The sequence below is a fragment of the Candidatus Finniella inopinata genome (assembly GCF_004210305.1).
GTDB lineage: Bacteria > Pseudomonadota > Alphaproteobacteria > Paracaedibacterales > CAIULA01 > Finniella > Finniella inopinata_A.
Genome location: NZ_SCFB01000005.1, coordinates 57,672 through 173,014, shown reverse-complemented (window position 1 = coordinate 173,014; position 115,343 = coordinate 57,672). Strand labels below are relative to the sequence as shown.

Annotated in this window: 104 protein-coding genes, 2 tRNA genes and 1 other RNA gene (2 of these 107 cut by a window edge); 49 read left to right on the top strand and 58 right to left on the bottom strand. The window is 44.5% G+C overall.

Annotated elements, in window-relative coordinates; genetic code table 11:
* Positions 1-1,216 carry the 3' portion of an NADP-dependent malic enzyme gene (locus EQU50_RS04415; RefSeq protein WP_130153936.1) on the top strand. Its footprint begins 1,070 nt before the window's first position, so only the last 1,216 of its 2,286 coding nucleotides appear in the window; its start codon lies beyond the left edge, outside the window; it ends in the stop codon at positions 1,214-1,216.
* Between the two features lie 89 nt (positions 1,217-1,305).
* On the top strand, positions 1,306-3,045 hold the full coding sequence (locus EQU50_RS04410) for a lipoxygenase family protein (protein WP_130153935.1): 1,740 nt from the start codon (positions 1,306-1,308) through the stop codon (positions 3,043-3,045).
* Between the two features lie 212 nt (positions 3,046-3,257).
* On the opposite strand, the gene ruvC is transcribed toward EQU50_RS04410, so the two are convergent.
* The 7 genes from ruvC to EQU50_RS04375 all read right to left on the bottom strand — a co-directional run bounded on the left by ruvC (position 3,258) and on the right by EQU50_RS04375 (position 11,264).
* The gene (ruvC, locus tag EQU50_RS04405; protein ID WP_130153934.1) at positions 3,258-3,746 is read right to left on the bottom strand and encodes a crossover junction endodeoxyribonuclease RuvC; all 489 of its coding nucleotides are present in this window, start codon (positions 3,744-3,746) and stop codon (positions 3,258-3,260) included.
* Positions 3,733-5,544, bottom strand: a complete 1,812-nt coding sequence (gene aspS, locus EQU50_RS04400) for an aspartate--tRNA ligase (protein WP_130153933.1) — start codon at positions 5,542-5,544, stop codon at positions 3,733-3,735. The genes ruvC and aspS overlap by 14 nt, the downstream gene beginning before the upstream one ends.
* 59 nt (positions 5,545-5,603) lie before the next feature.
* Entirely contained in the window at positions 5,604-6,350 is a 747-nt protein-coding gene (locus tag EQU50_RS04395; protein ID WP_130153932.1) for a hypothetical protein, read from the bottom strand.
* Positions 6,351-6,490: 140 nt separating this feature from the next.
* Complete coding sequence (locus EQU50_RS04390; protein ID WP_130153931.1) at positions 6,491-7,927, bottom strand: hypothetical protein; 1,437 nt, start codon at positions 7,925-7,927, stop codon at positions 6,491-6,493.
* Between the two features lie 300 nt (positions 7,928-8,227).
* The gene (locus EQU50_RS04385; protein ID WP_130153930.1) at positions 8,228-9,391 is read right to left on the bottom strand and encodes a hypothetical protein; all 1,164 of its coding nucleotides are present in this window, start codon (positions 9,389-9,391) and stop codon (positions 8,228-8,230) included.
* A gap of 302 nt (positions 9,392-9,693) precedes the next feature.
* Positions 9,694-10,263 (bottom strand): hypothetical protein, encoded by a 570-nt coding sequence (locus EQU50_RS04380; RefSeq protein ID WP_130153929.1) that lies wholly within the window; start codon positions 10,261-10,263, stop codon positions 9,694-9,696.
* A gap of 185 nt (positions 10,264-10,448) precedes the next feature.
* Positions 10,449-11,264, bottom strand: coding sequence for a hypothetical protein (locus tag EQU50_RS04375; protein WP_130153928.1), 816 nt, complete (start codon positions 11,262-11,264; stop codon positions 10,449-10,451).
* A 273-nt stretch (positions 11,265-11,537) separates the two neighbouring features.
* Here EQU50_RS04375 and miaA point away from each other — a divergent pair, with 273 nt between their 5' ends.
* Entirely contained in the window at positions 11,538-12,521 is a 984-nt protein-coding gene (gene miaA, locus EQU50_RS04370) for a tRNA (adenosine(37)-N6)-dimethylallyltransferase MiaA (protein WP_130153927.1), read from the top strand.
* On the top strand, positions 12,508-13,386 hold the full coding sequence (locus tag EQU50_RS04365) for a LysR family transcriptional regulator (protein WP_130153926.1): 879 nt from the start codon (positions 12,508-12,510) through the stop codon (positions 13,384-13,386). Before miaA ends, EQU50_RS04365 begins: the two co-directional genes overlap by 14 nt.
* Positions 13,387-13,664: 278 nt before the next feature.
* Here EQU50_RS04365 and EQU50_RS04360 read toward each other — a convergent pair whose 3' ends face one another.
* From EQU50_RS04360 to EQU50_RS04350, 3 genes are all read right to left on the bottom strand, one after another.
* The gene (locus EQU50_RS04360; RefSeq protein ID WP_130153184.1) at positions 13,665-14,813 is read right to left on the bottom strand and encodes an ISAs1 family transposase; all 1,149 of its coding nucleotides are present in this window, start codon (positions 14,811-14,813) and stop codon (positions 13,665-13,667) included.
* Positions 14,814-14,902: 89 nt separating this feature from the next.
* Positions 14,903-15,964, bottom strand: a complete 1,062-nt coding sequence (locus EQU50_RS04355) for a hypothetical protein (RefSeq protein ID WP_130153925.1) — start codon at positions 15,962-15,964, stop codon at positions 14,903-14,905.
* 115 nt (positions 15,965-16,079) lie between these two features.
* A complete protein-coding gene (locus tag EQU50_RS04350) occupies positions 16,080-16,613 on the bottom strand; it encodes a cell cycle transcriptional regulator TrcR (protein WP_130153924.1) in 534 nt (177 codons plus the stop codon).
* A 111-nt stretch (positions 16,614-16,724) separates the two neighbouring features.
* Between EQU50_RS04350 and EQU50_RS04345 the strand changes: the two genes are divergently transcribed.
* A complete protein-coding gene (locus tag EQU50_RS04345; protein ID WP_130153923.1) occupies positions 16,725-17,459 on the top strand; it encodes a ComF family protein in 735 nt (244 codons plus the stop codon).
* Between the two features lie 30 nt (positions 17,460-17,489).
* Here the strand turns inward: EQU50_RS04345 and topA are convergent, their stop codons facing one another.
* Positions 17,490-19,964 (bottom strand): type I DNA topoisomerase, encoded by a 2,475-nt coding sequence (gene topA / locus EQU50_RS04340; protein ID WP_130153922.1) that lies wholly within the window; start codon positions 19,962-19,964, stop codon positions 17,490-17,492.
* A 369-nt stretch (positions 19,965-20,333) separates the two neighbouring features.
* On the opposite strand from topA, the gene EQU50_RS04335 reads away from it, so the two are divergent.
* Entirely contained in the window at positions 20,334-21,287 is a 954-nt protein-coding gene (locus EQU50_RS04335; RefSeq protein ID WP_130153921.1) for a hypothetical protein, read from the top strand.
* A gap of 115 nt (positions 21,288-21,402) precedes the next feature.
* Here EQU50_RS04335 and EQU50_RS04330 read toward each other — a convergent pair whose 3' ends face one another.
* From EQU50_RS04330 to mutS, 4 genes are all read right to left on the bottom strand, one after another.
* Positions 21,403-23,202, bottom strand: coding sequence for an ABC transporter transmembrane domain-containing protein (locus tag EQU50_RS04330; RefSeq protein ID WP_130153920.1), 1,800 nt, complete (start codon positions 23,200-23,202; stop codon positions 21,403-21,405).
* Positions 23,193-23,525 carry a frataxin domain-containing protein gene (locus EQU50_RS04325; protein ID WP_130153919.1) on the bottom strand — a complete coding sequence of 111 codons (333 nt, stop codon included), beginning with the start codon at positions 23,523-23,525 and terminating at the stop codon, positions 23,193-23,195. The genes EQU50_RS04330 and EQU50_RS04325 overlap by 10 nt, the downstream gene beginning before the upstream one ends.
* Before the next feature lie 6 nt (positions 23,526-23,531).
* Positions 23,532-23,607, bottom strand: a tRNA-Ala gene (locus tag EQU50_RS04320).
* A gap of 48 nt (positions 23,608-23,655) precedes the next feature.
* Positions 23,656-26,232: a DNA mismatch repair protein MutS gene (gene mutS / locus EQU50_RS04315; RefSeq protein ID WP_130153918.1), complete on the bottom strand. Its 2,577-nt coding sequence runs from the start codon at positions 26,230-26,232 to the stop codon at positions 23,656-23,658.
* 431 nt (positions 26,233-26,663) lie between these two features.
* Between mutS and EQU50_RS04310 the strand changes: the two genes are divergently transcribed.
* The 3 genes from EQU50_RS04310 to lnt all read left to right on the top strand — a co-directional run bounded on the left by EQU50_RS04310 (position 26,664) and on the right by lnt (position 29,926).
* A complete protein-coding gene (locus EQU50_RS04310; RefSeq protein WP_130153917.1) occupies positions 26,664-27,302 on the top strand; it encodes a tetratricopeptide repeat protein in 639 nt (212 codons plus the stop codon).
* 388 nt (positions 27,303-27,690) lie between these two features.
* The gene (locus tag EQU50_RS04305) at positions 27,691-28,314 is read left to right on the top strand and encodes a LolA family protein (protein WP_130153916.1); all 624 of its coding nucleotides are present in this window, start codon (positions 27,691-27,693) and stop codon (positions 28,312-28,314) included.
* Between the two features lie 64 nt (positions 28,315-28,378).
* The gene (lnt, locus tag EQU50_RS04300) at positions 28,379-29,926 is read left to right on the top strand and encodes an apolipoprotein N-acyltransferase (RefSeq protein WP_130153915.1); all 1,548 of its coding nucleotides are present in this window, start codon (positions 28,379-28,381) and stop codon (positions 29,924-29,926) included.
* Here lnt and EQU50_RS04295 read toward each other — a convergent pair.
* Positions 29,879-30,658, bottom strand: a complete 780-nt coding sequence (locus EQU50_RS04295) for a class II aldolase/adducin family protein (protein WP_130153914.1) — start codon at positions 30,656-30,658, stop codon at positions 29,879-29,881. The genes lnt and EQU50_RS04295 overlap by 48 nt on opposite strands.
* A 200-nt stretch (positions 30,659-30,858) precedes the next feature.
* Here EQU50_RS04295 and EQU50_RS04290 point away from each other — a divergent pair, with 200 nt between their 5' ends.
* The 4 genes from EQU50_RS04290 (at position 30,859) to rimM (ending at position 33,503) form a co-directional block, all read left to right on the top strand.
* Complete coding sequence (locus tag EQU50_RS04290) at positions 30,859-31,149, top strand: hypothetical protein (protein ID WP_130153913.1); 291 nt, start codon at positions 30,859-30,861, stop codon at positions 31,147-31,149.
* Between the two features lie 70 nt (positions 31,150-31,219).
* Positions 31,220-32,572: a signal recognition particle protein gene (gene ffh, locus EQU50_RS04285; RefSeq protein WP_130153912.1), complete on the top strand. Its 1,353-nt coding sequence runs from the start codon at positions 31,220-31,222 to the stop codon at positions 32,570-32,572.
* Between the two features lie 35 nt (positions 32,573-32,607).
* A complete protein-coding gene (rpsP, locus tag EQU50_RS08645; RefSeq protein WP_130153911.1) occupies positions 32,608-32,976 on the top strand; it encodes a 30S ribosomal protein S16 in 369 nt (122 codons plus the stop codon).
* Positions 32,977-32,984: 8 nt separating this feature from the next.
* The gene (gene rimM, locus EQU50_RS04275; protein WP_130153910.1) at positions 32,985-33,503 is read left to right on the top strand and encodes a ribosome maturation factor RimM; all 519 of its coding nucleotides are present in this window, start codon (positions 32,985-32,987) and stop codon (positions 33,501-33,503) included.
* A 52-nt stretch (positions 33,504-33,555) separates the two neighbouring features.
* Here the strand turns inward: rimM and EQU50_RS04270 are convergent, their stop codons facing one another.
* The 12 genes from EQU50_RS04270 to EQU50_RS04215 form a co-directional block, all read right to left on the bottom strand.
* Positions 33,556-36,726, bottom strand: a complete 3,171-nt coding sequence (locus tag EQU50_RS04270; RefSeq protein ID WP_130153909.1) for a beta strand repeat-containing protein — start codon at positions 36,724-36,726, stop codon at positions 33,556-33,558.
* Between the two features lie 198 nt (positions 36,727-36,924).
* Positions 36,925-38,007 carry an ATP-dependent 6-phosphofructokinase gene (locus tag EQU50_RS04265; RefSeq protein WP_130153908.1) on the bottom strand — a complete coding sequence of 361 codons (1,083 nt, stop codon included), beginning with the start codon at positions 38,005-38,007 and terminating at the stop codon, positions 36,925-36,927.
* Between the two features lie 125 nt (positions 38,008-38,132).
* Complete coding sequence (locus EQU50_RS04260; protein ID WP_130153907.1) at positions 38,133-40,091, bottom strand: hypothetical protein; 1,959 nt, start codon at positions 40,089-40,091, stop codon at positions 38,133-38,135.
* 107 nt (positions 40,092-40,198) lie between these two features.
* Positions 40,199-40,495, bottom strand: coding sequence for a BolA family protein (locus EQU50_RS04255; protein WP_130153906.1), 297 nt, complete (start codon positions 40,493-40,495; stop codon positions 40,199-40,201).
* Entirely contained in the window at positions 40,488-40,982 is a 495-nt protein-coding gene (locus tag EQU50_RS04250; RefSeq protein ID WP_130153905.1) for an ATP synthase F0 subunit B, read from the bottom strand. Before EQU50_RS04250 ends, EQU50_RS04255 begins: the two co-directional genes overlap by 8 nt.
* A complete protein-coding gene (locus tag EQU50_RS04245) occupies positions 40,979-41,422 on the bottom strand; it encodes a F0F1 ATP synthase subunit B family protein (protein ID WP_165380337.1) in 444 nt (147 codons plus the stop codon). The genes EQU50_RS04250 and EQU50_RS04245 overlap by 4 nt, the downstream gene beginning before the upstream one ends.
* 19 nt (positions 41,423-41,441) lie before the next feature.
* Entirely contained in the window at positions 41,442-41,666 is a 225-nt protein-coding gene (locus EQU50_RS04240; RefSeq protein ID WP_130153903.1) for an ATP synthase subunit C family protein, read from the bottom strand.
* Positions 41,667-41,701: 35 nt separating this feature from the next.
* The gene (locus EQU50_RS04235; RefSeq protein WP_130153902.1) at positions 41,702-42,445 is read right to left on the bottom strand and encodes a F0F1 ATP synthase subunit A; all 744 of its coding nucleotides are present in this window, start codon (positions 42,443-42,445) and stop codon (positions 41,702-41,704) included.
* Positions 42,435-42,671 (bottom strand): AtpZ/AtpI family protein, encoded by a 237-nt coding sequence (locus tag EQU50_RS04230; protein WP_130153901.1) that lies wholly within the window; start codon positions 42,669-42,671, stop codon positions 42,435-42,437. The genes EQU50_RS04235 and EQU50_RS04230 overlap by 11 nt, the downstream gene beginning before the upstream one ends.
* 1 nt (position 42,672) lies before the next feature.
* On the bottom strand, positions 42,673-44,454 hold the full coding sequence (locus EQU50_RS04225) for a tetratricopeptide repeat protein (protein WP_130153900.1): 1,782 nt from the start codon (positions 44,452-44,454) through the stop codon (positions 42,673-42,675).
* Between the two features lie 313 nt (positions 44,455-44,767).
* Positions 44,768-45,295 carry a LexA family protein gene (locus EQU50_RS04220; protein ID WP_130153899.1) on the bottom strand — a complete coding sequence of 176 codons (528 nt, stop codon included), beginning with the start codon at positions 45,293-45,295 and terminating at the stop codon, positions 44,768-44,770.
* 84 nt (positions 45,296-45,379) lie between these two features.
* Entirely contained in the window at positions 45,380-45,775 is a 396-nt protein-coding gene (locus tag EQU50_RS04215; RefSeq protein WP_130153898.1) for a hypothetical protein, read from the bottom strand.
* Positions 45,776-46,219: 444 nt separating this feature from the next.
* Between EQU50_RS04215 and EQU50_RS04210 the strand changes: the two genes are divergently transcribed.
* On the top strand, positions 46,220-47,014 hold the full coding sequence (locus EQU50_RS04210; protein ID WP_130153897.1) for a hypothetical protein: 795 nt from the start codon (positions 46,220-46,222) through the stop codon (positions 47,012-47,014).
* Between the two features lie 168 nt (positions 47,015-47,182).
* On the opposite strand, the gene EQU50_RS04205 is transcribed toward EQU50_RS04210, so the two are convergent.
* The 4 genes from EQU50_RS04205 to EQU50_RS04190 form a co-directional block, all read right to left on the bottom strand.
* A complete protein-coding gene (locus EQU50_RS04205; protein WP_130153896.1) occupies positions 47,183-48,109 on the bottom strand; it encodes a 50S ribosomal protein L11 methyltransferase in 927 nt (308 codons plus the stop codon).
* Positions 48,110-48,114: 5 nt separating this feature from the next.
* The gene (locus tag EQU50_RS04200) at positions 48,115-50,259 is read right to left on the bottom strand and encodes an ATP-dependent helicase (RefSeq protein WP_130153895.1); all 2,145 of its coding nucleotides are present in this window, start codon (positions 50,257-50,259) and stop codon (positions 48,115-48,117) included.
* Between the two features lie 34 nt (positions 50,260-50,293).
* Complete coding sequence (gene rpmE / locus EQU50_RS04195) at positions 50,294-50,521, bottom strand: 50S ribosomal protein L31 (RefSeq protein ID WP_130153894.1); 228 nt, start codon at positions 50,519-50,521, stop codon at positions 50,294-50,296.
* Between the two features lie 139 nt (positions 50,522-50,660).
* Positions 50,661-51,815 (bottom strand): hypothetical protein, encoded by a 1,155-nt coding sequence (locus tag EQU50_RS04190; RefSeq protein WP_130153893.1) that lies wholly within the window; start codon positions 51,813-51,815, stop codon positions 50,661-50,663.
* Between the two features lie 407 nt (positions 51,816-52,222).
* Here EQU50_RS04190 and EQU50_RS04185 point away from each other — a divergent pair, with 407 nt between their 5' ends.
* The gene (locus EQU50_RS04185; protein ID WP_130153184.1) at positions 52,223-53,371 is read left to right on the top strand and encodes an ISAs1 family transposase; all 1,149 of its coding nucleotides are present in this window, start codon (positions 52,223-52,225) and stop codon (positions 53,369-53,371) included.
* Positions 53,372-53,511: 140 nt separating this feature from the next.
* Here EQU50_RS04185 and EQU50_RS04180 read toward each other — a convergent pair whose 3' ends face one another.
* Positions 53,512-54,672 carry a hypothetical protein gene (locus EQU50_RS04180; RefSeq protein WP_130153892.1) on the bottom strand — a complete coding sequence of 387 codons (1,161 nt, stop codon included), beginning with the start codon at positions 54,670-54,672 and terminating at the stop codon, positions 53,512-53,514.
* Positions 54,673-54,857: 185 nt separating this feature from the next.
* On the opposite strand from EQU50_RS04180, the gene sdhC reads away from it, so the two are divergent.
* The 5 genes from sdhC (at position 54,858) to EQU50_RS04155 (ending at position 59,312) form a co-directional block, all read left to right on the top strand.
* The gene (gene sdhC / locus EQU50_RS04175; protein WP_130153891.1) at positions 54,858-55,226 is read left to right on the top strand and encodes a succinate dehydrogenase, cytochrome b556 subunit; all 369 of its coding nucleotides are present in this window, start codon (positions 54,858-54,860) and stop codon (positions 55,224-55,226) included.
* Positions 55,223-55,555, top strand: a complete 333-nt coding sequence (sdhD, locus tag EQU50_RS04170; RefSeq protein ID WP_165380336.1) for a succinate dehydrogenase, hydrophobic membrane anchor protein — start codon at positions 55,223-55,225, stop codon at positions 55,553-55,555. The genes sdhC and sdhD overlap by 4 nt, the downstream gene beginning before the upstream one ends.
* Positions 55,552-57,324: a succinate dehydrogenase flavoprotein subunit gene (sdhA, locus tag EQU50_RS04165; RefSeq protein ID WP_130153889.1), complete on the top strand. Its 1,773-nt coding sequence runs from the start codon at positions 55,552-55,554 to the stop codon at positions 57,322-57,324. Before sdhD ends, sdhA begins: the two co-directional genes overlap by 4 nt.
* A gap of 416 nt (positions 57,325-57,740) precedes the next feature.
* Positions 57,741-58,478: a 3-deoxy-manno-octulosonate cytidylyltransferase gene (locus EQU50_RS04160; protein ID WP_130153888.1), complete on the top strand. Its 738-nt coding sequence runs from the start codon at positions 57,741-57,743 to the stop codon at positions 58,476-58,478.
* 3 nt (positions 58,479-58,481) lie between these two features.
* The gene (locus EQU50_RS04155; protein WP_130153887.1) at positions 58,482-59,312 is read left to right on the top strand and encodes a TIGR00282 family metallophosphoesterase; all 831 of its coding nucleotides are present in this window, start codon (positions 58,482-58,484) and stop codon (positions 59,310-59,312) included.
* 79 nt (positions 59,313-59,391) lie between these two features.
* Here the strand turns inward: EQU50_RS04155 and EQU50_RS04150 are convergent, their stop codons facing one another.
* Complete coding sequence (locus tag EQU50_RS04150; protein ID WP_130153886.1) at positions 59,392-60,561, bottom strand: hypothetical protein; 1,170 nt, start codon at positions 60,559-60,561, stop codon at positions 59,392-59,394.
* Positions 60,562-61,080: 519 nt separating this feature from the next.
* On the opposite strand from EQU50_RS04150, the gene EQU50_RS04145 reads away from it, so the two are divergent.
* Positions 61,081-61,746 carry a queuosine precursor transporter gene (locus tag EQU50_RS04145; protein WP_130153885.1) on the top strand — a complete coding sequence of 222 codons (666 nt, stop codon included), beginning with the start codon at positions 61,081-61,083 and terminating at the stop codon, positions 61,744-61,746.
* On the opposite strand, the gene EQU50_RS04140 is transcribed toward EQU50_RS04145, so the two are convergent.
* Genes EQU50_RS04140 through EQU50_RS04130 form a run of 3 tightly spaced genes read right to left on the bottom strand, consistent with a single transcriptional unit; the run spans position 61,738 to position 67,042 of the window.
* Complete coding sequence (locus tag EQU50_RS04140) at positions 61,738-62,604, bottom strand: methyltransferase domain-containing protein (protein ID WP_130153884.1); 867 nt, start codon at positions 62,602-62,604, stop codon at positions 61,738-61,740. The two genes, EQU50_RS04145 and EQU50_RS04140, sit on opposite strands and share 9 nt — an antisense overlap.
* On the bottom strand, positions 62,585-65,716 hold the full coding sequence (locus tag EQU50_RS04135; protein WP_130153883.1) for an efflux RND transporter permease subunit: 3,132 nt from the start codon (positions 65,714-65,716) through the stop codon (positions 62,585-62,587). Before EQU50_RS04135 ends, EQU50_RS04140 begins: the two co-directional genes overlap by 20 nt.
* Positions 65,717-65,740: 24 nt before the next feature.
* On the bottom strand, positions 65,741-67,042 hold the full coding sequence (locus EQU50_RS04130; protein ID WP_130153882.1) for an efflux RND transporter periplasmic adaptor subunit: 1,302 nt from the start codon (positions 67,040-67,042) through the stop codon (positions 65,741-65,743).
* 185 nt (positions 67,043-67,227) lie between these two features.
* Between EQU50_RS04130 and EQU50_RS04125 the strand changes: the two genes are divergently transcribed.
* Positions 67,228-67,303: transfer RNA gene (locus tag EQU50_RS04125), tRNA-Lys, on the top strand.
* Positions 67,304-67,320: 17 nt separating this feature from the next.
* Here EQU50_RS04125 and EQU50_RS04120 read toward each other — a convergent pair.
* On the bottom strand, positions 67,321-67,563 hold the full coding sequence (locus tag EQU50_RS04120; protein WP_130153881.1) for a hypothetical protein: 243 nt from the start codon (positions 67,561-67,563) through the stop codon (positions 67,321-67,323).
* 189 nt (positions 67,564-67,752) lie between these two features.
* On the opposite strand from EQU50_RS04120, the gene EQU50_RS04115 reads away from it, so the two are divergent.
* Positions 67,753-70,119 carry a PAS domain-containing sensor histidine kinase gene (locus EQU50_RS04115; RefSeq protein WP_130153880.1) on the top strand — a complete coding sequence of 789 codons (2,367 nt, stop codon included), beginning with the start codon at positions 67,753-67,755 and terminating at the stop codon, positions 70,117-70,119.
* A 4-nt stretch (positions 70,120-70,123) separates the two neighbouring features.
* Here the strand turns inward: EQU50_RS04115 and EQU50_RS04110 are convergent, their stop codons facing one another.
* Complete coding sequence (locus EQU50_RS04110) at positions 70,124-71,218, bottom strand: Fic family protein (RefSeq protein ID WP_207216309.1); 1,095 nt, start codon at positions 71,216-71,218, stop codon at positions 70,124-70,126.
* 180 nt (positions 71,219-71,398) lie between these two features.
* Between EQU50_RS04110 and trxB the strand changes: the two genes are divergently transcribed.
* From trxB to nuoI, 7 genes are all read left to right on the top strand, one after another.
* Positions 71,399-72,340, top strand: a complete 942-nt coding sequence (gene trxB / locus EQU50_RS04105) for a thioredoxin-disulfide reductase (protein WP_130153878.1) — start codon at positions 71,399-71,401, stop codon at positions 72,338-72,340.
* Positions 72,341-72,470: 130 nt separating this feature from the next.
* Positions 72,471-72,668 (top strand): hypothetical protein, encoded by a 198-nt coding sequence (locus EQU50_RS08360; protein ID WP_165380328.1) that lies wholly within the window; start codon positions 72,471-72,473, stop codon positions 72,666-72,668.
* Positions 72,592-72,831: a transposase gene (locus EQU50_RS08640; protein ID WP_130153877.1), complete on the top strand. Its 240-nt coding sequence runs from the start codon at positions 72,592-72,594 to the stop codon at positions 72,829-72,831. Before EQU50_RS08360 ends, EQU50_RS08640 begins: the two co-directional genes overlap by 77 nt.
* A 96-nt stretch (positions 72,832-72,927) precedes the next feature.
* On the top strand, positions 72,928-73,680 hold the full coding sequence (locus EQU50_RS04095) for a phosphotransferase enzyme family protein (RefSeq protein WP_130153876.1): 753 nt from the start codon (positions 72,928-72,930) through the stop codon (positions 73,678-73,680).
* Between the two features lie 121 nt (positions 73,681-73,801).
* A complete protein-coding gene (locus EQU50_RS04090; RefSeq protein ID WP_165380335.1) occupies positions 73,802-74,392 on the top strand; it encodes a GNAT family N-acetyltransferase in 591 nt (196 codons plus the stop codon).
* 137 nt (positions 74,393-74,529) lie between these two features.
* Entirely contained in the window at positions 74,530-75,525 is a 996-nt protein-coding gene (gene nuoH / locus EQU50_RS04085; protein ID WP_130153874.1) for an NADH-quinone oxidoreductase subunit NuoH, read from the top strand.
* A complete protein-coding gene (gene nuoI / locus EQU50_RS04080) occupies positions 75,525-76,022 on the top strand; it encodes an NADH-quinone oxidoreductase subunit NuoI (protein ID WP_130153873.1) in 498 nt (165 codons plus the stop codon). Before nuoH ends, nuoI begins: the two co-directional genes overlap by 1 nt.
* A 7-nt stretch (positions 76,023-76,029) precedes the next feature.
* Here the strand turns inward: nuoI and EQU50_RS04075 are convergent, their stop codons facing one another.
* The 4 genes from EQU50_RS04075 to EQU50_RS04060 all read right to left on the bottom strand — a co-directional run bounded on the left by EQU50_RS04075 (position 76,030) and on the right by EQU50_RS04060 (position 81,455).
* Positions 76,030-77,163 (bottom strand): ATP-binding protein, encoded by a 1,134-nt coding sequence (locus tag EQU50_RS04075; RefSeq protein ID WP_420886599.1) that lies wholly within the window; start codon positions 77,161-77,163, stop codon positions 76,030-76,032.
* A gap of 99 nt (positions 77,164-77,262) precedes the next feature.
* The gene (locus EQU50_RS04070) at positions 77,263-77,895 is read right to left on the bottom strand and encodes a pyridoxal 5'-phosphate synthase (RefSeq protein ID WP_130153871.1); all 633 of its coding nucleotides are present in this window, start codon (positions 77,893-77,895) and stop codon (positions 77,263-77,265) included.
* A 112-nt stretch (positions 77,896-78,007) separates the two neighbouring features.
* Positions 78,008-79,441: an AAA family ATPase gene (locus EQU50_RS04065; RefSeq protein ID WP_130153870.1), complete on the bottom strand. Its 1,434-nt coding sequence runs from the start codon at positions 79,439-79,441 to the stop codon at positions 78,008-78,010.
* A 127-nt stretch (positions 79,442-79,568) separates the two neighbouring features.
* Entirely contained in the window at positions 79,569-81,455 is a 1,887-nt protein-coding gene (locus EQU50_RS04060) for a transglycosylase domain-containing protein (RefSeq protein WP_165380334.1), read from the bottom strand.
* Positions 81,456-81,821: 366 nt separating this feature from the next.
* On the opposite strand from EQU50_RS04060, the gene EQU50_RS04055 reads away from it, so the two are divergent.
* From EQU50_RS04055 to EQU50_RS04045, 3 genes are all read left to right on the top strand, one after another.
* A complete protein-coding gene (locus EQU50_RS04055; protein ID WP_130153868.1) occupies positions 81,822-83,318 on the top strand; it encodes a hypothetical protein in 1,497 nt (498 codons plus the stop codon).
* A gap of 27 nt (positions 83,319-83,345) precedes the next feature.
* Positions 83,346-83,768, top strand: coding sequence for a hypothetical protein (locus EQU50_RS04050; protein ID WP_130153867.1), 423 nt, complete (start codon positions 83,346-83,348; stop codon positions 83,766-83,768).
* A gap of 87 nt (positions 83,769-83,855) precedes the next feature.
* Positions 83,856-84,035 (top strand): hypothetical protein, encoded by a 180-nt coding sequence (locus EQU50_RS04045; protein ID WP_130153866.1) that lies wholly within the window; start codon positions 83,856-83,858, stop codon positions 84,033-84,035.
* A 17-nt stretch (positions 84,036-84,052) separates the two neighbouring features.
* Here EQU50_RS04045 and EQU50_RS08570 read toward each other — a convergent pair whose 3' ends face one another.
* Genes EQU50_RS08570 through EQU50_RS04035 form a run of 3 tightly spaced genes read right to left on the bottom strand, consistent with a single transcriptional unit; the run spans position 84,053 to position 85,364 of the window.
* Positions 84,053-84,175: a hypothetical protein gene (locus EQU50_RS08570; protein WP_277986310.1), complete on the bottom strand. Its 123-nt coding sequence runs from the start codon at positions 84,173-84,175 to the stop codon at positions 84,053-84,055.
* A 3-nt stretch (positions 84,176-84,178) separates the two neighbouring features.
* Entirely contained in the window at positions 84,179-84,748 is a 570-nt protein-coding gene (gene pth / locus EQU50_RS04040; RefSeq protein WP_130153865.1) for an aminoacyl-tRNA hydrolase, read from the bottom strand.
* Positions 84,749-84,770: 22 nt separating this feature from the next.
* Positions 84,771-85,364: a 50S ribosomal protein L25/general stress protein Ctc gene (locus EQU50_RS04035; protein ID WP_130153864.1), complete on the bottom strand. Its 594-nt coding sequence runs from the start codon at positions 85,362-85,364 to the stop codon at positions 84,771-84,773.
* Positions 85,365-85,536: 172 nt separating this feature from the next.
* Here EQU50_RS04035 and EQU50_RS04030 point away from each other — a divergent pair, with 172 nt between their 5' ends.
* The 7 genes from EQU50_RS04030 to EQU50_RS04000 are packed head-to-tail and all read left to right on the top strand — an operon-like array spanning position 85,537 to position 92,999.
* On the top strand, positions 85,537-86,154 hold the full coding sequence (locus EQU50_RS04030) for an NADH-quinone oxidoreductase subunit J (protein WP_130153863.1): 618 nt from the start codon (positions 85,537-85,539) through the stop codon (positions 86,152-86,154).
* Position 86,155: 1 nt separating this feature from the next.
* Positions 86,156-86,464, top strand: coding sequence for an NADH-quinone oxidoreductase subunit NuoK (nuoK, locus tag EQU50_RS04025; protein WP_130153862.1), 309 nt, complete (start codon positions 86,156-86,158; stop codon positions 86,462-86,464).
* Between the two features lie 6 nt (positions 86,465-86,470).
* Positions 86,471-88,354: an NADH-quinone oxidoreductase subunit L gene (gene nuoL, locus EQU50_RS04020; RefSeq protein WP_130153861.1), complete on the top strand. Its 1,884-nt coding sequence runs from the start codon at positions 86,471-86,473 to the stop codon at positions 88,352-88,354.
* Positions 88,354-89,916, top strand: coding sequence for an NADH-quinone oxidoreductase subunit M (locus EQU50_RS04015; protein ID WP_130153860.1), 1,563 nt, complete (start codon positions 88,354-88,356; stop codon positions 89,914-89,916). Before nuoL ends, EQU50_RS04015 begins: the two co-directional genes overlap by 1 nt.
* A 3-nt stretch (positions 89,917-89,919) precedes the next feature.
* A complete protein-coding gene (gene tatC / locus EQU50_RS04010; RefSeq protein WP_130153859.1) occupies positions 89,920-90,675 on the top strand; it encodes a twin-arginine translocase subunit TatC in 756 nt (251 codons plus the stop codon).
* 3 nt (positions 90,676-90,678) lie between these two features.
* The gene (gene serS / locus EQU50_RS04005) at positions 90,679-91,959 is read left to right on the top strand and encodes a serine--tRNA ligase (RefSeq protein WP_130153858.1); all 1,281 of its coding nucleotides are present in this window, start codon (positions 90,679-90,681) and stop codon (positions 91,957-91,959) included.
* Positions 91,956-92,999, top strand: a complete 1,044-nt coding sequence (locus EQU50_RS04000) for an aspartate-semialdehyde dehydrogenase (RefSeq protein ID WP_130153857.1) — start codon at positions 91,956-91,958, stop codon at positions 92,997-92,999. Before serS ends, EQU50_RS04000 begins: the two co-directional genes overlap by 4 nt.
* 148 nt (positions 93,000-93,147) lie before the next feature.
* Here the strand turns inward: EQU50_RS04000 and EQU50_RS03995 are convergent, their stop codons facing one another.
* The 7 genes from EQU50_RS03995 to EQU50_RS03965 form a co-directional block, all read right to left on the bottom strand.
* Positions 93,148-94,467, bottom strand: coding sequence for a carbohydrate-binding module family 20 domain-containing protein (locus EQU50_RS03995; RefSeq protein WP_130153856.1), 1,320 nt, complete (start codon positions 94,465-94,467; stop codon positions 93,148-93,150).
* A 182-nt stretch (positions 94,468-94,649) separates the two neighbouring features.
* Positions 94,650-95,027 carry a carbohydrate-binding module family 20 domain-containing protein gene (locus EQU50_RS03990; RefSeq protein ID WP_165380332.1) on the bottom strand — a complete coding sequence of 126 codons (378 nt, stop codon included), beginning with the start codon at positions 95,025-95,027 and terminating at the stop codon, positions 94,650-94,652.
* 168 nt (positions 95,028-95,195) lie between these two features.
* The gene (gene istB / locus EQU50_RS03985; protein WP_130153461.1) at positions 95,196-96,017 is read right to left on the bottom strand and encodes an IS21-like element helper ATPase IstB; all 822 of its coding nucleotides are present in this window, start codon (positions 96,015-96,017) and stop codon (positions 95,196-95,198) included.
* A gap of 21 nt (positions 96,018-96,038) precedes the next feature.
* A complete protein-coding gene (gene istA, locus EQU50_RS03980; protein ID WP_420886594.1) occupies positions 96,039-97,568 on the bottom strand; it encodes an IS21 family transposase in 1,530 nt (509 codons plus the stop codon).
* A 242-nt stretch (positions 97,569-97,810) separates the two neighbouring features.
* Complete coding sequence (locus tag EQU50_RS03975; protein ID WP_165380331.1) at positions 97,811-98,878, bottom strand: C1 family peptidase; 1,068 nt, start codon at positions 98,876-98,878, stop codon at positions 97,811-97,813.
* Positions 98,879-99,059: 181 nt separating this feature from the next.
* Complete coding sequence (locus EQU50_RS03970) at positions 99,060-99,272, bottom strand: hypothetical protein (RefSeq protein ID WP_130153853.1); 213 nt, start codon at positions 99,270-99,272, stop codon at positions 99,060-99,062.
* A complete protein-coding gene (locus tag EQU50_RS03965; protein ID WP_130153852.1) occupies positions 99,269-99,850 on the bottom strand; it encodes a hypothetical protein in 582 nt (193 codons plus the stop codon). Before EQU50_RS03965 ends, EQU50_RS03970 begins: the two co-directional genes overlap by 4 nt.
* Before the next feature lie 176 nt (positions 99,851-100,026).
* Here EQU50_RS03965 and EQU50_RS03960 point away from each other — a divergent pair, with 176 nt between their 5' ends.
* The 4 genes from EQU50_RS03960 (at position 100,027) to EQU50_RS03945 (ending at position 102,534) form a co-directional block, all read left to right on the top strand.
* Positions 100,027-100,704 (top strand): hypothetical protein, encoded by a 678-nt coding sequence (locus EQU50_RS03960; RefSeq protein WP_130153851.1) that lies wholly within the window; start codon positions 100,027-100,029, stop codon positions 100,702-100,704.
* A 72-nt stretch (positions 100,705-100,776) separates the two neighbouring features.
* Positions 100,777-101,100: a hypothetical protein gene (locus EQU50_RS03955; RefSeq protein ID WP_130153850.1), complete on the top strand. Its 324-nt coding sequence runs from the start codon at positions 100,777-100,779 to the stop codon at positions 101,098-101,100.
* A 159-nt stretch (positions 101,101-101,259) separates the two neighbouring features.
* Entirely contained in the window at positions 101,260-101,838 is a 579-nt protein-coding gene (locus tag EQU50_RS03950; RefSeq protein WP_130153849.1) for a hypothetical protein, read from the top strand.
* A 90-nt stretch (positions 101,839-101,928) separates the two neighbouring features.
* Entirely contained in the window at positions 101,929-102,534 is a 606-nt protein-coding gene (locus EQU50_RS03945) for a hypothetical protein (protein WP_130153848.1), read from the top strand.
* A gap of 625 nt (positions 102,535-103,159) precedes the next feature.
* On the opposite strand, the gene EQU50_RS03940 is transcribed toward EQU50_RS03945, so the two are convergent.
* Entirely contained in the window at positions 103,160-104,011 is an 852-nt protein-coding gene (locus EQU50_RS03940) for an IS3 family transposase (RefSeq protein WP_130153847.1), read from the bottom strand.
* Complete coding sequence (locus EQU50_RS03935; protein ID WP_130153492.1) at positions 104,008-104,286, bottom strand: helix-turn-helix domain-containing protein; 279 nt, start codon at positions 104,284-104,286, stop codon at positions 104,008-104,010. Before EQU50_RS03935 ends, EQU50_RS03940 begins: the two co-directional genes overlap by 4 nt.
* 76 nt (positions 104,287-104,362) lie before the next feature.
* Here EQU50_RS03935 and EQU50_RS03930 point away from each other — a divergent pair, with 76 nt between their 5' ends.
* The 4 genes from EQU50_RS03930 (at position 104,363) to EQU50_RS03915 (ending at position 108,112) form a co-directional block, all read left to right on the top strand.
* Positions 104,363-104,947: a hypothetical protein gene (locus tag EQU50_RS03930; RefSeq protein WP_130153846.1), complete on the top strand. Its 585-nt coding sequence runs from the start codon at positions 104,363-104,365 to the stop codon at positions 104,945-104,947.
* 146 nt (positions 104,948-105,093) lie between these two features.
* A complete protein-coding gene (locus EQU50_RS03925) occupies positions 105,094-105,378 on the top strand; it encodes a hypothetical protein (protein WP_130153845.1) in 285 nt (94 codons plus the stop codon).
* Positions 105,379-105,423: 45 nt separating this feature from the next.
* Positions 105,424-106,524 carry a dual-specificity RNA methyltransferase RlmN gene (gene rlmN / locus EQU50_RS03920; protein ID WP_130153844.1) on the top strand — a complete coding sequence of 367 codons (1,101 nt, stop codon included), beginning with the start codon at positions 105,424-105,426 and terminating at the stop codon, positions 106,522-106,524.
* A 100-nt stretch (positions 106,525-106,624) separates the two neighbouring features.
* Positions 106,625-108,112: a phenylacetate--CoA ligase family protein gene (locus tag EQU50_RS03915; protein ID WP_130153843.1), complete on the top strand. Its 1,488-nt coding sequence runs from the start codon at positions 106,625-106,627 to the stop codon at positions 108,110-108,112.
* 846 nt (positions 108,113-108,958) lie between these two features.
* Here the strand turns inward: EQU50_RS03915 and EQU50_RS03910 are convergent.
* Both EQU50_RS03910 and ssrS read right to left on the bottom strand, forming a co-directional pair.
* The gene (locus tag EQU50_RS03910; protein ID WP_130153842.1) at positions 108,959-110,992 is read right to left on the bottom strand and encodes a hypothetical protein; all 2,034 of its coding nucleotides are present in this window, start codon (positions 110,990-110,992) and stop codon (positions 108,959-108,961) included.
* 252 nt (positions 110,993-111,244) lie between these two features.
* Positions 111,245-111,399: non-coding RNA, 6S RNA (gene ssrS / locus EQU50_RS03905), on the bottom strand.
* 84 nt (positions 111,400-111,483) lie between these two features.
* Between ssrS and dnaE the strand changes: the two genes are divergently transcribed.
* Entirely contained in the window at positions 111,484-114,906 is a 3,423-nt protein-coding gene (gene dnaE / locus EQU50_RS03900; RefSeq protein ID WP_130153841.1) for a DNA polymerase III subunit alpha, read from the top strand.
* Here dnaE and EQU50_RS03895 read toward each other — a convergent pair.
* A protein-coding gene (locus EQU50_RS03895) for a hypothetical protein (protein WP_130153840.1) crosses the window boundary here: on the bottom strand, positions 114,903-115,343 show its 3' portion. It continues 72 nt past the right edge of the window; only the last 441 of its 513 coding nucleotides appear in the window; the start codon falls outside the window, past its right edge; its stop codon occupies positions 114,903-114,905. The genes dnaE and EQU50_RS03895 overlap by 4 nt on opposite strands.

The following is a 115,343-nucleotide window of genomic DNA, read 5'->3' as shown; positions in this document are numbered from 1 at the left end:
AAGTTCTGATATTGTCTCAAACGCCTATAATGGAGAGATCCACAGTTTTGGTCCAGACTTTATCGTTCCCAAACCATTTGACCCGCGTTTATTTGTGGAACTGGCCTTCGTCGTCGCACAAGCCGCTATGGACACAGGCGTTGCCACCCGACCCATAAAAGACATGGTGGCTTATCGGGAACATCTGCAGGCCTTCATTTATGGGTCAAGTCAAGTCATGCAACCTGTCTTTGCCACAGCAAAACAACAAGGCCATCGCACAACACGTATCGTCTTTGCCGAGGGGGAAGAAGAACGGGTTCTACAAGCTGTACAAACCCTTTGCGACGAGAAAATAGGTCTTCCCATCTTGGTTGGCCGTCCCGATATTATTCAACGACGCATTAACGCATTAAGCCTGCGGTTGAAAGCCGGCGAGGACTATCAGGTTGTCGATCCCAATAATGACCCCCGTTATCACCATTATTGGACGACTTATCATCGCTTAACCGAACGGCGAGGTGTTTCCGCCGATGTAGCCAAAACGTTGGTGCGCACGAACACAACAATCATCGCAGCCCTTATGGTCCACTTGGGTGATGCCGACACCCTGATTTGTGGCATTATCGGGCGTTATATTGATCACTTCCGGCAGCTGCAGCAAATATTGGATGTGCAACCCCAATTTAGCCATTGTGCCGCCCTGTGTGCGTTGGTGATGGACCATCAGCCTTTGTTTATTTGTGACCCTTATATCAATATAGATCCAACAGCGGAACAATTGGTGGAAATGACATTATTGTCGGCCCAGCAAATTCGTCGGTTTGGTATAACGCCGAAAGTGGCCTTGATTTCTCATTCTAATTTTGGGTCATCCCGCAGTACTTCTGCACGCAAAATGCAAACGGTTTTGCAAATGTTACGACAAGTAGCACCCGAGTTAGAAGTGGAAGGGGAAATGCATGCCGATGCGGCCCTGTGTCCTGATATTCGCCAGAAAATTTTCCCCAATTCTCAGTTGCAAGGACCAGCCAATCTGCTCGTCATGCCCAACATAGAGGCTGCCAATATTTCCTTTAAAATGGCGCGCGCCTTAGGCAATGAATTAATCATCGGCCCCATTTTAATGGGTATTCGTGGCAGCGCTCAAATTTTAACCCCCACCATTAATGTGCGAGGAATCGTTGATATGACAGCCTTGGCCTTAGTTGATGCCTTAGAGTGTTCAAAGACTTAGATTTAAGGAAAAGATACTACATACCGTTAATAAAAAATAAACTATTAAACCCTATTATTTTAGAATGAAATATAATAGGATTTTTTAGAATGCATCAATTCAAAAATGTTGTAACAAGTTTGGCTTTGTTATCGGTTTGTTTGCCTGCCTTTGCCAGCGTCCAACCAGACGACTTACAAACAGTACAAGAGAATACAGGGAAATTTGAGCTTGTAGGGAATGAATCAGCTGCAAATACAACTTCTGCAGACACATCACCAATAAGCCTGCCTTGCGGTTATCGGTTTAAACGATTCATCTGGACAAAAGTGCACCAAAGCTTATTTTTGGGATCTAATACTGCGACTACAGCTCGGTTACCTGAACCGGCAGTTGGATCAGATCTTGTTTCATGGCAAGCACATAACCCTCTTTTACCTTTCAGCGGTATTTACACAGCAAGGACCTTACCAACGGCTGAAGATAGTTCATCACAGAAACTAAAAGTAGCTTTTTACAGTTTCTTACGAAAATATTTTCCTGCAGCAAGTTCAGGTTTACCTTCGATTCCTGACGGCAATGATCGATTAACTAGTTTATTTCCTAGCGAATATACCGCTCTGTTACCCTTGCTGCCGATGCCTGCAGATTTAAAAAGGGGACAAATAAGCAATGACGTTATAGGTGCCCTAGCCTTGGAGGGGCCTTTAGGCGCTTATATTAAGCATACGCCCAGTGCAACGGATAATAATCTTTATAAAATAAATTTATCTGATTACTACCAGTTTCCTGTGAAAGAGGGGCTATCACGTTTGGGTGGTATAGCAACTTTACGATATGTGCCTGAACAAAACTCGATGGAGACTGTATCCATAGAATATGAAGGACAAATTTACACAAAGGCATCCGGCGAAGAATGGAAACATAAGCAGAAAATTATGCTGATGGGAATGTCGACTGATACGACCGTCGTTCGTCACTTGCTGCATACCCATTATATCGTGGCTGGGACTTTTTGTGCTGTGAATAACCGATACCTATTACCTAACCACCCTTTGCGTTTACTAATGTACCCTCATCAATATTCAACTTTATCGGTCAATAGTATGAACACGCCCTTATTGATGGCCAACGCTGGCAGTTACGTCCCGGTATTCTTCAGTTATGATCGGCCAACTGCTGTAAATTTGATTAATCAAAAAATAGGATCCTTCAATATTGAAAATATGGATATTGAAAGAAATACGACAAACCGTGGAATGACAATCACAGGTGATGCACAAGAGGGCACTGTAAATTATAAATACGGCAACAACACCATAAGTTTGTGGAACATTATCAAAAAGCATGTTGGTGATTATATTGACGTCTATTACACAAACGATACAGCCGTGTCTGAAGACCCGCAAATTCGCCAGTGGTTCAATGCGTTACAACAATACATACCTAATGGTATAACGCACTACGCAGCAAGCCCAACAAAAACTAACCTGCAACGTTTAATCACTACGTTTATTTATACGGCTTCCGTTGAGCATGAAATAGTGGGTAATATCGAAGTTAATTATGGTATATGGCATAACCTGATCCCTTCTCAGGTACCCAGAGATATAAACAAACGCCCCAGCATTGATATATTCCATCAATATATGGATATTTCGTTTGCCACATCAGCACCTTCGATAAAACTTACCGATGACTTCAGTTATCTAGCGTTAGATGATGCAGGCAAACAGAGTTTTAAAGATTTCCGAACAGCTTTGTTAGCATATCAACAAGCGTTAGAAGCTAGAGGCGACAATACTTACACAGTGTTTCCTTTGAAATTAGAGGCAGGTACAAGTGCTTAAATAATAAATTAAAGATTTGTGTAACGTTTGTGAATGATTTTGCCGGTTTTTCTGTTAGCACCATACCCCTTTTGTCACCCCCGCGAAGGCGGGGGTCCAGTTGTATTGCTGTCTGGATTCCCGCCTTCGCGGGAATGACATGGATGAGCTTGGGATTAACATTTAAAGCATCAAAATGACGAGAATATATACCGAAATCATTTGAAAGGGTGTTATATTCTGCGCGGGGTATGATGTGCATGGCAAATAGCAGCTGCCAGGGCATCAGCCGCGTCAAGTTTTAAACCTGATTGCAAGGTTGGCAATAGCCGTTGCACCATCATCAGTACTTGACTTTTATCGGCATGACCAACGCCCACCACAGACTTTTTAATTTTGTTGGCTGAGTATTCAAAAACAGGAATGTTTAAAGACGCAGGGGCCAATAAAACAACCCCCCGCGCCATTCCCAATTTCAACGTAGACACCGCATTATTATTCACAAAAGTTTCTTCGACAACGGCTTCATCAGGTTGGTGGTCTTCCAAAACAACCATTAACCCTTGGAATAGCGTATTCAACCGTTCGGCCAGGCTAAGTTTGGCATCTGTATCAACCGTTCCTTGGGCGACAGGGCTTAAGCTGTTCCCCTGAACCTTAATAACCCCCCAGCCTGTGTGGCGAAGCCCGGGATCCAGGCCTAGGATTTTAACCACCAGCAGCTTTTTCTGTGGCTTTCAAGGGCATTTTAATCTGCAAATGGACTTCCTTTAACCGCTCAGGATCCACGGCAGAAGGGGCCCCCATCAGCAAATCTTGGGCCTGTTGATTCAAAGGAAAGGCGATGATCTCGCGCAGGTTCGGCTCGTCGGCCAGCAACATCACGATGCGATCAATACCAGGCGCACATCCACCATGGGGCGGGGCGCCGTATTTAAATGCATTCAACAACCCACCAAACTTAGCTTCAACATCCGCCTTGTCATACCCAACGATATCAAAGGCCTTATACATGACTTCGGGCAGGTGGTTTCGAATGGCGCCGCTTGATAATTCAATACCATTACAAACGATATCGTATTGGTAAGCTTTAATGGTCAAGGGGTCTTGATTCTCCAAGGCATGCAGGCCACCTTGAGGCATCGAGAATGGGTTATGGGAGAAATCGATCTTACCCGTTTCCTCGTTCAATTCATACATGGGGAAATCAACAACCCAGCAGAATTTAAACGTATTTTGTTCAATAAGGTCCAAATCTTGGCCGATCCGGGTGCGGGCCTGGCCGGCCACCTTTGCGGCCTTGTCAGCCTTGTCACACACAAAAAAGACGGCGTCCCCATCACCCAATCCCGCCGCTTGCTTCAAAGCCTGCAGCTGTTCTGCATTTAAGAATTTGGCAATCGGACCCTTGGCGTCCTGACCCTCAAACACAATATACCCAAGGCCTGGCAATCCTAACCCTTGCGCCCAGTTGTTTAGTTTCTCAAAAAAGCTGCGGGGTTGCTTAGAAGCATTGGGGGCAGGAATGGCGCGAACCACGCCACCTTTTTCAACGGCCTTGGCAAAGACGCCAAAATCTGAATCTCTAAAAATCTCGCTGACGTCACTGATCAGAATGGGGTTTCGAAGGTCAGGCTTGTCACAGCCATACTTTAACATCGCATCATGAAACGTAATGCGCGGATAAGGATACGAACTGATGGCGCGGCCATTCGCGAATTCGTTAAACACACCGGTCAACACGGGCTCGATGGCCGCAAAAACATCCTCTTGCGTGGCAAACGACATCTCAAAGTCAAGCTGGTAAAACTCACCAGGCGACCGGTCAGCCCGCGCATCTTCATCCCGAAAGCACGGGGCAATTTGGAAATAACGATCAAACCCGGCCACCATCAGCAGCTGCTTAAATTGCTGGGGTGCTTGCGGCAGGGCATAAAAATGTCCGGGGTGAATTCGGCTTGGCACCAAAAAGTCCCGCGCCCCCTCTGGTGATGAAGACGTCAAAATAGGCGTTTGAAATTCCATGAACCCCTGGTCGATCATACGACGCCGGATCGATGAAATAATTTGTGATCGCAAAATAATATTTTGGTGCAATTTCTCACGACGCAAATCCAAGAAACGATAACTAAGGCGCGTTTCTTCCGGAAACTCAGCATGGCTGTTCACCTGCAAGGGCAGACTTTCCACAAACGATTGAACAAAAACCGTATCCAATTGAATTTCGATGTCACCTGTTGGCATTTTATCATTAACAGCCTCTGGCCCCCGGGCCCGCACCACACCGGTGACTGTGATCACGCTTTCATTGCGCAAGGTCTCGGCGATTTTAAAACCATCGCGCCCTTGTTCAATGACGCACTGCGTCAAGCCATAATGATCACGAAGATCGATGAAGACCAAATCACCATGGTCACGTTTGCGATGAACCCACCCGGACAATTTGACGGTTTCACCGATGTGCATTTGACGAAGTTCACCACAGGTATGGGTGCGATAGGGCGCTGATTTTAAAGACATATTCTAATTTACAAAAAGGCATTATATGACTTTAAACAGATAGGAAAAATGGCGATTTGTCAACTCCTGACGACGACCAAAACATCCAACAGAACCCGTAACCGTTCATAGTCGGTTTGCGCCTGATGAGAATTGAAAAAATCTGTCACCTTTTGCGACGCGGTCCTATTTGGCGCAATCCCCATGCGCCCCCCAATTCCGGGAAAAACCCCCTTAGCATTTGCATGATCAGAAAAATGATTGCTCTTCTTGGAACAACCATAGGTGCCCCCCCATCCATTTCGCCTGGGCCCCAAAACAAAATCAAATTTATACCTTAACAGCCGATTAATGCTGCCATCTCGTTGGTCGGGCGGGGGGACTCCGTCTACCCCAGACTTAAGGCCGAAAACAGCGTCAAGAAACATTTCAGCTTTTTCACAGGCCGTTAGCCGAAGGACTTCTGTTTCAGATTTTCCTTGCGTAAGGAACAACAAGACGCCTTCGTCGCCCCTGATGACGGTATCCCCTTGCAAATTAAGAAGGTGGCTGTCGGTGCCAGAAAACTTAAGTTGGGTTGAATTTGTTAAAACCTCGCCATTCAGCCTGGCGTTCACCAATTCGACAAGCATCACCTCTGACGGAGCCGAAGACCCACGAAAACAAGAATAAATGGCATTCAGAAACGTATAGAAACACCGACAACACGAAGTTTCCTGGTGGGCGGAATCTATTAATGCGGAATCTATTAATGACGTGCTCTCGCTGCCGTTTGCAATCGGGGCGGCCAAACTAAAAAAGCCTAAAAAGAAAAGGGCAACACGCAAGATAAAATTCCTTTAAACTTGATACGATTCTTTAAAAATACAACAATTCCCTTAAGGTTTATTTAATAATTTTAAAAATACTTTTCTTCAATCCTTATATTACAGGCGCACGGTCTGCGCCTGTAAGGTGATGCCTTCTTTTAAACAACGCGCGTCGTTAACTCATTCAGCAAGGTCTGCAGGCGGGCAAGGTCAGCTGATCCGGGGCAAGTTCCGTCATAGATGCCATTTCTTGCAAAATAGGCAATTGGGTTGTCTCCCACAAAAGCATTAATACCTGTGGACGTGTCAGCCTTCGGGAATTTCCCCACACCGCCGAATTTGTTGGTACCACTTATCCCAGTGCGGCATCTGCCCAAAACATAATCAAAGATGGTGGTTAACACAATGCCAGAGTCTGATAGGTTAGAAGCAGCATGACCGCAACACTGTTGGTCAGAGCACCCTTGTTTTGAACACGTTTGATTTGTGCGGAACTTAACTTTAGGGTTCGTAATAGTCGTCGTCGTTGTAACTGATGAGGTAGCAGTATTAACCGTAACGGTAATTGTAGAACCAGTAGCAACACCAGAACTAGTGGTAATTCCTTGGGTAACAGTCGTTCCAGCAGTAAAAGAGCTTCCGGTATTTGTTGCAGAAACAATCGTTGTCTCACCATAAAAATCCGACGCACTGATGCCAAAAACGGCCCGAAGGAAGGTAATTAATTTTTGCACCGGCGTCAAACGCATAACGTTAGCAGCACGCGATGATATGGGAGCGGAGATGCTGCTGGCTGAAGAAGCCGAAGGATAAGGGTCGAAAAGATTGGCGATGGGATCGCCCGCTAATATTTGATATTCTTTCTTTTTTAAGTCAGTCTCAGTAAAATTGGTGAACAGGGCGCTTGTACTTGATAAACAAGCGCCAGTAGCGCCTGGGAATAAATAAACCGCCCCCATAACATTATCGCCAAAAACATGGTCCATCATGTTATCAACGGCCATTGTTAAAGAGTGAGACTTGTCATCATCTGATGGAAAAGCCACATTCACAACGTTGGATTTGCGACATAAAGTGATAAAGTTATCGTTAAAATCATCCACCTTTTTTATCAGACACCCCACGGCATGCGTAAACGGCCCAAGGTCAGGGATAGGCCCGCAAGACCCGCCTGAGGGAAGGGCAGCTAGTCGTGCTTGTATAGCTGCTAGTGTACTTTGAATGCCTGGTATGCTGGTATTGTTAAGAGTGCCCACCGTATTTGTTAAAGCCGCCAACTCATCTTTAACAGACTGAAAAGCCGCTGAAAGACCGGTAGAGTCACTGGACTGAACAAGGGCTCCCAGTTCGTCCAATTTCTGATGAACGCTTTTTAAACCATCGACAGGCTTACCAACGACAAGGGCCAAAGCAGTTGGTGATGTGTCACCCAGAAAGTATTTCTTGGCTGTACTATCGGCTAACTGTTGGGTTCTTTGTGTCTCGACCTGATCGCCCCGGTCCAGTGCGACATTGGCACTGGCAAAAGCCCCAGCCCCAAACGTTTGAAGAATAAACGTCCCCAAAAGTAGTAATTTTTTACAGTTAACCTTCATAAAGCAGACTCCATGCAAAACACGAGATAGAAAACCCGCGTTCAAATTTTTGAATAATAATAGTTTATTGATTTTGTTATAATCAATATTAAACCAAATATGGTTAATATTTAGTTAAATTGGCCCTTCGCCTTGTGTTTTTTTCACGAACTTATGAAAACAGGCTAGAGTATTCGTGAGAACGACAGGGGGAGGGAATAGAAAAACCATTTGAATTGACAGCAATCAAAAAAAACTGCCCCCACAGAATTCTGTGAGGACAGCGTTTGAATGAAAGACGATTCTTTTTTAAAAGAGGTCTTAGTTGGCTGCAGTAGCTGCAGTTGTTGCAGCACCTGAAGCAATTGTGTCGGCCGCAGATGTTGTTGAAGCAGCAGCAGATGCTGTTGACGATGCACCAGGTCCAGAGGCATTAAGAGCATTTGGAGCTACTATTGGGTTTATGGGAACAACCTGAGCACCTGAACTGTAAGTTACTGGTTGCACCACAGAATTAAGCAATAGTTTTAAACGTTGAATATCATAGGACGCGTCTCTTGCCGAGGTCATTGTAATACCAGCTTGGTTTGACCCAAGATTACGGCTAAACCACCAGTCAAAATAAGCAGATGGGGTAGTACCACTGTTGCCAAAGTTGAGAATATTACCACCACCGGCACCTACGTTAAAAATACCATTACCCCCAGATCCAAAGGCCTTATTGCCACCGTTGGTCAAACTAGCTGACCATGCGTTAGTACAATTAACAGGGATTCCTGCTAATCTACTTGCTAAAGTCGCACCAGTACCTGTACGATTTTCACCCAAAACACGATCAAAAATGGCTGTTACCACTTTTCCTGAATCTTCCATATCTAAAGGCGACAAGTTCAATTTTTTATTGAAAGTGTCGGAATCAATACCGAAAATACAGCGCAATAACATGCCAACTTTTTGAGCTGGAGATTTCATAGATGCCGTAGCAGCGTTACTGGAATCTGGGTTCAATGACACAGGGGTAGTTACTACATCGTCATCTTCGTCAGGTCCGAACATTCCTGCTTGATTTAAAAAAATGCTATAGTTGCTGCCAGTTTTAAGAGCATATTCGCTGGGATTAGTATTAGATGGGCCATTACCTGTTCCATTAGAGTATATAGTTATAGGTGCTGGTAATGCGCCAGTGGGATTTGTAGCATTAACATGGGGCGCAACCTGAAGAGCGGCATATGCAAGCGCTTGATAACTAAATACGCTGTCTATCATACTGTCAATAGCCCGTGTCAATTGGGCATCACGAACACTTTGAGCTAAAAACCCAGCCATAGGTACAACCTTAGTTTTAGTTGTATCGTACTGATCAGGTATGAAACCCAAGCTTGTCATAATTGCACGATTGTTAGCTTCTGCAGAAAAGTTTTGACCCCACTGTGGCGATAATTGCTGTTTTTGAGTTGCGTCGGTCACATGAGCCATATCACCCATGGCATTGGTTGCATTCGCGGCTGAATTCAAAGCTTGAAAGCTGATAGCTGATAGCTGATAGAAGCATAGCCATTTTAATATTATTTTTCATTTTTGTAATTCTCCAATTAATAATTAATATAAAAGTAACAATGTTTCGGCGGTTTATATTTTCGCCTTACAAGTACCAATCTATCGAAAAAAATATTAATATTTGGTTAATTAGAAAAATGCTTTTTACATAGAAAATGCCTTTTTTAAAATCAATAAATCGTTTTAAACAATATAAAAATTTTATTAATTGTGTGTGATTTTATCTGTATTCAATGCGACGAATTGGAACCTAAGCCGGCGACCGCACTGTTAATTGAATCGCGCAAGTGTTGCAAACTGGCCAGGGCCTGACTCACGCCCCCCACAAGTGCCACGATATGTTCGCTTGTCTCTCGCTGAAAAGCAGCCTGCTCCTGCATGAATTTTGTATGTTGTTTATGAAATTCATTAGATGAGCGGGCTTGTTCCTCATGAATCTGTAAAAGCTTCGTTATTTTGGCCAAAAAATCCCGATTAACGGAAGTTTGCAGATTCATATAGTCTTGCATACGACGCGACTGCTGCTGCACATAATGGGTTAGTTCGGCTTGCTCAGCGGCCAGCTTAGAAAAAGCGTGTCTCTGACAACCAGGACACCAACACGGTGGTGTATAAATAGATTGATAAGGGGTATTTTGATTGGTCAAAACAGGCGGGGGTAGCTGTGGATTCAAAACCGTGGCAGGAATAAAGGTCCGATTGGGATGTCCGGTCGATCGGGGATCATAGGCCCCCATCTCGTCTGAGGAGGCTAAAATAGGTTGAGACACAGCCAACAGCAATCCAATGATTAAAAACACACTTTTCACAAACACCACACACTTAAATTAAAATTTTAGTAAGCAATAAGACCATCTTCTTAGAAAAGATTCAAACGTTTTTCTTCCATTACCGCTTCAGAGACCAATCCCGGCTCAGCATATATCGCGCGCCTCAGAATGCTGCTCACCGACTTAACGGTACGTGTTCAGTAAAATAAAAGGATTTAATTGCCTTTAGAGGAAGTGGTATTTTCAATTGAAGCTTGCTGATTGATTGTGTTCACAAGCCCCTGAACCAGTTGGATTAATTGTCTGTTGTAAGTATCTAGTTGCGTACGGTCGCTAAGATGCTCACCATTTAATTTTCTAAGGTTGTCTTTTTCAACCTGGGAAGCCTGAATGATAAGGGCTTGTTCCTGATTGGATTTCGTGAGCTCAGCAATTCTAGTCTGGGAAGCCTGAATGATAAGAAATTGACCTTGGATTAATGCTTCAGCAACCCCCATAGGCTGAGTGATAGGGGCCTCGGTTGCCTGTTGGGAAGAAGCCTGCTGGTAAACCCGCCCAGAAGTGTCATTAAGTTGAAAGGAGGGATCCAAAGAATATGGAGATGGAGGGGGTGGCAGCAGAGAGAAAGTATCACCTAAAGGATATGTAGCGGCGGGGGCATGATTAGGAAGTGGAGAAAGAGGTGACGAATAAGACGGAACGGAAAATTGGGAACCCAGAGAAGGTGATGAAAGATAAGAGGAATCGGATGGCGAGGAACCAGAGAGCGCGGAATGAAGAGAATAGGGGCAAGATGGGGGACACAGAGATTGTACAGAATCGAAAGAATCAGCAAGGAAATCAGGCTGAGAGGGATATGAAGAGGCTAGAGGAATGCTTGCCCCAAAGGAAGTTTTAGAACAGTCTGTATCATCTGAAGCTGCTTTAGAGGCAGCCAAACATGCTGCTAACGATACAAGAGAATCCGATGAAGCAATAACAGATTGAAACCCGACTATCCACAAACCTAACCCTACACATACTCTTTTCATGAACGCACTTAAGCCCAAATTAAACTTTATTATATGATATCATCATCCTTCAAAAAATATTCAAACCTTTTTCTTACAAGGAAGAAGGGAAGCGGATGGTTGTACAACATTCACCAGATGCCAGAGTTGATTCTTGGATATATGTGGATTATATTCCGTATATATCTGATATTTAGGGATTATGATAATTTGAAATCCCCCGTCATGGCGAACCCTCGCAGAGGGTGTGGACATCCATGTGTTTGACTTTATTCCAGCATTCGAAGGTATGAGATGAGGACGCGAGATCCCGCAATTTTCGAAAAGCAGATTTCGAAAGACGCAGGGTATGACGGGGTTATCTTGGCTGGCCCCACTGGCTGTGGCAAATCGGCCTTGGCCCTGGAACTGGCCGCACACCTGGCGCCTTCGCAACCGGCTGAGATTATCAATGCCGACAGCATGCAAATATATCAGGATTTGTCGATTATAAGCGCGCGCCCCAGTGTTCATGACTGTGCGCCAATCCCCCACCACCTGTATGGCATGGTGGATGGGCATCACACTGGTTCGGCCGGTTGGTGGCTGGGTCAGGCAGAAAGCCAAATCGAATCTTGCCGCCAGCGCGGGGTTTTGCCGATTATTGTGGGCGGAACGGGGTTGTATCTGAATGCCCTGACAAAGGGGATGTCGGCCATTCCCCCCATCGATCCCGCAACGCGGCAACATGCTCGGGATTTATCGAACCAATTGGGTGCTGATTTTTATGATTATGTGGCGAGGCGCGATCCGTTCGTAAAAGACCGGCTCAAACCGAACGATCATCAACGCCTGGGGCGCGCGTTAGAGGTTTATCTGCAAACGGGCCAGTCGATTGGTTGGTGGCACACCCAAACGCCCCCTGCCCGCCATTCCTTTTTGTATTGCATTTTATCGCCCGACCGCGCGGCCCTTTATGAAAAAATCAATGCGCGATTCGATGTTATGATGCAAACGGGAGCGCTGGAGGAGGTGAAACGGTTGCAAACCCTGGACCTACCTGATGATAGTCTTATTTTAAAGGCGATTGGCGTACAGGAATTAAGGGGCTTTTTGAAGGGCGATCATGACCTGCCCACTGCGATAGAATTGGCCAAAAGGAACAGTCGGCGTTATGCCAAGCGGCAAATGACGTGGTTTCGCCACCAGGTGGATAGAAAACTGGTGCTGGAGCCTTCTAATCCTTCTATATTGACGTTTATGATTTTGAAAGAATTGGGGGCTTATGGATTGGGATAAATTACGAATTTTTCACAGCGTCGCCGAAATTCGAAACCTGACCCACGCGGGTTCCGCATTGAATCTAAGCCAGTCGGCTGTCAGCCGCCAAATCAGCAACTTGGAAAAAGATTTAAACTTGCCTCTGTTTACAAGGCACGCCCGCGGCTTGGCCTTAACGTCCGAGGGAGAAATTTTATTCAAAACAACGCGTTCCATTTTTTCGCAAATTTCAGCAACAGCATCCCAATTGGCTGAAAGCTATGACCAGTTGGGGGGGACCCTGAAGATTTCAGCCACCGTGGCTTTGGGATCGGTGTGGTTGGCGCCGCGGTTGCCCGATTTTTGCAAAGACTACCCCCATTTAAAATTACAAATGATTTTAACCGACGAAGACGTCGATTTTGCCATGCGCGAAGCCGATGTCGCCATTCAATTTGGCCAGCAGGATGTCGACCCCAATTTAGTTTATGAAAAGTTGTTTGATTATCGTTTGAAAATTTACGCCAGCAAAACCTATCTGCAGGTGAATGGAACCCCAACAGGTCCAGAAGATCTTGACACCCATCGCCTGATCGTCTTTGGTTCCCAAATGACAGCACCGATTGACAATGTGAACTGGATCTTAAAATTGGGTGCAGAACCCGGAACGGTTCGGGAACCTTCGCTTGTTATCAACAATGCTTATGGAATTTTGCAAAGCGTTAAAAATGGCCTTGGCATCGCCAGCTTGGCTGATTTTATTGCCAAAGATCACGATGATCTGACGCCCATTTTCCCCGACTTGAAGGTCCCCGTCGTCCAGGTGTTCTTTGTATATCCAAAGCAATTGGCAAATTCCAAAAGAATCGAGGCTTTCTTTAAATTTTTGAAGCAACAGATCTGAATTTACCAATATCGATGGCAATGAAACTGTTGTATCCCGTGATCCCTTATTCCCCGAACAATTTTCGAACCTCGTTTTGAATCTCTGTGGGAAACCCCCATGGCGATTGCACTGACATCTCCTCAGCCTAGTTTTTAAAATTACGGTTTCTGCTATTTCCCAAACTTTTGTAGATTGATTTGATTTTGTAGGTTTTGAGAGATCTACTTCCTGTTTTTTTTATTTTTAGACACTATCCTCCCCTTTAAAAGACTTACCGTTTATATCAGTCAATCCGCTCAAACGCGCTTTAAATTGTGGTCAGCGGTTAGAATTTTCAATAAGTATTTGTTGTCCCAGCCTGCTACCTTCCGTCGACAGCTCACCCCTCGTTTATTCGTTTTTTCTTGCTTGAGTAGATTCAAAGCAATACGTCTCATGACAGCCAAATTCTTGGCCGCGTGGCCAACATGCACCTGGTTATGGTCTTCCCTAAAACCTACATCCAAAGACCAGTGCAGGTTAATTTCTATGTTCCAGTGTTTTCTGACAGCAACCATAAACTGATCAATATTTTCATAGGCTAAACTTGTTAGAAAGTAGCGGGTACTACGCTCAACCTGATTATTAGTTGTGCGTGTTGTTTCAAGCATGCCAACACCCTTTAACCCAGGCCAACGAAGTTGAAATACTGCCGGATCGCGTGCTGATACTAATGTATAGCGACGTGTTTCTATGCGACCATGATCATGGATCTTCTCTACTTTCCGTCGATTAAGCATCTTCTTGTACTGACGTGATTCTCCTATATGGAAAATTGCCTTGACCATTTCATGAAGCTTCGGTTGATTATCTTTTAGAGCTAATACGTAGTCTGCACCTTGAATTAAGATCTCTTCAGCAATTGACTGCTGACAACCCATGGCGTCAATGGTGACTGTACTACCAGTAACATCAATCATCTTGAGTAATTTTGGAATGGCTGTAATTTCATTGGATTTTTCATCCGTTTTAACTTGCCCTAAAAGAAGACTTTGATTGCTTGCCCAGGCACTTACAATGTGTAGGGCTTTTTTCTCTTTTCTTCTGTTGCCAGAACCCCGTAGCGTTTTTCCATCAATAGCAATAATCTCAGAATTAACATCGATAGAGAGTGACTTGATCCATGCATAAAAGCAGGATTCAAATTGCTCTGGGTCAAGTATGGAAAACACACGGCCAAAAGTATCATGAGATGGCACACCATTAGGCAGCTCGAGAAATGTTGATAACCAATCGTATTTGGCTTTGCCAAATTCACTAATATCAACCCAGTTATCAGCGCCACAAATTGTGGCCAATATTGTTATTACCAAGATATCGTGCAATTTGTGAAGCTTGTTGTGGTTATCAATACGAGGATCGGCAAGAGGTTCAAAATGTTTGAGGAAAGTATCTGATAACTGCATCCCTGTTTCCTTTTTCTTTATTGAGAAAAAAGAATAATAACAACGGATAGAACAGCAGAAAAGCCGAATAAAAAATTAGGAAATAATTTTTAGAATACTAAACTAATTTTCAGTGCAATCGCCATGGTGCTGCTGGAAGAGTCAGAGGACGAAGGAGTTGGCTGTCTGCGCAGGAGGATTGCAGGTTTAGCCGGTTGATCAGCGGCAGCTGCGGCAGAGTAGGCCGATGCTGGGGCATGAATGGTAGCAGATGACAAAGAAGCTTCTAAGGTTATTATTTCCTTTTCAATTTTTATTTTCTCAGCGGTATTTCTCTCTATTTGATCGTCAAAATTTCGTGGGCTTTGCTCGTAAGCAGCAGTTCCCTTGGCTTTCATATCTTTATGGGTTAAAAGAATATCATTTAATTCTGAAAGGTCCCTTCGCAGAAAATCCAACCTTTGTTGGATTTCGGTTCTGGTTTTGGTTTTGGGAACACCAACACTTCCCGCCTTTTTCCCCTCTACATCCCCATAAGCTTCTTTAAATGCGGCGCTATTTTCTATGGATTTAACAAAGTCTTCTAAAGCCTGTTCATTGCTTTTCCCACTTTTTTCGCCTGGCATGCTGGCAACGATTTTATCTATAAATTGAGTGTCTTGATGTACATCATTACTAAAACCTTTCACGAATTTATAAAATTCTGGGCGTTGGGTTTGGTCCTTAGTTATTGCCAAAAAACTCACAACAAAGGTGGTCAGCTGGTGATAATAGTCATCTTTGAAATGTGGGCCCTCATCAATACAAACTTCAAAGAGATTCAGAAGATACCCATTTAAAAACTCGTCCTGCTCTTTTTTTTTCTCTCTTTTCGGATAAAGTGTTGACCGAATCAAAGCCTTATAAATAATGCGCCTATCGTCCGCTGTAGCTTGGGAATTGTAATCAATCCCTGTAAAATTATGACCGTCAAGGCTGCCTTTACCTGTGCGGACCACATTATGGAAATATAAAGATGTGTCGTGTTTAGGACTTTTTTTGTAGTTGTCATCGAATGCTTGAATAGCCCTGGTCCCAGGATGCAGGTCTGCAGAACCTTGCGCTGCATTGAAAGGTACGCCCCCCATAAATGCGAAACAAAGGACAACAAAAAACACATTATTTGTTGTCATGTGAATAGACAGCCTAAATAAAAGTCAATAATTTAGACTATACATTTTAGTTGTTTTAGGTCAAGAAAAAAACGATTTACAAATCGGGCCGTCTATTTAAATAGTTAAGAACTGACTAAACCTCAACAGATTTTCTGTTAATCTCGGCCAGCACTTGATCAAGCTCTTGCTGTGTACATAAACCAACTTGAACAGGATTGTGGGGCTTAATATTGGCGCTGTTCCAGTGAGTCTTGCTCTTAATAGAACGGATCATCGGCTTGGTGGTGCCCAACAGGCGACAAATCTGTGGCTCCGACATTTCGGGATAATATTTTAACAGCCAAGCAATCGCATCAGGTCGATCTTGTCGTTTCGATACGGGGGTATAACGCCCCTTTTTCTTACCCAATATGTTGTCAGCATCAACTATGGGACGCAAGGAAAGTCGCGCTGTAGGATCATTTTCGCACCGTCTGATTTCTTCCAAGGTAAGCTGGGAAGAAGCAATGGGATCAAATCCAACCATGCTAACTGATGACTCGTTATCAGCCAGGGCTTGTATCTCTAGGCTGTGAAACCCGCAAAAATCAGCGATCTGGTCAAAGTTCAACGCTGTGTTTTCGATTAACCAAATAGCCGTTCCTTTTGGCATCAAGGGCTGAGCCATATCAAAATTCTCCTTAGAACTGGGTATATAAGCGATTCGTTAACCCCTTTGTCTCATACAAACGAGCAATTTTCAATCTTTTGTTAAGTTTTTTAACTTACCATTCAAAGTATGTTTACTCACAAACTTCTTAATATTCTTATCCCACCGCGATGTGTGAACTGCGGAGACAGCGTTGACATTGATCATGCATTATGTGCTGTCTGTTGGAAGGAAATAACCTTTATTACAGAGCCGTTTTGCGAAACATGCGGTCAGCCCCTTGAATATGCTACGTCTGGTAAAGGTAATACTACACAATGCATGGTGTGTCACCAGTATCCGCCCCCTTACGATAGGGGTCGTTCCCTTGTTATTTATAACGATGCAGCCAAAAAATTAATTTTACGTTTTAAACATGGGGACTCAACTCATTTGGCCCCCTCCTTTGCCGCCTGGATGAAGACATGTGAGGCTGATTTTTTTAAAGAGGCAGATTATCTGATTCCTGTACCCTTGCATTGGACCCGCCTTTTGCAACGGCGTTATAATCAGGCTGCCTTATTGGCCATGGCTTTTATAAAGGTTATCGAAAATAAGCCTGTTTATGCGCCTTTCATGTTAAGGCGGAAGCGTCGCACCGTTTCTCAAGGGCATAAAACTATTCAACAGCGTCACGAGAATGTGAGTCAGGCTTTTGTTGTCCCGACCTGCTATCAAAACAGGCTAAAGGATAAAGGCGTTATTTTAATTGATGATGTCATGACCACAGGCGCCACCCTTCAGGAATGCGCCCGGACCCTAAAGCAAGTGGGATGCAAAAAGGTTTTTATTTTAACAATAGCAAGGGCGCTTAAGGGGCATTAAACTTCCTTCCGCTGAACTTTCCGAGCTGCCTTACTTCTTCGCCGCAGTCCGAGTTACTTTTTTGGCAGGAATGATCCGCCGGGCCTTTGCCGGCCTTTTTGCTTTTGCATCCACCAGCTGGCAGGCTTTTTCAAAGCTTATGTCAAGAACGCTCTCACTTTTGGGGATCGATGCAAATAAGCTACCGTGTTTTACATAAGGCCCAAAACGCCCAATGCCTAAGACCAGGAGTTCTGATGTTTCTGGGTGCAGGCCGATTTGTTTGGGAAGTTCCTTTAATTTAACCGCTATCTCAAGGGTGATCCCATCCTTATCAAAGCCGGCGGGAATCGACACGCGTTTGGGTTTTGGTTTGGCCGGTTTCTTCTTAGCCGGTTTTTTCTTTCCCTTTTTTGGCGTTGCCTCTTCTTCTGGTGCAGTCTCTTCCTCTGGCGCTGTCTCGGCAATAACGACGTCGCTGCCTTCCCATTCTAAATAGGGGCCATAGGGACCTTTTTTCAACAAAATGTTTTCTTTGGTATCTGGGTCAACGCCAATAAGTTTTGGCTCGTTTGATTCAAAGCCACCCTCTGGCGATTCATCCTTGCTGCTCCCCAAAGGTTTTGTATGCTTACAATCCGGATAACGGGAACAACCCAGGAAGGCCCCAAACTTGCCCAACTTCAAGCTGATGGTGCCCTCGTGACAGCTGGGGCATAAGCGTTGTTCTTTGGGTAAATCTTGAAACAAATACTGGCTGAGATCTTGTTCTAATTTGTCGATCACTTCGGTGACACGCAGGGGTTGGGTGTCCTCGACGGTCTTATAAAAATCTTTCCAGAAGGTCGACATAACCGTCTGCCACGATTGTTGCCCAGCGGATATTTCATCCAGCTGTTCTTCCAAATGGGCTGTGAAATCGTATTCCACATATTTCTTAAAGAAGTGAACCAAGAAGGAAGTTACCAATCGTCCACGGTCTTCAGGTGTAAATTGCTTTTTCTCCAGGCGCACATAGTCACGGTCTTGCAGCACTTGAATCAGAGACGCGTACGTTGAGGGACGGCCAATCCCCAGTTCTTCCAACTTTTTAACCAAGCTGGCTTCCGAGAAACGCGGCGGGGGCTGGGTAAAATGCTGGTTGGGCGTAATCGATTGTTTTTCAATTTTATCATTTTGGTTCAAAGGAGGCAGCAAGCTGTCCCCTTCTGGCGCCTCGGGTTCATCATCCACGCCTTCTTGATATAACTTCAAGAATCCATCAAAAACCTGAGTTGAGCCGGTTGCCCGAAAGATGGTTTTTTTGGCAGCATTGGCCACATCAACGCCCACTTGATCAAAGACAGCGCTTTCCATTTGTGAGGCCAGCGTACGCTTCCAAATAAGGTCGTACAACTTGTATTGGGCATCATCCAAATAGGCGGCTACTTCTTGGGGACGGCGCGACAATAAGGTGGGGCGAATGGCTTCATGGGCCTCTTGCGCGTTTTTAACCTTGCTTTTAAACTGTCGGGGTTGGTCTGGCACGTATTCTTTGCCGTAAGCCTTCAACAAAAACTCTCTGCCTTCTGCGATTGCATCTTTTGACATAATGACGCTGTCGGTACGCATATAGGTGATCAGACCGGTGGTCTCGCCAGCGATGTCTACCCCTTCATATAACCGTTGGGCAATTTGCATGGTGCGGCTGGTGCCAAACCCTAATTTACGCGATGCCTCTTGCTGCAAGGTGGACGTGATAAAGGGGGCCGCTGGGTGACGCTTAACCTGCTTCTTCTCAACCTCAATAACTGTTAAATCTTCTGGTTTGATGGCCGTAACAATTTTGTCAGCAACGTCTTGCGTTGGAATATCAAACTTATCCAGTTTTTTCCCGTGGTGGTGGGTTAAGCGGGCCTGGAAAGCTTGGTTTTTTGGGTTCAACAGAACGGCGGTGATTGTCCAGTATTCTTGGCTTTTAAAGGCCTCTATTTCTTGTTCCCGTTCAACAATTAGCCGCAAAGCTACCGATTGCACGCGTCCAGCAGATCGTGATCCGGGTAATTTACGCCACAACACCGGTGATAGGGTAAAACCCACTAAATAATCTAAGGCGCGGCGGGCTAGGTAGGCCTCGACCAAAGCCATATCAACTTGACGTGGCTGTTTTAGCGATTGTTGAACAGCCGACTTGGTGATTTCATTAAAGACAATGCGTTGAACAGTGGTGCCTTTTAAAACGTTTCTCTCTTCAAGCACTTTTTGAACGTGCCAGGAAATAGCCTCCCCCTCTCTGTCAGGGTCGGTCGCTAGGTAAAGGTTGTCAGCCCCTTTAACGGCTTTAATGATCTCTTTTAGTTGTTTTTCAGATCGATCGTTTGTTTCCCAGGTCATGGAAAACCCATCGTCAGGATTCACAGATCCATTCTTAGCCGCCAAATCACGGACATGCCCGTAACTGGCAAGTACCACAAAGTCATTCCCTAAATAACGGTTAATCGTTTTTGCTTTGGCTGGCGATTCCACTACCACAATATTCTTGCTCAAAGTATCCGTCCTTACAACTTTTGTCGTTTGCTAAGCTTTTTCACGTATCCGCATTTCTTAGCCTGCACCATATAACGTTAAATCTAATAAATCTATCTTAAATGTTTATGTTTTCGATTCTCCCTATCCACTAATAAGGGAATTCATCGCCAGAATCGTAAAAAATGGTTAAAAACTCTTTAACAGCAAAATGTAAGATTATCAAAACAAAAAAAGCATTATCTGCACCTGTAAAAGTTTTTCATTTATGGGGATCTTTTTTTACCGCATCATTTAAGTTTGGAGATTTTAATTTTTTCAGGTTTTATGAGTAACGCGTTCAGACAATTCTTTCCCATCATTTTTTCTTTGTTACTTGGCGCGGAAATTGTGAGGGCTTCAACGGCAGCCCCAGATAACATGATTGAGGAAACAGAACCTGGTGCAGCAAGAGGGTCTTTGAAAGACGCCATCGCCCTTGGTCTGTCATCCGAAAAAAATTTTCATGATTTCGTTTTTTGGGACGACATCAGGCGCAACCATTTGCCGGACCTTGACCCAAGCTTTATCAAGGGTTACCAAGAAAAAAATGTTAAAACCCTGAAAAACGCTGTCCTTCTGTCGCTTTGTACCAAAGACAAAGTACATGCCCTTATAGAGAATGAAATAGTTCTTCAAAAACATACAGAATATCTGAAGATTAATCATAAATTTTATACGCTTGATTTGGCAAAGGAGGTGTTGTGGTATTATATGTTGAAGATAGGGGAACAATGCGCTTTGAAGCGGGGGTGCCTAAAGGCAGCGAAAAAGACCGGCGTTTTTTCAAACGAAGCAACGAATGCATTAATCCATGAATTGCAAAGCCAATCTGTTGAACCAGTCGAGGGCCCCCTGCAAAATGCGATTAGTTGTGCAGAATCTGCAACCTCGAACGATTTTGCTCTTTGGGATCAGGTTAGGCAAACCGTAGCGCCAGACCTTGAAACCAAATATATCAAAGGATACCACGCACAAAATGGTGAAAGTCTAAAAAACGCGATTTTCATATGGCTTTGTATACCTGGCAAAATTGAGTTTGTGTTAAAGAACAAAGAGATATTGATGACTCATAATGCCTTTATGCACCGTATTGACGTCGAATATGCTGCTGATTTGGCCATAAAAATTGTTCGCGGCTATCTTTTTATACAAAGAAATGTGTATACGTCGTCTCTAGCTGAGCTTCAAAATTGTACTAAAGAGAAAAAAAATCTTAAATACAGTATGGAAGAATCCCACAATGCGGGTAGACCCAATATAATTAGAATGCTGAATTTAGGAATATTCGAGTTAATTCACTAGATCATCAAAGCTGATTCTAACTTACAATGCGATCAGGCATGTAATCGACCATACGAGAATGATTTGAGTATGCGTGATAATTACGTTCAGGTTCAGGACTTATGTACTGGAAAGATTAAAGAACATCAGGCAGAGCTTTCCCGCCCAACAACGACATGGCATCGGCAAATTGCAAGGTGGCCAGGCGACGATACAGTTCGTCTTGGCCGATCAGCTCTGCATGGGTGCCAACGGCCCGAACCCGGCCACCTTCCATGACAACAATGCGGTCAGCATTTAAAACGGTGCCCAGACTGTGCGCAATCACAAGGGTTGTCCGGGTTGACATCAAATGGCTTAGGCCTTGTTGAACAGCCTGTTCGCTGGGGGTATCCAAAGCGTTTGTGGCCTCGTCCAACAACAATAGACTAGGGTTTCGTAAAATGGCCCGTGCAATAACGATTCGTTGTTTTTGCCCGCCTGACAGACGAATACCCTTGGTACCGACTTTGGTATGAATGCCGTGGGGCAAGGTGGTCAGAAAATCCTCTAATTGAACACAATCAGCTGCTTGCCAAACTTCCTTTTCAGTGGCTTTCGGTCGCCCATACAGAATGTTGTCAAAAATACTGGCCGAAAATAAAACCGGTTCTTGCGCCACCAATCCAATGCGGTGTCTTAAAGCTTGAACATTGACATCTTTAATATCCACGCCGTCAAAATGAATGGATCCCGACTGGGGATCGTAAAAGCGCATTAACAATGAAAATAAGGTGCTTTTGCCTGCACCCGGTGGCCCGACAATGGCCAATTTCTCTCCAGGCGACACAGATACTGTTATCTGCCCTAACACAGGTCGATCAGGGTATGATGGATAAAAAAACGACACGCCGTGAATGGCAACGGTACCAGTTGAAACGCTGGGCAAGGTGCGTGAAATAGACTTCTCATGGAAAGCAGGCTGAATGGATAACAACTCCAACAACCGCTCAGCGGCCCCAGCGGCTCGATGCAAGTCACCCAAAATTTCACTGAACGATCCAGCTGAACCGGCAACCACCACAGCATAAAAGATAAAGGCTGACAGTTGGCCGACGGTCATTTCATTCTTTGAAACTTTGGTAGCCCCCAACCACAAAACCCCAGCAACCGCCAAAAACACAACGACAATCACAACGGATGCTAAAAGAGATCGTGCTAGCGTCCGTTTGACGGCAGCGACAAAAAATTTTCGAGAAGTGTCGCGAAAAACTTTTCTATCATGGTCTTCATGGGTAAAGGCCTGAACTGTGCGGATGTTATTCAAGCATTCATCAATATAACCCCCTAAATCGGCAAGCCGGTCTTGGGCCAATTTGGAAAAACGGCGAACGCGACGACCAAAAATGCGGATGGTAAGAATAACCAAAGGAACAACCAACAAAGACAGAAAGGTCAACCATATTGAGGTGACGACCATCATCCCCAAACCGCCGACGAACATCATCGTATTTCGAATGGCAAGGCCAGCTGATGTTCCCAACAGAATTTGAATCAGGCCAGTATCGGTTGTTAAGCGCGATATCAACTCGCCAGCTCGCGTGTTCTCAAAAAAGCTGATTTCTAATTTTAAAAGATGCTCAAAAAGATGTTGGCGAAGATTACCGGCAACCCTTTCGCCCAGCCAAGTTACATAATAAGTTCTGCCAAAACTAGCCAAAGCCAGCAATCCAATCAGCACAAATACTACCAACAGCAGGCTTAATAAATTTTGATGGGGTTGATTCAAAAACCCCTGATCAATAAAATGTCTCACACCAGTGCCAAGTGCCAAAACCAGAAAGGCCGCTAGGGCTAAGGCCAGTAGAGCTAGAAAGATTTGACGGCGATAAGGCGAAAAGTAAGGCTTTAAAAAAGCAAGTTGTTGGAAACTGTTCTTATGGGGGCCTAGTTGCACGTCAATGGGAACCCTTGAAGGGAACAACCAAAGGCAGCTAATTCGTTGTCCAGTACAGTCAGTAAAGTCTGATGGGTGCGGGTGCAAACCCACCCTGAATCTTGATAAACAAAATGGTGGGCGCCTGTCGAAGGCGATGACAACCACAGCTGTTTTGCAACCCCATGGTAATTCAAAAGGTACTGACCGGTAGGGACGATAATCGAAAGGCCTTCTGAAATTTCATCCACATCCAGAGCCTCAAAAGACATCAAAACGTCTGCTAAGCACGCCAGAAATTTTTCAGCTTCATTCTTCGGGGTCATGCGACCAAATTCTGTCATAAGATGTGGTGGAGCCGAGGGGAATCGAACCCCTGACCTCTACAATGCCATTGTAGCGCTCTCCCAACTGAGCTACGGCCCCTAATAGAAATCATTTAATCCCAAATAAGCTTTTTCCTCAAGCTTTTTCTTAATCACCCCCCTGCCTCAGCCGATATAACACATCCAACGCCTCTCGGGGGGTTAGACTATCAAGGTCCAGCGCCTTAAGTTCCTGCTCCACCTTTGAAACAGGAACAACGGGCTTAGATAAAGGAATAGTTAGTTGGCGCTGGGCAGGCTGCGGCTGGCTTTCAAAAGTTTCCAACAATTGCTGAGCACGAGTTACAACGTTGGCTGGTAGGCCAGCCAGGGCCGCCACATGCACCCCATACGACTTATCGGCGCAGCCACTGATCACCTGATGCAAAAACACAACCCGACCCTGGTCTTCTTGAATGCGCATGGTTAGACAGTCCAAGTTGGGCAGCGTTTCCGTCAGGCGAGTTAATTCATGATAATGGGTGGCAAATAATGTGCGCGACTGGTTTTGGTGGTACAACGCCTCGGTCACGGCCCAAGCAATTGCCAATCCGTCATAGGTGGCAGTTCCCCGCCCGATTTCATCTAAAATCACCAATGAACGCGCTGTCGCCTGATGCAAAATCGTGGCGGTTTCGACCATCTCAACCATGAACGTACTTTGCCCTGCTGCCAAGTCATCGGCGGCCCCAACGCGGCTAAAGATCCGATCAACAACCCCTATATGAGCCGCTTGGGCTGGCACAAAAGAACCCATCTGAGCCAAAATCGCCACCAACGCATTTTGGCGCAAATACGTGCTTTTCCCCGCCATGTTCGGCCCCGTTATCAGAAAAAGCCGCCGCTTATCATGGAAATGGGTATCATTGGCAACGAATGTATTATCCTGCAATGCTTGTTCAACAACTGGGTGACGGGCCTGGGTCAGTTTGAATGTCAGAGATTTGTCAAGGATGGGACGCGTGTAACTCCGCTGGCTGGCGACCTCTGCCAAACTGCATGCCCCATCGAACCCCGCCAAAGCATTGGCCAACGCCAGCAGGGGTTGATGATGCGATTGGATGGCCTGCACAAGTTGCTCAAACAAAGATAACTCCAAGGTCACGGCCTGACTGGCCGCCGACTCAATGGCCTTTTCCAACTCGTTCAGCTCCACGGTTGTATACCGCAGGCTTGAGGCCAATGATTGCCGATGAATAAAATCCTGTGGCACCTTGGGCGCGTGGCTGGGACTAATGTCGATGTGATACCCCAGCACATGATTGTGACGAATCTTAAGGGTCGCAATGCCTGTATTTTGAATATATTGCTGTTGAAGGTTTTGAACTAACTGACGGCTGTTGTCGCGCAATTGGCGAAAATGATCCAGTTGCTGGTTGTAGCCTGGCGCCGTAAACCCTCCATCGCGGGCCAACAGAGGCAATTCATCGCTTAAAGCCTGACGAAGTAAGTCATAAATATCTGCATGCCCACCTAAAGCCTGCACCCACATTTTAAAAGGATGATCCCCTTGCCAAAAGCTTTCCAAAGTCAAAGCTTGTCGCACCGTTTGCCTCAGCGCCCCTAAATCGCGCGGACCACCCCGCCCCATGGAAAGGCGTGTTAACGCCCGTTCCGCATCTGGGCATTGTTTTAACAAATCGCGAACTTGATGCCGTAAATCAGCATGATCCATAAAAAACGCCACTTGATCAAGACGTTGGTTGATGGCATCCACATCCAGCAAAGGCGAGCTTAACTGTTGCGCCAACAGGCGCGAACCGGCCGCAGTCACCGTGCGATTGATGCAGTCCAGCAGGCTGCCCTTATAATCACCATTTTGGGTGCGGGTTAATTCCAAACTGCGACGGGTGGCCGTATCAATCACCAAAAAGCTTTGGTCCAAAATTAGGCGCGGGGGTTGAATATGGGTTAACGTTTGTTTTTGGGTAATGTGCAGGTAATCAACCACGGCTCCGGCCGCCTGCCATTCGCTGGGGTTTAAATCACCAAACGCCTGCAACGTTTTCACCGCATAAAGCTTTTCCAAACGGTGACGGGCATTTTCCAAATCAAAACGTGCCAGCGGCAAAGGACTCAGCTTCTTTTTCCAAAGGCCAAAGGTTTCAAACAAATCAGGGTGCTGCAACAGGGAATCAGGCAGCACAATCTCGGCCGGCTCAAGGCGTGCCAAGACCGTGGCCAGATTTTTAGGATTTGTACTTTCCACCGTGAAGTAACCGGTGGATAAATCAACGGCCGCCACGCCGACGGTGTTTTTGTGAACAGGCGAAAGGGCAATCAGAAAATTATAGGTTTTGGTGGGTAAAAGACCATCTTCCGTTAACGTTCCGCTGGTGACAATTCGCACCACATCCCGCCGAAGCGGCCCCTTAGCGCCCCGTTCTTTCGCAGCCTGGGGGCTTTCCAATTGTTCGCAAATGGCAACTTTATGCCCCTTTTGAATAAGCTTGGCCAAATACACCTCGTGTGAATGGACCGGCACGCCACACATGGGAATATCTTGCCCATCGGTTTTTCCCCGTTTGGTAAGCGCAATATCCAGATCCGCCGCGGCTGTTACCGCATCATCATAAAATAACTCGTAAAAGTCGCCCATGCGATAAAATAACAAGGAATCTGGATGTTGTTCCTTGACCCGCCAGTACTGTTGCATCATAGGTGTTGGTGATTCAGAAGAAGACATGCAATTTTCCAGGACAGTTTTTATGCTACAATATACCCCATTCAAATGATTTCCCAGGGTTCTTCTTTACTAAAAGCTGCAGAAAATTTTCCTTATGGAAACTGTACCACTTTCAAATGATTTTGCGGGAATTTTATGGCAGAGTTTTTGCGCAGAAACCAGGCGAAAGATCCGCGCATAGCCAGCTACATAAGGATTTTGAGCCGAAGCTTATGCGCAAAAAATCAAACAGAAAAACTCGCAAAATCATTTAAAAGTGGTATGTACCTCTCTATAAATTCTTAAGAATTGCTGGCGTCAGAAGGGATGGAAGTTTTTGAGCTGGACAACTATGCGCTTGAATTATATAAAATTTTTGCTAAAATCTCAACGATAGGCTTAGAGTGAAGAAACACAGAGCCCCAAAATCACAAAAACAAGGGGAAATATAAATGAAAAATCCAACAATCAAGAGGAAGAATCACATGAAGAAGTTATTTATTGCATCTTTCTGTGGCCTTTTGTCCGTAATGACTTCTGTGACATTTGGATCTGATATGACGGATGGTGTTGACGCACTCTACGAGAAGGGAATTGCTTTACGGAATGCTGCAAACCTTTCTGAGGCGAAGGAATGCTTTCAGAAAGTGGTTACCTTGTCTGGTCATAAACATGCCAATGCGATGCATAATGTTGGTGTAATTCTTTACAAAGAAAAGGATTACAAAGGGGCTGCCGCACAATTTAAAGCAGCAGCAGAATTAAAGTCTATGCCATCTCAGCGTACTTTATGGCGCATGATTATAGCCAAAGAGATTGAGTCAAAGATTGAGGAACGTTTCCTTGCGATTTGTGACTTAAATGGTTATCTCTTGCCTTTAGAAACAGAATCTTTGAGTTTTAATTTTCAGACTGAATCTTTTAAAAATGCTGGAAGTATGAGTTTGCCAAGCATATATAGTGAGGAACTGTTCGACAACACAGGAACAATAACCGCCGACATTATTTGGGTGGAGAACGAGATGGGACTCATTAACTTGGGAACTGTAAAAACAAAGCTGATGATTGTAGGAACAAAGAAAGTTATCTGATCTTTCGCACTTCTTGGCGCACGCATGAAAAGGCCTCTGAGTTTAGGGTTCATCAATTCCTATTCTCAAGGCCTTTTTCTCGTTTGAAAAGGGGCATAGCTCACAGCACTTTTTTAATTAGTGCCCTCGCCCCCAAACATCTTACATCTGTCTAGACTTATTCAATACCACAGGATCATTCCTGTGCTAAGTATGATGACAAATCTTATACCACTTTCAGATGATTTTGCGGGAATTTTATGGTAGAGTCTTTGTGCAGAAACCAGGCGAAAGATCCACACATAGCCAGCTATGGAAGGATTTTGAGCCGAAGCTTATGCGCAAAAAATCAAACAGAAAAACTCGCCAAATTAATTGAGAGCGGTACAGTTAACACCTTGGAAGTGAAATGAAAAGAAACGTCTTAATCATTCTATTGTTTTTAGTGATTCCCTGCGCAGCAGAGCAGAATCCCGCACCAATTCTGGCTCTGAAAGTTCAGAGTTTTTTGAACGGCATTAAATCGTTGGTAGCGGAGTTTGTCCAAACCAACTCTGACAAAAGCCAAGTCAGTGGAAAAATTTGGCTGAAGCGGGATGCTAAAGCCAATGGAAAGATGCGCTTAGATTATGAATGCGAGGTCGGACAGACACTGATTGCTAACAAGGACGAGCTTGTGGTTTATGACCTGAATGACAACAGCGAAAGTCGTTACAATCTTGACTACACCCCCGCTGCCTTTATCTTAAAGCCCAAAATTGACCTGAAGAGGGATGTGACCGTAGAAAAGGTCGTTCAAACGGCCGAGTTTATTGAAGTTGTCATGACGCCAAAAGGGGACGCAACGGGCCAGTCCTTGACCCTCTATTTCAGTATTTATGCAAACGGCAACGTCAAAGGGTTGCAGCAATGGGTTGTGAAAGATCCCCAGGGGAATGAAACGTTGGTGCAATTTGTGCCTGAAACAATCTCGCTGAACGATCCAGGACATATCCCCGACAGCTTGTTTGACGTGTCCCCCTTGAAAACGTAAAATGCTCGGGGGCCCCAACCTTTTTCGCTTGGCTGTCACCGGGGAAATATAGTATCCATGGGCCATGATTGATCTAGAACCAAACCTCATCCAAGCACAACAATTCTTGCGGAAATGGCTGAGCCGTTACCCTTATAGCTTGTCTTTTGTCTTAGGCGCCGCCGCCAGTCTCGCATTCGCCCCCTTGCACCTGTTTTTTATACTGATCCCTTGTTTCTTGGGCCTATTAACCGTCCTGGAAAACAAGACCATCAAACAAACCTTTTTAATGGGTTGGATGTTCGGTTGGGGGCATTTTTCTGGGGGATTGTATTGGATTTATTTCGCCTTTGAAACGGCCAATCTAACTTATTTTGGCCCCTTGGCTGTAGTCGGATTAGCCGGCTTAATGGCTATTTTCCCAGGACTTGTTTGTTTCTTGACAGCGCTTTGGTCTTGTCCCCCTCTTCAAAAGGTGTGGTTGTTTTCAGCCCTTTGGGCCTTAATGGAATGGCTTCGAAGCTATTTATTTACAGGCTTTCCTTGGAATTTAATGGGCTATACCTGGACGCTCACCATGCTGCAATCAACGGCCTGGATTGGTGTTTATGGATTGTCGTTCCTGACAGTTTTGGCGGCGTCTGCTTTGTATAGTCGATCTTTAAAAATGACTCTCAGCATGGTTTTCGTTATGGCTGGGTTATGGGTGGGCGGACATTATCGTCTGACCCACACGCCGACCCTTGAGCATGAAGATATCAATCTTCGCCTAGTCCAAGCATCCATTCCTCAGCGAATGAAATGGTTGCCTCAGGAACGGGTAAAGAACCTTTTGCTTTATCAAAGTCTTTCTCAGCTGGCGGCTGAACGGCCCCTAAAGGCTGTTATTTGGCCAGAGGCGGCGGTTACCATTCCTTTAAATCAAAATCCTTCTTTAATCGATGGTTTGAAAACGTCTATTTCGAAGGATGGGGTCCTTATCACCGGCGGCATTCGGGTCATTTATGAACCAAATGACACCCCTGTCGTTTATAATTGCCTGTACATTCTTGATGATCAAGGCATCATTACGGACAGTTATGACAAATACCATTTGACCCCTTTTGGTGAATATGCGCCATTTAAAAGCCTAATAGGCATTGAAAAGTTAACCCATGGCGCATTTGACTATCAGGGCGGCGCGCAACTAAGGGTTTTAAGCTCTGCCCATCTGCCCCCCTTTCAGCCGTTGATCTGTTATGAAGGAATTTTCCCCCAGTTGGTGTTGGGACCCCGTTTCAAGGCGCAATGGCTGTTAAGCTTAACGAATGATACGTGGTTTGGACAAAGTTTTGGCCCCTATCAGCATCTGGCAATTGTGCGGGTCCGAGCCATTGAACACGGAGTACCTTTGATAAGGGCGGCGAATAATGGGGTCTCTGCAGTTGTTGACCCTTGTGGCAGAGTTTTGCAACGCCTAGAACTTAATCAAATTGGCTATATTGATTTCGCATTACCAAAGGCCCTTGTAAACCCAACTTTTTACAGCCAGTGGCGTGAAATCCCTTTCATCCTTATGATCCTTGTCGGTTTGTGTGTGCCTTTTTTAGGATGCAATCCTCATCGACGTCGTTCTTTCAAAAGCCTCTTCTGAAAGCCTTTGATAAGGTAATAGCCTTTTTAAGGCTTGCCATTCAATATCGGCATTTTTAATGTTATGCATCCCCGTTTCATGGACCACTTTTTGGCAAACTTCGTGCGACGGTATCGATAGCTTTAGTCCCATGGATAAGGCTGAAATCTGCACCTGGGCGGCTTTCTCAAGGGTATACATGGTTGTGAACGCTTCGGCCAAGGACTGGCCAGCTGTCAAAAATCCGTGATTACGAAGAATCATAATGTTTTTATTGCCAAGGTTTTCGACCAATTGTTGCTTTTCTTCATCATGAATGGCAATCCCCTGATAGTCATGGTACGCAATTCTTCCATAAAAATGACAGGCATGCTGACTGATGGGCAAAAGCCCTTCTTCTATGGCTGCGATGGCCATTCCGTTAACCGTATGCAGGTGAACAATCGCCTGAACTTCTGGCTTTGCTGCATGAATGGCACTGTGCACGACAAGACCGGCTCTGTTCACTGTATAGGCGGTTTCGCTGAGTATTTCGCCTGTTACAGAAATCTTGATAAGATTTTCTGGGGTCACTTCATGAAAATGCAGACCAAAGGGGTTAATTAAAAAAGCATCCGCTTCGCCTGGAACACGCAGAGAAATATGAGTGTAAATTAAATCCGTCCATTCCAACAAAGACGCCAATTGATAGGCTGCTGCCAGCTCTTGACGCATTTCCCATTCAGCAGTAGAAAAACCATGATACGTACCCATCAAAACTTTGCCTTTCAAAATTTGAAGCTGTTACTGGTTTACAGTTTGGCAAAGGAAACGTTAATAAATAGTTAATTTTATATAAATTTTATAATTATTTTTTGCAACTTCTTTCAGCCCTGTTAACTTATTGTTAACTAAAAAACATATATTCAAATTTGACCTTATATTACGTATTTGTAATTAATTGGGAGGTGAAAATGAATATTAAATCAAAATGTGTTTGTGCCACTTTGGGATTATGTGTCATTTTGGGGCTTTCTTTGAATCAGTCCTACGCCAGTGTATGGTACCGCTCACCTGACGGAGAGCCAAGGTTCCGAACCAGGCAAGACTATATATCTTATGAACAGGCCAGGGGTAATTATAAACACGAACCAGATGTCTTGGATGTTATCATTAAATTTTTCGTCCCCACAGCTTTAGCAATGGCAGCTGTCAGCGCATCTCCGTCGGTTCCCCAAAAAAAACGGGTTTGTGGTATTTTTTAACAAGAGGGGCAGACCTGTTCAACGATAAGTGATATAGGTAAGAACACAATTGTTAAAAAAGGTTTTTCTTGTGTTTCAAACTCTATCGCAGCGTTTATCAGCGGTTTTTGAGAAACTGCGCGGTCGTGGATTTTTAAGCGAAGATGATGTGAACGCAGCCTTGCGCGAAATACGCATCGCCCTTTTAGAGGCTGATGTAGCCTTGCCAGTCGTCAAACAGTTCATTGAACAGGTTCGTGAGAGAGCTGTAGGGCAAGAGGTTGTGCGCAGTATCGCACCCGGCCAGATGGTTGTTAAAATCGTTCACGACTTTTTGGTTGAGATGCTGGGCACAACGGCTGAGCCTTTGAACCTGGCCGCCGCATCGCCGTTTGCCTATTTACTTGTTGGGCTGCAGGGGTCTGGGAAAACAACGACCACAGGCAAATTAGCACGGCACTTGACCGAGAAGTTGAACAAAAAGGTTTTATTGGTTTCTTTGGACGTCTATCGCCCCGCCGCCCAGCATCAATTGGAAGTTTTGGGCAAGCAGCTGCAAATACCAAGTCTGGCGATTATAGAAGGCCAGAAACCTTTGCAAATTGCTGAACGAGCATTGCAAGAGGCGAAACGTCAGGGCGTCGATGTTATCTTGTTTGACACCGCTGGGCGTTTACACATCGACGAAACCCTGATGAACGAAGTCGTCAGTCTGAAAAAAATGATCCAGCCCTTAGAGACGCTTTTGGTAGCCGATGCCATGACCGGCCAAGATGCTGTGACCATTGCCACCCAGTTTCAAAATCAAGTTGGCTTGACCGGATTAATTTTAACCCGTGTTGATGGTGACAGTCGTGGTGGCGCCGCCCTGTCCATGCGAGCCGTCACAGGGTGCCCTATTAAATTCTTGGGCGTTGGTGAGAAAACCAACGAATTAGAGGTTTTTCAACCCGACAGAATCGCCGGCCGCATCTTGGATATGGGCGACATTGTCAGCCTGGTAGAACGGGCAACTGAATTCGTTAACGAAGAAGATGCTGAAAAACTTGCAAAAAAGATGCAAAAAGGGCATTTTGATTTGGATGATATGGCTAAGCACTTAGAACAAATGATGAAGATGGGTGGTTTGTCCGGCTTGATGAGTTTTTTGCCCGGTGTGGGTAAGATAAAAGACAAAATGCAAGAAGCCGGCGTGGACGACCGACTTATTCATCGGCAAATTGCCATTGTAAGATCTATGACGGTTAAGGAACGACGGGATTACCGCCTTTTAAATGCATCCCGCAAGCGCAGGGTGGCACTGGGTTGTGGTCAGAACGTTTCGGATATTAATCGTCTTTTAAAGCAGTTTCAACAGATGCAAACGATGATGAAACAGATGGGCAAATTGGGGCAAAAAGGATTTATGCGTCAAGGGTTAAGGGGTCTTTTGGGACGGTCTTAAGGAATAATGAAAACAATTAAGGAGTTAGAAAACACATGGCATTGAAAATTCGTTTAGCACGGGGTGGGTCAAAAAAACGGCCTTTTTATCGTATTGTTGTGGCAGAAGCCACCTGTCCAAGGGATGGTCGTTTTGTAGAGCGCGTTGGTTCCTACAATCCGATTTTGGCATCTGACCATGCTGACAGAGTCGTTTTAAATACGGAACGCGTAAAATATTGGATGTCTGTTGGCGCACAACCGACAGATCGCGTTGTTAAGTTTTTTAAAGGCACTGACTTGGTCGCACCAAATGCGGCTGCTGTAAAAAACAACCCGAAACAGGCTGCCCCTAAGAAGAAGGCGCAAGCACGCATAAAGGCTGAACAAGAAAAAGCAGCGGCAGCAGCGCAAGCAGAAGGTTAGTTTTTTCTGTGACAGATAATACATCCCCCCAGGCTTTCATATGCCTGGGTGAGATCGTCGGCCCCCAGAGTCTTAAAGGCTGGGTGAGGGTTAAAACCTTAACCGAAAGTCCAGATGATTTAACGGCCTATGGCCCTTTAAGGACCTTCTCAGGTTCGATTGTAGCTTTAAAAATAATACAGGTAAGATCGCAAAGTCTTGTCATTGCCAGTGTTAAGGGATGCGTTGATCGTAACGCCTCAGAATCCTTGGTGGGGACAAAATTGTACGTGCATCGCGACCAGCTACCACACCCTGAAGAGGACGAATTTTATTATCGTGATTTAATAGACATGCAGGTCGTGGATGAACAGGGTCAATTGGTTGGCACTATCCGTGCCGTTGAAAATTACGGGGCTGGCGATTTTTTGGACATCATAGATGACCAGAAAAACGTTTATACGTTACCTTTTAACAAAGAAGCCGTTTTAAGTGTTGATCAAGAGGCCCGCACACTTCACATTAATCGGTCTTTTTTGCTGCATTAACAAGGCAGGGATACAGTTTTTTCCTGGATCCCTTTGTTTTATGTAGCGTTTCTTATGATTTTTCTCCCGGAGTGATCTGGTACGTTAAGCTTAAAACGCTAGAGTCCGTAAGGGACAGCTGGCCTTGGGCTATCCAATTGGTGGCGGGTGATATCGAATATGTCGGAGTTTCACCATATTTGCTTTTCCATAACTGCCAGGCGTAAGTCTTCCCGATCGGCAGGGCTGCAGAGCCCGTCCAGGACCAAGGCGTAACGGTGTTGCTGCTGCTGGCGCTGCCATCCGTTGAACGGACCATTTTCGCCCGGTTATTTAGGGCGACGCAAGATAACGCTCCCCCAAAAAAATTGCCATCCGTACCGGGCATGCCATACCACACCACCAAACCTTGTCCATACCGCGTAATCTTCCCGCCCGGCGCATCAAAGGTCACCAACACGTTTTGGACAGGTGGGGAGCCAAGATAAAGCCGTGTAGCCACTTGCTGCAGGATAAGAGAATAATATGGTGTGGCTGGTGATCCGTTTATTGTATTTTGTTTAAGCTGAAGACCATACGTCACCAACTGATCGTTAAGGGGGGCCAATACCGTTTCGCTGTCTGCGGGAGCAGTATCGCCATTGCTGTCCCTGAGTTTGCCATATTTTGCCACGGTATAGCCAGAATTTGCAAAAGGATAAGGGAATGCACCCAGCTGAACCTTCATGCTTGGGTTAAGGGTCAGACTGCCACTGGTTCCCGGCATCTGAAGTCCTTTATCACTATCGGTTGGAACTAACCACCAGATGCTGTTGGCTTCAAAAGTCACAGTCTTGGCGTTGATGTAGCCGTAACCACCAAAGATAGCACCCCCTTTTACGATGATCGTACCGTCCGTTGTCCCCCAAAAAGCAACATTAGCACTTGTGCCCCCCACGATCATCGCCCCCGCCTTGACCGTCGTGTTTCCTTTCCAATCGATATTGTTCGTATTCAAGATCAACGTTCCAGTCCCTTCTTTTACGAAGTGGGCATCTGTACTACTACAGGCGATGGTGTCGTGGTCAATCGCTGGAAATGACAGGTCAGACATTGGTGGATTCAGCGTAATTATCTTACTATTGGTAACCGTGTAGGTGAATGTGGCCGTACTCTCCTCCTGACCGTTCATAAACACGGCCCCTCCACCTGTTGCAGCGGAATTATTTATAAATTGGGTGTCGGTCAAAGACACATTTCCTGCGCTGAAAATCGCCCCGCCATAAGTATAAACGCCATATAAATGAGGAACATTATTGTCTTTAAAGGTTGTTGGGCAGGAAATAATCACACCAACAACAGTATAAACAGCCCCACCCCTGCTAGCAGCGGTATTCCCGGAAAAGGTTAGTGGGCTGGTACCGCCAGCATTTAAGCTGCCCGTACAAATTGCACCACCACCTATCTCAGCACTATCAATAGCTTTATTCCCATTAAAGGTCACAGGGACAAAATTTGAGCCAGACGTGTTCAAATTTACAGTGCCAGCTGTGTCAGGATCGGCTGTGGCATTAGCACGACGCGTGCAAATGGCTCCCCCATGGGCTGCCTGATTATCCGTAAAGGTTACTGATCTATTTGCAGAACCAGAAATAGTCACAATATTAGCAAAAATGGCTCCTCCCCCTACGTTAACTGGAGATGCATCATTTCTTGAAAAGTTGACGGGGCCAGATGCGATCAAATTTACAGTCTTAGTGGAAACGTAAGAATCATCACTGGTCGTAGTAATGGCACCTCCACCTGTCGCATAACCACTCTTAGAAGTACCAACTGCCTTAAAACCCTGCACTGTAACGTTGGAAAGGGTAAGGTTCTGAGCAGTTGAATCAGCGCTGGCGCTGCTATCAAAAAGTGCAAAAGCCCCTAAAGTCGCAGGGCTGATCGTCGTTCCGCCTAGCTCACTACTGGTAATAGTAACCCCGGTGAAAAGACTTGGATCACTGCTTACTGACTCTGTATGAACGTTCGCACGGGGGAATAAGATTGGGGCAGATGCCCTATCAGCTGCTGCAAGAGCAGAGTAAATATTTGCATAAGAAGTGCCCAAACCATTTGCAAGAGTAGGATCCTGCAACGTCACAGTATTTTGCTGAAGGAGAAGATTCTGTCCGTTCGTTGATAGTGAGAGGTTATAACCCGTTAGTTGCGCATTGAGAGCAGCTAGCATGTTGGCAAAAGGGGTGTTGCCGGCACCTCTTAGTCCACTACCACAGGTTGCAATAGTGTATTTATCAGGAAAAGAGGTTGTGCCAGTTTTATCAATCTGAACCTGCATACCGGGTGTAAGGGTCAGACCGCCACTTCCCACATATAATGTTCCATGTGATCCGGCGCTTCCTCCGACCAATATACGCCAAATGCTGTTTGCACCAAAGGTTAGACTGCTGGCGTTAACGGTGCCGTATCCTCCCAAAGTGGCTTTAGAGCTACCAGTACCCACGGTAAAGGCCCCAAATGTGGTGGCTCCCCAAATGGCGCCCTGGCGAGCAACACTGTCACCAACAATGAACGCACCCTCGTTGATGTTTGTGCTTCCCAACCAATTAGCGTTATTGGTATTCAGCACCAACTCTCCAGACCCTAGTTTTGTGAAGAGATTCCCGCTAGAGCAAGCGATATCATTGTCACCCAATGTTGGTGATGTTGCTGCTGGATTCAGTGTAATCGTTTTTACGCCACTGACCCCATAGTTAAGGGTTGTAGTCCCGTCAAGATATACTGCCCCACCGGGTGTACCAGAGGGGGTCGAGTTCCCTATAAATCGGGTGTCAGTCAAGGCGATGATTTTCCCGCTCCCCACATTATTGGTTACCGCAATGGCCCCACCAGAAGAATTGGATTTAAACCCAGATATGATCAGATTGGAAATCGTGAGTGAGCCAGAGGCAGAGGTAAAGGTGCGCGTAAAGAGAGGAAAGATTGAACCCGCAGGAGAAGGGCTGATGGTTGTTCCTGTTGCCATACCTGTAATGCCAACCGTAAGGAAATCGGAGAGATTAGAAGTTGCTGTTTCTGAATCATTCGCAGATGTTAGGGTTATATTAGGGTCTGTGGCACTGGGAGCCGCCAAAATAGCAGCACTAATGGTTGGATAAGGATTACTTGTTCTAGTGTCTCCTTGCAAAGATACAGTACCGACACAAACCGACGAAAAGACCCCCATGCCCGCATAAAGACCCATATAAACAAATGAAAAACGCATTATACACAATTCCAAATAAGATATTTCGTATTTAAATATTACAAAATAATAATTAAGAAATCATTAATAAGGGTTATTTATTTATGGAATTAACGGGTCGTTAACACTTTTTATGCAGGGAGGACAGGTTTGGTTCCAGAAAAATACATGCATGACCACACGCCCCTTAGGGACGCGCCAGACGAGCAGGCCCCAAGACTACAGTTCACCCACATAGATCCCAAGCCCCTGCGCCGTTTTGATCATAATATCTGATCGTTCTACAGCCTGGTAACGGGCGATGGCATCAGCAATCGGAACATCAACAACTTGGCGGTTCTGCCAGGCCACCATGCGGTCAAACTTACCGGCCGCAATCAAATCCACGGCCGATACGCCAAAGGCCGAGGCGATGATTCTGTCCCAGGCACACGGTTGCCCGCCGCGTTGAACATGGCCTAGAGTTGTCACACGCGTCTCTGCCCCTGTTATTTTTTGAATCTTCTCACCCAAATATTGACCGATGCCGCCATAACGCGGGCGTCCTTCGTCTTTGGTTAGGGTGGCAATCTCGCCATTTTCTTTTTTGACCGCCTCGGCCACAATCACCAGGGCAAACGTGCGGCCCTTTTTGGCCAAGGATGTAATCTTGTTACAAATATGTTCCAGGGTATAAGGGATTTCAGGTATCAAAATCACATCGGCCCCACCCGCAACGCCAGCGCTTAAGGCGATGTGTCCAGCATCGCGCCCCATGACCTCTAGCACCATGACGCGCTGATGACTGGCGGCGGTAGGCTGCAATCGGTCCAACGCTTCTGTCGCCACTTCCACGGCTGTGTGATACCCAATGGCTGCCTCGGTATGGCCCAAATCATTATCGATAGTTTTGGGAATGGCTACCAGGTTGATGCCGTCATGTTCGGCTAGGCGTCGCAAAATATGCTGACTGCCGTCTCCGCCAATACCAATTAAGGCGTCCAACTTTAATTGGTTATAGCCTTCAATAAAATCCTGTGAACGGTCTGTTCGGGTTCCATCTGGGTTGGGAAAGGAAAAGGGATTATCCTTATTGGTGCTGCCTAAAGTCGTCCCTCCGCTTCGAAGCAAAGCAGAATCGCAAAACCCCACCGTTAAATCTTGATATTCCAAGGGACGGTTGATTAGACCCGTTGTCCCTTTTCGAATGCCAATGACCTGCCAACCGTATGTTTCGGTCGCGTGATGGGTAATGGCCCGAATCGCCGCATTTAAACCTGCACAGTCGCCGCCGCTTGTAAGAACACCAATTCGTTTTGTCATAACACCACTTTCGTGCTTAAAATTTTATTCCAGGGATATAAGCCTACCCTTGGGGGTGATTCTAAGATATTGGTGGCTATTGTAAACAAAAACTTGGTGCCCGTTCTCATTGTCGTCTGTTATCTTTAATCAGGGATCTCGTCTTTACCCGATAGTCCCGCCCTGCTCTGCAAACTGCAGATGCTGGCTTTAACATAATTTGCATCAATTTCTTGATCGAATTGGTGTCCAGGATCGAATTGGTGTACGGCTTTTCGTTGAGCATTAGCCCATTTAGCGATGCTTTGGGCAGCATAACTCTCTAGAACATCAGCCCACCCCTCCTTAAACCCTGCTTCACCCGCATAGTTCGCAGCCATAATAAAGGCCAGCGTTTGGTGTTCAATCAATCGACCAATATCTTCTGTACGCACAGTGGCTGATTTTTGAATCAAACGGTTAGCTAAATTTTGCAGCATTTCATCAGCACTATTTCCAGAAGTTTCTTGCCCTATATGTTTCAAACCACTCAGCATAATCCCTAATTCTTCCCTATCTGCTGTTCGATTAAAATCAACCCCCCACGCACCACCCGTTGATATAATCGATGCTTGCGCATCAACGATATGTTGTTTGACTGTATCATCAGAAGAATTAAACATTTGCAGTATTTCTAAGTTTCTAATTGCTGGATTAGCTGAGTATCCCTTGCGGATTCCTAATCTTGCTTGTTGAAAATCCAACTTATTAAAGAAGTTACACCATGTTTCCTGAGTGCGTTTTGATGAATGGTTAGGACCATGGAAAAAAGCTGTTTTTTCCTTGGGGGTTCCGTATGAAGCAACGTATTCCAATGTTGCCAAAATTTGCCAATTTACTTCCTCAAGATTTCCTGGACTCAACAGCAGGGGATCGGTTCGTAAAGGTTCGTTAAAAGAAGTTGATATATAAATGCCCGCGTCTCCATTTAAAAGCTGATAAACATTTGCATTCATGGTTAGCCGGTCATTAAATGAAATTGACAAGTCAAGGCTTATCTCACCATTTAAAAGTTGCTGGACAGAAATGTGCGTAAAGAGAGGAGCATCCTCCGTCATCAATTTGGGAATGGCGTTTCCCTGGAGCTTTTCTTTAATCTTTGCTAATTGTTGTTCTATCCAAATTAACATCTTTAGATAATCTAGATTGATACCTAGGCTATCCCAGCTTTTCCCTGCGGCCTTAGAGCTTTCTATCGCCTCTTTCTGTTCAGGGGTAAGTTTTTCCAAGATTTTTTCTCTCGCCGCTTCTAATACTGCGCTTACTTGATGAAGGTTGTCAGGATCCTCCATATTAATAGCTACATCTGTGTCTAATGGTCGGTTTGGAGTTGTAGCTGCTAATGACATTGATCCCTTTCCTGAACTTATTTGGTTCACCCTTCTTGCAGCAAAGTTTTTCATAGTATGAATACCATTATATGCGCCCCTCCCTAGGAATTTCGTTCCTTCAGACACGACTTGTCCTATTTTTACTGCGAGCTTTATTGGTTGTACAACCGTTAGCTCTAAGACATTGCTTATTGTCCACCCAATCCCCTCTCCTACTTTTTGCAGAATTCCTAGTTCAATGAGGCGTTCAATAACATCAGCTGCTTTGTCTGGATTCTCGATTACCCATGCACCAGTATATTTAGCGGCACCACCCGCTGCCATAGCAGTATTCTTTAGGGCACCACCCGCTGATGCCCCCAATTGACTCAAAACTGATGGAGATTGATTCCCATACGAAGACGTGGGGGGCCTATTTAAGAAGGAAGACGCTGGCACTGAAGCTGGAGGAGGAGCTGGAGGAGGAGAAGCCGCGGCGGACGATGAAGTAGCTCCACCAAAAATACTTGAAACAGAAGGGAAGACCGAGGGTGCAGCAAGTTTTCTTTCTTCCGATTGCTGCTTTATCTTTCTTTCTTCATACCAGTCTGGGCCTGACCCTGCATGTATCCCAGCACGAAATCGAGGATGGTTAGGATCGTTGTGGTCCATAGCCTCAGCACCCGTGTGCATACCTGCAACAAGTATTGACAGAACAAAAATCCTTAAGATTATAGGGAATTTTTTTAAAATCATTTACTTGCCATCCTTCACTTGAGTTACCAATATTAAATAGGCATGTGAAGTATTAATTGCAATAAGTTTTTATGTTTTGGGAAAAAAATCTTATTTCTAGTTAAAACTCATGAAGATTCACCTGTATCCATCAATTCAAGACGCAGGGCATGGATCGGGTCCGGCATCAGATCAGCCAAAACCCCAAACACAAGGCGATAGCGATCCAGACGAGGCAGCCCCTTAAACCTTTCACTGGTCATTTTGATCGCAAAGTGCGTCTCAGCCACACCAACACCTTGCGGCCCATTCACATGGCCCCTGTGTTTCTCGGATTCATTTTCAATTTTTAAAAAAGTGGGGGTGAAGGCTTTTTGTAAGCGCAGTTCCATATCTGTTTGACAAGGCGCTACCGTGTTATTCATGATCAAAAGGCTTCAGTTTTGACAGCAACTCAATCGCCTTTTTTTGAGAGCTTATCTGAACTTCAGCATTCAAATGTGTGTCTGCCCATTGGTGCGTCTTTTCAATGATTTGGAGGGCAATTTGATCACTCAGCTGGCACAGAAAATCCTCCCTCATCTTTGCGGTTAGAAGTTTTAAGCGTGCCTGTTGTTCTAAGGTTTCTTTTTCAATTTCAGCCTTGATGCTATGGCGTAGAACATCGCATTGGTCCCGGGCCTCCTGAAGAATTTCTTGAACGTGCTGGTCAACCTGTTCGTAAAGCTTGGCCTCTTGTTCAAAATCTTGCAGGGCCTGAATCTTTTGGTTATCAACTTGCTGCAGGGTATCCCTGACTTTGGCGATATGTGCGTCTAACATCCCCACCAATGGACGCCAGGCATAGCGATACAAAACGCCCAAAAAAGCGACGAAACTGATTGTTAGGTAGAAATAGGGGGATGCGATCACCGTTCACTCCCAGCCAACAGTTTCGGCAATAAATGGTGGACAGATTGCTCAACAAGACTTTCAATGTCTTTTTCCAGACTTTTCTTTTCATTTTCAAGGTCTGCTTGAAAATCCAGAAGCTTCTGGTTGGTCTGATCGTGAATTTGTTGAATCCGTTCGGCCTCAAACGCGTCCATTTCTGACACGGCTTGACTGATCAATGCGTGGGCCGCCTCTTTAGCCTCCTCCAGACGTTTCAACCGCTGAGATTGTCTTACCCGTTGTTGATCGTACAGGTCTTTTGTCTTGGCCTTGTTCTGGTCCATCAGCGCCTGACGCCCTGATAGCATGCCCGTAAAACGAGGCAAGATAAATGCCTTCAACGTCAATAACAACGTTCCAAAGCTTATCACAAGCCAGAAAATCTGGGACCAATACGTGCTGATATCAAATTGAGGCAAGGGACTTATCCCCCTTCTTTTACGAGAATAAAATCAACATCGCCACGATGAACGCCAAAAGTGCAATGGACTCTGTCAAGGCAAACCCCAACAACCCCACAGGCATTAAGTCGTTTTTGGCCGACGGGTTACGGGCAATGGCAGAAATAAGGCTTGAAAACAAATTCCCCAAAGCTAATCCCACGCCCAACAACGCGATTGTAGCCAAACCGGCACCAATCATTTTTGCGGCTCCGATATCCATAAGAAGATCCTTTCTCTATTTCTTGACGTTAAAACTTAGTGCAAATGCAATGCATCATTTAAGTATATACAGCTTAAAATCGTAAAAACATAGGCTTGTAGTATGGCGACCAACATCTCGAAGCCAAACAAGCCAACATTAATAAGCGTAGGCAATAAAGCACTGGGTCCAAGCCAACTGGTTCCTGCCAAAATGGCAGCGAACGTGGCAAATATTTTTAACATGACGTGACCAGCCACCATATTAGCAAACAGACGAACTGCTAAGCTAACGGGGCGTGATAAATAAGAGATCACCTCTACGAACACCAGCAGGGGGGCAATATAGATGGGCGTGCCAGCGGGAAGGAACAAACGTAAAAAACCGAAGCCGTGCTTTGCAAATCCCAAACAAGTGATGCTGACAAAAACAACGCCGGCTAACGTGAAAGTCACCACAAGCTGACTGGTAAAGGTATAGGCATGGGGCAATAAACCCAAAAGGTTGCCGCCTAATATAAACAAAAATAAGCAGAAAATAAGGGGGGCATAGGCCAACCCTTCGGTTCCGATGTAGGATCTGATGAGGGTGTTGATGAAATCAAACAATAACTCAACGGCCGCTTGAAGACGGTTGGGAACGACCTGCTTAGAACGCAGAGCAAAAAACAAAAAGCTAACGATCAAGCATACCGTTGCCACCATGAACAAGGAGGCATTTGTAAAAGAGAGGTCAACCCCTGCCACCTGGAATGGAAATATGGATTGGATACTGAACTGAGAGAGAGGATCAATCTTCATAAGTATCTGGTGGAGTTTTGGCAGCCATAATCTTTTTTGCCGACCGATAAATTGTCAAACTACCCCCCATTATACCAATCAGAATAAAAATGACCAGGCCAAACGGAGCCGACCCCAGATAAAAATCAACCACTCGCCCGATCATGGTGCCAACAAAAATGGGGGTGACAAAGTCTGCGCCCAAACGAAGGCTGCTTTCAAGCCATTGTGACAGGGGATTCTTCATATCAATCTTTAATTAAACCAAAACCTCTAAGAATTTCACGGACCTGCCTAATAAAGCCTGTTGGTGAATCGTGATAGGACTGCTTTTTCTGGTGAACACGATGGGTTGCGGTTGTCATGTGTTGATTCTTTTCCCTGACAAAGGCGCCGATAATAACGCCGGATTTTGTTGGAGACACTTGGACATCACCCCGAAAAAAGGGATCTTCGAAAAAGTTGATTAGGTTGTTTAACGTAAATACGCTTCTATTCAAGGCTTTTATGTGCTCAATAAACGGCTTGTTCTTGTCACTTATGGATGGCCTTGGTTTTTGAGTTTCTTCTTGGCGCTGTTTTCTTAATTCACCCAACTTTTTCATTTGTTCCCTGATATATTTCGGGTTCTGAATAAGGGCAGATTTCTTTGGAGTTTTTGGTGCCTCTTCTTCTTTTTCCATTTCAGGGAATAATGCAGGGGAATCATCCTCCTCTTTTGGGCTTTCAACGGCTTGAGAAATCGAAGAGGAAGAAGAGGAGGAGGAGGATGAAGTCGCAACTGGTTTGTCGTCACCACTTTTAAAGGTTTGTAATGTAGTTTGTGGTTGGAATATTTCTTCCACAAATGCACCTATTTCACTTTCAAGTTTGTCTGATTCGGGCTCATTTGAAGCTGTAGCCTTGTTAATTAAATCGAAATATTTTTGCGCTCTTCGACCTCCCAGTGCATGAGCTTTTTCCGCCCAGAAAAGTGCATCTTGAGGTTTATTTACTCTGAGACAATAAATAGAAAGCGCTACCGTAGCCGACAAAGATTTTTGAGCTGCAGCTTGTTGAAGCCAGTCAAACCCCTCTGCCTCTTGGCCTTTAGTGAATAAAAGAATAGTTCCCACAGTACATTGAGCTTTTGGAAGGCCTTGTTTAGCGGCCTGAAGAAAGAGTCCTGGTGCATGTTTTGGGTCAGCTTTTTGACTCTTAACGCCAGATGATAAAAGAATTCCCGCATTATATTGAGCTTCAGGATGCCCTTGTTCAGCAGCTAGCAGGAGATGATCCATCGTATTAGTGATGTCGCCCCTAACATAGTAATGACATGCCATAATAAACTGAGCAAAAGGGTGTCGAATGTTTAAGGCGCCTTCTAAGAGAGAGTCAAGAGATCTGCCAACATCAGGCCTTACCTCCTTTAAAAACTTATAGATTCCCACTAAGGGGGTGCCGTATTTTAAATCTTTGAACCTTTTACAATCTTTTTGAATTTGCCTATTAATGGCAGAAAGGCTTTGGTTAAGCTTCTTATAGGGTTCGAGAAATGCTTTACATTTCAAAAGAACGTTCAGCTTTTCTATGCTGATGGAATCGTCTTGATGCGCCGCTTTAATGTAAAAATTTGTGGCTTCTTCTGTTTTCCCTTCAGCTTCTAAAGCTTGTGCGTTTGTTCGAAAAGCCCATACTTTATTTTGTTTGATACCTGCTTGCAGAAGTTCTGGGGCTTTGTCTGAATCCACCGACTCAATTTTCCCCATACGATTTTTCAAGATTTTGTAAAGGCTCTCTTGAACTTCTGTATTTCCTTTTAAAGCCTCATCCCAAAATATTTTTAAGATCTCTTTTTTTTCAGCAGCTTCCGCTTTGAATATATCTAACATCGCTTTCTTATGATCAAACGTCGAAACAAGAAATGGGTAGAGGGAAATTGTGTATAAAGATTGCTCAAACTCTGTTCTTGTCTCATTGACATGAACTTGGCTTGATTGACTGTGGCTACTATAACTTTCCATTTCTGTAAAGCTTGAACTACTAGCCATCGCTTGCGAGATCCCAGAACACAGGAATAGTAGGTTTGGCAAATTTAATTTAATTTTAAACATTATAGTGAACTCGATTATTCGATCTATTTACTGAGCCATAAAGGTTCTTGATCAAGATAAATCAAGGAATATTTTTTGTATACTAAAAATATACCCAATTCAAATCAACTTCAGCACCATTTAAAATACGCCAATGGTAAGTCCGTGGCCAAGAGCTGAGAGCTTGACCCGCTGCCGTCAATGTCATCGCAAGACATGATTCAAAACGTGATCGTAATTGTGAATTTATAAGAGTTATTAATAGGTAGCCCTACCGCAAGCCATGGATAACCGCTGTGACAACACCCCAAACGTGAAATTCCCTGTCATTGGTTATTTCAATGGATTGATGGTTCGGATTCTCAGGCTTTAAAATCACCCCCTGTTCTGTGACGGTAAACCTTTTCACGGTCACATCGCCGTCAACAGCGGCCACGATAATGTCGGTGGTTTTTGGGGTGATGGATCGGTCAACGATCAACAGATCTTGGTGATTAATGCCAGCCCCAATCATAGAATCGCCCGTTGCCTTGACAACGAAAGTTTGACCTGGATTTTTCACCAGGTGGTGGTGCAGATTGACCTGGTTGTGCTGATCATCCGCCGGCAAAGGAAAACCGGCTGACACGCTGCTTTGATAAAAAGGGACTTGCCCCGCGCCCAATGGTTCGCGTTTCTTTAGTAAATCCTGGACCGTTTCGATCATGCTAATAGGCAAACGAACAGGTTTCGTTTTTTCACGATAATGGCCGCTTAGCTGTTTGCGCCCGGCCCCTTCTCTAAATCCGCCTCTGGTCATCAGTCAATCCTCCAGACTTTATATATTCATCCCTACAACATTTTCAACCTTTGTTGCAAGGTGCATCAACCTTCGGTCAAAATACTACCATCTATCACAATCAATAAGAGTCGGCGCCATGGGTTTTATGTTTTGGTTCAACAGCTCTTTTGCATAGGCGACTTCGATGATTCCTTCGTCTACAGTCCCCTCGGATTCTTCATCATTGGTTGATTCTGATTCAAAATTATTGTTTTCACGAATTGACGTTGTTGCCGCCAGATTAACCAAGGCAAAACCGCGATAGGGTGAAACGGAACGGTGACGAACGTAGATTTTTTTCGTCTTTTTGAATTCAGATTCTTCCCGAGCCTCTGGGGTGTAATAGCTCACAATCTTTATGTCGGTTCTGGATTCTGGTTTTTCAGGCAAATCTTCAGCATAAAGGGATTGAAAACCCCCTATAATGAAATAAATGATTAATCTTGTTATCAATTGCATGTTTCTTTAATCCCATTATTAAAGGAAAAAAATTCCTTTCACTTAGGATTATTTTAACACCCAACTGATTAACAAAATCTAAAGGTGCTGCCAGGAAATTCAGGGTTAGCAACGCCCCGTTCAGGGGCTCTCTATGGCCAAGGGGTCTGCAAAGCGTAAAGTGTCACCTTATGGTTTTCAATAAATTATTCACCCTTGTCACAGGCATGCGAAATGGCTGGTTATTTCAGTCATACGTTTTCTTTTAGACAAGAATCAAGTGTCCGAATTCCCTTTATTAACTTTAATTTAAAATTTTTCATTGTATAGTCAGGGTACTTTCTTCCAGGACTTGGGCTATGTATTCGATGAAAAAAAAACTTTTTTTACCTGTGTGTGCTTTTTGTTTGGTCAGTTGGGGGCGCTTATGGGGCATCTGGTGATAAGCCATTGGGTGTGTCCTGTATGGCTTGGCTTGAACAGCTTGAGACAAAAAGGAGTCAGTTGTTAGAGCAGGTCAAGGATCAAAAGTCACGGGATGAATTGCAAAAGTACACCGAAGAAATTTCTGCCACTATCGGTGGTAAATATGGCATTTCCTCTACCCCTGCTACGGAACAGGAGAGAGAGAGGATTATTCGGTCCATACACAAGACGCGTCAAATATTTCTTTCGCGCTTAAATTTGACGTCCCTCTACCTGCGGGAGTCCATGAGATCAAAGGACGTTTTATCTGAAAATTCATTGCGTGAAATTGCCAAGAGGACACAAACAGATCCGGAGCTTCTTCAAAACCATTTGGCGGCCATAGCTGTGGTCGACGGGGCTAGTTTTTCATTCAGAGTATCTGATCCTCGTGATTCCGAAAATATAAGACGTAATATCCTGTTTACTCATCAATACGCGGATAAGGACGATTTAAACAGGTTATTGGACCCCATATTTCAACCAGCAAAGAAGCCCATTGTTGAGACACTTATTGATACGCTGGAAAAGATTGCAAAGACGGAAGATGCCCCCTTAAAGACCTTTTTAGAATCTCCTTTTTACAACAGTTTTATTGCGGCTGAAGCCTTCGAAAGATTGGAACGAAATGACCTGGCATTAGAAGCCTTAGAACGGGCAATTAAGCACCCTCACGCCAGTGCGGTTGATTTAATCCGGGCGACCGATAGGCTTGAAGGCTTGGGCGGAAAAGACCTGGCATTAGAAGCCTTAAATCGGGTAATTAATCACCCGACGTTACGCCGGATGATTTAATCTGGGCGCAGAAGGCCTTGGAAAGATTGCCTGATTCTGACTTGAAAAAACAAATTCAGCAGAAGATTAAAGAATTACCGTCTGAACAAGAATAATGCACAGGGTGACGCAAAGTAAATGCCATTGATAGCATGGGATTTGTGACATCAATTGTTGACCGTTGTGCCCCTACCCCTTTTGCAAAACCAGAGTGGTCCAGGTATCCAGGGGATAGGTTTTGACCAGTTTAAACCCCTCTCGCTGGTAAGCCTCCATCACATCGTTTTGCTGGCGCTCCAACAGCCCTGACAAAATCACCCATCCGTTTTGGGCGATAGTTTGTCCCATCATCGGTGCCATGTGGCACAGGGGTTTGGCCAGAATGTTGGCCACAATTAAGTCAACCTGGGGCAGAGAAAGCTGATCAAAACCCTCGCTAACCAGCGCCTGAATGTCAGGACAATCATTAAGGTCGCAGTTATAACGGGTGACGCGCACCGATTCGGGGTCGTTATCAACGGCAATAACGGTGGCATCGGGCCAGGCTTTGGCAAGCGCAATGGCCAGGATGCCCGAACCGCATCCCATGTCTAAAAGGGTTTTAAAATCGTCGTGACGCAAATCACTTATGGCCTGCAGGCACCCGCTAGTGGTCTGATGATCGCCACTGCCAAAAGCCGTCGCCGCATCAATTTGCAACGGCATCAACCCAGGGGGCACCGCCACTGCTTTATCGTGGCTGCCATAAACATAATAATTTCCAACCGTGCGAGGAGCCAGTTGCTGATAACAAACGCTGAGCCAGTCTTGGTGATCAACCGGTTGACAAGATTCAATGACCGGAGGCGAAACTGCCAACAGGCTTGCCACCATATCAAGTTCTTGATTTAAGCTGTCTAGAACGGGGGGGCTTTTGGTATATCCCTCCACCATGAATGTTTCAGCTATCGGGAAGCCCTGATCGTCTTCGGCCGCTGAAGGGTCAGCATCTTCGCGTTCGTGCCAACTTAAAGCCTCCAACCCTAAATTTTCCAACAGCGCCAAAACGGCCTCTACCGCCTGATAGGGGGTGCGGATTTGAAGGTGCCAGAGGGATTGAGGGGTAAAAGAATTCATTTGTCTTATGCTCGCGAAATAAAGTCAGCAATAATTTTTTTATGGCCGCTGTGTTCAAAATCAATGTCCACCTTTTCCCCATCGAAATCCAGAATCTCTCCATAACCAAATTTCTGATGAAAAACACGATCGCCAATGTCAAAACTGTGCAGAGTTTTGGGGGCGTTATGGTGCAGCTGGACGGGCGGGCGTCGGCTGGATTGACCGTTCGCGTGAATATGCGTCATATGGGCATCAGGGAGCTCTTTGATAAACCGCGATGGGATCGCCAGCTGCCATCCGCCCTGATACATGCGCCTTTGCAGGGCATAACTGATAATCGCGCGCTGGCGGGCACGGCTGATGCCGACATACCCAAGGCGCCGCTCCTCTTCCAATCCCGCCTCGCCATTTTCGTTTAAGGCACGGGGGTGGGGGAACAAATTCTCCTCCCAACCGGCCAGGAATACGGTGTCAAACTCTAACCCCTTGGCGGCATGAAGGGTCATCAGATTGACCATGTCCTGCTCGCTTTGTTGATTATTTTCCATGACCAAACTGACATGTTCTAAAAAGCCCGGCAGGTACTGAAACTGACCGATGGCGGTGACCAATTCTTTTAAGTTCTCTAGACGGCCGGGGGCATCAGCAGATTTATCTTCCTGCCACATGGCTGTATAGCCGGATTCGTCTAAGATCATCTTAACCACCTCTACATGAGGATCTGTTTCTAACAAAGCTCGCCAGCGGTCAAGGTTTTCAAAAAATAGGCGTAGATTGTTGCCAGCAGCACCCTTGGCGATATTATGGGCATAATAATGGGCGGCACGAGGTAAAGAAATTCCTTGGTCGCGGGCCAAAATATGCATGGTTTGCAATGTGGTTTGGCCAATACCCCGGCGGGGGGTGTTAATAATCCGCTCAAACGCCAACCCGTCATCGCCCTGAACCACCAACCGAAGGTATGCCAAGGCATCGCGAATTTCTAACCGTTCATAAAATCGAGGGCCGCCAATAACCCGATACGGAATCCCCAGTCTTAAAAGGCATTCTTCAAATTCACGGGTTTGAAAGCTGGCGCGAACCAAAATGGCAATGCTGCTCAGGCGGTCACCTTGACGTTGTCGGTTTTCAATTTGATCACCAATGAATCGGGCCTCGTCAACCGAATCCCAGGTGCCACGAACCAGCAATTGTTCGCCTTGGGTATCCTCCGTCCATAATGTTTTACCCAATCGTTCGCGGTTGTGCGCAATAAGGCCACTGGCTGCAGCCAAAATATGCGGGGTGGAACGATAATTTTGTTCCAGCCTGACAATCTCAGCCCCTGGAAAATCCTGCTCAAACCTTAAGATATTGCCAACCTCAGCGCCCCGCCAGCCATAAATGGACTGATCATCATCGCCCACGCAACACAAATTACCCGCCCCTTGTGCCAATAGCCGCAACCACAAATACTGGGCAACGTTCGTGTCCTGATACTCATCCACCAGCATATATTGAAACTGTTCTTGGTAAGATTTTAAGACGACAGGTTCTTGTCTAAAAAACGTCAGGCAATGCAACAACAAATCGCCAAAATCAACGGCATTTAAAACCAGCAACCGTTCTTGATAATCCTGATAGAGGCCGCTGATCAAATCATTGCCGCTGCGTTTGACCTGGGCGGGCAATAACCCCCTATCCTTCCAGCGATTGATCAGGGATAAAACCATGCGGGCTGGAGTTTGTTTTTCATCGATGTTATTGGCTTTAAGCAGTTGCTTGATCAGGCGGAGTTGATCATCGGTATCCAAGATTGTGAAGTTGGGTTGCAAACCCACCAACTCGGCATGACGCCGTAAGATTCGGGCCGACAGGGAATGAAACGTGCCCAGCCACATTCCCTCCACCGGGCGTTGCAAGATGTGGGCAATTCGCTCGCGCATTTCTTGGGCTGCCCTGTTGGTGAAGGTAACTGCCAAGACTTGAGCCGGATAGGCTAGGTTGGTTAGCAAAATATGAGCAAGGCGCGTTGTCAAAACGCGCGTCTTACCCGTACCCGCGCCTGCTAAAATAAGCAAAGGCCCCTGGGTTTTTAAAACAGCCTGGTGCTGATTGGGGTTTAGATTGTCCAGATAAGATGGTTGATGGGGGGTGTCTTGCATTAACTGCTCCGCTGGCGACGCCATGGCAAGCCCCCCTGTTATTTATGTCTTAATAAATTTAGGACTTAAGGCCGAAATTCTGATAACGCTTGCTGAACTTGCTGATCTGTCCGCCCGTATCCATCAATTTATGTCCGCCACCTGTCCAGGCTGGGTGAGATTTCGGGTCAATATCCAAACGCATGGTATCCCCCTCTTTACCCCATGTGGTGTGGGTTTCAAAAGTGCTGCCATCCGTCATGATGACGTTGATTTTGTGATAACTGGGGTGAATACCTTGTTTCATAACTCTTCCTATTTTGCCTGATCAAAAAACAATCGACTTAGATTCATTTCTAACGTAAACCACCTAAAAAAGGCAACGGTTTTCTGTTTTCTTGTGAATAACGCGTTGTTTTTTAAATGAGCTGATCCCAAAATTTTGCCTAACCTTGCCCGTATTTTTTCATAAAGGCCTGGTGAAACGATGTGGCGGGATTCCCAGCGGCCACATAAACCTGCTCTTCCGATTGATAACGGGCTTCCCTGGTGTTTTCAGCCCACCACTTCTTAGAGAATTCCATCTGTGTGGGTATGGAACACAGCAGACGAGCGCGGAGGAAAAGTGTCGTATCTAAAGAATATTTTAGGGGGCCGTAGGCGAATTCCAAAACATTTCTAAGCAGGTCGTCCGTCAACTTGCTAGCAGGAGATCTCTGAGGGGCCTGGTACGTGAATATGTTGTATATTAGGGATGCTGATACTTTGGTCAACATATTGTATAGTAAAGATGCTTTTTTTCTTTGAATCGACTTTGGAAGGGCATCTTGCAATTCGCGCATAAATATTCTCGCCCTACTACCGAAGTGTTCTTCAAAATAATCCCATCTGCGGCTTTTTTCATCTTCAGAGATATCATCTGATTTTGGTGGTTGAAAACCAACCCCTGCTACTATTGCCACCAATTTGTGTTCGGACCGAAGACCTTCGCATTCCAGGAGGAATGTCAGGGGATCCGCTATTTTCCCATCACGTTTCATTTTTCGTTGGAAGTCACGCAATAGGCTCAAGGTTTCGCCATAAGTTTCACCAGTAGTTTTTAAAATGGCTTCACTACATTTCGCTGGTGCAATATATACATTTTCATAGAAGTAACCTGAAATAGCTTTCCCAATGTCAGCGAATAAATTGGGTGAGGCGTTGTTTCTTAACATTTCCCAAGTCGCTGTGATTTGTCGATCGATAATTTGATGGCGATGTTCTAGACTACGGTTTCTGATTTGGCAAGCAAGCAAATGATCAGCCACCGGTCCTCCAGGGGCCATAAAAGATGCATCATGGGAAACGTCAGAGCCAGAAGCATCAGCAGCCGAGACTGGCCTACTGTGTTGGCCAATAGTTTGAGTGCTATGATTTGGTGTAGTGTATTGCCTTTGGGTAGAAGACAAATTATTATATTGTGAACCCCAAGGGTTCCCGTATGTAAGGCACGCGCCAATTTGATTTGGGTGCGCGTAAATTGGATAATCGGAATCAAAAGCCGAGACTGCCGTTGCGCCCAAAAGCCCTGCAATAAATGCAATATGTTTAAATAAACTCATCTTATTTTTCCTTTGTTATTATAGATTAAGTTAAATAATGGATCTTACATTCATTTAGGGGCTTTCGTTTCAAATTTCAAGGCGTTTTTATGGTATAGCTCACCATTAACGCGTTGTTTTTTAAATGAGCTGATCCCAAAATTTTGCCTAGCCTTGCCCATATTTTGTCATAAAGGCCTGGTGGAACGATGTATCGGGATTTCCAGCATCCACATAAGCGCCCATTTCCGACTGATAACGGAGTTCCCTAGTGTTTTCAGCCCACCAATTGATAGAAAATGCATGGCGATTGCACTGAAAATTAGTTTAGTATTCTAAAAATTATTTCCTAATTTTTTATTCGGCTTTTCTGCTGTTCTATCCGTTGTTATTATTCTTTTTTCTCAATAAAGAAAAAGGAAACAGGGATGCAGTTATCAGATACTTTCCTCAAACATTTTGAACCTCTTGCCGATCCTCGTATTGATAACCACAACAAGCTTCACAAATTGCACGATATCTTGGTAATAACAATATTGGCCACAATTTGTGGCGCTGATAACTGGGTTGATATTAGTGAATTTGGCAAAGCCAAATACGATTGGTTATCAACATTTCTCGAGCTGCCTAATGGTGTGCCATCTCATGATACTTTTGGCCGTGTGTTTTCCATACTTGACCCAGAGCAATTTGAATCCTGCTTTTATGCATGGATCAAGTCACTCTCTATCGATGTTAATTCTGAGATTATTGCTATTGATGGAAAAACGCTACGGGGTTCTGGCAACAGAAGAAAAGAGAAAAAAGCCCTACACATTGTAAGTGCCTGGGCAAGCAATCAAAGTCTTCTTTTAGGGCAAGTTAAAACGGATGAAAAATCCAATGAAATTACAGCCATTCCAAAATTACTCAAGATGATTGATGTTACTGGTAGTACAGTCACCATTGACGCCATGGGTTGTCAGCAGTCAATTGCTGAAGAGATCTTAATTCAAGGTGCAGACTACGTATTAGCTCTAAAAGATAATCAACCGAAGCTTCATGAAATGGTCAAGGCAATTTTCCATATAGGAGAATCACGTCAGTACAAGAAGATGCTTAATCGACGGAAAGTAGAGAAGATCCATGATCATGGTCGCATAGAAACACGTCGCTATACATTAGTATCAGCACGCGATCCGGCAGTATTTCAACTTCGTTGGCCTGGGTTAAAGGGTGTTGGCATGCTTGAAACAACACGCACAACTAATAATCAGGTTGAGCGTAGTACCCGCTACTTTCTAACAAGTTTAGCCTATGAAAATATTGATCAGTTTATGGTTGCTGTCAGAAAACACTGGAACATAGAAATTAACCTGCACTGGTCTTTGGATGTAGGTTTTAGGGAAGACCATAACCAGGTGCATGTTGGCCACGCGGCCAAGAATTTGGCTGTCATGAGACGTATTGCTTTGAATCTACTCAAGCAAGAAAAAACGAATAAACGAGGGGTGAGCTGTCGACGGAAGGTAGCAGGCTGGGACAACAAATACTTATTGAAAATTCTAACCGCTGACCACAATTTAAAGCGCGTTTGAGCGGATTGACTGATATAAACGGTAAGTCTTTTAAAGGGGAGGATAGTGTCTAAAAATAAAAAAAACAGGAAGTAGATCTCTCAAAACCTACAAAATCAAATCAATCTACAAAAGTTTGGGAAATAGCAGAAACCGTAATTTTAAAAACTAGGCTGAGGAGATGTCAGTGCAATCGCCATGATAGAAAATGTTATGTCCGCAGATCTGGACTTAGCACAGCGTTGGCGAGCACGTGGAACAAGTGTCGTATCCAAAGAATATTTTAGGGGGCCGTAGGCGAATTCCAAAACATTCCTAAGCAGGACGTCAGGCAACTTCCTAGCAGGAGGGGTCTGATAATTGAAGATGTTGTATATCAAGGATGCAGATAATTTGGTCAACATATTGTATATTAAAAATTCTATTTCTCTTTTAAGCGGGTAGTTACTTATATTTGCCGATCTACCAAATGCATCTCCAAATTTGTAAAGATCATCCCATAAAGTATAACTATCAGGAGAATTAAAATGATGAGGCCTCACATAACCATAAAACTCACACGAAACCTGTTGATAAGACGGTCTAGTGAACATTATTTCTCCAAAAGAATCTCCTACTATTGCTATCAAAAATTTGTGTTGATATTGCAGGCCTTTGCATTTAAGAAAGAATTCTTTGCGACGCGATATTTTCCCATCACATTTCCTTTCAAATCGGAACTCAGCCGCTAGCCTAAGGGTTTCTCCATAGGTTTTATCAGTAATTTTAGGAATCCTTTTCGGGATATTGATCCTTAACGATGCATCAGGACGAAATGGGGTTTTATATAACCAATCTGGAAAAGCTTTCCCAATGTCAGCGAATAAATTGGGTAAGTTGCTGTATCTTAAAATATTCCAAGTTGTTCTAATTTCTTGGCAAATAATTTGAGATATTGGAGGCGTATAGTGTTCACGGTACATTAAAAGATCAGGGCGCGTTAAATAAGTAGCCAGCCCCCCCCCTGGTGCCATAAAGGGGGGCACATCAGGCAAAAAGTCCTGACTAGCAGGGTGATCAAACGGTGGGCAAAACTCTGGGCTACTAGGACGCCTAACCAAGACTGCCGTAGATGGTCCATGAAAACGTCGGCTGTCACTATTTGTCACAAAATAGTCATTGTCATAGTCACTCTCATTACCAGAATCATATCCATTAGTAGCATAAGAATGCTTGAAACATTCATTATCGTCAGAATCATAGCCATCAGTAATATCAGATGCCCAGACTGCCGTTGCGCCCAAAAGCCCTGCAATAAATGCAATATTTTTAAATAAAATCATCTTATTTTTCCATTGTTGTTATAGATTAAGTTAAATAATGAATCTTACATTCATTTAGGGGCTTTCATTGTGAATTTCAAGGTGTTTTCATGTTGTGTATAAGAAGGCTAGTTCTAAACCCCTTGCCATTTGGAAAAACATAAACATATAATTTTATTAAAATTAATTGTTTTTAGGAGTCGCCGGTGGATTCACGGCCCCTTTCCCCTCATTTACAAATTTACCGTTGGCAAATGACGTCTGTTATGTCAATTCTTCACCGTCTAACGGGCTTCGCCCTATTAGGATTTATTTTTGGCTTGATTGCTTGGTTGTTTACGCTGAATCAGGGCGCGATCAGTTATACGATTTTTACAGACCTTTTGGCGATGGCGCCCATAAAGGCGTTTGTCTTTCTATTGATCATTTCCTTAACCTATTACTTCTTTAATGGTATCCGCCATTTATGCTGGGATATCGGGTGGGGAATGGATTTAAAGGACGCTTACCGCAGCGGATGGCTGGTGCTAACCCTAACCTTTTTCACAAGTTTACTCGTTTGGACCTATTTATGAAAATGAAACCCCATCATCAGTGGCAACTGCAACGACTGACTGCTTTATTTTTGTCGATCGCTTTGCCTTTTTTAGGCGTTTTCTTGCTAGCGTTAAAAAGGGCCGACTACAACCAGGTCGTTATGGCAGTCCGCAATCCAGCCCTTGCAGCCTTTTTGGGGGTGACCATCGCTGTTAGTTTGTATCATATGGCGCTGGAGCTGAAGGAGATCATTCGGGATTATTTAAGGGATTCAGCGGCTAAAGTTGCTTTGGGTCTGACGTATTCAGCTGCCGTGGGACTGATGATCCTGACCCTTTATAGTTTGATCGGAATCATGTGCCGATGAGCCGTTTTATCGATCATCAGCATGATGTGATTGTTGTCGGTGCTGGTGGGGCGGGCCTTCGGGCCACCTTAGGGATGAGTGCACAAGGGTTGAAGACAGCATGCATCACAAAAGTTTTCCCCACGCGCAGTCACACAGTCGCTGCCCAAGGGGGCATCAGCGCCGCACTTAATAACATGGGTGATGGAGATGATTGGCGCTATCACTTTTACGATACGGTCAAGGGGTCTGATTGGTTGGGCGATCAGGATGCGATCGCCTATATGTGCAGCCACGCCAAGGAAGCCGTTCTGGAACTGGAACATTTTGGTGTGCCTTTTTCTCGGACGGAAGAGGGAAAAATTTACCAACGCCAATTCGGCGGGCATACATTACAGCAAGGAAAAGAACCGGCCAAACGAGCCTGCGCTGCCGCTGACCGAACAGGACATGCCATTTTGCATACTCTTTACCAGCAATGTCTGAAGCATCAATCAGAGTTCTTTATTGAATATTTCGTCCTTGATTTATTGATGGAGCATGGGCGATGCATTGGCGTGATTGCCTGGTGTTTAGAGGATGGGACGCTTCACCGTTTCCAAGCCCACATCGTGGTTTTGGCAACCGGTGGGTATGGACGTATTTATTTCTCGTGCACCTCCGCCCATATATGCACAGGTGACGGCAATGCCATGATGTTGCGCGCTGGCCTGCCTTTGCAAGATATGGAGTTTGTCCAATTTCACCCCACCGGCATTTACGGATCAGGTTGCCTGATTACAGAGGGTGCGCGGGGCGAAGGGGGATACCTGGCCAATTCCAAGGGTGAGCGGTTTATGCAAAGGTACGCCCCTCACGCAAAAGACTTGGCGTCGCGTGACGTGACCAGCCGGGCTATTGCGACGGAGATTATCCAAGGCCGCGGCGTTGGCCCCCATAAAGATCACGTGCACTTGCACCTAGAGCATCTTGATCCAGCTATTATTAAGGAAAGATTGCCTGGCATCGCCGAAACAGCCCGTATCTTTGCAGGCATTGATGTGACAAAAGATCCGATCCCTGTGCTGCCAACGGTTCATTACAACATGGGGGGCATTCCCACGAACATTCACGGTGAAGTCATTAGAAATGCCACAGGTGCCGTTGTGCCCGGCCTTATGGCCATTGGCGAGGCAGCGTGTGTATCCGTGCATGGGGCGAACCGATTAGGGACCAACTCTTTGTTAGACCTGATCGTTTTCGGTCGAGCCGCTGCGCTTAGAGCCAAGGATCTCATACAACCCAACACGTCGCACAGACCTTTAAATGAGGACCGAGGGGCAGAGTCGATCAAAAGACTAGAGCGTCTGCGCTGTGCCAACGGAACCATCACAACAGGACAGCTGCGGATATCCATGCAAAAAATCATGCAGCATCACTGCGCCGTTTTCCGTACACATGATCTGCTAGCAGACGGTGTCCGCAATCTAGAGGAACTTAAGCAAACCTTGAAGGGCATTCAAATCACCGACCGTTCCATGATATGGAACACAGATCTATTGGAAGCACTTGAACTACAGAACCTGATGCTGCAGGCACAAGCAACCATACAATCGGCCCTGTTTCGAACCGAAAGCCGCGGCGCTCATGCACGGGAAGATTATCCCAAGCGAGACGACCAGCCCTGGCTATATCATACCCTTTACTGGCAGGCTCAAGGCCAGCAGGCGCATTTCGAAAAAAGGCCTGTGCGATTTGCAACGTTAAACGACGACCTAGACATTATGGCGCCCCAAGAACGAGTCTACTGAAAGATTAGTCCTCATCAATCCGTCCAAGGATGTTGCCAAGTATGCATCACCAGCTGGTGCTTCTGTATCGATATCTATATTAAAATTATGTGTCATAATAAAACCTCCCATAGCTTTTTTTGACGCCCTCAACATACCCTGAAGCAGACCAAAGTTAAAGGAGAAATAATTACAGAAAACCATCTTAATTGAGAAAATCTTTTATTTAAATTTTGGTCTAATTTTTAAAAAAATCCGGACATAAGGACTATACCTCATTCAAATCATTTCCTGGGCTTCCCCTTGTCATAGCATTGACGAGCTTTCGGTTGTTATTACCAAGCGAAATCATTCACATGCGATAAATAAGGAAGATTAACAAATTTATAAAATCTGTTAAGGTGAGGAAATTTTATGTGTTTTAAAGGAAACGCCCTATGTCCCTTCAACCGTTGATTATTATTCCATCTCGTCTAGCATCTACCCGCCTTGAACGCAAGTCGCTGGCTTTGATTGATGGCCTTCCCATGGTTGTTCAGGTATTACGTCGGGCGCTAGAGGCTGATATGGGCCCTGTTTCTGTTGCCTGTTGTGGGCCTGAAATTGCTGAGGTTGTTCATCAAAACGGCGGACAGGCCATTTTAACAGACCCTGATCTTCCCTCTGGCACTGATCGTATGTGGGCTGCCATTCAAACTTTGTCGCCTGAATCCAGACCCTCGATTGTGATTAACCTACAGGGCGATCTGCCCAATATTAGCGCGTCTGTTTTACAGGCTGTCCTGCGCCCCTTGGAAAATCCAGCTGTAGACATTGCAACCATTGCGTGCGTTATTGAAAATCCGCAGGATCTGTCCAATGAAAATGTTGTGAAGATTGCTCTGGCCAAAGAATCCGCCACTCGCGGGCGTGGATTGTATTTCTCGCGCGCGACCATTCCGTTTGGAGCCGACACTCACTATCACCACATTGGCGTTTATGCCTATCGTTATAAAGCCTTGGAAAAGTTTGTCTCACTGCCCGCGTCGCCCTTGGAAAAGGCAGAACGTCTGGAACAACTGCGCGCGCTTGAGGCTGGCATGCGGATCGATGTGGAATTGGTTGAGACCATCCCCCACACCGTTGACACAGCATTGGACCTTGAAGCGGCCAGAAATTGGTTTGAAAGGCAATAATCCGTGAAAATATTGTTTTGTGGCGACGTCATGGGCCGCAGTGGCCGGGACGTTATTGAACATCATATTCCCAAACTGCGGCAACGCTTTCAATTGGATTGCGTGATCGTGAACGGAGAGAACGCGGCCAATGGCTTTGGCATAACCCAAACCATTTGTCGTGATTTCTATAAATGGGGCGTTGATGTTATTACCACGGGCAACCATATCTGGGATCAACGTGAAATCATTGGCACCATCAACAGTGACAAGCGATTGTTGCGCCCTGTTAACTATCCCGATTCCAGCCCGGGCCAGGGATATGTGATTCACACGACAGCCAAAGGGCAATCAGTGTTGGTTATCAACGCCATGGCCCGGTTGTTTATGGAATCGCTGGACGACCCCTTTCAGTCAGTGGAGGGGGTTTTGAAAAAATACCCCATGCCCCACGCTGTACAGGCCATTGTCCTTGATTTTCATGGCGAGGCCACGTCGGAAAAAATGGCCATGGGGCACTTTTGCGACGGGCGCGTCAGTCTGGTTGTGGGCACCCATACCCATGTCCCAACAATCGATCATCGTATTATGACTGGTGGAACGGCTTATCAAAGTGATGCGGGTATGTGCGGTGATTATGACTCAGTTATCGGTATGGCCAAAGAGATGCCATTGTACAAATTCACAAAACGTCTGCCATCGCCTGAACGTCCCCTGCCGGCTAAGGGTGAGGCGACTTTATGTGGATTGTTGTTGGTGACCAATGATGCAACGGGCTTGGCTGAAAAAATATTCCCCATTCGTCTGGGGGGATGTTTGTCGCAGACGTCGTTGGATGATATCGAGATTGGTTAAAGATGGTTATCCCTTTTCATTCATTCACCAGGCCAACAAGACCTGGTGAGTTTGAAGTTTTTTATTTCACGATAGTTGCTTAAAATCTTCTGATCCCAAAATAGAAGTGTAAAAACCAAATGGCAGAAGGGTCTTCCGGATCCTCAAAAATCTCTAACGCTGCCCGGTTACCATTACTGATATTCTTTTTCAAATAAGCAAGCATGACTTTGTGACTAAATCCAAGAACGCCACTCATTGCTATATAATTAAGTGCATGACGCGCGCTCTGGTTTCCCATCATTATTTGTTGTTCATAAAATGAGCGTCCTGACAGATGTGTATATCGAAACTGATCAAGACACGACAGCTGCTGGCGTATATAAATGTTGGCAACGTAGTCACTTATCTCAGCATTAATACGGTTTGTCTCTGCAGAATCGGTTACTGTAAGCAATCTTGTTGCTTCATCAAGTCTTTCTTTCGCATTCGTATCACCCGCTGTTGCTTGTACCGCAAGATAAGCGCGCCCTGTTTCACGATTAAAGCCAAGCCATTCATATTCCACACGTTCCGAAGCGGCAGCCGCCTCACTTTTTGAGTTTTCTATCGCCTTTTGGGCCTTCGTTTTTAGCTCGGTACTAACCGTGGAACCAGCTTTGTCAAAAGATGCTTGAGCTTCCCCATAACGCCCAGCTGCCATCAAAAGATAACCCCGAAGGGCGCTGGCAAATTGTTCTGTGTAAGCGGTATCCACAAGGCTTGTCAGTTTGGAATCATCAATAAGTGTTTTTGAATTTTTTAACATCTCGCTGAATTGACTTTGTCCATACTCAGAAAGATCAATAGCTGCCCTTAGGGACTCAATGTTTGCTTGGCTATATCCGTTGATATGGGTTGTATCGAAATTTAGCATGCAAAGTTTGCTTATATCTTCCCAATAGGTAAAAGATGGGTGTTGTTTAGCCCTTTTTGCCTGAGCGAGGAGAGAGGATGCTGATGGAGCGCCTACCGTAAGGCATTGCATACCAGCATCAACAGAAGCAACAACTTGATCCAGATTATCCTCGTTGGAAATAGCTGCTGCGGCCTGGACGGAGCTTGCGCTTACGGACAATTCTGAAGGGTTACTACTTGTGAGAGGTCCTGTCGATATACCGACCAGATCAGGATCATCTGTAGAAGAACCGGCCGCTGCCGCTTGTAACAAGCATGTGCTTGTTGCTAATAAGACAAGGGTTAGAAAGGTTTTTTTGAGAAAAGTGTGCATAAAAATCAAACGTTAGGTTGTCAATATTTGATTGTAATTTTAATTAATTTTTACAGTCAAGCATCCTACTGTCATAAAATCTTACGTGGAAATTTTTAAGGCGCCATAACTCTTACCTAAATAGGTTTTTAGGGTCGGAAAGAAAATATTTCCTCACTGACGCTGCAAAGAAAGCTCAACTAGAGAGGATTCAAAGTAACCTGCAAGATTTAAGAACGTTTATTAGGACGAGCCGCTGGGAAGATTAACTGATGCTTTTAGAAACGTCCTTCCTGAAAAATATTACCGGCAATTCCCTTCATCTAGTCTTTTAACTAAAGTTCAAGGTGAATGGCAATAAACGTTCAAAGCCTTTGATAAACCGGTCGCATCGGCAATGGAAACACAGAAACGATCTTAACGTTTTTGGGTGTAAGTAACACCCCAACCCCTCCTGCAAAGTGTATAGTTGCAGGCAAGGGTTGACAAAGGGAACTTTGAAAGATTATCTGAAAGTGTACAAAAAATTAAGGCCTTAAGATGACCACTGCCGAAAAAATTTACACAAGCCTTTGCATCTTATTTTCTGTTCTGCTTGTCATCGGCAATTTGACCTATCAAAAATTTGTCTCATTGCCGTTGCCTTTTCATACTTTCCAGCTGTCAGTGGGAGCCGTATTGTACCCTCTAACATTCTTATTGACTGACCTTATTGCCGAATTTTATGGCAAAGAAAGGGCCAACTTTTGCGTTCGGTTCGCCATTATTGTGAATACGCTTGCGGCTTTTATAATCGCGGGAATGAGCATATTGGAAGCCACGCGTTGGTCTAAGATTGATGATGCAACCTTCCATAAAGTTTTTGGTTTCTATAGCATTGCGTTTATGGGCTCTCTTATTGCCTGTTATACAGCCCAGGCCGTTGATATCATTTTGTACCTGTGGATACGGAAACTTACCAATGGAAAGCACCTGTGGCTTAGGAACAATGGCAGTACGGCTATTTCTTTATTTATCGACACGACTATTGTCATTGGGTTTATGACAGCCTTTGGCATCTTACCCCCAGAACATATGTCCCTGCTTATTTATAACAGCTATTTATACAAATTATTTTTTACAATTTGCAGCACCCCTTTGTTTTATGGGGGCGTTTGGGTGATGACATTCGCAACCGCGAGAACAACACCTGCGGCCTTAAAATGATAAAAAGTCACCCAAATGGTGTTTTGCACTTCCCCGTTGCAGGGATTTTTGGTGGTTTGGGGCTGGGCGCCACCCGGCCATGTAAACGATATCAAGGCTGACTCTGATACCTTGTTGACCTTCATCCCAAAACCTTTCTTTATACAGGGCTTCAGCCTTAGAAAGAAAAGAACGCGTCAAAGGCGGCGCCTGACGGTTCATCAGGAAAGAGGTTTCCTTAGATTGTTTCAGATCTTGCAACAGCATTTTTAAATTCGGATAATAAATCACCACCCGGTCGCAATCGACAACCGGCAAGCCAAAACCAGCGCGTTGCAGCAATGACCCTGCGTCACGGGTGCGAATCCAGGGTGAGATGCGCTGACTAAAACCATCGTGGTGTTCCAGTTCAACGGTCTCTAAAACCGCTTTCAGCTCTTGAAAGCTATTGTCGCCGATAAATGCCGCCAGAAAAAAACCATCGGGCTTTAAACAGTTTAGGGCCTGCGTCAAAACGCCTGGAACATCGTTAACCGCGTGCAGGTTTAGCACATGCAAAATTAAATCAAAACTGTTGGGGGTGAAGGGAAAGGCTTCCTCGTCACAGTGGACCGATGCGCCTTCTTGGACAAAAAAATCCGTTTTTTTATGGGCTTTTAAATACTGCTGCAAAAGGTGTTGATCGTCACCGGTTTGGAAAACGGTCTGGAAATCACTTTGAAGGCCTGAAAGACGTTCCTGAAGGCGTTTTGATACCTCTTTTGCGAACTTGAAATATATTGAACCCTTCAACAGCTGTTGACGCCGCCTTTTGTAGAGGGCGCGATCAAACAGCTGGTGAGGTTCGACCTTAAAGATTTCAAGCCTGGACAGCAACATCACCGGGGAAGTGCAAATCGACCAAAGCTTTGCGTTTTTTGGCCGATAAATAGGTGTAAAAAGCTGGCACAACAAACAGTGTAAACATCGTTCCAATCGTCATACCACCCACAATAACCCATCCTAACTGGCGCTGGCTTTCGGAACCTGCACCCCCAGAAAGCGCCAGGGGAAGTGCACCCAGAATCATCGCAAACGTCGTCATCAAAATAGGACGTAAACGCAACCTACAAGCCTCAATAATAGCTTCTAGGGCCGAAAACTTCCGGTCGTCACGCAAACCATTGGCAAAATCGACCATCAAAATACCGTGTTTGGTAATCAACCCTATCAGAGTGACCAAACCAATGTTGGAATACAAGTTCAATGTACCTCCATCGATAAAGGCCAGAGTAATAACAGCACCCGCCAAAGACATTGGGACGCTGAGGATAATAATAAACGGATCGCGCCAGCTTTCAAATTGCGCCGCCATCACCAAGTAAATGAAACACAAAGCCAACGCAAAAATGAATTGCATCGTTTTGCTTTCCGTCAAGAACCGCTTTGTATCCCCAATAAAGTCCATGCGTGCATCGGATGGCATCACATCGGTGGCTACTTCAGTGACCATTTCTACACCATCGCCCATACTTGTTCCAGGCTTTAAGAAGGCGTTCATTGTGATGGCACGTGTTCTGTTGTGGTGGTGAATTTCAATAGGTCCAGCCCGTGAGTGGACTTTTACAAGCTCTGAAAGAGGCACCAACGTTCCATCTTTATCGCCGGATTTGACGAACAAATTGGTAATGTCATGGGGGCTTGCGCGGGAACTGTTTTCAACCTCGATCTTCACGTCATAGATTTTGTTATCGCGTTTAAAGGTATTGGCCTTACGCCCACGAATCAGCGCATCGATCGTATCTGCAATCGTTGCCGGTTCAATAGCCAACGCTGAAACTTTGTCACGAATAATGCTGACGGTGAAATCTTCCGTATCGCCCCGAATTTCCGAGGTTACGCCCATCACTTTTTGTGATGCATAAAGCGACGCTGTCATATTGTGCGCAATATCTTTCAGTTCACGGTAAGACTTGTTGCCACGCAGGACAAATTGCACTGCCCGGTTATCGTCGCCACTGATGCCCGAAGACCCGCTGTTAATCTTGATTTCAATACCCGTGATATCTTCAAATTGCTTGCGAAGGTCTAGGGTAATTTCATCAGTTGTCCGCTTACGATCAGGTTTAAGCTGAATGCTGCCATCAAATGTTGGATTCACAATCTGCGTCACCCGTCGTTCAATTTCGGGAACTTTTTCCAAAATGTCGTCGATCTTTTTTACATACCGTTCAGTATATTCCAATGTGGCTGTTTGTGGAGATTGACCCTCCAAATTGATCCAACCCTGATCCTCACGTGGGGTTAATTCCGACGGTAAATTATGGTGGACAATATACCCAACGATCGCAAACGCAAGGGCTGCCAAAAGAACATAGTGACGGTAGAACAAAGCCAAACGCAGATAGCGACCATACGTATTCTCAATCTGTATCAACCAGGCGTCGCTCTTAAATTTAGTCATGAACCTTGTAAAGGGGTTAAATGATGGTAAAAGTTCTAATTGTTGAGGCCCCTCTTCTTTTTCCTTTACATGTGCTTTTAACATACGGGCGCACATCATAGGCGATAACGTTAAGGCGGCAAACCCTGACAAAATAACCGCACCAGCAAGCGTAATGGAAAACTCCGTTAATAATTTTCCCGTTAATCCTTGCGCTAAAGAAATCGGGGCGTACACAGCAGCCAAGGTTAACGTCATGGCAATAACAGAGAAACTGATTTCGCGAATACCCCGAACAGACGCTTCGAAGGGCTTATAACCCATTTCCAGATAACGGTATATATTTTCTAACACCACAATCGCGTCATCGACCACCAATCCAATAGCTAAGACCATCGCCATTAACGTGAACATGTTAATGCTGAAATTTAACAAATACATAATAAACAGAGCACCAACCAATGAAACTGGGATGGTGATCAGGGGAATCACGGAAGCCCGTACCGACCGCAAGAATAAAAAGACGACCAAAATAACCAAAGCTGTCGCTTCAAAAATAGTCTTGTAAACTTCTTTAATTGATTTTTCAATAAAGATAGTGCGATCATTTCCGGTGTGAATCGACATGCCATCGGGTAAGTGTTTACTTACATTGTCCAATTCTTTTTTCACATTACGCGCAACATCAATCGGGTTGGATGCAGATTGCTTAATAATGCCGATGCTAATACCGGGTTTTCCATTATAACGGGTACGGGTTTTTCGATCCTTCGAGGTAACCTCGGCCCGACCAATATCGCGCAAACGCACCAGATAATCTTTGCGATTTACAATCACCATGTTTTCGTATTCTTCTGGTTTTTCTAGTTTTGCGACTGTAGTGACCAAATATTCACGATCGCGGCTAACAATTTTACCCGCGGGCTTTTCAATACTTTGCCGCTTAAGGGCGGTTAAAACTTCATTGACCGTAATGCCATAAGCTGCCAATCGAACCGGGTTTAAAAAGATGTTCATCTCGTACTGACCAGCACCTAAAACATCCACGCGGGCGACCCCAGGAAGGGCCTCTAGGTCTTTTCGAATTTCGCGTTCAGCATAATCATACATGTCACTGGCTGGAACGGTGTTGCTGGTTAACGCCAGCGTCATAATGGCTTTTTCTTCGGCACGTGACTTAGTCAAAATCGGTTCAGTGATGGATTCATCTTGTAATTTGTCACGTGATTTGCTCAGTTTGTCACGAATGTCATTGGTGGCGTCTTCTATAAGGCGTTCAGCGCGAAATTCCAAGGTGACTTTACTGTCTTCGGTACTGCTAATCGAGGTAATGCTCTCAATACCCTCAATTCCCGCGACAGCATCTTCGATAATGCGCGTCACTTGTGCTTCCACAATTTCGGGGCCAGCGCCTGGCATGCTGGTTTCAATGGTAATAAAAGACCGTTCGATTTTAGGGTATTGCTGTAAGGGCAGTCGGTAACCGCCGACCAAACCCACCACAATGATAACCGATGTCATCACCCATGCGAAAACAGGTCTTTGAATACAAATTTCTGATAACTTCATCGTTTCTGATCCAATTTCGTCTTATTATTTTTGAGCTGGGGTTGCGTCTTTTTGAGCAGGCTCTTTATCGGATGGTGCCGCTGTTGTTACAGGGGCTGGAGCCGGAGTTTGAGCGGCCAAATCCTCTTTTGGTTTTGGTTCTGCCCCTTCTGCTGGCGAATCCTTGCCCTCGGGCTCAGGATCCAAGTTCGACAGCTTCACGCGAACACCATCGCTTAATTTTAATTGTCCAGCTGTCACGACAATTTGTCCAGCACGGATACCAGCGACGATCTCCATTTTTCCATTTTCACGAATACCCGTCAACACACGACGCCGGACAGCCTTTCCTTTTTCAACGACCCAAACAAACTCAATTTCGCCCTCACGGTCCACAGCCGCTTCGTCGATTTGGATGATATCACCCTGCTCACCAATAATCAGACTGATGTTGGCAAACAAACCTGGGCGTAATAAAAGATCCTCGTTTGGGATGGAACCCCTAAGCGAAATACTGTGGCTTTCTGCTTCAACTTTTGCGTCAACGGCTTCTACCGCACCCCTGAAAACTTGGTCTTTAAAGGCGTCAATTCGAACTTCAACGGTTTGACCAACACCAATGTCATGAATATGCTTTTCAGGAACTTTGAAATCAATTTTAATGGGCGTGGCATCAACAACCGTCACTAATTCTTGGCTTGCTTGGACAAACGCACCCACACTTAAGTTGTCAACCAACAAGCCGATTGTCCCCTCAAAGGGAGCCTTAATCAGCATTTTGTCAAGCTTTGACTTAGCCGCATCTAATCGCCCTTCGGCCATCGTTGCTTCTGCACGGGCCTTGTCATAATCTTTGGTACTACCAATTTTTTGCTTATGCAGTTGTTCGATACGCTCGAAGTCGGCTTTTGTTAAAAGAACCTGAGCTTCTGCCTGCTTTAACTCGGCCTTAGCATCAGAATCCTCAAACTGAATAAGGGGTTGATCTTTTGTAACAGAGGCCCCTTCAGTGAATAAGATTTCCTTAATTTTAGCATGTGATTCTGACTTTAAAACGACAGAGGCATTGGCGATAATTTTACCAACCGTTGATATACGTTTGGTCATCGTGCCAGTTTTAACAACTTCACCCTCCACCGACACAACGCGACTTTGACGATTCGCCCCAGCTTCTTGACTGTCTAAAACGTAGACACAAACTTTCCTCACAATTGGCTGCATAGCTTTGAAAGCAACCCAAATGATCAACAATCCAATCACAATCCCTAAAACAACCATCAATGTGGAATTACGACTTTGTTGCAAAAAACGCCTGGATTCTATAATTTTTGAAATCTTTGAGAACATATAACCTTATCTTCGTATACGAGCTATTAACGGCAAACCTCCTTTATTTATATCACACCTTACAAGCTATCGTACCGATTATTTTTCACAAACTTATGTATAATTGGTTTCAAGAATTCCTTGACGCTAGCAACAGGGTTGTCTTATAAAGGTTAGGTGCAACGCACGGTTGAATTGGAAATTTAGGGCCCTTAGCTCAGTTGGTAGAGCACCTGACTTTTAATCAGGGTGTCGATGGTTCGAATCCATCAGGGCCCACCATTTCCAAAACATTCTTTTTAGCTAGGCGTGTCGGAACTATCGCTTGGTGTTTTTGATTCCGAATCAGAGCTTGACGTCTCTGCCTTATGTTTTTTGTGCTTCTTCTTCCCGCATTTTTTTTGACATTGCGCAAGGGTTTTCCCCTTAGCTTTGCATTTTTCCATGCACTTCCCTGCCACAACTTCCGTTCCACCGAAACCTACCACTAAAGATAATGCAACAGCGATAAGACTTAACTTCTCTAAAATAGTTTTCAACATTGTATTTTCCTTTCTAAAAAATATCTATTCTTATTGAACCATACAATTTATTAAGGAATGCTTAAGAGAATGGCTTTGCGCTTTCTTAAACAAAAATTCACCTGTGAATAAGCATTTAAAATGTTACTGATTTTTGTCTAGACTTGTAGGTGTTTTAATGTTTAGCGAAAGCTGTGTGGGTGGAATTCAATGGGCTCAAACTTTAGTATTTGGCTTGGCTATCTAGGCTTAGGATTTCTGGGGATTGCCGGGTTTTTTTTCATTTATGATTATCGTCGTCTCTACAGGCTACAAAAATCACTTAATGATGACTTGAATATCCGTCATTTTGTCCAGTCTCATTTGCAAGAGGCCTGGTGTTATTGGTCACCTGGCGCGGATTTCATGAACTGTTCTGAAAATCTTCATGACCTGTTAAATATTGAAGATGGGGTACCACTTGCATTAAAAGATTTTCTAAAAATTTTTGGTAATTCCCCCTTCTCTCCTTTTTCACAAGCCCTGGACCATTTGTGTAAATTTGGTGGTCAATTTCACTTGCACGTATCCGTTCTTAATGACACGCGCTGTCTGGAAATTCGGGGGAACCTCTTCTCATCTTTCCCCACACAACCCAAAGCTATCCTTTTATCGTTCAAAGATGTAACGGCTGAGGCTGCCCAGAAACGTCATGATCAAGAACATTGTGAAACACTGCAGCTTCGGATGGAGGCCTTGAAAACTCTTATCAACCAAGCACCGCTGGCTTTATGGCATCGCAATCAAGACGGTCGATTAGATTACTGCAACCACCAATACGCAAAAATGTTAGAAACCACCGTTCATACGGTGTTGGCAGAGGGTCTTGAATTAATTGACCTAAAGCAAGCCCTTAATGCTTACGAGCTTTCAAAGCATGCGTTATTGACCAACACACCCCAAGTCACAACCTTTCATAAAGTGATCAAAGGGGAGCGTCGTTTGTTAGAAGTGGGTGAAATTCCCATCAAAAAACTTGGCGTTACTGTTGGGTATGCGATGGATATCACGGCAATTGAGGCAGCTAAGAATGAACGACACCAAAACACCAACGCTCAACACGAGGTTTTGCAATACATTTCAGTCCCCATCGCGATTTATGATGCAAAAACTACGCTGACTTTTTTCAATCAAGCTTATCTAAAATTATTTGACTTTGATGAGAATTGGTTATGCACAAAACCGACCCACAGCGAGATTCTGGAAAATTTGCGCGAACGACGAAAGCTGCCCGAATATTCCAACTTTCTTGATTATAAGCGTCAGAGTTTGGGGTTGTTTAAAGATCTGATGCAGCCCATCCACGAATTGCTTCATTTACCCGATGGACAAACGTTAAGAACGGTCATTGCCCCGCATCCTTTGGGGGGATTGATTTTTGTTTTTGACGACATGACCAACCAGTTAAGCCTGGAACGTGGCTATAACACCCTGGTGGCTGTGCAAAAAGAAACGTTGGATCATCTGTACGAAGGTTTGGTGGTTTTTGGCACAGACAACCGCCTCAGGCTTTCGAATCCGTCCATGGCTAAAATTTGGCGACTGGACCCAGAAGCGATTGAACCAGGTCGCCATATCAGTGAAATTCTAAAAAGCATTTCCCCCTTGTTCATCGACCCTCAAGAAAGTCGAACCTGGCGTAAACGGATGATTGAGCAGGTCATCAATCGACGAGCAGGCCAAGGCATGTTCCGTCTTAAGGGCGAACAAATGATCGAATATACCTATGTGCCGCTGCCTGATGGCGCGAACTTGCTGACGTTTGTTGATGTTTCAGATCGGTGGCGTTTTGAAGAAAGCCTAAAAAACAGAGCCCTTAATTTGGAACAAAAAGAACGTTATAAATCAGATTTCGTGTCGCATGTAGCCTACGAGCTAAGAGCAGCCCTCAGTTCCATTCATGGGTTTAATGAGATTCTTTTAAATCAATATTTCGGGCCCCTTAATGACCGTCAAAAAGATTATTCTCAAAACATCGCCACATCCACCCAGCGATTAACAGGGTTGATTGATAATATGATCGAACTGGCAACATTCGAGGCCGGCAAACTGGTTTTGACTTATCAAGAAGCTGTCATGGAAGACTTTCTTGCAAGCTCGATGGTCATTGTTGAAGCCAGGGCCCGAGAGCAAGAAGTGACTCTTGTCCTTGAAAATCAAATGGGCACCAAACAAGTCACAATCGATATAAAAAGGTTGCAGCATGCCATAGCCAACCTTTTGAGTAACGCCATTAAATTCACCCCCGCCGGAGGGAAAATTACCTTAAAGGCAGCCCTTTCTTTGGAACGGAAGGATCATTTTCAGTTGGTTATTCAAGACACTGGGATTGGTATTCCGATTGATGAGCAACAAAAAATTCTTGAAAGCCTTGATTATAAAAGCAGCCAAAGCAACACAGGCCTTAGCCTTCAGCTGGCGAAACATATTATCGAATTACACGGAGGAAGCATCACCATAGAATCAGCCCCCCATCACGGAACGCGGGTGATTTGCCTATTGCCGTTGGAAGCTTGTGCGAAAGGGGTCTGGCAATGAGTTATCAGGCAAAGTTCATATTTAAAGAGTAACGAGTTCCTTTTAATTCTCCCTTCTTATTCAAAAGGCCTTTTTCAACCAGAGCTTGCAGGTCGCGGGTTGCCGTCGCTCTCGATGTTTGAGTGATACGAATGTAATTATCAGCACTGAGACCTCCCTTAAACCCTTCAGGACCTTCTCTAAACAGTCGAATAATAACCTTTTCTTGTCTGGGGTTTAATTGGCCTCGTACCTTATCAAGGATTTTTGCTTTTTTAAGGATAAAATCAAGGTGTGTTTGCGTATAAAGCTGAGCCTGGAGAATTGTGTTCGAGAAGTATAAAAGCCAATCCGTTATTTCCAACTTTTGGTTTGCTTGCTCTAAAGCATCATAGTAATCCTTCTTCCTTTGTTGGATGGTATGAGATAAAGCAATTAAAATAGGGCTCCCAATATATTGAGAAAGGGCTTTCTCAGATATGGTGCGTCCTATCCGTCCATTGCCATCTTCAAAAGGATGAACACAGACAAAATAAAGATGGGCTATTCCAGCGCGTGTTAAAGGACGTAGATGAGAAACTTCTTGATTAAACCAGTAAATAAATTGTTCCATTTCCCAAGGAATCTTTTGAGACGGAGGGGCCTCAAAATATATTTTAGGTTTATGAAGGGCCCCTGAAACAACTTGCATAGGTTCTATGTGAGTTCTGTAGGCTCCCATCGTTAATAAATCTTGGCGACCATTTGTTAAAAGGGTGTGCCAATCAAATAATTTTTGGTGTGTAAGAGGTTCTGCAAACGTTGTATAGGAATCAATTAACATTTTAGCAATACCTTGTTCAGAGGGAGGAATTTTACGGTTATCGGTTTCAAGACCAAAATTACGTCGAATAGAAGATTGAATACTTTCACGATTGAGATAGTCCCCCTCAATTTCTGAAGTCTTCAAAGCTTCTTGGCTCATCAGGTCAACTGTTAAGATAATTTTATCTTTTTCTGGAAGGTGCTTTATGCAGCCTTTCATATAGCCAGATTGATGGATAAATTCTTCCTCTAAAGTATCTAGGAGTTTTTCATCGTAAGAAAAATGAGGCCAGTTCGCTTGTTGCCAATTCCACATAATGAGTTATACCATAAGTTTTTATAGCTCATATTTTCACATTATATGAGCTATATGGCAAGGTTTTATGACTCAACCCAGAAAACCGGAAAATCATTTGAAGGGGTATAATTCACATTTGAAGGAACCGCTTTAAACCTTTAAGCTGGCCATAAGTAAATTCAAACATATTGTTCGAAAATGACAACAATCAAGAAAACCAAAGTTCTGATTATCGGTGGTGGGCCAGCGGGCTATACAGCGGCGATTTATGCAGCCCGTGCCAACCTAAAGCCCCTCCAAGCCTTAGGCTTACAACCCGGGGGGCAATTAATGATCACAACGGATGTCGAAAACTTTCCTGGCTTTGGACAACCCATTCAAGGCCCTTGGTTGATGGAACAAATGCATCAACAGGCTGAACATGTGGGAACCGAAATGGTTTACGATTTTATAACGCAGGTTGATTTCAGCCAGCGCCCCTTTGTTTGCCAGGGTGACAGTGAAACCGTTTATCATGCGGATACCGTTATCATCGCAACGGGGGCTCAGGCCCGTTGGTTGGGCCTTGAAAGCGAAGAAAAATATCGCGGGTTCGGCGTATCGGCCTGCGCCACATGTGATGGTTTTTTCTTTAAGGATAAACGCGTGGCGGTTATTGGGGGCGGAAACAGCGCCGTTGAAGAAGCCATTTTTCTGACCAATCATGCCAGCCATGTGACTTTGATCCATCGTCGCGACCAATTGAGGGCGGAAAAGATTGCCCAAGACCGTTTGTTCCGCAACCCAAAAATCAGCATGATATGGGATACCGCTGTTGATGAGGTGTTGGGTAAAGATATCCCCCACAAAGCCCTCACCGGTTTAGCCCTGCACAATCTGCAAACGGGCGCAAAAAGCCAGCTAGAAGTTGATGGTGTCTTCGTCGCCATTGGCCACACGCCCATGAGCGAGATTTTTAAAGGCCATATTGATTTAGATACCGAAGGGTACATTTTGACAAAACCCAACAGCACAGCCACCTCTATCCCCGGTGTTTTTGCGGCTGGCGATGTGCAAGATAAAGTTTTCCGTCAGGCCGTAACAGCCGCAGGACAGGGGTGCATGGCTGCCATTGAGGCTGAAAAGTTTAGAGGGCTATAAAAAATTAGGATCGGACCATTAGAAATGGCCTAATAAATGGTCTAAGATTAATGGTTTTGAGATGGTTTTGAGATGGTTTTTTCGTGATAGAATAAGCCACGTTTTTGGAGACAAAAATGTGGCAGGAAAGATGAGTTCAGACAGGCATATTACATGCCCACATTGTTGTGTTTTAGAGGCGCTTATAAGCTTGCTGATGGCCGGCACAAATGCAAGCTCTGATGGGTATAAAGCTTACAACAACTTAGAGCTTGAGGGGGTTTCAACACATTCGCATAAACCACAAAAAGATCTTTGCCAATGGAAAGGTTCATATCAATGGCATTGAAAATTTCTGGAGCTTTGCCAAAAGGCGTTTAAAGCTTTACCACGGTGGGTTTAAGGTAAATTTCTATTTCTTCTTGAAGGAAATGGAGTACAGGTTTAACAATAGAGAGGACGATAAAGCGGTTGAAAAGTTATATCGCTTAATTTCTTCTAGGTCGACTTAATTGTCCGATCCTCTTCTTTTTTAAAGATAAGCTACTTAAAAAAATATACGAAGAATGATTAAATCAAAAAGAAACGTCAGTTTTTAAGGAGGCACAGTGAAAGATAGAGACAGCCAGGCAAGTTGGAAGTCCCTCAAGCAGTGGGGTGACGATGTCGCTCGCATCGAGCGGCTCGCTGGAGGAGTCGCCAATGACGTGTGGAGCGTGCGCGTCAATGGACACCTTGCGGTTGCTCGCCTCAGTGCCAGGAGTGACGCTGATCTCGCGTGGGAGACCGAACTTCTCCAATACCTTGACTGTGAAGGTCTGACCGTGCCGCTTCCCATCCCGACCACGGACGGCCGGCTGTTCGCCGAAGGTCTGGTGGTGATGACTTACGTAGATGGCGGACCGCCCGAGTCGCAAGCCGACTGGCGTCGCGTGGCCAACACGCTCCGCCAGTTGCACCGCTTGACGCAGGGCTGGCCACAGCGCCCGGGCTGGCGATCATCGATTGACCTCTTGCACGCCGAGACCGGGACGAGGATCGACCTCCGCGCGATGCCGCCTGAGGGAGTTGCTCGATGCCGAGCAGCGTGGGCACGACTAACCGGACGGCAGACATGCGTTGTCCACGGCGACCATAACCCTGGCAACATCCGCATGACCAGAGATCGGGTCGGGCTGATCGACTGGGACGAGTCGCACGTCGATGTCCCCGACCTCGACCTGGTCCTACCCCACAATTCCGCCGGTCTCGACGACGTCGCGCTCGACATCTCTGCACAAGCATCGGCCGCATGGGAAGCCCCCGTCTGCTGGGACGACGAGTTCGCCGTCAAGCGGCTCGCCGAAGTTCGAGTGGTCTGAGCAGGGCCCGTGGTGCTGCGATCACAAGGTTCGTATGCGTCGACAGCCATTTTAAATGCCCCCCTCCAAGAACAGTTCCACCAACTTAATTGATTCGCCTTCCGCCACATTAAAGGATTATATGAATAAGATCTTAATCGACCTCCCTGAAGTCATTGAAACCTCCCGCCTAAGACTCCAAATGCCAAAAGCAGGGTTTGGTGAAAAATTGCATCAAGCGATTAATGATGGTTTTGAAGATTATGTGCAGTGGCTTAATTGGTCTGCGAATGTGCCGGGAATAGGAGCCGTTGAGGAAGACTGCCGCAAGCACCACGCAGATTTCATCCTACGGGATTTTATTCGCTATCTTATCATCGATAAAGAAACCGAAGAAGTTTTGGGGCGATGCGCTTTCCCCTCATTCCAAGCCAATTGGATGATCCCGCAGTTCGGAATTTCATACTTCATCCGTCGTAGCCAAAGATCAAAAGGTTACGCAACTGAGGCCGTTCATGCCCTATCCATTCTTGCCTTTAGAGTTTTAAAATCCAGAAAGCTTGAAATTTACTGTGATGCTGAAAACGTCGCCTCGACAAAAGTTCCTATAAAGCTTGGATTTAAACTTGAATACGTTCAAAAAGGGGGTTGGCCAAGAAAAGATGGTAACCTTGCAGAGCTACAGACATATTCTGTCTTTTCTGAAAGCGACCTTTTGCCAGCTGGATGTTGAGAAAAACAGTAGATTTTAAGCGTTTGTTAACCATTTCCCATACACCCTGGGTTTTGTTCCTCTTCTGCTTTTCGGATGACGCTTTGATTTCCTCCATGCTAGACTGAGAGGATAAAAGATTTCTTGCAGTCCATACATTGTTTTTTGCTAGTTTTTTAACCACAGTCTTTTGGCTAAGTTTTAAAATCTTAGGCTTCATGCTAGCCCTTGTCTTAGGCGTCGCCTATTTAACCCTGGCCGAGCGTAAAGTTTTGGCCTATATGCAACTACGGGTGGGCCCCACCCAGGTTGGCCCCTTTGGCCTACTGCAGCCCATTGCGGACGGCATCAAGTTGCTTCATAAAGAGCTTGTGTTGCCGAACGATGCGGACAAAATTTTATTTGTTTTTGCGCCGATTTTAACCTTCAGCCTCAGTTTGGCCGCATGGGCCGTCATCCCATTTGGACCTGATTGGGTGTTTGCGGACATTAACGTTGGCGTTTTGTACGTGCTCGCCATCTCTTCCCTGGGGGTTTACGGCATTATTATTGCCGGTTGGTCAAGTAACTCAAAGTATGCCTTCTTGGGGGCGCTTCGATCAGCAGCCCAGATGATTTCCTATGAAGTCTCCATTGGATTGGTGATTGTTTGCGTTGTTCTGTGTGCAGGATCTTTAAACTTGAAGGAGATCGTTCTTGCACAAAATGACCAATGGTTTGTGGTTAAATTATTTCCGTTGGCGGTCATTTTTTTCATATCCTCGCTTGCTGAGACAAACAGAACCCCCTTTGACCTGCCCGAAGCGGAAGCTGAATTGGTTTCAGGCTATAACGTGGAATATTCATCCTTCAGCTATGCCCTGTTTTATCTGGGCGAATATGCGAACATGATTTTGATGAGCGCCATGAACAGCATCCTTTTCTTTGGCGGGTGGTTACCGCCTTTTGGTTGGCCTTGGTTAACAAACATTCCCCCCATCGTATGGTTTTTGGGCAAAATATGCTTTTTCCTTTTCCTGTTTTTATGGGTCCGCGCTACGCTGCCTCGTTATCGGTATGACCAGTTAATGCGGTTAGGTTGGAAAATCTTTTTACCATTATCTTTGGCTGGCATAGTCATTATCGCTGCTTTCATTGTTTGGGATGCTCAATAATGAACAATTGGTTTAAACGCATAAAAAGACAATTCCGAATTTGGGGCTTAATAGACATTGTCATGGGCCTTAAAACAACATTGCGGTATTTTTTTAAACCCAAAGTGACTGTGCGCTATCCTTATGAAAAAGGAACATTAAGTTCCAGGTTTCGGGGCGAACATGCCTTAAGGCGTTACCCCAATGGGGAAGAGCGGTGCATCGCCTGCAAATTATGCGAAGCCGTCTGCCCAGCCCAGGCGATTGTCATTGAGGCTGAACCGCGCGAGGATGGCAGCCGCCGGACAACCCGCTATGACATTGACATGACAAAGTGCATCTACTGCGGCCTGTGTGAGGAAGCCTGCCCCGTTGACGCGATTGTGGAAGGGCCGAATTTTGAGTTTGCAACACTGACCCATGAAGAACTTCTGTACGATAAAGAAAAACTGTTATCAAACGGTGACCGGTGGGAGGTTGACATTGCGGCGAGACTTCGGGAGCGAGACACGGGCTGACAGAAAATCACCCCAGGCAAAATTTTGTTAGGCCACAAACTCTGACCTTTTCATGAATCAGGTACTCTTCATCCCCCGGCACAATAATTGTCATCGAAGCTGGCATTAAATCTTCCAAGGCGAAATGGAGTGATTTTGTAAGGCTAGGTTTAGAGGAGTACTTGAATTCAAATCCGTTCATTTTTCCATTTTCTAATATAATCAAATCAAGCTCATCACCACTTTGGGTGCTCCAATAAAAACAACTCTCTTTATCTGCTTTTGTGGTGCGGATAATTTGTTCCATCGCAAAACCCTCCCAAGAAGCCCCAAGTTTAGGGTGTCCAAGCAAATCATCGTGGTTATTGATACCAAGAAGGCTATGGAGTAAGCCAGAATCAGTAAAATACATCTTTGGGGCTTTGACCTGTCGCTTTTTAATGTTTGCGATCCATGGAGTCAAGCGCCTTACCATGAAGGTTGATTCCAAAATATCTAAATAATGTTGGGACGTTTTATAATTGATACCAAGCGATGTTCCTATCTCTGACGCATTGAAAATTTGCCCATGATAGTGGGCAAGCATTGTCCAAAATCTTCTTAAATTTTGAGGCGACAGCTGGAAGCCCAAGCTTGGAATATCTCGCTCAAGAAATGTTTTTATATACCCTTTTCTCCAAGCCACGCTTATATCATCTGATTCGGCAAGGTAAGACAAGGGAAAGCCACCTCGTGTGTGAAGTTGCTCCGCAGAATTTATTTCCTTCAGGTGAAAAGGCGTCATTTCAACAAAGGTAATGCGTCCTGCAAGACTTTCAGATGTTTGTTTTAAAAGTTCTTGGGAGGCACTTCCTAAAACAAGAAATTTTCTATTTTTTTTCTGATCAACAAGAACACGCAAAGATTTAAACAAATCTGGAGCATGGTGAATTTCGTCAATGATGATAAGGCCTTCTAGATTTTCCAGAACCAACAGGGGTTCGCGCATTTTGTTTTGATCTCGCTCATCTTCAAGATCAAAATGATGGACAATCCCGGGATATTGATTCGCGATTTCTTTTGCCGTCGTTGTTTTTCCGCACTGACGGGGGCCAATCAACCCGCAAACCGGCGTTACCTTAAAGGCAAATTGAATCTCTTCAACGGTTTGTTGACGTTTGATCTGTGTCATGGAAGGCCCTTCTCACAATTTTAACCATTATACCTGCAAATTAGTAGGCCGTACACTAATTTGCACGATATTTGGTTGAGTACAATCACTCTAGGGTTGTAGTCTTTGGTGTCCCCAGTTTCCATCTTTTAAATCATAACGCAGCCTTTTGTGAAATCGATCAGTCCCCCCATGCCAGAATTCAATGCAAGTTGGCTCTAAAATATAGGCATGCCAACAGTTTGGCCTTACGATCTCACCCTCACCTTTAACGAGGTTATTCACCGAATCTTTTAACAACTTTTCATTCTCTAGGGGCGCGCTTTGTTTGGAAATGACTGAAACTGCCTTTGCTTCTCTTGTTCTGGTCATAAACACTTCATCTGATTCCACGTCAGACAACTTACGAACAAAGCCTTGAACGTTGATCTGTTGGACTGTTTCCCTCCACCATAAAGTGCCCGCAGCCCAAGGGTTGGCGGCTAAATCTTTACCTTTGGCACTTCCGGAACTGGTTGAAAAAACCAGACCTTTTTCACCAATGCTTCTTAAGAAAAGAACCCTTGTCGAAGGACGTCCAAAAGAATCGACTGTTGCTAAGGTTATGCCCCGGGGTTCACTAACACCCAGTTTTCCTGCCGCGTCTAACCACCTTTTTAGTGATTCCAAAGGATCGTCTGGTGGTTGGTCAAAGCCACAATCCCCTACCAAATCGGGGTTTCCCGTTAGAGTTCTAGGTTCCATAGTTGTATCCTTTTGAAGGGAGCGGCTGAATATAACATACCTGCAAATTAGTATGCCGTACACTAAATTGCACGATATTTGAGGCGACCTAACAAAATAGTAATATCGCTCTTTAAGTTTCTAGAAAATCTGCCAAATCAATAATTCGATAAAAATATTGTTGATCGATCACCTTATCGGATACGCCTCCAATATGAAATAACACCGGTACGGCCGCATAACCCCTTGGAAGATTAATTCTGTTTATTTTATTTTGCACATCTTCAATGATATCAAACCCCAGTTCTTTGCGGCGGAATTTGAACTCACAAACGTAAATATTATTGGTTCGTGTCTGAATCAGGTAGTCAACCTGACATCCTTTGTGTTTTGAAGATTGCAATTGAAAATAGGGGTTGTCAAAAACACAGTCTGCTGGATTGATAGCCATAGCTTTGAGTAATGCAGACCGATTTTGTAAAAGCAAGCACTCCATTTGAAAACTTAACATTGTCTCATACCCTGGCAATTGTGTCATTTCTACTTCTGCGTAACTGCCTTTGTTAATCTTGGTCATGTTCGGCTCAATGTACTTTAGGAAAAACCGGGTATAAGGATCATTGAGTCGATAAAGGCTTTGTCTTTTTTCTGCCCCTGTTTTTAATACCCACTGGGCATGTTTTGTGACAAACCCACTGATAATCAAGTGCTCCATTAATGTGCTTAGAGTACCACTTTTGCTATAATTAACGGCTTGACGAATAGAATGAAGAGTTTGCATGCCATTTCGTAGATTGAGGAGGATATTTTTATAAATATCTCCTTTCTGTGAAAACAAGTCATGAAATATCCGATCAAATTCATGTGTGAGGAGACCACCCTTCTCAAAACAAAGTTTGTGAATGTTTTGATCAGCAGAATAATGAGGTAGAATTTGTTCCAGACACCAAGGAATCCCGGCTGTTACAGCTAATATTTTATATAGTTCATTCTCACTGCCTTTAATGCCCCGTAGTCTCAAGAGATTCGCTGATTCAGAAAGTGAAAGAGGCGCTAGTTCTAAGATAAGAGAGATACGACCAAAGAAAGCCGTACTTTTTAAGATGTTATCTTCAATCCACGTAGAAACAGAACCACAAAAAACAAGGGTTATGTTGGCTCGGTTTTGAACATCTAGATCCCACCATGATTTGAGTTTGGGGATAAAAGTAGAGTCTTTTGCGCCCATCCAAGAAATTTCATCAAACAGAATAACAGTGGGTTGGTCGTTAAGATGGAATGAAAGATTATAAAACGCATCAGTCCAATCGGTAAATGTCAGGGGTGGAAGTTTGAAGTGTTGGGCCAACCGTACAGCAAAGGCGTCGCGCTGAGTTTGAGCAGTCATCCCGGCTTCTGGAGTTAAGCCTGTAAAACTTAGAAAGGTCTTATTTTTTGCAAATTCCTCTGCAAGACGACTCTTCCCAATTCTTCTTCGTCCTTTAATAACAACTAAGCTCGCTTGTCGTTTTTGAGCAAGATCTTTGAATTTTGTTAATTCTTGTTTGCGTCCAACAAATGTTGTCATGATATATGGTCTTATGCTCTTATCATCAATTTTTCTATTATAAGCATCAGAATTAAATATGCAAACATGCTCTTATCGTCATTTTTGCAGATAAGAGCATAATGGTCGAGTACCCACGCATTATGGGCTAATTAATGCGGTTTAAGTACTTTTCCAACGAAGGTTTTTTCGGGGGCTCGGCCGGTACCTGAACAGCGGGCGAAACACTGGAAGATTTTGGTTTCTCACCCTTTTTTACCGCTTGCTCAAAGTTCTCGCCTTTAAAAAAGGACGCCGCAATACGGGTAGGCATCCGGCCACCGGTGGAAACCTTGGCCATGGGTTTGTTGTTATCGTTCCCGACCCAAACACCCACAACGATATTGGAATATCCCTTGTTTTCTGAATCATCCTGATTCTCGCGATATCCAAAGAACCAGGCATCTTTATCGCCATTACTGCCTGTTTTTCCGGCTACACTGGCATCGATGTTAGCGGCCCGTCCACTGCCTGTTTCCACCACAGCGCGCAGCATATCCCGCATCCCTTGCAAAACGGTTGTGTTGACGATTTGTTTTCCGGGATTGTTTGGATGTTGATACAAAATATTGCCGCTTTTATCCCTGATTTCCCAAATGCCATAGGGCCAAACAGCCAACCCCTGATTGGCAAAGGTGGCATAAGCCGTCGCCAGCTCAAGCAACGTCGCCTCGCCCGTTCCTAATGAAATACTTAAATCGTGGCTTAAACGGCTGGTGATCCCAAGGCGCTTAGCAACCTCGGCAACTTTTTTCGGCGTTACCTGTTGGGTCAACCGAATGGAAACACTGTTCACCGAATGAGCCATACCTTCGCGCAACGTCACCATGCCGCGCGTTCTCCATTTAAAATTGCTGGGTTTCCAATTGCCCTGCTCAAAAGGTGTATCATCCATCATCGAATCAGGGGTCATGCCGCTTTCAAGGGCCGCCAGGTAGATAAGGGTTTTAAAGGCTGAACCTGCTTGACGAAGGGCCTGGGTCACCCGGTTGAACTGACTATCACCGTAATCTTTACCACCTACCATGGCTTTGATGGCACCCGAAGGTGTCATGGCAATCAGGGCAGTTTCAGAAACTTTTAAGTCTTTACCCATTTCCTCCAGGTAATGCTTGCATACCCGTTCGGCATGGCGTTGCATACCTACATCTAAGGTCGTAATCACGATCAGATCTTTATCGATGGCGCCAACAATCTGGGGAAGGGTTTCATAAACCCAATCGGAAAAGTGCCGCACACCTTGGTCACGTTCCCGGGCATTATCTGCCAGTTCCTTTTCGCCCTGTTCTAAATAACTTTGATAATCCCGGATAAATCCGGCGCCTACCATCAGTTCCAAAACGACTTTCGCCCTTTCCTTGGCCCGCTTTGGATGCTGCGCTGGTGAATACTTGGAGGGAGCCTTTAAAAGACCGGCAACGACTGCGGCCTCAAATACGGTCAGGTTTCGGGCGGATTTGTTAAAATATCGACGTGCCGCGGCATCCACCCCGTATGTGCCAGACCCAAAATAAACCCGGTTTAAATACAGGGTTAAAATCTGATCTTTGGAAAATTTCAATTCCAACCAAATGGCCAACAAAACCTCTTGAATCTTACGTTTATAGGATCGGTCATTAATGTTGTAGGTACCTTGGGTAAAAAGAATATTTTTTGCCAGCTGTTGGGTTAAGGTTGACCCCCCCTGCACCACCCGTTTTGCCCGATAATTGGCATAGGTTGCCCGAATCAAACCAATAATATCCACGCCAAAATGATGATAGAAACGGCGGTCTTCAACGGCCATAAGGGCTTGGGGCACATACGGAGGCAGATCATGCACCTGGACCATATCTTCATACAAATCACCATAGGTGCCCAAAATAGCGCCATCATACGACTGAACGGTCACACTGGGTTTGCGACTGTTAATTTGAATGTTTTTTAAATCAGGAAGATCGTGGCTGAACCACAGAATAAGTAAGCCCAAGACAATCACACCCCAAATCATCATCATAAGGGCGGCCCTTAAAACAATTTTCCAAAAAGACGAAGAAGACTTTTTTCGTGGCTTGGAAAAACGTTTGGAGGGTTGTTTTGGTCTCCTGATTTTTGGAGGATTCATGGGATAAGTATATGCATAATTTGTTAAAGCTATAGGAGGTTTATACCCCATTCAAATGTTTTTGTGTGATTTCTTATTTGGTCAACACCCTTAAGATGACCAGAAACCCATCAGCGTAAGCACGTATAGATACAAACACAATTAGTAAAAATTTCGTAAACTTTTTGTTTAAATTAACCTCGTTTTAAGACATAAAATTGTACCATGGCGATTATGCCCAATAACTCGATCAACAGTATTTTGAGAAAGTGAGACGATATGTCCTTAAACATTATGAAATTATTAACCGTGGGCTTGTTGCTGACCAGTTCGATGAGTTTTGCTGCCTCTGGCAGTCATGTCTTAGAGGAAGATGCTTCGTCTTCGGCAGGTCAGAAGCACAAAAGAATCGTAACTAGATGTAAAGTAGTGCAACTAGATCCTTCCCAATCTCTACAACCGCTTGTAACGGCTACTTCGGCTAGCTCTGTTCCCAGTTCTGTGGGGTCGACTGTCAGTTTATTAACCAAAACTTCTACCCTCACCAATAACAATTCAACCACCTGTATCGGGGTAGGTACCTTCTCTTCTGCAACGGGTGTAGTTAGCGGCAGAATTGCATCAATCACTGAAGAAGACGATCAAGGGGGGAGCAGTGCTTCTGTCACCTCTTCGTCATCTCCAGCCCCCTCCTCATCAACAACTGCTCTTGCAAGTGATGTCGAGGAAACTAATGCGCATACAAAGGCTCCCTCTGCTTCAGAAATTTTAGCAAACGGCCTTAAAGAGGAGACCAAATTATTCAGCCTTGAACGCATTCAAAAGGTATCAAGCTTCACCTTGCCTCACGCCCTAAATCTTACGCCTTATTCCAATACCTCAGACCCTGAATTTAATGCGCTAGAGCTGCTTGTTGCTGATAGTTTTTATGACTATGGCAAAGCTTCTGGAACGGAATCAGGATCATCATCTGGTCTTTCCCCTTCTAAAAGGCGTGCTCAGGAAGTGATTAAATGGTTAAGCCTGGAAATTCAAAAAAAGAAAGATGATAAGAAAGATGTGGACCTTAAGATGGCCCATAGAAAGGACGGGGTTTTAAGCGATTTAAAGACTACTTCTGACAGTTTACAGCTCAAAATCGATAATTACAGTCTTCTATTCAAAGAAGCCCTTTTTCATATTGATCGAACTGATTCCTTTGTGCTTTACACACGCGGCGCTATTGAAGACCTTAAGAAAAGTTGTTTTGATTTGGAAGCGTTAGCCAAAGAGGAGAAGAACGAAGCAGACCGGAAGAAACATGAGGACACAATCGTTTCTCAAAAGGCAAATATTCAAAAATTCCAACTGCAGATCATCAGTGCTGAAGCTTTGATGCATGCAATTTATCCTTATCACAGGCCATGGATCCCCATACCTTTTACAGCAGGTTTTCTCGCATATCCACAAAGTTCGGAAAATAGTGAACGGTCAGACATCACCGGTTTTCCTAAGCTTCCGACCTCTTTTAATATTACCCCAGAAATGTTAGCGGATAACGTCGGCGACAAGGAAAACCATTATCTGAAGTATCTCAAATGCATGCTGAACGATGATGCCTTTAAACTAAAGGCTGCAAAACAGGCAAAACGAGTCGTTTTTGAATCGGCCCCGACAACGGCGGCAGCTGACTCGACCTCTACATCAGCTGCGACAGTAGCTGCAGCCACAACAGCAGCGGCAACCTTAGAAAGCAAAGAAGAAAAGAAAAACTTGGAAAAAAATAAACTTTCCTGAAAAAGGAAAATAAGAAAAGGGCAGAGTATGACAAATTCCTTAGATCGAACGTGTTATTCATCTGCCCTTTCATTTTTTTTAGCAGCTTGCGTTTCCGATTGCCAAGCAACCGATCAGACTGGAACTGATCGGCCGCCTGGCGTAAAATGGGCACAACGAAGGGCAGCGCATGAGCCAACCTTGTTAGACCTGAATCATCCCTTAGGACAGCGAGTGGATTTTGCTTCGATCACTTTGCCAAAAGAGAAACCTTTAACTAATGCCGGAAAAGTTTTGGGGCCGTCACGGGATAGAGAAAAAGTCCTGAAGTATTACCAGTCCGAATCGTTTATGGAACCCTATACACAATTGTTAAAAAGCCGATCTTTCTTTATTCCCAATTTTATCGACCGAGACAATCATTGCAACCATTTGGCTTTTCAAGAGGATTTCAACCAACGCATTCAATAACTAACCAAGAGGATTTTGAGCAAACAGAAAGAAAAGCAATATCTTTCAAGATTTCCCACAGACAATTTCTTTACATTTTCAGATGAAATGAAAGCATCTGTTGAACAATTAGACGATGACATCGCAGACCTTAAGGCCCGACTTTCTAAAGTTATCCAAAGTGCTAAGATCATTGCTTCTTGTCCTTTCGAACCCTACCCTGTCCGTTTAAAACGTGAAAACCAAATTTACGGGCACCTTTTCACTTTGGAAAGTCCAGATGCCTAAAACTTAACTCCGTCCAACTACTTCAAGGTGATCTCTTTTTCAACGGAAACCGAGGCGACAGGTATACCAACCGTACCAAGAGCAATAAGGCTTGCCAGAATTAAGACCAAAAAAAGTGAACCTACAATTTTAACAATCATGTTTTAAGGCTTTAGACGTTGATGATATTGATTTAACCATAAACCAGCATCGCTGCCAAACAAATCAGGCGTCAGTTCAGCAATTGTTGTTAGCATGGGGATTAGTTCTTTTTGCTCGTGCCCACTAAAGTTGCTGAGCACATAGTTTGAAACAGCTGAGGCATGGCCTGGATGGCCAATGCCTATCCTCAGGCGCCAATAGTCTTTTCCAATGCTTTGGTCAAGGCTGGTCAAACCATTGTGCCCCCCTGATCCGCCACCCTGTTTCAGTTTTAATCGACCAAACGTCAAATCCAAATCGTCATGAACAACGTACAAATTCTCTACAGGAATCTTATAGAAATTCATCAGGGCACCAAGGGCTTGCCCCGACCGATTCATGAACGTAATCGGCTTACAAAGCAAAACCTTATGAGGACCCAATTTACCCTCTGCAATGAAGGCATTGAATTTCGTCTTGAAAGGGTTAAAAGGGTAGGATTGAGCTATGGTATCGACGACCATAAAACCCACATTGTGCCGATTTAAAGAATATTGAGGCCCGGGGTTCCCCAGGCCAACTAACACAAACATTGCTTTAGATTACCAAATAAATTTAAGCAGTTTTCTCTTCGTCTGTTGTTCCGCTGGGGGCAACAATCGTGGCCAAAACATTGTCACGAACCGGATGGGCCGCTTGTGCACCCTGTGGCAATTTCAGGTGCTCAATTAAAATGCTCTGGTGCATCTCGACGCCGCTTAAGTCAACAACCAAATTCTCAGGAATCATATGTGGTGAACAGGTAATTTCCAGTGAGTGAATAATCACGTTCAACGCACCACCACGTTTCATAGCAGGCGATTTCTCTTCGTTGATAAACGTCACCGGCAGAAATAAGTTCACCTTAGAATCTTTGTTTATACGTTGAAAATCCACATGCAAAGGGGCATCACTGACGGGGTGAAGCTGTATATCTTTCGCGATAACCTCTTGCTTCTTACCGTTAATCTCAAGCGTAAAAACTTTGCTGAAAAAATTAGAAGATTGGTGCTCTCTCGCCAAAGCTTTAAAATTTACAGCGATCATTTCGGGCTCTTTACGGTCGCCATAAATAATACCTGGCACCATGTCAGCGCGACGAAGAGCGCGGGCAGGCCCTGTACCTTTGTTTCCGCGGCTCATCGCCGTCAAAGCTCCGATGTTGCTCATGTCTCTAAACTCCTACAATAAGGGGGGTATATATTTTATCTCAAACTCTTTGATAAACGACTGGGGACAAATTTTCAACTGTTATTGGTTGTTCGTTGGTTGTTAATTTCGCGTGAATCGGCAATACTGGCACTAACTTACGGGAAAAACACAAGGGGAAGCCACCAGTTAAATGGATGTACTTTTTTATTTATTCTCTGCCATTTTGATTGGGTGTGCCGCTGCTGTTGTTTGTGTGCGCAACACCTTGTACAGCGTTCTTTTTTTAATCATGGCCTTTTTCAATGCGGGAGCCCTTTTTTTATTGATGGGGGCCGAATTCATTGCTTTAATTTTAGTGATCGTGTACGTAGGCGCCATAGCCGTATTATTTTTGTTTGCAGTAATGATGCTGAATGCGTCGCAAACGCAAAACCAAGAACTGGTGCGTTACCATTTAGGTTCCATAGTTGCAGCTTGCGTCTTTGCAGGAGAATTAATTGCGGTTGCACTTCAATGGAAACAGGGGGCAAGAACTGTTGATCGGACTTCGTTTCCCATGCCAAAGTATCTTAGCAATACCGAAGCCTTGGGCGAACTCTTATACACCCACTATTTTTACGTTTTCCAGATCTCGGGTCTGATTTTACTTGTTGCCATGATCGGAGTCATTGTTTTGACTTTATCGACACAGAATCAGCGTTTATTGCCCAAACAAAATCTGAAAAACCAGTTGAACCGCACAAAAAAAGACACATTGGTATTAAAGCATGTAGAATTTAGGCAAGGCCTCAAACAAGGGAATCCTTAAAGTGTCAGTCGATGTTCGAAGTTATCTCATGGTTTCTGCCATCTTATTCACCATAGGTATTTTTGGCTTTTTTCTCAACAGACGCCACATCATTCACTTATTGATATCCATTGAACTTATTCTGCTGGCGGTTAATATAAATTTTGTGGCTTTTTCTGCAGATATTTCTGACATGTCTGGTCAAATCTTTTGCATCTTCGTATTAACAATGGCTGCTGCCGAAACTGCTATCGGGTTGGCTATTTTGGTTTCCTACTTTCGAAAACGGGGCACCATTGATATTGATCAAGCAACTCAATTAAAGGACTAAGAACCAGTGTCACTCAACCTTTTGTCCCTTCTGGTTGTTTTCAGCACATTGGGCGGGTTTTGCCTAAGTTTATGCTTACTGCGGCACCCAAGGATCGTCCAGGCTGTAACCTGCATGGCCGTTGCCATCAGTTTTGGCGGCCTTTTGGGGTTATGGTTCAGCCTAAAGCCCGATCTAACTTTTGCGATGAAGCTGTGTTACTGGTTAAAGGTTGGAAAATTAAAGATATTTTGGGGACTTTGTTTTAATGATTTGAATTTTGCCATGACTGGGGTGGTTACGTTTATTTCCTTTTGGGTTCATATTTATTCGTTGTCTTATATGGCCAATGATCCACATCGCGCCCGTTTTATGGCTTATCTAAATTTTTTCACCTTTATGATGTTGCTGTTGATAACGTCACCAACGCTTATTCAAATGTTCGTTGGATGGGAAGGGGTCGGCGTGGCGTCGTATTTATTGATTGGATTTTGGGGCCACCGAGAAAAAACAGGGCCTGCAGCCATGAAAGCCTTTCTGGTGAATCGGGTTGGTGATGCAGCCATGTTGCTTGGCATTTGCGCCTTGTTATATCAATTTGGAACCCTTGAATTTTCATCCCTAGCCACACAGATTCCAGGCCAAGCCGATGCCACCATGAACTTTTGGTTCAGCGAGGTATCTGCCCTTAATCTAATAGGGCTTCTGTTTTTTATAGGCGCCATGGCAAAATCGGCGCAAATTGGGTTTCATGTTTGGTTGCCTGATGCCATGGAGGCCCCGACACCAGTTTCTGCCCTTATTCATGCAGCCACCATGGTAACCGCGGGCATATTTTTACTAGCCAAATTGTCACCTTTATACGAATGTGCCCCTTACGTTAGAAACGTTATGATTGTTGTTGGGGCCTTAACTGCTTTATTCGGGGCCGTTGTCGCCCTGACCCAGACAGATATCAAAAGAATTATTGCCTACTCAACCTGCAGTCAGCTGGGATATATGGTGTTGGCATGCGGATGTTCCGCCTATAAAGCAGCAATTTTTCATCTAGTTACCCATGCCTTTTTTAAAGCCTTGTTATTTCTTGGGGCTGGCTCGGTCATTCACGCCATGTCCGGTGAACAAGATATTCGAAAAATGGGTGGCCTGGCACGTTTTATTCCAACGACTTGTGGGTTGATGTGGATAGGCAGTTTGGCATTAGGCGGTATTCCCTTTTTATCGGGTTACTATTCCAAAGATTGGATTCTCTATTCCCTTTGGGAGGCAGGATCCATCGGTGGCCTTACCATTGCCTTGTTCGTTATAACACTGACGACTTTTTACAGTTGGCGTTTATTATGGTTGGTGTTTCAAGGTCAATTAAGAGCTGATGACCAAGTCGAAGCCCACCTTCACGAATCCCCCCTTCTCATGTTGATCCCTTTATTTGTTTTGGCTTCAGGGGCTGTCGTCAGTGGCTGGTGTGGTTGGCACTTATTGCTCGTTGAGACAACCCACAGCCCCTTGTGGTTGGAATTGATCCCTTTCGTTCTTGCAGTGTCTGGCATCCTTGGGGCTATTCATGTCTATCGCCATCCAAATTTAGCTAACAAGCTGGGCAATGGTCTATTGTATCAATTCTCTTACCGCAAAGGCTATTTTGACGAGATTTACAAGAGCTTGCTCACAAAACCAATTTTGCAGCTGGGCACATTTTTTTGGCGTATCATTGATGTCCGAGTGATTGATCGATTCGGACCAGAGGCCAGCAGTAAAGTCCTGCTGTTTTTTTCTGGACGTCACAAAATTTTACAGAACGGTTATTTATCGCGTTATACATTCATCATGATGTTAGCAATTCTTCTGATTTTGGGATATTATTTGGTGATATTTTATAATTGTCCTGGGTTTTCTAGGGTTAACCTATAATGACTTTACCTTTCCTAAGCTTAATGATTTTTTTGCCCCTTTCAGGGGTCTTCTTTTTGGGTCTTGTTCGTCCAAAAGATGAACGAAACGCCAAATCCGTCGCGTTATGGATATCTTCGATAAACTTCGCCCTCGGTCTGATTTTGTGGGCACAATTTAATCGATTTAATTCTGGATATCAGTTGGTTGAAAAACACGAATGGTGCAACGGAATCAACATCTTTTACTACTTAGGAATTGACGGAATATCCCTCTATTTTGTCATGCTAACCACCCTCCTGACGCCTTTGTGCATAATCTTTAGTTGGCATACCATCCAAAAAAGAGTTCGGGAATATATGATGGTTTTCCTTCTGTTAGAAACCCTTCTTTTAGGCAGTTTTTGTGCCCTTGATTTGGTCCTTTTTTACATTTTCTTCGAGGGAACCCTTATTCCTTTGTTTTTAATTATTGGCGTTTGGGGAGGGGAGGGTCGCACTCATGCTTGCTTTAAGTTTTTTCTCTACACCTTGTTAGGGTCTATTTTTATGCTTCTGGCCGTTGCCAAGCTGTACAGTGAATTTGGAACGACAGAAATCCCTTCTCTTGTAGATCAGAAGTTCTCACCCCTTTTAGAATCATGGATATGGGTTGCTTTCTTTATTGCCATGGCTGTAAAGATCCCTATGTGGCCCTTTCACACGTGGCTTCCCTATGCCCATGTGGAAGCCCCAACGGCAGGCTCGGTTATGTTAGCAGGGGTATTGCTTAAACTTGGTGGGTATGGCTTTGCACGTATTGTGATCCCGATGTTGCCTGACGCCAGCACCTACTTTGCCCCTTTTGTCATGACGTTAAGTGTGATTGCCATTTTCTACACGTCTCTTGTTGCGTTGGCCCAAACGGATATGAAAAAACTAATTGCGTATTCTTCAATTGCCCATATGGGATTTGTAACGTTGGGATTGTTTAGCTTGACCCCAGAGGGAACCACAGGCGCTATTTTATCAATGTTAAGTCATGGACTTATCTCTTCAGCCTTGTTTTTTATGGTTGGGATGCTGTATGACCGCTTTCATGCGCTTGAAATTAAGGCTTATGGAGGGCTTCATAAAGCTTTCCCAAAGTTGGCAGCCTTATTCTTAATATTTACCTTTTCATCCATCGCTGTGCCGGGAACTGGGAGTTTTGTTGCCGAATTCCTTATTCTTTATGGAACATTTCAAATTAATACTGTTTTTACGACCTTGGCGTTATCAGGAGTTGTTTTGGGAGCTGCTTACTCTTTGTGGCTTTATCATCGGCTATTTAATGGAAAATTAGTAACCCCATTAAACGATTCAACCGACATGACATCCTCTGACAATATTTCCTTTGGGCATAAATCGATTGAGACAAAAACCCACCAAAGGACCAATCTTGATCTAACTTTTTCAGAACGTTTTATTTTATGCTATTTATTGGTTGTGGTTTTGGCCATGGGAATTTACCCAAGATTCTTTACGAAACATATTAACAAATCGGTGCGCCAAAGTGTTCTTTTGCACCATCGTATTAGCCGGCCTAATATAGCATTATATTAAACCATGATTGATCAGCCAAAGCCCTTACTAGACCACCTTTTGGAATTAAGAAAAAGGTTGATCTATTCCTTAATTGGATTTGTTATCGTTTTTTCCATCTGTTACGTTTATTCGGAAAATATCTTTCAATTCCTGGTTCGCCCCTTGGCCCAACTGTTGCAAACAAAGGGAGGCGGTCGGCGCCTAATATACACTGGCCTTACAGAAGCCTTTTTGACGTATATCAAAGTGGCAGCCTTTGCTGCGGCCTTTATCTCATTTCCGTTAATGGCTATACAGGTTTGGCGGTTTATAGCGCCCGGTTTATACCACAATGAAAGAAACTTGTTTATAGGCTTATTGGCAACAACACCAGTGCTTTTCCTGTTGGGGGCAGGGTTTGCCTATACAATTATTTTTCCAACAGCGTATGAATTCTTTTTAAGTTTCGAATCGAATGCAGGGCATCTGCCCATTCAGCTAGAGGCCAAAGTCAACGAATATTTGTCTTTCGTCATGCGCTTAATATTTGCATTTGGTATTTGTTTTGAACTGCCTGTCGTGTTGACGTTATTGGCAAGCGTGGGTTTGATTACCGCTGAAACGCTTGTTAATAAATGGCGCATCGCTGTTGTGGTGATCTTTGCCATTTCGGCCTTTATAACCCCCCCTGACATTGTCAGCATGCTGGGTCTGGCCTTGCCGCTTATTATGTTGTATGGTTTTTCTATTATGATGGTAAAGGTCTTGGCGAAACGCCGAGCCAAAAAAGATGTTTAAGTAATGTTTGATCTTCGTTTTATACGCACCCACCCCGATTTATTTGATCAAGGTTTACAGCGCCGTGGGTTAGACCCACTATCAGCTGTTATTTTGGAAATTGATCAACGACACCGCCATGCTTTGACCGAAATGCAGGCGCGGCAAGCGGCCTTGAACACGTTGGCCAAAACGTACTCGACGGTGAAAGCAACCAATGGGAATTTGCAGGAATTAACGCAAAACATTGATCAAACCAAGCAAGATTTAAAAGATTATAAACACCAGGCCGACCAGACCGAACAAGATCTGCACCGCCTGTTGTCCGAAATACCAAATTTGCCAGCTGACGATTGCCCTGATGGTGCGGACGAGGCGGACAATTTGGAAATTCGCCGGTGGGGGAATTTACCAAGCTTTGATTTTACGCCCAAAGCCCACGATGACTTGGGCGTTGCCTTGGGCTTAATGGATTTCGAAAGGGCCATTAAGCTTTCAGGTTCGCGTTTTGTGGTGTTATACGGCGATTTGGTTCGCCTGGAACGCGCCCTGGCACAATTTATGTTGGATATTCACACGCGTGAATTTGGTTACAAAGAAGCTTACGTGCCGCTGATGGTGAATGAATCGGTGATGTTTGGAACCGGTCAATTGCCCAAATTTCGAGATGACCAGTTTCAAACCAACACCGGTCATTGGTTAATACCAACGGCCGAGGTGGCGTTGACCAACCTGGTGTCGGGTGAGATTTTGGCCGAGGCGGATTTACCTTTGCGGTATACAGCCTATACCCCGTGCTTTCGAGCAGAGGCTGGGGCGGCAGGGCGTGACACACGCGGCATGATTCGCCAACACCAGTTTAGCAAAGTTGAGCTTGTCAGCATCACAACCCCCGAACAGGCTGTGGCCGAACATGAACGCATGACAGGTGCCGCTGAAACTGTGTTGCAACGATTGGGATTGGCCTATAAGGTCCTCAGCTTATGCACCGGCGACATTGGTTTTCAATCGGAAAAAACTTATGACTTAGAAGTTTGGTTGCCAAGCCAAAATACATACCGGGAAATCTCCAGCTGTTCACGGTGCAACACCTTTCAGGCGCGCCGCATGAACACGCGCTATCGCCCCGTTGATGGGGATGGCAAAACCCAGTTTGTCCACACCCTCAATGGATCAGGTGTTGCTGTTGGGCGTGCCTTGGTTGCGGTTATGGAAAACTATCAACAATCTGATGGCAGTATTGCTGTTCCTGATGCGTTGCAGCCTTATATGAATGGGCTGAAGGTTATAGCAAGAAAATCATGAAAAAACAAAACGTGAAAATTGCCGTTGTTGGGGCCACAGGAAATGTGGGTCGGGCTATGCTGAGTATATTAGAAGAGCATGGATTTCCAGCCGAAAACATCACAGCGGTTGCCTCTGAAAAGTCAAAAGGGCAACAGATTTCCTATGGGGAAAAGCATATCTTGGTCGTTAAGTCGTTAACTCATTTTGATTTTTCTGGTTACCACTTGGCGTTGTTTTCACCGGGCGGCAAAGTATCGGCGGAATATGCCCCAAAGGCTGCAGCAGCAGGGTGCGTGGTGATTGACAACACATCGCACTTTCGCATGGATGCCGATGTTCCTTTGGTTGTACCAGAGATTAACGCGGATGCTTTGAAAGATTTTACCAAACGCCGCATTGTGGCAAACCCCAACTGTTCAACCATTCAGTTGGTTATGGCTTTAAAACCCCTGCATGATTTGTCACCCATCAAGCGGGTCGTTGTCTCCACGTATCAGTCCGTTTCAGGGGCCGGAAAAGAAGCCATGGATGAATTGTTTCACCAGACCAGGGGCGTGTTGGTAAACGATGCCCTTGAAAATAATTGTTTCACCAGACCCATTGCTTTTAATGTCATTCCCCAGATTGATGTGTTCAGGGACGATGGCTACACAAAAGAAGAATGGAAAATGGCCGTTGAGACGCAAAAAATTATGGATGCTCCTATTCAGGTGACAGCAACTTGTGTGCGGGTTCCCGTTTTTGTGGGGCATGCTGTGGCGGCGACCATTGAATTTGAAGGGCCTGTGTCTGTTGCCAAGGCCCGTCAAAAATTGAGCCAATTTCCAGGCGTTCGTGTCGTCGACAATCCTGAAGACTATCAATTCACCACACCCATCGAATGCGCCGGCGATGACGACGTTTACATCAGCCGTATCCGCCAGGATAAAACGGTTGAGCATGGCTTATCCCTTTGGATTGTCGCCGATAATATCCGAAAGGGCGCAGCCTTAAATGCCGTCCAGATTGCTGAACGGCTGATACCGCTTCTCGATTCTTTACCGGGTTTTTCTGTTTGATCTTTTTTACATAAACGGCGGCTCAAAAGCCTTAAATAGAATCACTATTCGCGGCTTTCTCGCCTAGTCTTTGTAAAAAACCTCTGCCATCAAATTCCCGAAAAATTACCAAGAAGGGTATGTTAAAGATTATTTGTAACCCTGCACATTACATCCAGGTAAAGGAAGCTAAGTTCTCATTCGTCGCTGAGTGATTATGGGACAAGTTTTCCCCGCCAAGCCATTGGACTTTATTACCATTCTTTTTGATATACTTGTACTGTATTGTCTGGCCTGATGGCACAGTAACGCTGCCAGTCCAGGTTGGGTAGTTTTGTGAAGATAAAAGCATTGCTTGAGCGGTATCCCAACAACCCAATTCTGGAGTGTTACCCGATACATAAACATTCTGGCCATAACTAGTCGTCGTTTTAACTGAAAACTTAACAGGCGTTGCCTTTTTAGCGCCAACCTTACCAACAGACCAAAAATCAGAGGCTAACCCATTTTCAAGCGTGAAATAGTCATAGGGTATATAACAATAACCTTTGTCCCCCCAGCCTGTTCCCCACGAGTTTCTGACTGTAAAGGTGTTGGGTGCTTTCGGATTCGTATTGTATCCAACAACCATTAGCCCGTGACCGCCCAAGATGTCCTCTATGCTGGTGTCAGGCATAGGTACAATACCTGTTGCAGCAACCGCGTCAGATTCAAAAGAATCATAGACGTCGATACCAATAAGAACAGGATTATTTGCAATTAATGCTTTTTTAAAGTTGGTCACAACATTGTCATCTTGGGCAATGCTGGCAACACCTGTATCAAGATCCATGTCGGCAAGTGCTGCGCTGTAACACAAATCGGACGGTTTAACGGTAAAGGGTGGATTTTTACCACTTGTAATGTCGCTGTAGGGCCAAGCAGACCCGAAAGGAGGCGTCTTTCCCGATTCAGAAGGTGCCCCATAATTTGATATAGCCAAGATGCTGTCAGCTATGGAAGCGCCTACGTCCTGGGTTACTCCACCACCATCCGCACTTCTCTCGTTGTAATAAATAAACATACGCGAAGGGGTGGGATAAGAGGGAGTGGTGGTACCCTTTATTGATGCCTGTGCCTGTGCCAAAAGATTTTTGTAATGCAAAGCCCCGGCGGCTGCATTGGCCGTACAAGACCCAAGTTGCCCTTGGTCATAGGGGGTAAAACATGTGGCAGCATTTGGAATAGCGGTTCGAATATCCCAAGAGGTTGGAAGTGTTGCAGGCGCACTTTTAAAAGCCGCCATGACTGTCTTCCCTTTTTCAGCAGCAGGGTGATTTGACAGAGCCGCCAGTATGTGAGGGCGATCTTTATCACGAACCAAATTATACTTATGACCATGAATGGATGTTTTATGCGAAGCAGCTGTTTCATGCTCCACACTTGCAAAAGAAATGGAAGTAGAAACCAGCAATAACGCCAGCGTCATACTTGTTTTCGAAAGAATCATTATAATAACCCCTATAAATAAAAAATTAACTTCACATTTTTATTATAGATATGTAACCTTAATCGTTTACTAATATTGGAAATTTTAAATCACATAAAAAAAGAATTATTCTTAATTCAATAATTTGATTTTGGCGAAGGGGAGCCGTTCAACAAGCCCCCCTTTTCAAGTCATAATTTGCATCACTTCCAGTTATAAGAAACTGGATTTTCACTGGCGGAAGGGGTAACAGACAAATTCGGTCCGTCAAGCCATTGAACCCTTGCAGCTTTAAGCCCTTCAGGCTGCGCTAATTTGGTAACGGGACCATACATTCTCACATATTTGTAACTTACTGTCGTGCCTAACGGTGCAGTGATGGTCCCCTTCCAGGTTGGATAAGCATCGGGGGAAAGTAACAATGCTTGGGATAAGTTCCAAGATCCCAATTGAGGGATATTTCCAGAAACGTAAACATTCTGACCAAAAATTGTAGTGGCACTCACGGAAAATTTAATGGTCCCTTTTGCAACGGACCCAACTTTTGTAATCGTGCGTATTCCGGCGAATTCGAACGGCAATTCTGGTTTTATCCGAATGGCCGTTCCGGTTTAATTCGAACGGCAATTCTGGTTTTATCCGAATGGCCGTTCCGGTTTAATTCGAACGGTGAATCCGGTTTTATCCGAACGCGGATTCTGGTTTAATTCGAATACGAATCAAAGAGAAGCGAACTCTCCGATTTTATCTCATTTTTTCACCCCTTCATTGTTTGTGATTTCCGTTGTGTCATGCAAAGGACCCTCGATGTTTTTTTGTTTGGTGTTTTCCTGATCCTTTTCTTTACTCCTCACTTTTCTCATAGATTCCCCTTTAATTTCAAGCCTATAAGAATTATGAACCAACCTATCGAGGATAGCATCCGCTAACGTCTCATTTCCTATGGTTTCGTGCCAGAGTTTGACAGGAATCTGACTGGTGACAATCGTAGAGCGTTTATCATGTCGGTCATCCAAAACCTCCAATAAGTCACGGCGTTGCTCATCTGTCAGAATAGACAATCCAAAATCATCTAAAATTAAAACCTCCGTTTTAGCAAGTTCACTCATTCTTTTTCCATAACTCCCATCCCCCTTTCCAAGCTGCAATTCGCTAAGCAAGCGACTGAGGCGGCAGTAATGAACTTTATAACCTTGAAGGCAAGCCTTGTGGGCCAGAGCACAAGCCAAGAATGTTTTCCCCGTGCCACACGGCCCAACAATCAAAATATTATGATGAGAAGCAACCCATTGGCATTGAGAAAGTGTGGCCAACAAAGATTTGTCTAGGTTACGCTGACATGAATGGTCAATATCTTCAAGGCAGGCCGTCTGCTGTAGTTTGGCACTGCGCAAGCGTGCCTGTAATTGCCTGTTTTCCCGGGCGATGACTTCTGTATCAACCAACAAGCCAAGACGTTCTTCAAAGCTCAGCTGCGTTATGGTTGGTTGCTCCAGCTGTTCTTTAAAGGCTTTTGCCATAGAATGAAGACGAAGTTTTTGAAGGTTGTAAACAATTGGATTCAGTAACATGAAAGGGTCTCCTTTTTTAGATTATTTAAAGTATTTTTGGCCACGAATATATTCGTGAGAATCAGAGAGGCTATTGACTTCTGAGGACGAGGATAAAGACTGTTGATCCATCTTGTTCTTCAAAATAGATTCAACATTTTTGTAACTGTGGCCTCCTATCTCTAAAGCCCTTTTACAAGCCAGCTCTAAACGGTCTTCACCGTAACTCTTGCCGAGCCTTAAAATCCCAAGACACGTGCGAAACCCCTGTTGAGGATGGGCGCGTGAAGCCATGATGACTTCTATCAATTTTGCCGTTGCTTCCCCCGTTTTCTTGGCCCAAGAAACAATTCGTTCGGGTGTCCATTCCACCTGTGCTTGATGAGCTTTTGGCATGTGCAGAGTATTTGTCGTATATCCGTTGGCACCATAACTTCTGACATGGGTCGCGACACATTTATTCTGACAAAAAATTTCAACAATCGTCGGTCCATAGCGAACATAGAGAGATTCCTTTGCCAAGGCATAGGGAACACTGTAAAAATGCTTGTCTAACTCAATATGGTAGTTGAAGCCGGCTTTAACTTTTTTCCACTCGGCGTACTCATACCGAGTTGTTGGAAGGGATTTTAATGCCTGTTTCTCAAGGTCTTGAAAGTGGCTTAAACGGGATCCTGGCAGTTTTTGGAAAGGACGTCGGTTTAAGACATCCAAAAGTGGCTGAATAGCTTGGTTTAACTCGCTCAAGCTAAAAAAGGTACGGTTACGAAGCTTGGCCAGAATTTGTCTCTCGACTTGTTGGACTGCATTCTCAACTTTAGCTTTATCCTTCGGACTTCTTGACCTTGTTGGAATAATTGCGACGCCGTAATAAGAGGCCATATCTTGATAGGTTGGGTTGATATCAGGTTCGTAAAGATGCGCCTTATGGACCCCACTCTTTAAATTGTCTGGCACAACAATCTCTGGACAGCCACCATAATATTCAAACGCATTCACGTGAGACTTGATCCAGTCTGCAAGCGTTTGGGTCCATGTGGCCTCCACGTAGGTAAAACTGGACGCACCAAGCGCAGCTACAAAAATCTGTGCTTCACCGACTTCCCCTGTCGACGTATCCGTTACAACGGACATCGTTTGACCGGCATAATCCACAAAAAGTCTCTCTCCTGCTTTGTGGGTCTGGTGCATCCAGACATCAAGTGTTGAATTACGCCATCCTCGGTAAACGTCGCAGAACTGGCTGTAGCTAATCCCTTGGGGGTACTTTTCTTTATACTCACTCCATAATAATTGTAACGTAACATGCTTGCACTTGAGTTCTTTATGAATATAAATGCAATCAATCTCTCCCCGTTGTTCTTTATTGATTTTTTGAGCAGGCGGATACAGCTTGATCTCCAACTCTTCGTCGCCTAGATTGTCGGGCACAGGCCAGCTTAAGTTAACTGCTTTTGCCCTCTTGACGCCTTCAACCGCCGTACTCGCGCTAATGCCAATGCTCTTGGCTATCTCCTGGTAACTACATCCACAGCTGTACCGTAAACGTAAGATTTCTCTGATCTTTCTCATTGATATGTGACTCCGTGACATGGGCTGTTCCTTTCATGTTTTGTTGAACAAAAAAAGGATACAGCGTTCATAAAACGCGTTTTATAACCAAAGGTCTCCTTGATACAGGAGGTCAAAGGCCATCGCTTCGTCTTGGAATCGTTATTCGATTTAAACCAGAATCACTGTTCGATTTGAGCCGGAATTGCCGTTCGGATTAGACCAGAATCACCATTCGAATTGAGCCGGAATTGCCGTTCGGTTTAGACCGGAATCACTATTCGATTTTCGCCGGAATACGCAGTAATCGTCCAGAAGTCAAAGGCTAAATTGGGGTTTGCGATATAGTCATAAGGTATATAATAATATCCGTTATTACCAATAGGTCTGCGTTCATCTCCAACCGTGTAAGAACTCCCCCAAGAGTTTCGGACAGTGAATGTGCCAGGTGCGTACTTGTCATTGTAACCAACCACCATTAAGCAGTGCCCTCCGAAAAGTGTTTCTTTAGAAGTGTTGGGTATAGGGACTTTGCCAGTTTTTGTTGCTTCAGCCGATTCAAAAGAGGAATAGATCGCTACACCAATCAAAATTGGGCAATTATTAGACAATAATTCTTGAAAGGTCTTCACCACATTGGAACCACGAGGAATGCTAACAGCGCTGGTGCCGCGAGCCACATTCTCCAATGCCTTACTGTAACAAGCATCGGTTGGTTTCATTGTAAAGTTTATTTTAGCAGTCGCACTGTCGCTATAGGGCCAAAGGGTCTCAGGCGGTGCACCCAAATTGGTTACGGCCAACGCAACATCACTCACAGAGGCACCTGTGTCCTGATTTACACTATCACCAGCAGCGCTTCTTGTATTGTAATAGATAAACAGCTTAGAAGGCACAGGATAAGAAGGGCGTGCTGTGCTGTTTAATGACTGGTCTAAGAGTTGTCTGTATTGCAAAACTCCTGCTGCAACTTGGGCTGTACAAGATCCAAGGCCACCTTGATCGTAGACAGGGTAAATTGAGGTATCGATGTCATTCTGAGTAACAGGTGGTTTAGACGCAGGGTTGATCAAGACACTGCGCATGTCGTAAGAAGCTGGCGGAGTTGATGCCCTGAGAGATTCAAGAAACGTTTGCGTTTTTTTCAAAGTTGAAAGGTTTGCAAGCTTCGCTAGGGTTTGAGGCCTTTCTTCATCCCGAACTAAATTATATCTGTGGAAAGGGGCCGCAGCCTGTTGGGATGCATCTGCTTCTTTCTCCACACTTGCAAAAGAAACGGACGTAGAAGCTAACAATAGCGCCAGCGCCAGTCCTGTTTTATAAAAAACCATAATAATAACTCCATTAATTAATAACATGCATATTAAATATTACATATAAAAATTAATTATTGGTTAATATCATGTATTTTTACTAAGTGATATCAAATATATGGGGCTTCGCTATTTAATCGACAAATTTACAAGGACATGCCCGGTCTCGCGCAGTGCAGCGTTAGAAAACTGTCTGCGTTCAAAAACAACTAAAAATTGATTTCTTTTCTTTCAAGGCCTTCTTTTCCCTAATCTCTTGCTGAAAGGACCAAATTTGTGTGATCAATCTTTGGTAAAAGCCCCCCAATTCTTGGTATGAACCAAGAGGCAGAGTAAACACAGGAACATCTTCATCTAACTTTTTCTTCCCGTTTTGACTTTGTATTATCGTCACTTTTAAAAATTCCATCATGCTGAAAGGCTTTTTTTAAAATCGTCAATATTGACTGCGACCAGACTGCTTTTTTTACACTTTTTGATCAGTTGATCAAACGTAGGTGGCAATAAGAAAGATGGACCGTCTGGACCCATGCCAGAAGAATTTGCCCCCACACCCAAGACAACAAAAAGATCAGGGTTTAAGGTAATCAGGTAAAACAAATCATTTAAAATCAGTTTTATATCGCTAACTTGCTGAAATTTTTCTTCCAGTTCCTCTTGCCGTTTGATTAATGTCTCTATTTTTTCTCTTATCATCGTACAATTAGCTGCCTCATTTGTTAAAAGGCACTCCGCTGACGTGACAATAGAACGATTTGTAATTGTGATCTGATTATCCATATGAATTTTTAAGCCGATTTGCATTTGATTAACTTCAGACCAGAATGATCCGTCGAACTGATGGGTTTGGGGAAAAAACGTAAAATCCTTATATTGAACAGGGGCTAGTCTTGTTACATCCCTGTCAGCATCTTTCCAACAGGCAAAACACAAACCCGGAACGGACAACATAATGCCAGCCAAGGCGATCAATCGAAAATACAAACTCATAGAATTTTTCATAGTAGTGGTTGATTAAAAAGGAAGTTTTATTGTAATATCAAATATTAAATAAAATCAATAAACAAAATAAATATTGAAGATCTATTTTTAAGAGATATTAACCGTTTGTTTACATGTTTTATATAATATATGTAATTCAAAAGCCATTATTAACATTAGCGATCATGAAAAATCATTCAAGTGTTTTTTTAGTTTTAATAATAATTTTATGTTTTTGGCATTCCCCACCAACCTGGGCCACCGACTCTTGCATTGGGCTTTTTTCGATTGAAGTCGACGATGAGCAAACTCAAAAAATTATTACTACCGCCGATCAGGCAGAATTTGTCTTAAAGTCTCTTGTAAAGCTTGATGACGGTTTGCGGCACGTGCCAGTTGTTTCTGTTATTTCGCCTTCAGATACATTTCTTGTGACGCTGACCGAAAAAGTAGCATTATTATCTGCCTTTGCAGATGAACATGAAAAAAATGCCAGTTATTGGTGCGGCTGCTTTTTTTCAAGCATTGAGGGACAAAATGAGCTTTTAAGTCAACTTGAACCCATTATCGCTGATTTTAATCTTTGGCTTTCAAACACGAAACAGGCTCTTAACCCCCCACTGAAGACCGTAATCAATCCAAAGGTTTCAGGCTATCCGAATCAAATTCAGGTGTTAACGGGCATGACTGGTAAGCTGAGGGGTTTGAATACATTAGGCCATCGTTGGATGGGCACAGAGCAATATGAACAAAACCTTGCCCTAAGTGATATTGTTAAAACGGTTGAATTTTGCTTACGCAAAATAACAAAGTTGCAAGGTCACTCGTTTTTTAATGGGAATCGGCACAAATTTTCTGTTTGAATTTTCTGTTGAATATTTTGGATTTTTATTATATTTATTCTAGTCTTTAATCAAAAAAAATTCTTAGTTGTAATGCATAAAATTTATCTATTATTTTTAGCCCTCAGCCTATGTTCTATTGTTTATGGGCAAGATGATGATCTAAGCTTAGAGATCCCTACTTTCCACACAGACATTCATCACGAAAACTATTGCAGAGAGTCCTCTTCAGGAAATACGCGTGCAGTCGCAACACTTAGTATATGGCCTAATACATACTCGATTGTCCTTGTAGACATGCCCCCCATTTTCCATGAAGACCATCCCTTAAAAACTTCGTATCCTATGGAAGCTGGCACTTCTTTTGAGATAAATGATGACCCCCACCTCTCAACCCCCAGCTGCTCCAACGAATAAACCAACATCTTGTTGCATTGTGCAGTAATACCACCTATACACTTTGACTGATTTTGTCAGGCACGTGCACCGCTGGGAAAAACAGCTTAGGAAAAGATAGACAAAATTGGAAAAAATAGTCGATAATTAATCTATAATTAAATTAAAAATTGATTTTTCATGTACGCAAATTTTTTCCTTGTTTTTGTTTTTGGCCTCTGTTCAATCGGTTATGGAGCCGATCTGCGCCAAGAAATACCCCCAATCAGAGATCTACAGGACGTACCACTTGCCCTGATAAGTATGGGAAGTGGGGAAAAGAAGGAGGATTCTGAAGACTCAGTTTCAAGTCTTCAACAGGAAAATGATACACCTTCGAATGAGAAAGAACGGTACGCGCTTCTAAAAAGTAAGATAGAAGACAAATCCATTAATGATGATAATTTGTTAGACCTGCTGTATTTATATTGGTGTCGTAAGGTGAATTTTGACACACTTCACTCAAGAGGACAGCCAACCCTGGCCAGTCTTTTGGTGAAAGTCACCCGCCCTTATGATGATGGATATGACATAGACAAAAAGCAGTTTAAAGGCCGCTTTCGGGACTTAGGCAATATGATTCGCCAGGTCGATGATGAAGAGTCGCCCGTTCCAGATAACCTTTTATTTGCAGGTTCAGCCCTTGAAAAAAGATTTGAAGGAACCTCATATTACTTGCGCACTGGAGAAAGCATAGGGACCTGCTGTAATATTCTGTAGATGCGCTTAATTTTAAATAAATTCTTTGTTGAATTTTTATTTCTTTTCTTTTATAAATTTCTGTATCCGTGTTAAAAAATATTGACCCCCATGCGTAAAATTCTGCTATTTGTTTGTGCTTTGATTGTTTATTCAAATGTTTATGGTGGGGTTGAAACTGCTGTCCTTAATGAGCGGGACTTTTCTGCACTCATTAAGCAGGCTCCTTCACCGTCGATCCTTTCTGATGAAGAACACTCAGATTTTAGCCCTCCTCGCCAAGCTGAACACCTTGGACCTGACTCCACCGACGAGGAGAAAAGTAGCTCTGATGAGGATAGTAGAGAGAACTCCGATAAGGAAAATATCTCTAGCGATGAGGATCACATCCCACCCGTTTTTCATAACTTATCCCCGCCAAAGCTTAGCGGAATTCTGGAAAGTAGAGTTGGCGAAGCCCCAGTTCTCTCTAAAGAGACCGAGGAAGAGCAAGAGATGCTTAAATTCCTCAAGCGCAACTTACACGAACAAGAATTCTTGCTCTTCTCAAATTCCTTAAAGATTATGCGCTCCCCGGATGCTAAGGAGAACAGGTTTTACGCCTGCGCAAAGCGGACAGTGGAGAACCTATACGATAGTGCCACCTTGCGCTCTTTAGAGGCCATGAGCAACTTTGCACTGAAAGAAGGAGAATCTTCTTCTTGTATTGTGCAATAGCCTTAAATACAGCCTGACTAACATACAATTCATAATGGGTGGCGCTTCTAATAGGAAATGCCTGGATTTTCGTGTTATTCCGGCCAGCTAAGAATATCTTGAAACTCCACAAAAAATTAAGATTTTATAGACAAAGCTCAAAAAAACAACTTACAATTAAAGAATAATTAGATTAAAAATTGTTTTTTATGCGTAATTTTTTCCTCTTCGTTCTGGCCTTCAGTTTTTTTGGATCTATTCATTCAGCCGACATCATTGACGAAGGGATTCGGAATAAAAAATCAACTCCCCCACTATTCATTTGCGGTGCACCCTTTGGACTGGACATAATTGAGGACTATTTAAGAGAGTTTCCGTCCCTGAGTTTTGATGATTGTTACCACGGGCATTTTTCTCCGTCCAGTACTTTTTTTCTTTTTTGACTCCCCTAATTTTCCCCTTCACTTTTCCAACAAATTCCCTTTATCAATCCACGGGACGATGCTATTTTTCTCCCACGGAACAGGCTGGAAAGCCGATGGCCGTGCATGGTTAAGGGAAGGGTTGCTTCGGTGACCCCCTTCCTTCAAGCTCACCTTTAAGCATGCTTTAAATATTCGGGGGTGTGGGGCAGAGCCCCGCCATATTAGGCAGCCTCTTTGATCTCCCCCACCAGATATAAATCAGCCGGACGTTTGTTCTTGATCCCCTGATGGCGGCGTTTCGTATTGTAAAAGATCAAATAGTGCTCCAAGCCCTTTTCGAGCTCCCACATGGTTTGATGGCAGTAAAGATGGATATGTTCATACTTAATGGACCACCACAACCGTTCAATCCGAATGTTATCAATGCAGCGCCCCACGCCATCATGACTCACCTTGATCCCATGGGCTTCTGCCGCTAGGATCCAAGCTTCCCCTGTGAATTGGCTGCCTTGATCCGAGTTCACAATCTCCGGCGATCCGTGACGTTTTATGGCCTCCTCTAAAACTTCAATCCCATGACTTGCTTCCATTGTGTTGGCCAACTTCCAGCCCACAACAAATCGTGTGTGCCAATCGATCAAGGCAAATAAATAGACCATGCCGCCGGGGAGCTTGATGTAGGTGATATCCGTGGCCCAGACTTGGTTTTTGTGATCAATCACAAGCTCCTTCAAAAGATACGGTCTGACAGCATTTTCACGATTTGCGATGGAGGTGTTTGTCCGGGGTTTGGGTAATATGGACCGCAATCCCATAAGTTTCATCAATCGCAGGGCGCACTTGTGGTTGATGCGTATTCCCCGATCCAAAAGCCAGCAGGTGATTCTCCTATAGCCAAAAAAGGGGTGTTCCCTCCATATGTCCATGATTTCGTTCATAATCTCAGTGTAAGATTCATCTTCCTTTTCGGCATAGTAATAGCTTGAACGGTGAAGCCCTAGAAGGTCGCATTGTCTTTGAATTGTCAGGCCTTGGTCCGGGGAAATAATGGAGCGCTTCTCTCTAACGCTCATTTCCCCAACGCTTTTTTTAGAAAATCTAAGTCCATGGTGAGCTGGCCAATCTTGCGTTGAAGATCGTCAACTGTGGGGCCATTTTCTTTAGGTTTTTTGCGACGGCTGAAAATCTCAGGCCCACCATCCAAAAGCTCATTCTTCCACCTCTGGAGAACGCTTTGATGAACGCCATATTTTTGTGAAAGTTCTGATACGGGGCTCTTGCCACTGATCATCGCAATCGCTGCTTCTAATTTCGTTTTGCCGCTGTGTTGTTGGCGGATCTTTCCCATTTTTTATTTCCTTCAGTTGCTGTCTTTTATACAACACTCAGGAGCTAAAAAACTCTCTTAACTTTGTGTCCAGTTTTTGGGGTGCAGGGCAATTCACCCCGACCTCTCTTCAAGAACACCTTCGCTGGTTGACGCGCAAAGCGAGCCCCATATTCACTTGACATTGAACAACACAGAGGATGTGTATGCTGAGGACTCGGTTGTAGAGACACGACAAAGCATTCTTGCATCCCCCAATTCCAGACAATACGCATATCAGAATTTGAAAACACAGATAGAAGATAGAAAGATTACAGACGAGAAATTGTTAAACATACTCTTTGCGCGTTGGCTTCTTGATCCAGATTTGGACAAACTCCATTTGGGATCAAATGAACCCAGTTTAGCTTGTGTTTTAATGAAAGTGATCCGTCCTTATGACGCAGTATACGATATTGTTGGTATCAGTAAAGATGCTGATAAAGATGTTTTCAAAGGCTGCTTTCGACAGTTAGGCAATGAGATATTTCAACTGGGTTGGTCTAAACATGATTATGAACAGGATAATATTTTTTTCAATCGTTCTCGTTTATACGAAAGCTTCAGTAAATCCCTACACGACCTGAAAAATATGAGCTTGCCAAGTGATATGCCAGTCCAAGCTTGCTGCACGTTACAATAGTTTTACTTCAATCCAAATAAAAAATATTCGATAATCTTTTGCAAAATCTTTATAAAATTTTTACTAAATAGGTTATTTTTTTTCTATTAGTAACTTTTATGGTCAAATTAAAATTTTCTATGTGTTTCAAGCGCAAGGTCTTATCGTTGATTTTTTCCCTTTTTCTCTGTTCGATCGTTTATGGATCTGACCAAGATGATATCTTCGATGATGAAAATTTCCCTGTCACTTTCGATAACAAGCTTCCTGAAAATGATAAATTGCTTCGCCCCATAGCCGTAAAAATAGCCATTTCTTTAAGCGAAACTTCTGCCCCCATTCCTTCTGTTAAATGCAAAGCACCAATGAAAGAAGCCACAGAAACGGGTGATAATGGCTTTTCGGAGATCTTTGCAGACAACTGTCAGAACAACACTTGCATTGTGAATTAGCGTTACCTATATGTTAAGGAAACTAACACACATAAAGCTGCCGGCATGCCCCTTCAAAACATCATTGGCCTAAGCCGTGAAGAACTGATCACCCATTTTCAAGCGCACCAAATACCGAAATTTCGGGTGCAGCAGGTTTGGAACTGGGTTTATCACCACGGCGTGACCAACTTTGATCGTATGCTAAATATATCAGCCGCCATGCGCCAACAGTTGCAGGAAGTGTTTGTTATAGAGCGCCCCCAGATCGCCACCTCGCAGGTTTCTAATGACGGCACGCAAAAATGGTTGCTGCGATTCAATGATAATCAAGAGGCCGAGACGGTTCATATACCAGAGGTTGACCGGGGAACCTTATGCGTCTCCTCGCAAATTGGGTGCACGTTAACCTGTAAATTTTGCCACACGGGAACCCAAACCCTGGTCCGAAACCTAACCTCTGCCGAAATTGTGGGCCAGATGATGGTGGCCCGTGATGTGTTTGGGGAATGGCCGTCGCCCGTGGGTAACCGGCACGTATCGAACATCGTCATGATGGGCATGGGCGAGCCGTTGTACAATTACGAAAACGTCAAGAAGGCGCTGCTCATTATTATGGATAACGAGGGGATCTGTTTGTCGCGGCGGCGCATTACCCTGTCAACATCGGGCGTGGTGCCCATGATGCAAAGGTGTGGCGAAGAAATTGGGGTGAATCTGGCTGTCTCGCTGCATGCTGTGCGCAATGACGTTCGTGATCACCTGGTTCCCTTGAACAAGAAGTATCCGGTTGAGGATTTGCTTGATGCCTGCAGGCATTATCCAGGGGCCAGCAACTCGCGGCGCATCACATTTGAATATGTCATGTTGAAAGATGTGAACGACAGCAATGCGGACGCCAAGGAATTGCTGCGCCTGATTCGGGGGATTCCCGCCAAAATTAACCTGATCCCTTTTAACCCCTGGCCCGGGTCGACCTTTGAATGCTCATCAGCGATGCGTATTGAAGAATTTGCCAGTATTATTCAAAGGGCCGGCTATCCGTCGCCCGTTCGAACCCCCCGCGGGCAAGACATTCTGGCCGCCTGCGGACAATTGAAATCGGCCAGCGAACGACAAAGGAAAAGTAAGTTGGTGGAGGCAGGTACACCGATGGCAGCTGCTTGAAGCACCCCACCAGAGCTCCGTTAATGAAATATTAATTTTAACAATTTATCTTAAAATAAGAGGTTTTTTAATGCGCGTTATGTGATCGGTGATAAAGAAAATGATTATCAATAAGTCTCCAATCACATTATTAAAAAGCTTGGGCGATAAAAGATTGGCCCAATTCCATGCAGAGCGCGCTTTTAAAAACGTCAAGGCTTACGCGCATTTTTTAGAAGGAAAGGGTTTAACAACCCTCCCCGCGGCTTTTGAAACGCTTCCGTTAATGAATAAGCAAAACTATTTATTAGCATCTAATTATTTTGAGCTTCTTGCTGACGATCACCACAAAGAAACCTTATATCTGCGTTCCTCAAACTTAAAAAATTCTTTTTTTTGGCCTCAATACAACACAACAGCCATGAAAGGCCTTCTTTTAAGAAGCTATGCCGAACTGAATTATAATATCTATACAGCGCCAACAGCTTGTATCATCGCCGCATCTTTAGGAAGCTGGGCAGGTGGCACCAGTTTTGCCTATTACGCTGAAAACGTATCCGACATTACCGAATATCCTTTCTCTGTTTTTACAGCCGGCAATAATATCGATGAAATTATCGAATTCATTCTAAAATATGAACCTCTGTACGAACAATTTTTGTTAGTTCTGTGCCCTTCTTTTATAACGTATATTCTTGATACCGTTGACAGCCTGGGCCTGCACGCAAAATTTCCCTTTCACAAATTAAGATTCAGTACCCTTGGTGAACCCTTTAATGAATCATTCAGAGAGCATTTAGACACGCTTTGTTGCCCAGCGGGCGCCGGGGTCGCAACCTCCATGCTCTCTATTTATGGAAGCGCCGACACAGACCTTCTGGGGGCTGAATCTCAGGCCTCTGCCGCTATTCGTAAACTTCTTTACCAAGACAAGTCCCTTGCCACCAAAATGGGGTACAATGGGATCCTGCCCAATTTTTTTCATTTTTATGCAATCGACTATTACATCGAAGAAATTGGCGGCGACCTGTGTATCACCAAATGGCAAGGAATTCCCCTTATCCGTTACAATTTGCATGACTCCATTCAATTGTATCCTTGGAAAGAATTGCGGGCATTCATCCTGGCCCACAGACCTGACAATGATCAAAATAAAGCCTTGTATGACGTAATTCAGGATATTGGCGACCATTTGCCGGACATTGTAGCCCTGTTCGGCCGGTCAGACAGCAACTTGAAATTAAAAGGGTCTTTAATAGCCGAGGTCATCTTAGACAATGTTATTCAATCCAAACCCCTTACGGAATTTTTAACGGGACATTACAAGGCCAGTGCTGAATATGACGAGCATGATCATCAATATCTAAGGCTGCTGGTTGAAACAAAAAAGTCCACCAAGGAACCCTCGCCAGAATTGTTTCAGTTTCTGTATCAGAAAATTATAGAAGGGTTGTGTGACCTGCAGCATGAATTCAAAAAAGATTATGAAGAGATTTACAAGCAATTTGACCAAGACCCAGAAAAATGCGTCCTTCGTTTGGGCCTTTGTAAATGGCCAGAGCTTTCCCAAGAGCTTTTTAAAAAGACGAAGAGAAGGGGGTTGGTTTGATTATATAGATTTTTGAGTATATTTAAAATTCTATTTTTATCAAAATATTAACTATTAACAAATAAAATATACGAATTAAATCCTGTTGATGGTGGTTCGTTCATGAATGTCTTTGCGCATTTTGTTGTGTGGTTATATGACCTGTATCTTCGAATAAGGATGCCGTCTTATTACTTGTATTTAGACCAATTTGAAAATATTGATGCGTATTATAGATCACTTGATTATTCATTCCGACGTTATATTTTTTCAAGTATAAAGAAGTTTGAAAATCAGAAAAAATTATTTACGTCAAGTGATGGCATTAAACGCTTAAATAGAGAAATCAAAAATTTTATATGGAAAGTTTTCCAACAAAAACATAACCCTGCGTCTTTTTATTATTTCTACATTATCTTTTATTCAATAATATTAAAAGCAGGTTGTGCAAAAATAAGAATGATTCGAAATACATCCAAGGAAATTATTGGGTTTTATGTGTTTTTCCCCACAAGAAAAGTAAATTATTTACTATCGGCATTGATAGATATTTCAGATCCCTCAAGCAGGAACTGTTCGTACTTTTATTACATTAACGAGATGATTGAGTTATCTTTTAATCAATGCATTTCTATCGTACGCCTTGGCCCTACTGCAGATCACCTCAAAATCAAACTGGGAGGGCGCGTTAAAAGAATCAATAGCATCTTTCCCAAAAAGGTAAGGGAAGGTGATGCTAACCACGTGTCATAGGGAGCAGGGATAATAGATCGATAAGAGGAGCGAAGAAATGTGGCAATCCGGAAATACAATTGCCACATCCTCTTTTTGGTCACTTCCTATGACGGAGATTCTATCTTTGACTTATTAGGAAGCCGCAAGGTTTTGCTGCAAACGCTCCAAAAACCCTTTCCTTAAGTCTGAGTTAAAAGCCAGTTTGTGCAGCTGTTGAACCACAGGTGCAGGCATTCTTGTAATCCAGAGACGCGCATCACGAATAAACTCAACCACCTCGTCAGACATAACACCAGACGGATCTGACAAAGATTTCAACCTTTCCAATTTTTGAAGGATATTTTTGTCGACGACATTCACCAGCTTGTGCGTCCAGCGCTGTAAAAACAACGTTTGAAGCGCCCCAGAGGCAATCATGGCAACGCCAGCCGCTGGATACCGAATTCCAGCTGGAAAAGTTGGCAATGCGTCATATACGCTTTTCCCCATCGTAAGACCCAAAAGGGTTCCATTAAGCTGATTATAGGTGGTTAGAACTTTCCTGGCTTTAGGGTAACTCGTATAGCCAGAGGAAGTGTTATTGTACAAGGATGACGCCATATCTTCTTGATTCTTATAACCCGTCCAGGAATCATAAAGCTGATGGAGAGAGTTTTTCACCACACTGCGTGAAAGCATGGTTGTAAAAACACTGCCAATGGAGGCCGCCGTGTAGGCAAGACCGCTGCTGGTTCTATCGTCACATCCAAGGGATGTTAATTGAGATTTTGCAGAAGTGCTTATGACTTCGAAAGCAAGGGGACCAACCAGTGCAGCAACACCCTCTGAAAACCATCTTAAACCCCTTCTTACCAAAGGCTGTTTTTGTACTCTGACGGGTTCCTCTCTGGACTCTTGTAAAGGCAGCACTACAGATTCTGCCGCTTTTGCAGAATCAAACATGACAAATAACATCTCATAAAGCTTTGCTTCCGACATCTGATCCGTTGCAAAAGAAAATTCTTGAGCTTTGTTTTTCCGTTGGTCAGGGGAAAGCTCTAACCATTTCGTAATAGAATTTTGAGACAGATCTAGCAAAATGGATCGGCAACGGGCCGTATCGGGGTCATCTCCATTCAGGTGACGATCTATTTTGGAATGGACATAAGATGTTGAAGAGTCAAGGAGTGTGTAAAAATTGGACAAATAGTAAAACGACAGTGATGTGTTCAGAAGGAACCCTCCATATACGCCTGTTTGTTGAAATCTTTGTACTAAACTGTATAATTTTGGAAGAGTTGCAATCCCTGCGCCGGCACCTAAAACTACTGAGGCTACCGTAGCCAAAGTTGAGTTTTTGGGATTATACAAAACCCGTTGTCTTCGAGATTTTTTCATTCCCTGTAAGAAATGGCTTAATCGCTGATATCCTTCATAGGTCTGTGCTCCAAGAGAAGGCGTTGCAGTTGCAAGCATAAACAAATATAAAAACCCCGTTTGTGCTAAGTCACTCGCATTACCATTGTTAATGGCTTGATATGGATAATAATTTTCTTTACCAAAGATTTGCTTGAAAAGGGTAAAATTGAATAATCCAATGGTTGTATCACTGATATCATAAGACAGATAACACAATCCCGCCCTCAAGCCCAATTTCAACCATCCTTTCGGCGTCAAAAATAAATCCTTAACCGTTGTCACATCCATCATATTTTTAAAAACAGAATCACTGACATTGTAAGGCCGATAGATTGTCTTGCTTAAGGCTGCTCCGTAAGCTTTCAACAGCTCTACATCGTCCTGTGTCATAGTCTGCACCAGCGCATCCCTTCGAACCTGCACCCCTTGAGGCGGCAACGGACTCTCCATATTAATCGTCATCTGAATTCCGCTTGGACTTGTGGTAAGTTGAGGGCTGCTTATGGTTGACCTTTCAGCGCTTACGCCTGCATACTGTGACAAAGGAACCACTTTATTGGGACGGACTTTATTAGCCAAAGGAGCTGGAGAACTTAATGGCATAAAAGACTGATCCGACGGAATTGACGATGAAATGTGAATCGTCAGATGGGGCTCTTGGGATTTTTTCTCTTCTGACGCATAAGCAGACGATGCAATCCATAAGGCGCCTCCCATAAGAAGAAGGGTTGCAAGTTTTGTTGATCCATACCGATGATTACGTTCCATATGTTCTCTCCTTGGGAAGATATAATCACGCATCAAAAAGGGGCAACTTTTGCGCCATTCGTTGAATACGTGATATTATTACTTTGCTCTAGAAGGGCATATGGTGAATTAATTTTAAAAATTCAACCTCTTATTTCAAAAAAAAAGAGATTTACTTTCTATATCCAATTCAAATAATTTTGCGGGATTTTTATGATAGATATTTTTTCCAAAAACAAGGTCGATTCCGTAAATCACTTGAATGGCATATGGAATGATGCCGCCTGATCGGTCTGAGTTTGATCCTCTCTGGCCAATAAACCAGGTGGGCATCGTAAATATTAAGACCACGGTCTTAACAGGGACGATTCCCGAGAATAAAAGTTGGGCCAAGGGAATACGCCTCATAACCAGAACTGCAGCATCATCTTTATTTCTACCATAGTTCCGTTTACATTTGGTTAAAAAAGAGGGACCTATCGTGAAGGCCCATTTCCTGATAATAATTCCTTATGACTTTTTCTTCCCCCCGTTTTGTCCATCTTCGCCTTCACAGTGCCTATTCTTTGGCCGAGGGGGCCTTGCCTATTAAGCTGATACCACAATTGTGTCAAAAAAATAAAATGCCTGCGGTGGCGATTACCGATACGGCGAATCTTTTTGGGGCTTTGGAATTTGCCACCACATGTGCCAAATCTGGTATTCAACCCATGATTGGGTGTCAGGTTAACCTGTACCTGGAGGCTTTATCGGGTTATGCCCCCCTGGTTCTTTTGGTGCAATCAGAGCAGGGGTATAGACATCTTTTAAAGATTGTTTCGGATTCATATTTGAACCCCCTGACAGGTACCGACAAACCGGTTGTTTCGTTGACTGATTTGCAAGGGCGATCAACCGGATTGATTTTGTTGACGGGCGGACATAAGGGGCCCCTTGGGCGGTTAATCAGCCAAGACCCAGATGCAGTTCCTGATTTCGTGACAACCTTAAAAACGTTGTTTGAAGACAGAATTTACATCGAATTGGCGCGTCATGGTCTGGCAGAACAACAGCGGCTTGAGCCTAAGTTTTTAGAGCTGGCCTTAGACCATAACCTGCCAATTGTGGCCACGAATGATGTCTTTTTTGACCAACGTGATATGTATCAGGCCCATGATGCGTTGCTATGTATCGCAGACGGTCGCTATGTCAGCGAGAATGATCGCAATCGCGTCACGGCGGAGCATTATTTTAAGTCAGCTGATGAAATGGAAACGCTGTTCAAAGACTTACCAGAGGCTGTGGAAAACACTGTTTTAATCGCCCAACGATGCCATTTCATGCCAGCAGGCCAGGCGCCCATTTTGCCCCCTTTTCCAACAGTAACAGGCCGGGGTGAGCAGGAAGAATTGCGCGAGGAGGCCGAGGCTGGTTTGGAAAAACGGCTGAAAGAGGAAGTTTTCCCTCGATTCAAAAATGAAGAAATCCATGCCAAAGTTCGGGACGATTATTATGAACGCCTGAATTATGAATTCGACATTATCAGTCGCATGGGATTTGCTGGGTATTTTTTGATTGTGGCTGATTTTATCCAATGGGCCAAATCCCAAAATATCCCCGTGGGGCCAGGTCGTGGGTCGGGGGCGGGGTCGTTGGTCGCATGGTCGTTGACCATCACTGATATGGACCCCATTCATTTTGGCCTTATTTTCGAACGGTTCTTAAACCCAGAACGCGTCTCCATGCCGGACTTTGATATCGATTTTTGCCAAGACCGCCGGGACGAAGTGATTCAGTATGTGCGGCGTAAATATGGTGACGATCGAGTTGCCCATATTATCACCTTTGGTAAATTGCAGGCCCGGGCTGTGTTGCGGGATGTAGGGCGGGTTTTGCAAATGCCCTATGGGCAGGTTGACCGCCTTTGCAAAATGATTCCCAACAACCCCGCCAACCCGGTCAGTTTGCAGCAAGCCCTTGAGCTGGAGCCAAGTTTAAAACAACAAAGGGAACAAGACGAAACGGTGGGGAACCTGATCGACATTGGCATTCGGTTGGAGGGGTTATACCGGCACGCCTCCACCCACGCGGCCGGCGTCGTCATTGGTGATCGCCCTTTATGGGAATTGGTGCCGTTGTACAAGGACGAGCGGTCAGAACTACCAGCGACCCAGTTCAGCATGAAATATGTGGAAGAGGCCGGCCTGCTGAAGTTTGACTTTTTGGGGTTGAAAACGCTGACGGTTATTGAACGGTGCAGCCAGCTGATTCGAGCCCGTGGTATTCCCTTTCAAATCAATAAAGTTCCCTTGGATGACCCCAAGACGTTCGACCTTTTGTGCCGGGTGGAGGTAGTCGGCGTGTTCCAGGTGGAAAGTGCGGGCATGCGCGATGTGCTAAGGCGCCTGAAGCCAGATCGGTTTGAAGACATCGTGGCGTTGGTCGCCCTGTATCGGCCGGGCCCCATGGATGATATTCCGCGTTATCTTTCCTGCAAACATGGCGAGGAGGAGGTGCGGTACCTGCACCCCGCCTTGCAGCCCATTCTGGAGCCCACCTATGGAGTGATGGTTTACCAAGAACAGGTGATGAAAATTGCGCAGGTTCTAGGTGGATATACATTGGGGGCCGCGGATTTGTTGCGGCGCGCCATGGGTAAAAAGATTAAGTCCGAGATGGATGCCCAACGGGATTTGTTTGTGGCGGGGGCCATTAAGGATGGCGTTGATAAGGGCGTGGCAGCCCAGATTTTTGATCAGATGGCCAAATTCGCAGGGTATGGGTTTAACAAGTCACACTCGGCCCCGTATGCTTTGTTGACGTATCACACGGCGTATTTAAAGGCCAATTATCCGTTGGAATTCTTTGCCGCCACCATGACTTATGACATGCACAACACCGATAAGTTGACCCTTTATCGCCAAGATTTGTTGCGCGCAGACATGCCCTTGTTTCCGCCTGATGTGAATCATTCCATGGCTACGTTTGCAGTGGAGAATAACGGCATTCGGTATGCTTTGGCGGCGATCAAGAATGTAGGGCTGCAGGCTATGGAAAGCCTGGTGGCGGAGCGTGTGGCGAATGGGCCTTTTAAAAATCTTGCTGATTTTACGGCCCGCCTTGATGGTAAAACGGTCAATAAGCGCCAGTTGGAAAACCTGATTGCGGCGGGGGCGTTGGACAGTTTGCTTCAGGCTGAAAATATTAACCGCCGGCAAGTTTTTGAGGGGGTTGATTTTCTGTTAAGCCAAAATCATTTAAGGAGGCAGGAAAAGGCGAACAAGCAAACGTTACTGTTTGGCGGCAGCCAGCAGGCGCCAATCACCATAACGTTGCCGAATGTCAGGGCCTGGGGATTGTTGGAAAGTCTGCAAAAGGAGTTTGAGGCCCTGGGCTTTTTCCAAAGTGCCCACCCTTTGGATATTTATAAAGACAGCTTGGCTATCCTGAAGTTAACAAACAGCGCAGACTTGGCAGCAAAGGCCACGGAAAGTCTGGCTGCGGTTAATGTGGCCGGTATTATTTTGTTTAAACAGGAACGCACATCAAAGAATGGGCAAAAGTTCGCCTTTGTGGGTTTATCAGACACCACCGGTGTTTATGAAATTGCCTTATTTTCTGAAATTTACCAACAAACCCGTGATCTTTTAACCCCGGGTACAGCTGTTTATGTGGCTGCTGGCCTTCGGGCAGAGGGGGAAAGCTATCGTCTAACCGCACAAAGCTTGGAATTGCTGGACCAAAAAACGCAATCGCAATCGGTGGTCTTGACGGTAAATCAACGTTTTGATGTTCAGGCTTTGAAAGACTTTTTGCAAACCTGCCCCACCGGCAAAACAAAAATAAAATTGGACATAACGTTGCCAGACTTACCCCCCGCAAGAATGACCTTGCCAGGGGGGTATCATTTAAACGCTGATCAACGCAGCCAACTGTTTAGTTTTTGTAATACTTAACAAAGACCGTTTGCCGCCGCATCATCAGCGCTCATGCCATTCTCTGCCCCTGCCAGTTCACAAGGGGATTGTTGGGCTTTTTTTCTTGGCGGTGCGACGTCTTCATCGGCCGCAGCATCATCCATGGCTACGTCCTGATCATCCTGTTCAACTACACGAGCAGTTTTTTTGGCATTTTTGCGTGGTGGAAGGGGGGCCTCTTCTTCGGCCAAACTATCATCATCTATCATTTCGTCTTCATCGACAGGCGGAGGAGGGGCTTTTTTGGTAGTCTTCTTTTTGCGAACCGGCTTCTCTTCTTCATCTTCGTCCTGTGGCTTAACTTTGGAAGCCACTGCTTTACGCGCGTTTTTAATGGTATTGCCCGCAAAGTCTGAAGCACCTTTCTTTACGTCTTTATAGGCGCCTTTAACATCATCAAAAAAGCCACTGCAAGC

What these genes read in the sequence shown, in the direction of transcription:
- lnt (WP_130153915.1), top strand. Translation starts at nt 28,379, where the DNA reads ATGATTGATCTAGAACCAAACCTCATCCAAGCACAACAATTCTTGCGG.
- istB (WP_130153461.1), bottom strand. Translation starts at nt 96,017, where the DNA reads ATGTTACTGAATCCAATTGTTTACAACCTTCAAAAACTTCGTCTTCAT.
- EQU50_RS04360 (WP_130153184.1), bottom strand. Translation starts at nt 14,813, where the DNA reads ATGCAGTTATCAGATACTTTCCTCAAACATTTTGAACCTCTTGCCGAT.
- sdhA (WP_130153889.1), top strand. Translation starts at nt 55,552, where the DNA reads ATGAGCCGTTTTATCGATCATCAGCATGATGTGATTGTTGTCGGTGCT.
- EQU50_RS04310 (WP_130153917.1), top strand. Translation starts at nt 26,664, where the DNA reads ATGAAAAATCCAACAATCAAGAGGAAGAATCACATGAAGAAGTTATTT.
- EQU50_RS04295 (WP_130153914.1), bottom strand. Translation starts at nt 30,658, where the DNA reads ATGGGTACGTATCATGGTTTTTCTACTGCTGAATGGGAAATGCGTCAA.
- EQU50_RS04185 (WP_130153184.1), top strand. Translation starts at nt 52,223, where the DNA reads ATGCAGTTATCAGATACTTTCCTCAAACATTTTGAACCTCTTGCCGAT.
- EQU50_RS04065 (WP_130153870.1), bottom strand. Translation starts at nt 79,441, where the DNA reads ATGACAACATTTGTTGGACGCAAACAAGAATTAACAAAATTCAAAGAT.
- rpmE (WP_130153894.1), bottom strand. Translation starts at nt 50,521, where the DNA reads ATGAAACAAGGTATTCACCCCAGTTATCACAAAATCAACGTCATCATG.
- nuoI (WP_130153873.1), top strand. Translation starts at nt 75,525, where the DNA reads ATGAACAATTGGTTTAAACGCATAAAAAGACAATTCCGAATTTGGGGC.
- EQU50_RS04070 (WP_130153871.1), bottom strand. Translation starts at nt 77,895, where the DNA reads ATGGAACCTAGAACTCTAACGGGAAACCCCGATTTGGTAGGGGATTGT.
- EQU50_RS04265 (WP_130153908.1), bottom strand. Translation starts at nt 38,007, where the DNA reads ATGACAAAACGAATTGGTGTTCTTACAAGCGGCGGCGACTGTGCAGGT.
- EQU50_RS03935 (WP_130153492.1), bottom strand. Translation starts at nt 104,286, where the DNA reads ATGGGAAAGATCCGCCAACAACACAGCGGCAAAACGAAATTAGAAGCA.
- EQU50_RS03975 (WP_165380331.1), bottom strand. Translation starts at nt 98,878, where the DNA reads ATGGTTTTTTATAAAACAGGACTGGCGCTGGCGCTATTGTTAGCTTCT.
- EQU50_RS04045 (WP_130153866.1), top strand. Translation starts at nt 83,856, where the DNA reads ATGAAAGCATCTGTTGAACAATTAGACGATGACATCGCAGACCTTAAG.
- EQU50_RS04345 (WP_130153923.1), top strand. Translation starts at nt 16,725, where the DNA reads ATGTTTACTCACAAACTTCTTAATATTCTTATCCCACCGCGATGTGTG.
- EQU50_RS03995 (WP_130153856.1), bottom strand. Translation starts at nt 94,467, where the DNA reads ATGATTCTTTCGAAAACAAGTATGACGCTGGCGTTATTGCTGGTTTCT.
- EQU50_RS03940 (WP_130153847.1), bottom strand. Translation starts at nt 104,011, where the DNA reads ATGAGCGTTAGAGAGAAGCGCTCCATTATTTCCCCGGACCAAGGCCTG.
- sdhD (WP_165380336.1), top strand. Translation starts at nt 55,223, where the DNA reads ATGAAAATGAAACCCCATCATCAGTGGCAACTGCAACGACTGACTGCT.
- EQU50_RS04355 (WP_130153925.1), bottom strand. Translation starts at nt 15,964, where the DNA reads ATGACAACAAATAATGTGTTTTTTGTTGTCCTTTGTTTCGCATTTATG.
- EQU50_RS04240 (WP_130153903.1), bottom strand. Translation starts at nt 41,666, where the DNA reads ATGGATATCGGAGCCGCAAAAATGATTGGTGCCGGTTTGGCTACAATC.
- EQU50_RS04190 (WP_130153893.1), bottom strand. Translation starts at nt 51,815, where the DNA reads ATGAGTTTATTTAAACATATTGCATTTATTGCAGGGCTTTTGGGCGCA.
- EQU50_RS04225 (WP_130153900.1), bottom strand. Translation starts at nt 44,454, where the DNA reads ATGGCTAGTAGTTCAAGCTTTACAGAAATGGAAAGTTATAGTAGCCAC.
- EQU50_RS04365 (WP_130153926.1), top strand. Translation starts at nt 12,508, where the DNA reads ATGGATTGGGATAAATTACGAATTTTTCACAGCGTCGCCGAAATTCGA.
- EQU50_RS04410 (WP_130153935.1), top strand. Translation starts at nt 1,306, where the DNA reads ATGCATCAATTCAAAAATGTTGTAACAAGTTTGGCTTTGTTATCGGTT.
- EQU50_RS04255 (WP_130153906.1), bottom strand. Translation starts at nt 40,495, where the DNA reads ATGAATAACACGGTAGCGCCTTGTCAAACAGATATGGAACTGCGCTTA.
- rlmN (WP_130153844.1), top strand. Translation starts at nt 105,424, where the DNA reads ATGCCCCTTCAAAACATCATTGGCCTAAGCCGTGAAGAACTGATCACC.
- EQU50_RS04140 (WP_130153884.1), bottom strand. Translation starts at nt 62,604, where the DNA reads ATGTTGCTGTCCAGGCTTGAAATCTTTAAGGTCGAACCTCACCAGCTG.
- EQU50_RS04200 (WP_130153895.1), bottom strand. Translation starts at nt 50,259, where the DNA reads ATGGCGTCGCCAGCGGAGCAGTTAATGCAAGACACCCCCCATCAACCA.
- EQU50_RS04270 (WP_130153909.1), bottom strand. Translation starts at nt 36,726, where the DNA reads ATGCGTTTTTCATTTGTTTATATGGGTCTTTATGCGGGCATGGGGGTC.
- EQU50_RS03965 (WP_130153852.1), bottom strand. Translation starts at nt 99,850, where the DNA reads ATGAGTTTGTATTTTCGATTGATCGCCTTGGCTGGCATTATGTTGTCC.
- istA (WP_420886594.1), bottom strand. Translation starts at nt 97,568, where the DNA reads ATGAGAAAGATCAGAGAAATCTTACGTTTACGGTACAGCTGTGGATGT.
- aspS (WP_130153933.1), bottom strand. Translation starts at nt 5,544, where the DNA reads ATGTCTTTAAAATCAGCGCCCTATCGCACCCATACCTGTGGTGAACTT.
- EQU50_RS04390 (WP_130153931.1), bottom strand. Translation starts at nt 7,927, where the DNA reads ATGAAGGTTAACTGTAAAAAATTACTACTTTTGGGGACGTTTATTCTT.
- EQU50_RS04055 (WP_130153868.1), top strand. Translation starts at nt 81,822, where the DNA reads ATGTCCTTAAACATTATGAAATTATTAACCGTGGGCTTGTTGCTGACC.
- EQU50_RS04290 (WP_130153913.1), top strand. Translation starts at nt 30,859, where the DNA reads ATGAATATTAAATCAAAATGTGTTTGTGCCACTTTGGGATTATGTGTC.
- EQU50_RS04110 (WP_207216309.1), bottom strand. Translation starts at nt 71,218, where the DNA reads ATGTGGAATTGGCAACAAGCGAACTGGCCTCATTTTTCTTACGATGAA.
- EQU50_RS04015 (WP_130153860.1), top strand. Translation starts at nt 88,354, where the DNA reads ATGACTTTACCTTTCCTAAGCTTAATGATTTTTTTGCCCCTTTCAGGG.
- EQU50_RS04145 (WP_130153885.1), top strand. Translation starts at nt 61,081, where the DNA reads ATGACCACTGCCGAAAAAATTTACACAAGCCTTTGCATCTTATTTTCT.
- EQU50_RS04180 (WP_130153892.1), bottom strand. Translation starts at nt 54,672, where the DNA reads ATGATTTTATTTAAAAATATTGCATTTATTGCAGGGCTTTTGGGCGCA.
- mutS (WP_130153918.1), bottom strand. Translation starts at nt 26,232, where the DNA reads ATGTCTTCTTCTGAATCACCAACACCTATGATGCAACAGTACTGGCGG.
- miaA (WP_130153927.1), top strand. Translation starts at nt 11,538, where the DNA reads ATGAGGACGCGAGATCCCGCAATTTTCGAAAAGCAGATTTCGAAAGAC.
- EQU50_RS03915 (WP_130153843.1), top strand. Translation starts at nt 106,625, where the DNA reads ATGATTATCAATAAGTCTCCAATCACATTATTAAAAAGCTTGGGCGAT.
- EQU50_RS03960 (WP_130153851.1), top strand. Translation starts at nt 100,027, where the DNA reads ATGAAAAATCATTCAAGTGTTTTTTTAGTTTTAATAATAATTTTATGT.
- EQU50_RS03970 (WP_130153853.1), bottom strand. Translation starts at nt 99,272, where the DNA reads ATGATGGAATTTTTAAAAGTGACGATAATACAAAGTCAAAACGGGAAG.
- EQU50_RS08570 (WP_277986310.1), bottom strand. Translation starts at nt 84,175, where the DNA reads ATGATTGTTAAAATTGTAGGTTCACTTTTTTTGGTCTTAATTCTGGCA.
- EQU50_RS03910 (WP_130153842.1), bottom strand. Translation starts at nt 110,992, where the DNA reads ATGGAACGTAATCATCGGTATGGATCAACAAAACTTGCAACCCTTCTT.
- EQU50_RS04050 (WP_130153867.1), top strand. Translation starts at nt 83,346, where the DNA reads ATGACAAATTCCTTAGATCGAACGTGTTATTCATCTGCCCTTTCATTT.
- pth (WP_130153865.1), bottom strand. Translation starts at nt 84,748, where the DNA reads ATGTTTGTGTTAGTTGGCCTGGGGAACCCCGGGCCTCAATATTCTTTA.
- tatC (WP_130153859.1), top strand. Translation starts at nt 89,920, where the DNA reads ATGATTGATCAGCCAAAGCCCTTACTAGACCACCTTTTGGAATTAAGA.
- EQU50_RS04060 (WP_165380334.1), bottom strand. Translation starts at nt 81,455, where the DNA reads ATGATGATGATTTGGGGTGTGATTGTCTTGGGCTTACTTATTCTGTGG.
- EQU50_RS04235 (WP_130153902.1), bottom strand. Translation starts at nt 42,445, where the DNA reads ATGAAGATTGATCCTCTCTCTCAGTTCAGTATCCAATCCATATTTCCA.
- EQU50_RS04120 (WP_130153881.1), bottom strand. Translation starts at nt 67,563, where the DNA reads ATGTTGAAAACTATTTTAGAGAAGTTAAGTCTTATCGCTGTTGCATTA.
- rpsP (WP_130153911.1), top strand. Translation starts at nt 32,608, where the DNA reads ATGGCATTGAAAATTCGTTTAGCACGGGGTGGGTCAAAAAAACGGCCT.
- EQU50_RS04030 (WP_130153863.1), top strand. Translation starts at nt 85,537, where the DNA reads ATGGATGTACTTTTTTATTTATTCTCTGCCATTTTGATTGGGTGTGCC.
- EQU50_RS04220 (WP_130153899.1), bottom strand. Translation starts at nt 45,295, where the DNA reads ATGACCAGAGGCGGATTTAGAGAAGGGGCCGGGCGCAAACAGCTAAGC.
- EQU50_RS04130 (WP_130153882.1), bottom strand. Translation starts at nt 67,042, where the DNA reads ATGTTCTCAAAGATTTCAAAAATTATAGAATCCAGGCGTTTTTTGCAA.
- EQU50_RS04000 (WP_130153857.1), top strand. Translation starts at nt 91,956, where the DNA reads ATGAAAAAACAAAACGTGAAAATTGCCGTTGTTGGGGCCACAGGAAAT.
- EQU50_RS04160 (WP_130153888.1), top strand. Translation starts at nt 57,741, where the DNA reads ATGTCCCTTCAACCGTTGATTATTATTCCATCTCGTCTAGCATCTACC.
- EQU50_RS04150 (WP_130153886.1), bottom strand. Translation starts at nt 60,561, where the DNA reads ATGCACACTTTTCTCAAAAAAACCTTTCTAACCCTTGTCTTATTAGCA.
- EQU50_RS08360 (WP_165380328.1), top strand. Translation starts at nt 72,471, where the DNA reads ATGAGTTCAGACAGGCATATTACATGCCCACATTGTTGTGTTTTAGAG.
- serS (WP_130153858.1), top strand. Translation starts at nt 90,679, where the DNA reads ATGTTTGATCTTCGTTTTATACGCACCCACCCCGATTTATTTGATCAA.
- trxB (WP_130153878.1), top strand. Translation starts at nt 71,399, where the DNA reads ATGACAACAATCAAGAAAACCAAAGTTCTGATTATCGGTGGTGGGCCA.
- EQU50_RS04350 (WP_130153924.1), bottom strand. Translation starts at nt 16,613, where the DNA reads ATGGCTCAGCCCTTGATGCCAAAAGGAACGGCTATTTGGTTAATCGAA.
- EQU50_RS04115 (WP_130153880.1), top strand. Translation starts at nt 67,753, where the DNA reads ATGGGCTCAAACTTTAGTATTTGGCTTGGCTATCTAGGCTTAGGATTT.
- EQU50_RS04375 (WP_130153928.1), bottom strand. Translation starts at nt 11,264, where the DNA reads ATGAAAAGAGTATGTGTAGGGTTAGGTTTGTGGATAGTCGGGTTTCAA.
- EQU50_RS04035 (WP_130153864.1), bottom strand. Translation starts at nt 85,364, where the DNA reads ATGAGCAACATCGGAGCTTTGACGGCGATGAGCCGCGGAAACAAAGGT.
- EQU50_RS04260 (WP_130153907.1), bottom strand. Translation starts at nt 40,091, where the DNA reads ATGATTTTAAAAAAATTCCCTATAATCTTAAGGATTTTTGTTCTGTCA.
- EQU50_RS04325 (WP_130153919.1), bottom strand. Translation starts at nt 23,525, where the DNA reads ATGACAGAATTTGGTCGCATGACCCCGAAGAATGAAGCTGAAAAATTT.
- EQU50_RS03950 (WP_130153849.1), top strand. Translation starts at nt 101,260, where the DNA reads ATGTACGCAAATTTTTTCCTTGTTTTTGTTTTTGGCCTCTGTTCAATC.
- EQU50_RS04230 (WP_130153901.1), bottom strand. Translation starts at nt 42,671, where the DNA reads ATGAAGAATCCCCTGTCACAATGGCTTGAAAGCAGCCTTCGTTTGGGC.
- EQU50_RS04205 (WP_130153896.1), bottom strand. Translation starts at nt 48,109, where the DNA reads ATGAATTCTTTTACCCCTCAATCCCTCTGGCACCTTCAAATCCGCACC.
- EQU50_RS04090 (WP_165380335.1), top strand. Translation starts at nt 73,802, where the DNA reads ATGAATAAGATCTTAATCGACCTCCCTGAAGTCATTGAAACCTCCCGC.
- EQU50_RS04135 (WP_130153883.1), bottom strand. Translation starts at nt 65,716, where the DNA reads ATGAAGTTATCAGAAATTTGTATTCAAAGACCTGTTTTCGCATGGGTG.
- EQU50_RS04210 (WP_130153897.1), top strand. Translation starts at nt 46,220, where the DNA reads ATGGCTTGGCTTGAACAGCTTGAGACAAAAAGGAGTCAGTTGTTAGAG.
- EQU50_RS04305 (WP_130153916.1), top strand. Translation starts at nt 27,691, where the DNA reads ATGAAAAGAAACGTCTTAATCATTCTATTGTTTTTAGTGATTCCCTGC.
- EQU50_RS03945 (WP_130153848.1), top strand. Translation starts at nt 101,929, where the DNA reads ATGCGTAAAATTCTGCTATTTGTTTGTGCTTTGATTGTTTATTCAAAT.
- EQU50_RS04385 (WP_130153930.1), bottom strand. Translation starts at nt 9,391, where the DNA reads ATGGGTGATATGGCTCATGTGACCGACGCAACTCAAAAACAGCAATTA.
- dnaE (WP_130153841.1), top strand. Translation starts at nt 111,484, where the DNA reads ATGACTTTTTCTTCCCCCCGTTTTGTCCATCTTCGCCTTCACAGTGCC.
- EQU50_RS04215 (WP_130153898.1), bottom strand. Translation starts at nt 45,775, where the DNA reads ATGCAATTGATAACAAGATTAATCATTTATTTCATTATAGGGGGTTTT.
- EQU50_RS03955 (WP_130153850.1), top strand. Translation starts at nt 100,777, where the DNA reads ATGCATAAAATTTATCTATTATTTTTAGCCCTCAGCCTATGTTCTATT.